This is a genomic window from Rhizobium sp. YAF28, from assembly GCF_052113285.1.
Classification (GTDB): Bacteria; Pseudomonadota; Alphaproteobacteria; order Rhizobiales; family Rhizobiaceae; genus Rhizobium.
In genome coordinates this window covers 53191-165252 of sequence record NZ_JBFRCX010000010.1, presented here as the reverse complement: position 1 = coordinate 165252, position 112062 = coordinate 53191, and the positions used below count along the sequence as shown (strand labels likewise).

The window sequence follows — 112062 nt, the reverse complement described above, 5'->3', positions numbered from 1 at the left end:
CAAGCTGCTCATTGTAGAGCGGGTCGCCCTGCTTGATCGAAGGCTGGGCAGGTGCGCCCTGGCCGACGAGCACGGCGTCGATCAGCGACTGGCGATCGAGCGCCATGGAGAGTGCCGCGCGAAAATCCTTGTTGCGGAAGAGCTTTCGCTTGGTCTCGTCATTGTGGTTCAGGTTGAAGATGAAGTTCATCACATTGGCTTCGGTGGAAGTCAGCGTGTAGAAATCATACTTGCCCTGCTCGCGCGCATCGTAGAGCACGGACTTGTTGTTCGGTGTGGCGATATACTGGTCCATCAGGTCGATTTCGCCCTGCATGACCTTGAGCAGCAGCACCTGCGGATCGGCGACCATCTGGTAGACGATGCGGTCCATATAGGGGAGCTGGTTACCCTCCGTATCCACCTTCCAGTAGAAGGGGTTGCGTTCGGCAATAGCGCGTTCGGTGTTCTCGCCGGGTGCAGTCGTAAACATCCAGGCATGCAGGCAGGGCTTCTTCGAGGAGTTCAGGAAGAAGGCATTGTCGTCCTGGAAGCCGGAGGCGGACTGAAAGGCGGCGATCCAGCTTTCGAAGCCGCGCTGTTTGGCAAGCTCGTCAGCCTTCGGGTTATAATCGATATGGAACTGCTCGAGATAATGTTTGGGGCAGCGCGTCGTGTGGTCACTATTGGCCCAGGCGACCTGCAACGGGAACATACCGTTAGGTTTCGCGAAGATAACTTTAAACGTTTGTTCGTCGACAATTTCGAGCTTCGCCGGCTTACCAGCAGTTTTCCAGTGGCCTTGTCCGTTAACGGCGACGCGCTTGTCGGTCAGGATCGTGTCGTACCAGAATTTCACATCAGCCGTGGTGTAAGGCTGGCCGTCTGACCACTTCATGCCCTTGCGCAGGCGGATGGTATATTCTGTGGAATCCGCATTGCCGTCGAAGGCTTCGGCGACGTTCAGCGTCACTCCGGACCAGTCGGGCGTATAGCGCAACAGCGGTTCATAGGCCTGATAGCGGAACAGCATCGACAGTGAGCCGCCGCCGACGAGGGCCATATTCCAGTCGCCACCGTGTTTGCCGACGCTTTCGACCGGCTTGATGACAAGCGGATTTTCCGGCAGCCGGTCCTTGAGGGCCGGCAACGCGCCGCTTGAAACTTTGTCTTTCAGAATGTCCGCTTCCTTGAAGTCGGCGGCGAATGCCGGCAGAGCCGGCAAGATCAGAACGGCCGAAGTCCCGGCCAGAAACGCACGACGTTTCAGCTTGATCATAGGGTTCTCCTCCAAAAATCCTCAGCGCTTATCGTTATTTTTTGCTTTCAGGCTGGGATAACGAGAAGAATACATTTGGATATTGTTAGGTAAAGCGTTATGTTCTGTTAGTGCAAGAATTTGCAATTCCGGTAGGTAACGTGTAGCGAAGCGCTCCGAATGCCGGATGGAACATCGAGGTGGAAAGTGGGAAGCAGGGGGCGAGTTACCTTACAGACGATCGCGCGGGAGGTCGGCCTCTCGAAATATGCGGTGTCGCGCTCGCTAGCCGGCAAGAGCGGTGTCAGTGAGGAGACGCGTGCGCTGATCCGCGCCACTGCCGAACGGCTGGGCTACACGCGCCCTGCCGGCCAATCGCAGACCAATGATATCGCCGTCGTTTTCCACGATCTCGATGCCGTCAACAGCGAACTCTACATGCAGATCCAGAATGGCGTGCAGCGTGAGGCGCATAGGCTCGGCATGGCGCTACGCATCCGCTGGACCCACAGTGCCGGTCAGCTGGAAGAGCTGGGGCGGTCCTGCGCCGGTCTACTACTCGTCGGTCCGCATGATCGGGAGGCGATCGCTGCGGCAACGGCGACCGGTGTGCCGATCGTACGTTTCGGGTGGGTCGATCCGCTGGAGCAAGCCGATCAGGTGACCGGCACCGACCATGAGGCGGGGCAGGCGGTACTGCAATATCTGATCGAACTCGGCCATCGGTCGATCGCTTATGTCAACGGCACGCCCGGTTTCCGGGGCCGGCGCGAGCGCTTCTACGGTGCGCGGGAGATTGCCGAACGCTGCGAGGATGTCTTGCTGCATGTGTTAAGCTTCGACGAACAGATCGGCTTCGGCGAGGTTTTCAAGGACCTCAAGGCAAAGGGCATCCACCCGACGGCTTTCTTCTGTGCCCATGACGGACTGGCGCTGACCGTGGTTTCCGAATTGCTGGGCCAGGGCTATCGCATTCCCGATGATGTCTCGGTCGTCGGCTTCGGCGATTTCTCGCCGGCCACGCAGATTTCGCCGTCATTGACGACGGTGAAAATGGAAGGGCAGGAGGGCGGGGCCGTCGGTCTGCGGCTGCTCCTGGAGCGGATCGAAAATCCGCGCCTACCCGGCATGCCTGCCCGCCGCGTCATGATCGCTTCACGCATCGTCGAGCGCCGTTCGGCTGGTCCGTGCAAGGTGGCGGCAGTTGCCGATCCGGAAATGCCGAAATCGGAAGCCGATCAGCACAGTGCGCTTGTGAAGTGATCGGGCTGATGCTGCTGGCTGACGGCAGAATGCTGAACGTCAGCCCAAGGTCGCAATTGCCGCCTTCACCGCATCCGCACCCGGAGCCGTTGGCTTGTATTCCATGCCGATAGCCCCGGTGTAGCCGTTGGAGAAGATCCAGTTCAGGCGGTGAGCGAGATCGATCGTGCCGGTGCCGGGTTCGTTGCGACCGGGGTGGTCAGCGACATGAACGTGGAAAACGCGGTCGATGCGGCCGGCCAGAACATCTTCCGTGCGCTCGTCCATGACGGCGGAATGATAGATGTCGTAGACGATGCCGATTTCCGGACGGGCGACGTCATCGACGATATCCAGCCCCTCGCGGGTGGAATCGAGGAAATAGCCGACGTGGTCGATGCGGATATTGAGCGGTTCGACACCGAGGCGCACGCCGCTATCATCAAGGATGTCGGCGCCGGCCCGTAGCGTGTCGGTGAGCGCCTTGCGCTGTTCGTCTCGAGTGAAGCCCTCGAGATCGTCGCCGGCCTGCGCGATCAGGACAGGGGCGCCGAGGCGCTTTGCAACGGCAACGGAGTCGGCGAGACCCTTCAGCCAGGTCTCGCGATTGGTGGCATCGGTGAGTGCGATCATCGGCTCGGCGACGAGGCTCGTTACCTTGAGGCCTGTTTCCTGTAATGCGGCTTCGATCGCGTCGAGATCCTTGTCCGTCCAGCGCCAAAACTCGATGGCCTTGAGGCCGGCGGCATGGGCACGGCGGATGCGATCGGTGAAATGATCGCCTTCCTCGGCAAACAGCCATTCAATGCAAGCTGAATAAAGACGCATGAAAATTCCTCCACTATGCCCGCAGGCATGCGACAGAACGCGACCTGCGGCAAGAGGGATCAGTTAGCAGCACCAATGATTTTCCGCCATGGCTTGACGGGCAGAGCCAATGCCGGAAGAGTTGGCGGAGCGGCCGGACCGCCGGCCGGATTGGGAGGATTTCATGGATCTTGGATTGAAGGGGAAGACCGCCGTCATGACGGGTGGTTCCGTCGGTATCGGGCTGGCGATCGCCGAAGGGCTGGCGGCCGAGGGTGCTAACCTCATTTTGTCTGCGCGTGGACGCGAGCGGTTGGATGCTGAAGCCGTGCGCATTGCCGAAAAATATGGTGTCAGTGCCATTGCGGTCGAAAGCGATGTGGCGACTGTCGAGGGCACGGAGGCGATCATCGCGGCGGCAGCCGAGCGTGGTGGAGCGGATATTCTCATCAACAATGCCGGCACCGGCTCCAACGAGACGGTCATGGAGGCGCCCGACGAGAAGTGGCAGGCGTATTTTGATCTGCATGTGATGGCCGCCGTGCGCCTTGCCCGCGGAATTGCGCCGCAAATGAAGAAGCGCGGCGGCGGAGTGATCCTTCACAATGCCTCGATCTGTGCCGTGCAGCCGCTGTGGTACGAGCCGATCTATAATGTCACCAAGGCGGCGCTCATGATGTTTTCCAAGACGCTCTCCACAGAGCTCGTCAAGGACAAGATTCGCGTCAACTGCATCAACGCCGGCCTCATCCTGACGCCCGACTGGATCAAGACCGCCAAGCAGCTGACAGCGGAGACCGGTGGTGACTGGGAGGGCTACCTGCAGAGCGTGGCGGATGAGCATGCCTCGTCCAAACGTTTCGGCACGCCGGAGGAGCTTGCAAACTTCTTCGTCTTCCTCTGCTCCGACCGAGCGAGCTACAGTATTGGCTCCACCTATTTCGTCGATGGCGGCATGCTGAAAACGGTCTAGACGAGACTTCCGGTCTCGCATCGGTTGGCGGTGCGAGACAACCTTCTGGAGGCCTGCAAGGTTCAGGAAACTCTGAATAGCGGTTTTACGGCAACATATTGCTGATGTAGCCTATAAAAACTGGTTATTTTGTTGTCTCTTCATGGTTTTGACTCTATTTGCCTGCTATTACAGAAGCATAATGCCGCAAAGTGCAGGGCGACCCAGATGTTGACGAAAAAAGGAAAATACGGATTGAAGGCGCTGGTCGATCTGGCGCGGCTGGCGCCGGGCGAGACCGCCTTCATCAACGACATCGCGTCGCGCAACAATATTCCGAAGAAGTTTCTCGATACGATCCTGCTCGAACTGCGCAATGTCGGCATCCTGCGGTCGAAGAAGGGGCCGGGCGGCGGGTATTCGCTGTCGCGGCCTGCGTCGGAGATCCGCATTGGTCATGTCATCCGTACGCTGGATGGGCCGCTTGCGCCGATCCGCTGCGCCAGCCGCACGGCTTACGAGGCCTGCGATGACTGCGCAGATCCCGAGACCTGTCAGGTGCGGCGCTCGATGACCGAAGTCCGGGACGCGATCGCTGCCATTCTCGACAACATGACGCTCGAACAGTTCGTTGTCGGCGGCGGCATCGAAACGGTCGAGGAAAAGGTCCCGGTTTCCGCCGCGAGCTGATCCGCGCTCCCTTTATTTCCCCGCAATTCCGTATGCAAACTGCGGCACAGTTTTCGGGAGTTGCTTCAGCTTTCCCTGATTTTCAGAATATGCGCGCCTGCTGCCTTCAACAGCGGCTCGCGCTGGATTGCCATGTCGTGGATGCGGGCGTTGCGCCAGTGACGGTCGAGGTTGAGCGCTATGCTGCCGGTCGCGCCCCGGGCCAGTTCGAAGAGAGCATTTGCCGTGTCCAGCGCCACGTCGGTTGCCGTGAGGCAGGCGGATGAGGCGGAGAAATAGGCTTCCGCCATGGCTGCTTCGGCGGGGCTTACCTGGGCGATATCCAGTTTGCGGCCTGCCTGTTCCAGCGCGCCGGTCGCGATTTCGATGCGGATGGCGCGCTCGCCGATTTTGCCAAAGAGGGCAGAGGGCTCCTTCGCCATGACGAGCAGGTCGGCAAAGGCTGCACGGGCGATACCGAGGCTGACGGCTGCCTGCAGCAGAAGGCCCAGGGACTTTTCCGTCGTGTGATCGCCGGATGGAGCGGCGGTGACGGTGTCTACATTCACATGCAGCTTGCCGGTAATCAGCGTTGCCGTGCCGTTGATGCGAAGCCCGAAAGCATCCCAGTCGTCTATCGCCTGCAGTTCGTCGCTGTCACGCTGCAGATGCAACGTCACCCTGCGGCCGCCGGGATCGATCGCTGCTGCGGCGATCCAGTCGGAGAAAAGGATGGCGGCTGCCTGTTCCGACCGGCCTGTCAGGCGAAAGCCGGAGCCCTCGGCAACGAGGCTTGCCTGATCGGTAAAACGGGTCGCAGCGAAACGGTCGCCGTCCAATGCGCGGGTGAAAAGGGCGATCTTCAGCTCTTCCGAGGGCTGGTTGCGCAGCCCTTCCAGCACGCGGAAGTGAGATGTCAGCACGTTGCCGATCGAGGCATCGCTTTCGGCGACGATGGCGACGATCTCGGCGAGCAGGGCGTTGGAAATATCGAGCCCGGCATATTCAGGGGGAACGGTGATTGCTGTGAGGCCGGATTGCGAGAGCGCGTCGAGCTCGGCGTTTGGCATGAGGCGGTTGATGTCGCGCTCGCTTGCCTGCCGGCGAAATCCGGCCGCAAGCTCGCGAGCCGCGGAGATGGCCTCCTCCTCAGTCTCGATGCGGTGCGCCGGAGGACGCACATTGTCGTGCAGTTGCGATACGGTGCCCATCTACCACTCTTTCCTGGTGCTAAAAAAGTGCGTGATTGCATCGGCTTGCGTAAGGCCGCTTTTTCCACAAAAGCCCGGCTGGCGGAATTTTCTTACCAGCTTGATCGCCTTGCCGTATGCTCTACTTATGGTTAAGGGACGGCGAACTGATCAGGAATGATGATGAGTGATTCTCTTGCACGAAGCCGCGAGGGTTCGAAGGCTGGACGTCAGCCGCGCCCGCGCGTGAGCATGGATATAGCCGACATCCCCACTTATGCCATCGGCGACGTGCATGGTCGTCTCGACCTGCTGCAGAAAGCGGAAGAGGCGATCGTCCGGGATGCTGAGCATATACCGGGCACCAAACTCATCGTCATGCTTGGCGACTATATCGACCGCGGTCCACAATCGGCGCATGTCATCAGCCATATCATGGACCCGGCGCCCGAGGGTTTCGAGCGCATCTGCCTTGCCGGCAACCATGAGATCGTCATGCTCGACTATATCGACGGCTGGGCATCCTATGACGACTGGATGACCATGGGTGCCGCCGAGCTTCTGCGATCCTACGGTCTCGATCCCGATCACCTGCCGCTCGTTTTCCGTTCCGGTGCGCAGCTCGACGCCTTCATCCGCCAGTCGCTGCCGCATACCCATATCGATTTCATCCGCTCCCTGCCGATCATGCTCGATACGCCCAATGTCGCCTTCGTGCATGCGGGCATCGACCCGCGCGTGCCGCTCGAAGAGCAGGCCGATGACGATCTGGCTTTCATTCGCCAGCGTTTCCTGGAAAGCCCGCTGCCACTGCCGAAGCTCATCGTCCATGGTCACACGCCCGGCGATCAGCCGGATGTGCAGCCAATGCGGCTGAACCTCGACACCCGCGCCTTCAGGAGCGGCAGGCTCTCCGTCGCCCGCTTCTGGCAGGGCCAGGTTTACCTCTTCTCCACCTGAGACCGGTTCAGGCAGCATTCTCCTCCGCATCGACCTGAGCCGGCGCTTCTGCCGGCTTTTTGCGCCAGCGGCGCAGCACGACATAAAAGACCGGCGTCAGGAACAGGCCGAAGATCGTCACACCCAACATGCCCGAGAACACAGCCGTGCCGAGCGACTGGCGCATTTCAGCACCTGGGCCGGTGGCGATGGCAAGCGGTAGAACGCCGAAGATGAAGGCGAAGGCCGTCATCAGGATCGGGCGCAGGCGAAGATGGCTTGCCTCGATTGCGGCATCCACGACGCTTTTCCCTTCTTCTTCCGCCTGTCGTGCAAACTCGACGATCAGAATGGCGTTCTTGGCCGCAAGGCCGATCAGGACGATCAGGCCGATCTGGGTGAGGACGTTGTTGTCCATTCCCCTGAGCCATACGCCGATCAACGCGGCGAGCACTGCGAGCGGAACGATGAGGATGATGGCCAGGGGCAGGACCCAGCTTTCATATTGTGCCGCAAGCGCAAGGAAGACGAAGATCACCGACAGGGCGAAGATATAGATGGCGGTATTGCCGGTATGGGTTTCCTGATAGGCAAGCTCGGTCCATTCAAAGGTCGTTCCGGGCGGCAGGATCTGCCTCGCCAGCGCTTCCATCTTCTTGATGGCATCGCCGGTCGATGTGCCGGGAGTCGGATTGCCCTGAAGCGGCACCGAGACATACATGTTGTAGCGCTGGACAAGTGCCGGACCGCTGGAATCCTGTATGTCCATCAGAGTGCCGAGCGGGACCAGTGCACCGGTTGCCGATCGAACCTTCAGCGCCAGGATGTCGTCCCTGTCCATGCGATATTGCCGGTCAGCCTGGGCGCGAACCTGATAAACGCGCCCGAATGCATTGAAGTCGTTCACATAGGCAACGCCGAGGTTGATGGACAGCGCGTTGAAGATATTGGGGATCGGCACGTTCAGGAAACGTGCCTTGTCGCGATCGATCGCAAGGAAATATTGCGGGCTTGCATCCGAGAATGTCGTAAAGACGCCGGTAAGCCCCTCGGTCGTTGCAGCAGCACCCATCATCTGGCGGGCCAGACCAAGGACGCGCGTCATATCAGCGTTTTCAAGATCCGAAATCTGCATCTTGAAGCCGCCGGAATTGCCGACGCCGCGCACGGATGGCGGCGGGATGGCGATGATGAAGGCCTCCTGGATGCTCTGCAGCTTGCCATAGAGCTCGCCGATGATCTTGTTGGCGGTTTCCCCGCCTTCTTCACGTTCGGCGAAGGATTTAAACGGCACGAAGACGACGCCGGCATTCGAGGCATTGGTGAAAGTTGCCCCGCTGAAACCGGCAAATTGCACGGCATTGCCGACGCCCGGCACCGTGCGGGCAATGTCACCCACTTGTTTGACGACGGCGTCGGTACGCGCAAGCGAAGCGCCGTCCGGAAGCTGGATGACGATGATTGCGTAACCCTGGTCCATGGTCGGGATGAACCCCGAGGGAACTTTCTGTCCCATGTACCAGGTCGCGCCCAGCAGGCCGGCGAAGACAATAAGCGAAGCTGTCAACCCTACCCAACTGCTGACCAGATGCCGAACGATCCAGGAATAGCCGGAACTCATCCGATCGAATCCGCGGTTGAAGCCGTTGGCAAGCCCGCTTCCCAGCTGGGAGAAGATATTCTTGCGCTTGGTCTCGTGATCGTGGGTTTTCAGCAATATGCCTGCGAGCGCAGGCGACAGCGTCAGCGAATTCAATGCGGAAATTGCCGTGGTGACTGAAATCGTCACCGCGAATTGTTTGTAGAATTGTCCGGAAATGCCGGGAATGAAGGCCGTCGGCACGAACACTGCGATCAGCACCAGCGAGATGGCGACCACGGCGGTCCCGACTTCGTCCATCGTGACGTGCGCCGCCTGTTTCGGGGTCATGCCGCGCGCCAGGTTTCGCTCGACATTTTCCACCACCACGATCGCGTCGTCGACGACGATGCCGATCGCAAGGACGAGGCCGAACAGCGTCAGCATATTGAGCGAGAAGCCGAAGGCGAGCAGGACCGCGAAAGTGCCGATCAGCGATACGGGAATGGCGATGATCGGAATGATGGCGGTTCGCCAGGATTGCAGGAAGACGAGGACGACGATTGCCACGAGGATCGCCGCCTCTGCGATGGTCCTGTAGACTTCATTGATCGAATCCGAGATGAATTCGGTCGTATCGTAGACGATCCGATATTCCAGGCCCTGCGGGAAGTTCTGCGAAAGATCCTTCATGATGCCCTGGATCTGATGGGCGGTATCCAGTGCATTGGTTCCCGGCCGGGCGAAGATGCCGAGAGCAACTGCGGGGTCATTGTTGAGATAGCTGTTGGTGACGTAGTCCTGTGCGCCGAGTTCGATGCGGGCGACATCCTGCAAGGCCACAAGCCGGCCGGTGGCCGTCGATTTCACAATGACATAGCGGAACTGGCGCACATCCGAGAAACGTCCGTCCGTTCGCACCGTATATTCGAACGCATTCTTGCCGGTGACCGGTGGCGCGCCGATCTTGCCACCCGATACTTGAACGTTCTGGTCTCTCAATGCGGCGACGACGTCATCGGATGTCATTCCGTAGGCGGAGAGCTTTTCCGGATCCAGCCAGATTCGCATCGAATACTGGCGCTCGCCGAAGAGTTGCACGTCGCCGACGCCGTCAAGGCGTACGAGAACGTCGCGTATCCGGTTGCGGGCGTAGTTCGAGACGTAGAGCTGGTCATAGCGGTGCGACGGCGACAGGAGGTGCACCACCATCATCAGGTCAGGCGAGCTCTTGTCGGTGGTCACGCCAAGCCGCTGAACTTCTTCGGGAAGACGGGGCAGGGCGATGGAAACGCGGTTCTGGACAAGAACCTGGACCTTGTCGAGATCGGTGCCGAGCTTGAAAGTGATCGTCAGCGACATGGCGCCATCGGCGCTGGAGTAGGAAGACATGTAGAGCATGTCTTCGACGCCGTTGATCTGCTGCTCGAGCGGGGTCGAAACCGTATCGGCGATCGTCTGCGGGTCGGCGCCCGGATAGGAGGTGCGCACGACAATAGTCGGCGGCGCGATCTCTGGATATTGGGAGACCGGCAATTGCGTGTAGGCGATGCTGCCGACAACGAGGAGAACGATCGAGATGACGGCCGCAAAGATCGGCCGGTCTACGAAGAAATGAGCAAATCTCATTGGCCGCTCTCCGCACCGGCGGTTTCTGGCGGCGCGTCAGTCCGCTCCTTCGGCAGTTCGGTCATCTGAGGTGTTACCTTTGCACCGGGCCGGGCGCGTATCAGGCCATTGACAATGATCGTCTCGGTGCCGTCGAGGCCCTCGCGGATGACGCGGTAGCCGTAGAGCCGCGGACCGGGCCTCACGGGCTTGGTCGATACTGTGCCGTCGCTACCGACGACATAGACGACACGCTCATTCTGGTCTGCGCCGATTGCCTCGTCAGGAACGAGAATGGCCTGATAGGTGTTGGAGGCTTCGACCTGGATGCGACCGAAGAGGCCGGGCTGAAGGACGAGATCGGGGTTGGGGAAGCGGGCACGCAGACGAATGGTGCCGCTCTCGTTGTCGATTCGGTTCTCAGCGAAATCCAGTTTTCCCTTGAATGGCTTGGCATTGGGATCCGAGATCGTGACTGCCACATCCAGTCCGCCTCCGCCCTGCTGGAGATCCTTGCCGAGCTTGCGTGCGGTGTCGGCGAAATTCAGCAGGCGGCGCTCGTCGACGTCGAAATAGAAATCGATCGGATCGAGGGAAACGATCGTCGTCAGCACCGTCTGGTCGGTCTGCACAAGGTTGCCGGCGGAGATCAGGCGGCGGTCGATGCGGCCGCTGAGCGGCGCGGTGATCTCGGTATATTCCATGTCGAGAGCCGCGCGATCGGCTGCAGCCTGCGCGCCGCGGACATTGGCTTGCGCTGAATCGAATTCGCGGCGGCGATCGTCCAGCGTCTGCGCCGACTGGCTGCCGCTCGAAGCAAGCGACTGGGCGCGCTTATATTGCGCATCGGCAAAGACGAGAGCCGATTTCGACGCTTCGAGCGCGGCATTGGCCTGATTGAGAGCGGTTACGAACGGCCTCTGATCGATGACGAAGAGCCGGTCGCCCTGTTTCACCAGAGCGCCGTCGGTGAAGTCGATTTCCTGCAGGTAACCACCGACACGCGAGCGGACGGAGACCTCATCGACAGGTTCGAAACGGCCGATGAACTCATCACTATCGACCACATCGCGCACGACGGGTTTGGCGACGGTGACGGGCGGGGGAGCAGGCGCCTGCTGTGCCTCAGCAATGAGCGGCAGGAAGGCGGCAAAGCAGCCGAGCGCCAATATCTGTCGAAGCGAATAAGCCATTCCGGTCCCCCTTGCGGGCGGCCGAACGCGGCCGCCTGAACCTATGCCTGAGATAAGCTGTTTATGTCTGCTGGAACGAAAACATGAGCCTTCGTCCTAAGTCCGAATTCTACTCATGCTTGGCTGCCGGGAAGATGACAGGTGCAGGCCAGCACCTCGAAATCAACCGGAGGAAGAAAATCCTGCTTCTCCCTAACTCTATGAAGGCAGACTATAAACGGGAGAATCCAAAAATTGCAAATGCCAATTGATTGCATTGATTTGGAGTTCCGCAAACCCCCGGCATTTCCGCCGATGCTTCGCTTTGTCAAATTGCTGAGACGAGTTTCGGCCGCTGCTTGAACCTTTCGAAAGACCGGATCGAAGGCTCTTCTAGGTGTGGGCTGCGGCATTTTGGCCGCAGGTGCGGAATCTTGAGGTTGTATCCTTGTGCACTGCATATGCTCAATATATCTACCAATATCATAAGGATGCTTATTACTAGCCGGCGAAGGTATATGACCAACAATCCAACACTCGGTTTTCTTCTGCACGACGTGGCCCGTCTGCTTCGCAAACGGTTCGAGCAGCGCGCAAAGGACCTTGGGCTGACGCGGTCTCAGTGGCAGACGCTTGCCTATCTCGCCAATAATGAGGGCATCCATCAGAGCGGGCTTGCCGAGATCCTCGAAATCGAGCCGATCACGCTGGTCCGCATCCTCGACAAGCTCGCCGAGCGCGGCCTGATCGAGCGCCGCCAGCACCCGACCGACAGGCGCATCTGGCTGCTCTACATGCGTGAAGCAGCCCATCCGATTCTCGCCGAAATGCGAGAGATCGGCGACGTGACCCGCGGCGAGGCGCTGGAAAGCATCACACCCGAACAGCGCGACCAGCTTTTCCACATCCTATCCGTAATGAAGACGAACCTGGTGCAGGCGTGCCGCAGTCCGGTCGCCGAGAATGAGACGAAACATGGCTGATCAATCCCCCCTGCGCGTCGTGTCCGACGCGAATGCCAAGAACCCTGTCGAAGAAAAAGAAATTCCCCAACAACCGGAAACGGTGGCTGAGGCGCCTTCATCCAATTCAGCGCCCGCGGCTGCCGCGGTGGCTGCGCCTGGCGGCAACAAGGTCCGCCGCCGGCGCAGCTTCACCCGTCCCGTCCTCTTTGCACTGCTGCCGGTGGCGCTCGTCGTCGGCGGCTACTACTACGTCAATGGCGGTCAGATCATGTCGACCGACAATGCGTATATCCAGGCGGACATGGTGGGCATCACGACTGACGTTTCCGGTCTCGTCGAGCAGATCAACGTTCATGAGAACGAGCAGGTCAAGGCGGGGCAGGTGCTCTTCAGCCTGCGCTCGGATTCCTTCAAGATCGCGCTCGATGGCGCCAAGGCGCAGCTCGGCGCGCAGCGCAACCAGATCATGAACCTCAAGGCTAGCTACCAGCAGTCGCTTGCCGAGATCACGCAGGCTGAAGCCGATCTGCCCTATTACCAGGACCAGTTCGACCGGCAGCAAAATCTCGTCAACAACGGCAGCGCGACGCAGTCGGCCTATGACGAAGCCAAGCACAATCTCGAGGCGGCGCAGCAGAAGGTTTCCGTCGCCAAGGCGGAAGCCGCAACGACGCTCGCCCAGCTCGGCGGCAATGCCGACCAGCCGGTCGAGGAAAACCCGCTGTACCTGCAGGCCAAATCGCAGGTCGACAACGCTCAGCGCGAGCTCGATCACAGCGTCGTCAAGGCACCCTTCGACGGCATCGTGACCAACGTCAACGCGCTGCAGGTCGGCTCCTACCTCCAGGCTTCGCAGCAGGCCTTCTCGCTAGTTTCGACCTCGCATCTGTGGATCGCCGCGAGCCCGAAGGAAACCGAGCTCACCTACGTCAAGCCCGGCCAGTCGGTCGATATCTACGTCGACACTTATCCGGGCGTCATGTGGAAGGGCAAGGTCGAGAGCATCAGCCCGGCATCGGGTTCTTCCTTCTCACTGCTGCCGGCACAGAATACGACCGGCAACTGGGTAAAGGTCGTACAGCGCATTCCGATGCGCGTCAGCATCGACGACTCTCAGGGCAAGCCGCCGCTTCGCGTCGGCATGAGCACGGTCGTCGACGTCGATACCGGCCATGCGCGCGGCCTGCCTGATTTCGTCAATAACCTTTTGGGCCACGGCAACAGCCACGAGTAACGGCCATGAGCACTGCTCCTACATCACCGGCAACCCCGGTTGCCAATCGCGGCGCGATCACGGCCTGCGTTATTCTCGCCGTCATCATGCAGGCGCTGGATACGACGATCGCCAACGTGGCGCTGCCCTATATCCAGGGCAGCGTTTCGGCCTCCGCCGACCAGATCAACTGGGTTTTGACCTCCTACATCGTCGCGGCCGCGATCATGACGCCGCCTTCGGGCTTTCTTGCTGCCAAGTTCGGCCGCAAACGTGTGTTGCTGACGGCGATTGTCGGCTTCGTTGTCGCCTCCGTGCTTTGCGGTCTGGCGCAGTCGCTGCCGCAGATCGTTGCCTTCCGCCTGCTGCAGGGCCTGTTCGGCGCCTCGCTGGTTCCGCTTTCCCAGGGCATCCTCCTCGACATCTATTCCGCCGAGGAGCGCGGCTCGGCCATGGCCCTATTCGGCGTCTCGGTCATGGTCGGGCCGGTTCTGGGTCCTGTCATTGGCGGCTGGCTGACGGACAATATCAGCTGGCGCTGGGTCTTTTACATCAACATTCCGATCGGCGCGCTCGCCTTTGCCGGCATCGTCATATTCGTCTCGGAGACGAAGAGGGATGCACTCGCCAAGCTCGACTGGTTCGGCTTCGGGATGATGAGCCTGTTCATTGCGGCGCTACAGCTTTTCCTCGACCGCGGCGAGCAGCTCGACTGGTTCTCCTCCGGCGAGATCATGGTCGAGGCGATCGTCTGCGCCGCGGCCTTCTATCTGCTCCTGGTACATACGCTGACGGCGGAGAAATCCTTCGTCAATCCGCGGCTGTTCCTCGACCAGAATTTTACCGTCAGCATGATCTTCATCTTCGTGATCGGCATCACCTATCTTGCCTCACTGGCGCTGATGACGCCGTATCTGCAGACGCTGATGGGCTATCCGGTCACTACGGCGGGCATCGTCATGGGACCGCGCGGTCTCGGCACCATGCTCTGCATGTTCATCGTTGGCCGGTTGATCGGAAAGGTGGATACGCGTTGGCTGTTGCTGCTCGGTCTCGGGCTGACGGCCTGGGCGATGTACGACATGACCGGCTGGACGCCCGACGTCTCGCAGTGGACGATCATCTCGGTCGGCTTCATCCAAGGCGCTGGTCTCGGCTTCCTCTTCGTGCCGCTGACGACGATTGCCTTTGCGACGCTGCCCGCCCAGATGCGCGGCGACGGAACCGGCCTCTATAACCTGTCGCGAAACATCGGCTCCTCTGTCGGCATTTCGATTGTCTCGGCACTGATTGTCGAGAACACGCAGAGCAACCATGAGTCGATTGCGGCCTACGTGACGCCGTTCAACCACGCCTTCAATGCTACGGCCGCACAAGGCCTCAGTCCGCTGACGGCGGTCGGCCGCGCGGCGCTCAACGACGTCATTACGCTGCAGTCGACCATTATCGCTTATATGGACGACTTCAAGCTGCTGATGCTGATGTCGCTCGCCGTCATGCCGCTGGTCCTGTTGTTGCGCAAGCCGAAGGCTGCGCCGGCCATGGACCATAGCGCCGTCATGGAATGACGTTGAAGGTTCCCATTTAGCGGAACGGCTTGCTCAGATATCGCGATCCCTGAATGCCGAAGCGCCATGGTGCTTCGGCATTTTTCGTAATGCCGATCCGCTTGCCCGAGACGATGGGCACTGGCGCGGAAGGTGAGATCGCATAGGGTGGCTGGTCGAGCGTCCGGTCGTTGATGGAGATATCGATATCGAGTGCTTGGCAAAGCTTGCCGGGGCCGCTGCAAAGCTGTGTCAACGCATCAGTGCCTCGCCGATCAATCATCGCAGCCAGACCGATTTCCGGCTCCAGCGCGCGAATCAATACCGCCGAGCCCGGTGTGCAGACGAAGTTCAGGCACCAGTACATGCCATAGATGCGGTAGATATAGACATTGCCCGGATGGCCATACATGGCGCCATTGCGCTTCGTTGGACCACGGAAACTGTGGGAGGCCGCGTCATCCGGGTAATAAGCTTCCGTCTCGGTGATCCGCCCACCTGTATCGTTGACCGTGAGGTGGCAGCCGAGAAGATCGCGAGCGACCTCGATTGCATCGCGTTCGAAGAAGTGGCGCAAGCTCTCCCCGGCAAGCGGGCCGGCGCCGATCGCGCCATCAGTCGTTTCGATCGTCATGGAAATTGCCGATAGCATTCCCTTCGCCGATCTGCCACCCGGAACAATCGTTCGCCGGCTGGCTCGCGTGGCATCGACAACATCATCTCAAAGCAGATCTAGTGGCCGGCATTGGGGTCGCGTATCGAAATCGACGAACTGGTGACGGAAACCGGATCGCTCGCCGGGAAGGAATCTTCGAGGCCTTCCTGCAGCTCTTCTTCAAGGAGCGCAGCATCCTTGCTGCGGGCGCCGTCGCCGTGAACGGGCTCGAATGCGGAAGAAAGCAATGCTTTTGCCTTGGCTATGGCATTTTCGTGCGTGAGATCGGGGGCGTTGCGCAGCGTGACTGCAATCCTGTCTTCACCCTCGTTGCCGAACTCGACGACGAAGCCCTCATCCGTCTGGTAAACCATGGTGTCGCTGAGTGCCATGCCCGTTCCTCCGAGAATGCTAATATGAGTGAACCGCGTTTTCGGAGTTTTGTCGAGCGAAGACCTTCACCAGCCAGTCGATGAAGACGCGCACGCGCGGCGAGAGCTGGCGGTTGCGCGGATAGAGCAGCGAGACCGGCGTCTGCGTGAGCGGAAAATCGGCGAGCACTTGGACCAGGGTGCCGGCGGCGAGATCCTGTTCGGCGTGGTAACGCGGGATCTGGATCATGCCGAGCCCCATGCGAGCGGCGGAGATATAGCTTTCGGCAGCGTTGACGGTGACAGTCGCGGGGATCGTGATGTTGCGCACGCCGCCGTCGACGATGAATTCCAGGGGCAGGGGGCCGGCGCTACCGGTCGCGCGGAAGCCGACCATGCGGTGCGCGTCGAGACTGTCGGGATGTTCGGGCTGACCGAGAGCGGCGATATAGGACGGCGAGGCGAGGGTGATCTCATCCAGCATGGCGACACGCCGGGCGACCATGTCGCTGTCCTGCGGAGTACCGACGCGCAGCACGCAGTCGATGCCCTCGCGCACCAGATCCACCAGCCGGTCGCCCTCGCTCATGTAGAACTCGATATCGGGATAAGTTTCCAGAAAGGACGGCAGACTTGGCAGCACGAAATGCCGGGCAAGTGTGCCGTGCACATCGACCCGCAGTAGCCCCTTCGGCTTGGCGCCCGCGAAAGCGCCTTCGGCATCTTCGATATCGGCGAGGATCGACAGGCAACGCTGGTAATAGGCTTCGCCATCGAGCGTCGGGCTGACATGGCGCGTCGTGCGCTGGAGCAGGCGCACGCCGAGGCGGGCTTCCAACTGCTTGACCGCATCCGTCACCGTCGAGCGCGGCAAGCCGGTGTCTTCGGCGGCAAGCGTGAAGCTGCGGCGCTCCACGACACGGGAAAAGACCCGCATGGCATCAAATCTGTCCATTTTGTTTGTTCGCAATTTCCGGATAGTGATGCCGAATAATGGCTGATTATCCGCAAAGTGAAAAGGGACATTTTCTTCTCATCGAAAGGGCGCTGCGGCGCCGAACCAAAGGAGAAGAAAATGTCTGCCAATCAAAACAAGGTCGCTCTCGTTACCGGCGCTTCCCGCGGCATCGGTGCTTCGATCGCAGAACGTCTCGCAAAGGACGGCTTCACCGTCGTTATCAACTACGCTGGCAACGCGGCGCTCGCCGAAGAACTGGCCCAGAGGATCGAGAAGGCCGGCGGAAAGGCCCTGACGGCACAGGCCGACGTTGCCGATGCGGACGCCGTGCGCCGCATGTTCGATGCTGCAGAGGCAGCCTTCGGCGGCGTCGACGTCCTCGTCAACAATGCCGGTATCATGCTGCTCTCCCGTCTTGCCGATGTGGACGATGCCACCTTCGACCGCCAGATCGGCGTAAACCTCAAGGGCACGTTCAACACGTTGCGCGAAGCTGCCAAGCGACTGCGTGACGGTGGCCGGGTCATCAACTTCTCGAGCTCGGTCGTTGGCCTGAAGCCGGAAGCCTATAGCGTCTACGCCGCCACGAAGGCTGCCGTCGAGACGATGGGCGCCATCATGTCCAAGGAAATGCGCGGCCGCCAGATTACCGTCAACTCGGTCGCTCCCGGCCCGACAGGCACCGACCTCTTCCTCAACGGCAAGTCCGACGAACTGATCGACCACCTTGCCAAGGCAAACCCGCTGGAACGTCTCGGCACCCCTGAGGATATTGCTGGTGTCGTTGCCTTCCTCGCCGGCCCTGATGGTGCCTGGGTCAACGGTCAGGTGCTGCGTGCCAATGGCGGCATGGTCTGACGCAAACTCGTGGCGGTGTCGCGCCGCCCCACTCTCACAGAAGGAATAGGATCATGAGCAAGCAAGTCATCGTCATCACCGGCGCTTCCAGCGGTTTCGGCGCTCTTACCGCCCGCGCTCTCGCCAAGGCCGGTCACACCGTCTATGCCTCGATGCGTGAAACCGAAGGCCGCAACCGGCCGCAAGTCGAGGCAGTGGAGGCCTTCTCCAAAGAAAACGGCGTCGAGTTGAAGGCTGTCGAACTGGATGTCGCCTCGGATGCCTCCGCCGAGGCCGGGATCGCCAAGGTGATCGCCGCCGAAGGCCATATCGATACGATCATCCACAATGCCGGTCATATGTCCTTCGGTCCGGCCGAAGCCTTTACGCCGGAGCAATATGCAGAGCTTTTCGATATCAACGTGCTGTCGACCCAGCGCGTGAACCGCGCGGTGCTGCCGCATCTGCGCAAGCAGGGCAAGGGACTGGTTGTCTGGGTTTCTTCCTCCAGCACCCGCGGCGGTACGCCTCCGTACCTTGCTCCCTATTTCGCCGCCAAGGCCGCCATGGACTCGCTTGCCGTTTCCTATGCCAGTGAGCTAACCCGGTGGGGCATCGAAACGGCAATCATCGTTCCCGGCGCCTTCACCAAGGGTACGAACCACTTCGCCCATTCCGGTTCGCCCGCCGATGCCGCCCGCGCTGCCGAATATAATGAAGGTCCCTACAAGGGCCTGCCGGAACAGGCGCTGAAAGGTCTTGCCTCGCTCGAACCCGCTGATGCAGATGCCGCTTCCGTTGCGACCGCCATCGTCGATGTCGTGAACATGCCCTTCGGCAAGCGGCCGTTCCGCACCCATATCGATCCGTCGGAAGACGGTGCGGAAATCGTCAACGGCGTTGCGGACCGCGTTCGTGCCGAGCTCTTCCGCCGCATCGGTATCGAGGATCTGCTGAAGCCCGTCACGAACGGATAAAGATCGTCGCAAACTTGTGAACGGCCTCTTGGTGAGCTGCCCCTTACTATCCGGCTAAGCGCACCTATATCAGAATGGACGGAGGCGGACGGCAATCGCTGCCAGCCTCCCGACCTCCACTCCAGGGCCTGCCGCGCCTTTCCTGCGGTGCGACAGGCCTTCAGTTTCAGACATCAGATCAAGGCCCGTGACGGTTATCCCTCCCATCGCGGGCCGCTTCTTTTCTACCAATGGCTCTATGTCAGCGGGCGTTGAGTTTGGCATCTGCCAGCAGTTTCACCAGCCAGTCGACGAAGACGCGAACCTTGTTGCTGAGATGCCGGTTCGGCGGATAGACGACGTAGAGCGGCAGCGACTCGCGCGTCCATTCCGGCAGAGTCTGAATCAGTTCCCCCTTTGCCAGTGGCTCACGAGCCATGAAGATCGGGATCTGGGCGAGGCCGAGGCCGGCAAGAGCTGCCGTCATATAGGTGCGGCTGTCGTTGACCGAGAGAATGTAGCGCGGATTAACCTCAATGATCTCGTTACCCTTCCGGAATTCGAAAGGCACCGTGCGATTGTTCTGGGCGCGAAAATAATTGACAGAATAATGTTCCGTTTCAAGCTCTTCTGGCCGCTGCGGCAGGCCGAATTTCTCGACGTAGAGGGGTGCGGCGCAGGTGACCATTTCGATCTCCGAAACGCGCCTCGCAATCAGCGACTGGTCGGCCGGCGTGCCGGCGCGCAGAGCACAGTCGACGTTTTCAGCGAGATAGTCGACGGTGCGGTCGCCGACGCCGAGGTCGATGCGGATATCGGGATAACGCTGATAGAAATCACAGAGCGCCGGCACCAGAATGGAATCGGCAAAGGCGCCCGCCATCTCGACGCGCAGCCTGCCCGTCGGCAGGCTCTGGGAGTTTGAAAGACTGCCGTCCAACTCCTCAAGTTCGGAAATGATCTGCGCGGCGCGTTCGTAATAAAGGGCGCCATCCGTCGTCACCATGACACGGCGGGTGGTGCGGTTGAGGAGCTTGGTGCGCAGATGCGCTTCCAGTCCTTGAATGAGATTGGTCACCGTCGCCTTGGGCATGGCGAGCATGTCGGCGGCGCGGGTGAAATTGCCCGTCTCCACTACGCGGATGAAGACGCGCATTGCCGAGAGTTGATCCATCGGTTCAATTCCGCAGTTTGCGTTGCAACATTGTTCGGGATTTGGAATAGTGTTATCGCGATATCGCTTCTTATTCCCGGTTTTGAATAACAATATCTTTTTAGTGCAAAATGCAAGAGACGGGCGTCATCCGTCCATCTGCAAAGCAGCGAAGAGATAGAGATTATGGTGCCCGAAATTAAGGACATGGTGCTGGAAAAGGTGGCCGCTGGCCCCGTTTCTGCGCGCGTCTATATGGGCGCCGATTTCGGCAAGGGTCCGCCGATCGTTCTCTATCTGCATGGCGGCGCGTTTCTCGACAGCGACCCCAATGCCGATCGCCCGATTGCCGCCAGCCTCGCAAAGGCAGGCGCGATCGTCGTTTCCGCGGATTACAGTACGCTTTCGGGCAATGTCTTTCCGAAGGCGCTCGAAATTTCCTTTTCGATCTTTTCCTATCTCGCTCTCAAGAAGGCCGGCCTCGGCGACCGCAAGTCACTGCTGTTCGTCGCCGGCGAAGAGGCGGGCGGCAATGTGGCGGCCGGTGTGGCGTTGAAGGTCCGCGACCAGATGCCGGATGCGCTTGACGGCCAGATCCTACTTTCGCCGCTTCTCGATCCATTCATGGGTACGTCCTCCATCCGCAAGGCGGACAAAATTGGCATGCGCCAGCGCTGGACGGAAGGCTGGAGCCACTACCTGAGTGGTGGCGGTTGTCATCCCTATGCCGCGCCTTGCCTGTGCTCGCGTATATCAGGTGTTGCGCCTGCTCTGATTTTTACAGCGGAGGATGATCCGCTGCACGACGAAACTATCGGTTACGCCGCTCGCCTGAAGAAGGCAGGTGTTGGCGTGCGCCAGCATGTTCTTCCCGCCGGGACAGGTTGGCCATCCATTTACGGCGGAAAATCTGAGGGGACTTCCACGTGGCAGGGCAACGTCAGCCGCCACTTTGGAGATTTTCTTCAGGACGTGAGCGTTCAGCCACAATTGCATTGAAGACGAACTGATTTTTACGGCCATTCGGGGCCGCAAGGAGAGTACCAATGACGTCCAGAAGTAAGCGCTGGGCCCTAGTGGGCGCCGGTCTGGGTGTTGCTGCGTCCGTTTCGGCCGCTGCCATCTTTTTCGAACTGCCGATGAGCGCAACCGCCACGGCCGCCTCCGAACCCGCACAGGCTCCCGCTGTGCCGGTGACGGTTGCCGTCGTCGCCAGCCGTGATGTGACGAACTGGGAGAATTTCTCCGGTCGTCTCGAGGCCATTGACCGCGTGCAGATCCGCCCCCGGGTTGGGGGTGCCATCCAGTCCGTGCATTTCCGTGAAGGTGCCTTGGTGAAGCAGGGCGACCTGCTTTTCGCCATCGATCCTGCCCCCTATCAGGCGGCGGTCGCCCAGGCCCAGGGTCAGGTCGCTTCGGCCGAAGCCAAGGTCAGCCTGGCGCAGACGGAACTCGACCGCGGTCGCCGTCTCTCAGACAACCGGACGATTTCGCAGAGCGACCTCGACCAGCGTCAGAGCACACTGGCCGAAGCCCAGGCAAGCCTGCGTTCGGCACAGGCGGCTCTCCAGTCCGCGCAGCTCGATCTCGATTATACGCAGGTTAAGGCACCGGTTTCCGGCCGTATCGGCAAGATCGAGGTCACGGTCGGCAACATCGTTGCAGCCGGTTCGGCTTCGCCTGAACTGACGACGCTTGTCTCTGTCGATCCGATCTATGCAAGCTTCAATGCCAGCGAAGAGATGGTCACGAAGGCTCTTTCGGAGCTTCCGGCAACCGACGCCGCATTGCCGGCCGTTGAACAGATCCCGGTTGAAATCGGCACGCTTGCCGATGAGGGAACGCCGATCAAGGGCAAGCTTCAGCTGGTCGACAACGAAGTCGATGCTGCCAGCGGCACCATTGCCGTGCGGGCAGTCTTCGACAATCCCGGCGGCAAGCTGATCCCCGGTCAGTTCGTTCGGGTGCGCATGGGCCAGCCGAAGGCCGAGAACAAGATCGTCATCAGCGACCGCGCAGTCGGCACCGACCAGGACAAGAAGTTCGTCTTCGTTGTCGATGGTGAGAACAAGGTCAACTACCGGCAGATCAAGCTTGGTTCGCTGTTCGATGGCCAACGCGTGGTCGAAGACGGCCTCGAAGTCGGCGACAAGATCGTCGTCAACGGCCTTCAGCGTATCCGTCCGGGTGCAGTCGTAGCACCCCAGATGGAAGAGAAGGTCGCGACCGCTCAGTAAGATCTGAGCTTCCTTCCCTCGGGGAGGCGGCCGTTACCCTAGACAACATGACCTGCCGGTGCGCCTTCGAGCCGCCGGCGAGGGACTTTGCATCCATGTTCACCCCGGAGAGGGCGTTAAAATGAACATATCCAGATTCTTTATCGACCGCCCGGTCTTTGCCGGTGTTCTTTCGGTCCTCATCGTGGTCGCCGGCCTCATCGGCCTCCGGGCGCTGCCGATCTCCGAATATCCGGAGGTCGTGCCGCCGTCGATCGTCGTGCATGCCACCTATCCCGGCGCAAACCCGTCGGTCATCGCCGAAACGGTGGCCACACCGCTCGAAGAACAGATCAACGGCGTCGAGGGCATGCTCTACATGTCCAGCCAGGCAACGTCTGACGGCGCCTTGAACGTCACCGTCACCTTCAAGCTCGGCACTGATGCGGACAAGGCACAGCAGCTCGTGCAGAACCGCGTGTCGCAGGCCGAACCGCGCCTGCCGGCGGAAGTTCGCGCGCTCGGCATAACCACGGTCAAGAGCTCGCCCGACTTCATCATGGTCGTCAACCTTGTCTCTGACGGGAACAGCCATGACATCACATATCTGCGCAACTATGCGACGCTGAACGTCAAGGACCGGCTAGCCCGTATCGCCGGTGTCGGCCAGGTGCAGGTCTTCGGTGCCGGCGACTATTCCATGCGTGTGTGGATCGATCCGCAGAAGGCAGCCGAGCATAATCTTGCCGCAAGCGACATCAGCAATGCGATCAGCTCGCAGAACGTCCAGGCCGCTGCCGGCATCATCGGCGCTTCGCCGAGCCAGAAGGGTGTCGATCTTCAGCTCAACGTGAACGCCCAGGGTCGTCTGCGCACGCCCGAGGAGTTCGGCAGCATCATCGTCAAGACGGGCGCCAATGGCGAGATCACCCGTCTGCGCGATGTTGCCCGGATCGAACTGGGTGCCGCCGACTACACGCTGCGTTCACTGCTCGACGGCAAGCCGGCTGTCGCCGTTGCCGTTCTGCAGGCACCGGGTTCGAACGCGATCGAGATCGCCGACAATGTCCGCGCGACGATGGACGAGCTGCAGCTGGCCATGCCTTCAGGCGTGAAGTACGAGATCGTCTATGATACGACGAAATTCGTCCGCGCCTCGATCGAGAAGGTCATCGACACGCTGCTCGAAGCCATCGCGCTCGTCGTTCTCGTCGTCATCCTGTTCCTGCAAACATGGCGTGCCTCGATCATCCCGCTGATTGCCGTTCCGGTATCCATCATCGGTACATTCGCGGTCATGTACATGTTCGGCTTCTCGATCAATGCACTCAGCCTTTTCGGTCTGGTGCTGGCGATCGGTATCGTCGTGGACGACGCAATCGTCGTCGTTGAAAACGTCGAACGCAACATCGAGGCCGGCCTCAGTCCGCGTCAGGCGACTTACAAGGCCATGAAGGAAGTCTCCGGCCCGATCATCGCGATCGCGCTGGTGCTTGTCGCGGTCTTCGTGCCGCTCGCCTTCATCTCCGGTCTGTCGGGTCAGTTCTATCGCCAGTTCGCGCTGACGATCGCGATCTCGACCGTCATTTCGGCCTTCAATTCGCTGACGCTGTCTCCGGCGCTTGCCGCCCTTCTCCTGAAGGGGCACCATGCGCCGAAGGACTGGCTGACGCGGTTCATGGACGCGATCTTCGGCTGGTTCTTCCGCGGCTTCAACCGCGCTTTCGGCGCCGGTTCGAACGCCTACGGCAAGGGCGTCGGCGGTCTGGTATCGCGCAAGAGCATCGTCATGGTGATCTATCTTGTGCTGGTCGGAGCGACATACAGCATCTTCAATACGGTGCCGGGCGGCTTCGTGCCGTCGCAGGACAAGCAGTATCTGATCGGTTTTGCCCAGTTGCCGGATGCTGCAAGCCTCGACCGCACGGAAGACGTCATTAAGCGCATGACCGACATCGCTCTGGCGCAGCCGGGCGTTGCCAACGCGATCGCCTTCCCGGGCCTGTCGATCAACGGCTTCACCAACTCTTCGAACGCTGGCATCGTCTTCGTGACGCTGAAGGATTTCGAGGAGCGCAAGACGCCTGATCTTTCGGGTGGGGCAATTGCCATGGCCCTGAACCAGAAGTTCGGCGCCATCCAGGACGCCTTCATCGCCATGTTCCCGCCGCCGCCGGTCAACGGCCTCGGCACGACGGGTGGTTTCAAACTGCAGATCGAGGATCGCGCGGGCTTGGGCAACCAGGCGCTCGACGAAGCCACGAAGGCCGTGCTTGCGAAGGCCTATCAGACGCCTGAACTGGCCGGCCTGTTCTCCAGCTTTCAGATCAACGTGCCGCAGCTCTATGCCGATCTCGACCGCGCCAAGGCCGAGCAGCTCGGAGTTTCCGTCACCGACGTCTTCCAGACGCTGCAGATCTATCTTGGCTCGCTCTATGTGAACGACTTCAACGCCTTCGGCCGCACTTACAGCGTCCGTGTGCAGGCCGATGCCAAGTTCCGCGCCCAGCCGGAAGATATCGGCCAGTTGAAGGTTCGCTCGGCATCGGGCCAGATGATCCCGCTTGCAGCCCTCCTGAAGGTGGACGCAAGCACTGGCCCGGAGCGTGCGAACCGGTATAACGGCTTCCTTGCTGCCGATATCAACGGCGGTCCGGCACCGGGCTTCTCGTCCGGGCAGGCTCAGGCGGCAATCGAGAAGATCCTGCATGAGACACTTCCCGCTGGCATCGACTTCGAGTGGACGGACCTGACCTACCAGCAGATCCTCGCCGGTAACTCCAGCGTCGTCGTCTTCCCGCTGGCCTTGCTGCTCGTCTTCCTGGTGCTTGCTGCCCAGTATGAGAGCCTGACACTCCCGCTTGCGATCATCATGATCGTGCCGATGGGTGTTCTCGCCGCCTTGACCGGCGTCTGGCTCACCGGTGGAGACAACAACATCTTCACACAGATCGGCCTCGTCGTCCTTGTCGGTCTATCGGCCAAGAACGCGATCCTGATCGTGGAATTTGCCCGCGAACTCGAGTTCGAAGGCAGGACGCCACGTGAAGCCGCGATCGAGGCCAGCCGCCTGCGTCTGCGCCCGATCCTGATGACCTCCATGGCCTTTATCATGGGTGTCGTGCCGCTCGTCACCTCGACCGGTGCCGGTTCCGAAATGCGCGCGGCCATGGGTGTCGCCGTCTTCTCGGGCATGATCGGCGTGACCTTCTTCGGCATCTTCATGACGCCGGTATTCTACGTGCTTCTGCGCCGGATGACGGGCAACCGCCCGCTCGTTCAGCACAACGACAATCATCCGCAGGACGAGGACGACCATATGAAGGTCGCTGCGGAATAACCTCTCCTTTGTCGGGTAAATCGGGCGGGGGCCTTGGTCCTCGCCCGTTTCGTTTTAAAGCGTCCTTTGTACGTCCATCCGGACGCCCAAAGGACGCTTTAAATCTTTGAATCTACTCATCGTGCTTCCAAAAATCGATTCCGATTTTCGGGCCGATGCTGTGGGTATGAGACAAAAATGCGTTACGTCCATCAAAACTGTTGCATGCTGAGGTAAGGAGACTATCAAAGGCAGACAACAGTTCGGGAGGGCTGGGTGACGCACGCATCAAAAGACAGCGGGAAGCGCAAGATCGCTTTCCTTGGCACCGGCCTTATGGGCGCGCCGATGGCGCGGCGCCTGCTTGGCGCAGGCTTTTCCGTCACCGTCTGGAACCGTGATCGAACCAAGGCTGAGACCCTTTCCGGCAATGGTGCCACTATCGCCTCCGCACCCGCCGAAGCCGCCTCAGCGGCCGATATCGTCATCTGCATGCTGACCAATGCTCAGGCCGTCAGTCAGGTGCTGTTCGACATGGGCACGGCCGAGGCCATGAAGCCGGGTGCTGTTGTCATCGACATGAGCTCGATCGCTCCACCTTTCGCGCGGGAACACGCAGAGAAGCTTGCCAAGCACGGCATCCGCCATATCGATGCGCCGGTTTCCGGCGGCGTGGTCGGGGCTTCGGCAGGGGCGCTTGCCATCATGGCGGGTGGGGATGCGTCCGTCATTGCTGAACTCTCGGATGTTTTTGCGCCGATGGGGCGCGTCACTCACGTCGGCCCCGATGGGGCAGGGCAGCTTGCGAAGCTCGCAAATCAGCAGATCGTGGCAGTGACGATCGGCGCCGTCGCGGAGGCGATGATGCTGATCGAGGCCGGCGGTGGTTCTCCGGCCGCTTTCCGGGATGCGGTGCGTGGTGGCTTTGCGGACAGCCGCATTCTGGAGATCCACGGCAAGCGCATGATCGACCGGCAGTTCGCGCCGGGTGGTTCTTCGGCTAACCAGTTGAAGGATCTCGACGCCGTCATGGCGACCGCGAAAGCCCTTTCCCTGACCTTGCCGCTGACGGAAGCGGTTCATGCCGAATTCACAGAATTTGTTGCCAGGGGCAACGGCGAGACGGATCACAGCGCCTTGCTGCTCCATCTCGAAGACAGGAATGCCCGACCGGGAGGAAAGAAATGACCGACAGCAAGACCGCCAAGCGCCGCCTGCGTTCGCAGGACTGGTTCGACAATCCCGATCATATCGACATGACGGCGCTCTATCTGGAGCGCTTCATGAATTACGGGGTAACGCCGGAGGAGCTGCGGTCCGGCAAGCCGATCATCGGCATCGCCCAGAGCGGCAGCGATTTGACCCCCTGCAACCGCGTCCATATCGAATTGGCAATGCGCGTGCGGGACGGCATCCGCGATGCGGGCGGCATCCCGATCGAATTTCCGACGCATCCGATCTTCGAGAACTGCAAGCGCCCGACGGCAGCACTCGACCGCAATCTCGCCTATCTCGGGCTTGTCGAAATTCTCTACGGCTATCCGCTCGACGGTGTTGTGCTGACGACCGGCTGCGACAAGACCACGCCTTCGGCGATCATGGCGGCTTCGACGGTCGATATTCCGGCGATTGTTCTCTCCGGCGGGCCAATGCTCGACGGCTGGCATGAAGGAAAACTCGCCGGCTCGGGCATGGCGATCTGGCAGTCGCGCCGGAAGCTCGCGGCTGGCGAGATCGACGAAGAGGAATTCCTGCAGACGGCACTCGATTCGGCACCCTCCGTCGGCCATTGCAACACGATGGGCACGGCCTCGACCATGAACGCGCTGGCCGAGGCGCTAGGCCTGTCGCTGACAGGCTGCGGTAATATTCCGGCTGCCTATCGTGAGCGCGGCCAGATGGCCTATCGTACCGGCCGTCGCGCCGTCGAGATCGTGCTCGAAGACCTGAAGCCGTCCGATATCCTGACGCGCGAAGCCTTCCTCAACGCCATCAAAACCAATTCGGCGATTGGTGGCTCGACGAACGCCCAGCCGCATCTTGCCGCCATGGCGAAGCATGCTGGGGTCGAGTTGTATCCCGAGGATTGGCAGGTGCATGGTTTCGATATTCCGCTGCTGGCGAATGTGCAGCCGGCTGGTGCCTATCTCGGCGAGAAGTTCCACCGTGCCGGCGGCACCCCTGCTGTCATGTGGGAATTGCTGCAGGCCGGCAAGCTCGACGGCGACTGTCGCACCGTCACCGGCAAGACCATGGCGGAGAATCTGCGAGGGCGCGAGGCGCGCGACCGTGACGTCATCAAACCTTACAGCGAGCCTCTGAAAGAGCGTGCGGGCTTCCTCGTACTCAAGGGCAACCTCTTCGATTTCGCCATCATGAAGATGAGCGTCGTATCCGAGGATTTCCGTAAGCGTTACCTGCAGGAGCCGGGCCGGGAAGGCGTCTTCGAGGGCAAGGCTGTCGTCTTCGACGGTTCGGAGGATTACCACAAGCGCATCAACGATCCGGAGCTCGGCATCGACGAGAACACGATCCTCGCCATCCGCGGCGCTGGTCCGCTCGGCTGGCCGGGCTCTGCGGAAGTGGTCAACATGCAGCCGCCGGATCATATCCTGAAGCGCGGCATCAAGAGCCTGCCGACGATCGGTGACGGGCGACAGTCCGGCACTTCGGACAGTCCGTCGATCCTCAATGCCTCCCCGGAAAGTGCGGCAGGCGGCGGGCTTGCGTGGCTCAGGACCGGCGACATCATTCGCATCGATTTCAATCAAGGGCGTTGCGATATGCTGGTTGACGAGGCTGAAATCGAGCGACGCAAGGGCGACGGAATCCCGCCGGTGCCGGCCGATGCGACGCCATGGCAGCGCATCTACCGGAAAACGGTGACGCAGCTGTCAGATGGTGCGGTCATCGAGGGGGCAGCAGAGTTCCGGCGGATTGCCAGGAACCCACCGCGACACAATCACTGATTAAAACAATACTGATTGAAAAGAAGGCAGTCGTAACGAAGAGTTCACCTAGTAACTAGTTCGGTACTTACGAAAAGGCTTCATTAATGAGGGCTTGCGACTATATTATGAGTTTTTGCAGGCTTCGAAGGCTGAAACGAAATTGCCCGAGAATAAACCAACGCGATCAGAGCGAGAGTTCCAGGATCTTCTTCGGCGACTGGAGCTGGCGCTTGATGCTTCGCAAATTGGTGTGTGGGAACACAGCATCAACAAGGATGCTATTCTCTGGGACGCGCAGATGCATCGCCTCTACGGCACCGGTCAGACAGATCGAGAGGTGCCGACCTCTGTCTGGTCCGAGGCCATACATCCTGACGACAGGGGGCAGGCCGAGCGGGATTTCGAAAAAGCGGTTGCCGCCCGGGGTGCCTATAACTCCCAGTTTCGCATCATCCTGCCAAGCGGCGAGATCCGCTATCTGCGGTCACGTGCGCATTTCTATGTCGATGAGGAGGGCACCCCCTCCTTCATCGGTGCCGAATGGGATGTTACATCCGATGTGCTGCTCAATGCCGAGCTCGGCAAGCAGAAGATGATGGCCGAGGCCCGGGCGCTGGCGCTTGAAGAAAGCAATGCGCGGATCGAGCATGTCGCCAATCATGATTATCTGACCGGCATGCCGAACCGGCGCCTGTTCGACAGGCGGCTCGCGGCGTTGCTGGCGGAAAAGAGCGTGTCGACGCTTGCCGTTCTGCATCTCGATCTCGACCAGTTCAAACAGATCAATGACAGCCATGGCCACGCCGCCGGTGATGCCGTGCTGCGCACGGCATCACTCAGAATTGCCGCTGCCATTCCCTCAGATGGCATGGCTGCCCGTGTCGGCGGCGACGATTTCGTTATCGTACTGATCAATTTCGCCGGCCTCGATGCGCTGAAGGCAATCGTTGAGGATGTGCAGAGGCGACTGCTGAAGAAAATCCGCTTCGGGCAGGAGATGCTGCAATCCGGTGCATCGATCGGCGTATCCTGGAGCAGCGACAAAAGGGCGCGCAACCTGCTCGCCGAATCCGATCTGGCGCTCTACCAGGCAAAAAAGCTCGGCCGTAATCGCATCGAATTCTTCAGCCGACAGCTTCAGGACGACTTGCGCGGCAAGCGTCGCCTGGCCGAAGATCTCGCCCAGGCCCTGGAGCAGGGTGAGATCATTCCCTACTATCAGGTGCAGCTCGATGCGCGCACCCGCGAGATCACCGGGCTGGAGGCGCTGGCACGCTGGAACCATCCGGAAAAGGGCGTGCTTGCGCCAGGCGTCTTCCTGCGCATTGCGGATGAATACGGGCTTTCGGCGGAGATCGATGCCGCAGTTCTGCAGCGCGCGCTTGAAGATCGGGCCGCCTGGCAGGCCTTGGGCTACCATGTGCCGCGGATCGCCGTGAACATCTCGCCCGGGCGTCTTGCCGATCCTGCTCTGCTGGACAAGCTGCGCCGGCTGGCCATTCCGCCGGGTGCCATCGTCTTCGAGCTGGTGGAGACGATCTTCCTCGACGATTGCGATGAGAAATTCCTCGCCAATATCGACCTCATCAAGCAGATGGGCATCGATATCGAGATCGATGACTTCGGTTCCGGCCATGCCTCGCTCATCGGCCTCGTGCGACTGAAACCGAAGCGGCTGAAGATCGACCGCCAACTCGTCACCGATGTGGTGGAATCGGCTGAGCAGAGGCGCGTGGTCGGATCGATTGTCGAGATTGCCAAGGCTCTCGATGTGGAAGTGATTGCGGAAGGGGTGGAGACCGAAGCCCATGCCGTGACGCTGTCATGGCTCGGCTGCGACAGCCTGCAGGGTTTTGCGCTCGGCTATCCCTCCAACGCCGCCGATACAGGGCGCCTTCTTGCATCAAACGGCCACGGCGGCAAATCGCGAAGTGTGGCTGGCTGAGATTTGGGGGCTGAAGTTTAGTCGATGAATGGAATGGGAAGCCGATTTCGGTTCGAACGATCCAGTCGGCGAGCACTTTAAGCTAACTCTCAGTGCACTGACACGGCACGCCTTGGGTGCGTGCCGTATTTTTCAGGTAGTGCGGAAGCGGCCCCGGATCTGGCTCATGTAGAAGTCGCCAGGAGAAGCTGCTGCGGTCAGTCCGACGACGATGCCTTCAGGGACATCTTCATAATGGCGGCGTTGACCGTTGGTCAGATAGAGCGTGAGGTGTCGAGTCTCGCGCTTGTAATCGATCGCTTCAATGAGTTTGGACTGCAGTCTAGTTTCCATGCGGTACTCCCCGATGTGTTTCGCGCGAGAGAGGTGGCTGCTGGATCCGACGAGCGGTTCAAGACAGCGTCAAGCTAATCTCCGGTCGATTCAAGTCAAGGATCCAAAGAGTGGAGCCCTACCTATTTTGAGTTAAATGCGTCTGAAGTTTGACGCTCTAAATTAGCCCGAAAGCGTTATGACAATTAAGCGCAACCTGCAGCGGAACAATGCTCCCTCAGCGAGCGTTCAAAAGCGTTTCGTCCAGCCTTAAAATGGGGATGTCCTTGCGGGTGATTGCAGAGCTGATCATTCTTTTCGGCCGCATCTGTTGCGCGCTCGTGGCCGTTGTGGGCACGATGGCTTTCGCCTCCTATCTGATCGCCTCTCCGGTGGATGCGACGCCACGGATGGATGCAGAAAGTGGAGCGATCTGGACCCTCGTGCCGGTTCATATCGATCTGAGCCATCAGCCCTATGAACGCGAGCCCGATCGCTATCCCTTCAAGTTTTCTGCCGGCCCGGCCCTGAAGGTCATCGACAATGCGACCTTTTCCCTTGATGGCAACACCTTCGTCATTGCCGGTGTCGCGCGGATCGCCCGACGGGCGCTTTGCGCCGATGCGCAGGGTCGGCGCCTTGCCTGCGGCCAGAATGCAGCGAGCCTGCTGCGGACTGCCTTGCGCCGCAGCTTCATCGAATGCACCAGCAAGGAGTTAGCGCCGAAGCTGTTCATGGTGAGTTGCCGGCGGGACGGTCAGGACCTCGCCGGGTTGCTCAACGACATGCCCGAGGTGCAGCTCGTTGCCAGCGCGAAGTGATCAGGCGCGTCGCCAGAAGATGAGTTCCGGCACCTGCCAGGAGGGGTCGGGCGCGGGTAGCCAGGTCTTCGGGGAGAAGTAATCCTTCGTGCGGCGCTGTTGGGCGGAGGCCTCCTGAAGCAGGAGCGTGAAGTTGAAGGCGCCCGGCCGAGAATATTCCTGGGTGAAATTGATGAGGGCACCGAAGCCTTCCTCCTTCACATCCCTGAGATTGCGGATTGCCGTCAGTGCATCATGGAAATCCAGCCACGCCGGCTGAGTCAGCATGGTTTCAAAGATGCGCGATATGCTGGGATCAAGCTGTCCGTTGCTGTCGGTCGCGGGACCGAGGAGCTTCACGCGCATGCTCGTAATCGTGCCTCTGCCATTGCCGCGCACGACGAGGAAGAGCGAGCTGACGACGTGCTCCTTCTCCTTCTTGTAGACATGTTCGTAGGAGCATTCGAACGTATCGGAATTGAACGCCGTTTCCGCCCATTCGCTGGTTTCCACGCCGGCTGAGCGCAGCGCTTCGCACATGACCGGGCCGGAAATCCGCCAGGTGCGCAGGAAAACGCTCGCGAGCGCCGGCTGCGGCGGGTCGAACATGCGCGGTGCGATCTTGATGCTGACAGGTTCGGTGCGGCGGAAGACCTTGGGCGGCGGGGGAGGCGGAGGTGCCGCGGGCGGAAAAAGCTCTATGCCGAAGTAGTGGGCTAGCGACTTCAGGTGCCGCATGTCATTCGACAGCAGCACCGTTGCGCCAACAATTGAAACGGACAGAACAATCAGCAGCCACATGACGGCGCGGCCCTTTCGCGGCTGCGGCGCCAGTTTCATGTTCTGATCGGACGATGGCATCGTCAGTTCGCGAGACCTCGGACAATGGAAGTCATCATTTATAAGGCTCGGACCGATGTGGCAATCGATCTCACCTGGCGCGGCGTAATCGATTTAAAGCCGCGCCGGTAAAAGTATCGAAGTGCTTTAAGCTGCGATGCGACGGTAACGCTTTCTGATGCGGTCGATATAATACTGGCCCGGGGAGGGCGCCATCACCATGGTGCTGACGTCGTCAGCCGGTACGCCTTCGAACAGGCGTTCTTCGCCGTTGCGGAAGCAGATGCGCAGGCGCCCGTCTTCCTGGCTGAAATAGACGTTCTGGATAATACGGGATTTGACTGGAACTTCGTGCATCGTTTTTGCCCCTGTTTCGTTTTGAGGCACCTTAAAAGTAAGGATGCGAAGATACCGTCAAGGCGTATGGTAAAGATTGTTTTCTGCTTGAACAGCGACAGTCTAAAAAATCGCGTTTCAATAAAATTGTACGGATCGGCTTAAAAAGCCTGCAAATACTGGCATGTAGAGTGCGCCTCATGAAAGCGGCCGGGCATGGACAGATGCGACCGGCGCTGCGGCCAGGCGGAAATCGCCGGCCGACTGGAAAAGGGGACTTTAAGATGAGCAGACTTCTTCTCGCTGCGACGCTCGCAATGACGGTATCGGCTGCAAGCCAGCCGGCTTTCGCCTTTGGCCCGGGCGGTTTCGGCCGCGATCTCATATACACGTCGGCCATAGGCCATCTGCCCGAGGAGCCGCTGACAACGAGCATTGGCTTCGTTCGCCCGAACATTCCCTTTGCCCTGAGCGCTCCGGCACAGGTCGAAGGCGAGGGCTATCAGCTGAAGGCCTATTCGCAGCAGCTGACCATCGTTGTCGGCTTCGTTTTCGACAGTGTTCTCAGCCAGGCTGCCCAGACCATCGGTACTGCCGAAGCGCTGGGTCCGTTTCTGCGCTAAGGCTTAAATACTTCATATGTCGTCTTTCGATTTGCGCCCGCCGGAAGGATCCGGCGGGCGCAGTAATTTTCTTGAGATTGCAATTACATTGTTTCATGGTAAGGCGAGATCGAAGTTCTTTTGCATTGCATTTCAAAACGACGACACACATCGTTCAAGCCGTGAACGCGAGTTCATCATGACCGGTCTGAGCGCAGGGACAATCGACTTGACGATTGCTTGGCGCATGGCGGAATGGACTTGCGGGTTTCAATCTGGGAAGGTTGCATGAATTCGGAATTTGCCGTTCGTTCCATGCGGCCCGGCGAACTGGAGCTTGCGCTGGAATGGGCACGTCAGGAGGGCTGGAATCCTGGCCTCGACGACGCGATCGCATTCCACGAAGCTGATCCTTCCGGATTTTTCGTCGGCGCCATCGGTGAGGTGCCGGTCGGTTCTATCTCGGTCGTCAAATATGGCGACAATTTTGCCTTTCTCGGTCTTTACATCGTGCATCCCGATTTCCGTGGCCGGGGCTTCGGCAAGGCGATCTGGAACGCCGGCATCGCTTCGGCGGGAGACCGGACGATCGGCCTCGATGGAGTTGCGGCTCAGCAGGCAGCCTACCGCAAGGCCGGTTTCGAGGTCGCCTATAACACGATCCGCTATGGCGGCGTGCCGACATCGGTGCCGCAGTCGTCACTCGTCGCGCAGCCGGTCCCGGATGCGAGGCTCGAAGGCCTGCTTCGCTATGACAGCGGTATTTTTCCGCAGCCCCGTGCGGCCTTCCTTGCCGCCTGGTGCACGGGCCGCAAGGGGCGCAGCTCGGTCGTCGTGCGCAAGAGCGGCAAGATCCGCGGTTACGGTACGATCCGCCGCTGTTATGAGGGCTACAAGATCGGCCCGCTTTTTGCTGGCGACGCAGATAGCGCCGCCGCTCTTCTGGCCGGCCTCATTCCTCAGGCGCATGGCGCGTCGATCTATATCGATATCCCCTCGGCCAATGCCGAGGCTATTGCACTTGCAGAAAGCGTAGGGCTCGAGCCAGTCATGGAAACCGCGCGCATGTATCGCGGTCCGGCGCCGGAAATCCCGCTGAAGAACGTCTATGGCGTGACGACGCTGGAGCTTGGTTAGTCGACCGGCGAAGCAGGCACGGTGGGTGCAGCCGTTTTCGGGCGGCCCTTTTCGGCGATAGCGATGCCGCCGAGCGTCAGCACCAGCGCAATCATGTGGAAAAGCTGCAGCGTTTCGCCGAGCAAGGCGACAGAAAGCAGCGTGCCGAAAACCGGGACGAGATTGATGAACAGGCCGGCGCGATTGGCGCCGATTTCCTCGACGCCTCTGATATAGAGTATCTGCGCCAGCAGCGAGGCGAAGATTGCCGTATAGAAGGCAATCGCCCAGCCTTTGTCATCAGGCCATTGGGCCGCACCGCGGGAGGCTTCCCATAGAAGCAGTGGCAGGGCAGTCAGCGCCGCGCCGAGCGCGGGGATCGCCATCAGCGTGCGCCAGTCGACGACGGGCTTCCAGCGCAGGAAGATCGTATAAACGGCATAGGCGGCGACAGCGATCAGCATCAACCCATCTCCGCGGTTCAGGCTGAGCTGCAGCAGGGTTGCAAGATCGCCATGGGCAGCCGTCAGTGCGACGCCGACAAGGGTCATGCCGAAGCCGACGACCTGGGCCAGCGAAACGCCGGTGCGGAAAAAGACGAAATTCAACAGGAAGATCAGCATGGGAATGCCGGCCTGCTCGATCGCGACATTGATTGCCGTCGTGTACTGCACGGCCGAATAGAGCATGGCATTGAAGGTCGTGTAGCCGATCACACCATAAAAGAAGAGGAGGGGCAGGTTCTTGCGCACCACCAGCCAGTCCTTCTTCAACTGTGACAGCGAGACGGCGGCGATCAGCACGACAGCCAGGAACCAGCGAAGGAAGGTCAGCATCATCGGGCTGACATGGCCGAGCGCCAGCTTGCCTGCCACGGCATTGCCGCCCCAGCAGAGAGTTGCAATGACGAGGCAGATATAGGCTGTAGCTTGCAAGGGGATCTTCCCGTCTTTGTCGTCTCTGGCAGGCTTTTTATGACGGGGCTTAGCCTGCCGGCGGCTGATTTGTCACGTAAAAAGCCGAATCTGCTGTGACAACAGGGTCGCTTTCCCAAAAACAAAGCTTTATAGATGCGCGGGTTTGAGCAGGTGTGCGGTTCTCCGCCGGTAACAGGAAGAGTTTGATGACGAACGTGGTCGTGGTCGGTTCGCAGTGGGGCGACGAAGGCAAGGGCAAGATTGTCGATTGGCTTTCGGAACGTGCTGACATCGTTGTGCGCTATCAGGGCGGACACAATGCCGGCCATACGCTCGTCATCGACGGTACGAGCTACAAGCTCTCGCTGCTGCCTTCCGGCGTCGTACGCCCCGGCAAGATGGCCGTCATCGGTAACGGTGTCGTCGTTGATCCGCATGCGTTGATCGCCGAGATCGGCCGGCTGGAAGCGCAGGGCGTGAAGGTGACGCCTGAGAACCTGCGCATCGCCGACAACGCGACCCTCATCCTTTCCCTGCACCGCGAGCTCGATGCCTACCGCGAAGACGCAGCCTCCAACAGCGGCACCAAGATCGGCACGACGCGGCGCGGCATCGGCCCGGCCTATGAAGACAAGGTCGGCCGTCGTGCCATCCGCGTCATGGATCTCGCGGACCTCGAAGCCTTGCCGGGCAAGGTCGATCGCATCCTGACCCACCACAACGCGCTTCGCCGCGGCCTCGGCGTTGCGGAAGTCAGCCACCAGACGATCATGGACGAGCTGACCTCGATCGCCGACCGTGTGCTGCCTTTCCGCGATACGGTCTGGTTGTTCCTCGACAAGCAGCGCCGCAAGGGCGCCCGCATCCTCTTCGAAGGTGCGCAGGGCAGCCTCCTCGATATCGATCACGGCACCTATCCCTTCGTGACCTCGTCCAACACGGTGGCCGGCCAGGCCGCTGCCGGTTCGGGCATGGGTCCGGGTTCGCTCGGCTATATCCTCGGCATCACCAAGGCCTATACGACGCGCGTCGGCGAAGGTCCGTTCCCGACCGAACTGACGGATGAGATCGGTCAGTTCCTCGGCGAGAAGGGCCATGAATTCGGCACGGTGACGGGGCGCAAGCGCCGTTGCGGCTGGTTTGACGCTGCACTGGTGCGCCAGTCGGTCGCCACGAACGGCATCAGCGGCATTGCGCTGACAAAGCTCGATGTGCTCGATGGTCTCGACGAACTGAAGATCTGCGTCGGCTACAATCTCGATGGCGAACAGATCGACCATCTTCCGGCAAGCCAGGCGGCACAAGCTCGGGTCGAGCCGATTTACGTCACGCTGGAAGGCTGGAAGGAATCGACGGTCGGCGCCCGCAGCTGGGCGGATCTGCCGGCGCAGGCGATCAAATATGTTCGCCAGGTCGAAGAACTGATCGGCGCGCCCGTTGCGCTTCTCTCGACAAGCCCTGAGCGTGACGACACCATACTTGTGACTGATCCGTTTGAGGATTAATGTCGCGGGTCACCTAAGGCGAGTGTTCGGGAGTGTGCCGGACTTCTTGAGAAAGTACTGATGGCGGATTTTATTGCAGTTATTCGGCGGGCAGTCGACGGCCTGTCTGAAAATACGCCCGAGATGCGGGTGAAGGTCTACGAGCGTGCGCGCGGCGCAGTGCAGCGGCAGCTCGAGAACATGAAGCCGCGTCCGCCGGAAGCCATGCTGCAACGCCAGCTCGAAAAGCTCGAGGCCGCAATCCGCGAAGTCGAGGGCGAACACTCGGAAGCCGTGCCTGTCGAGGAACCGGTCGCAGCCGCGCCGGAGCCTGAGGTCCATGAGGAGCCCGCGCTCGAACATGAGCCTGTCGCGGAGACGGCCCCTGTTGCCGAAGCAGCCGTCTCCGAAAGCCATGAGCAGCAGGAGGACGTAGAACCCCCCGTCTACGAGCAGCCTGCCGAGCCGGAGGAGGTCGTTCAGGCGGCGGCTGCCGCCGAAGAGGTGGTGCCCGAGCACGCCGAATGGCATCCGCCTCATGAGGAAGAAGCGCCTGCAGAAGAATGGCGCGCGCCGGAGCAGGCAGAGGTTCATGCCGAGCCCGAGAGCCCTCATGAGCCGGTGGCGGAATATTATCCGGAAGAATCGCGGCCGGAAGAGGTCGCTGCAGAGCCGGTAGCCGAAACCGCCCATGAGGTGGAAGAAGAGCTTCAGCGCGAAGAGGCTCATCAGCCGGCTCCACGCGGCCTTGACCGTGCGTCCAACCGGCTCGTCGAGCCGATGGCCGATTTCGAACCCCAATCGCAGCCGCAAACCAGCGACTTCATCGAGCACACGCGCGAAGAACCGATTGCAATGGATGCGGCAGCGCATTTCGATCGCATGTGGTCCGAGCCGGCTGCCGAAACACCGGCTCCAGTAGCGCAGGAAGCTGAGACCGAATGGGCGCGCGAAGAACTCCATTCCTATGCTGAGGCAACGCCCGCCGTTCCCGCCGATGCTTCGGCACGCGCTCTCAATGAGGTTTCAACGCTCAGAAACAGCGCTTCGCCGGCCGTCATGCCGGCTGCCAAGGAAAATTTCTCCTGGGAAGCTGCCGCTTTCGACGATCTGCCGCCGATCGAGGCTGGCACGGGCAAGAAGACACCAGCTTCCGCGCATTTCGACGACGTCGATATCTTTGCGGAAGTGCATGCTGGCAACGGTTCCGGCTCTGCAGCTCCCGCACCGGCCGCAGCGCCAAGCGAAGGCTGGCGTGAGGCGCGGACACTGCGTGGTTATGACCGCCGCAACGCTGCGACCGATGACGACGACAGCAATCCGCCGATGGATCTGGACCAGATCGTTGCCTCGAAGATGCAGGGCAAGAGTTTCCGCATGGAACCGAAGCGCCGGCGCTTCGGCATCGGCACCATTCTGGCGATTCTCGTTACGCTCGGCATTCTCGGTGGCGCCGCCTACGCGGGCTGGATGAACCGCGAAGCGGTGATGGAAATGGTCGATGGTCTCGTCAGCTCCGCGCCGTCACAGGCTGCGCGCGACGAGACTGTGACGCCAGCCACAACGCCTCCGGTGCAGCAAAACAGTACGCCGGCCACGGCCCAGCCGGCAGATCAGAGTGCTACTACGCCGCCGGCGCGGCCCAACCAGGAAGTTGCCTCGCTGGACGGTTCGGCTGCCAATACCAAGTTTACCCAGCGGCTGCTCGCCGATGGCACCGAAGTCGATAGCGGCCCTGCAGCAGTGCCGGGAACGCCGACGGCGGAAGGCAAGTCGGTTGCCGCGCAGAACGTTGCTGCAGCCGATACCAGCACGCCGAGTGTCCAGTCCGATGCTGCGCCTGCTGAAAACCTGACGCCGAACGGCCCTGCCGCAGCACCTGCGGCGCAGAACACACCTATCGGCGCCACCGAAAAGATGTTCCTCTATGAGGAGCGGATCGGCGAAAGCTCGCCGACGGCAATCGAGGGGTCGGTCGTCTGGACCGTTCAGCATGAAGCCGGACAGGACGGCCGCCAGGAAGCCACCGTGCAGGGCAATGTCACCGTTCCAGAGCGCAATCTTTCGGCGCTTGTAACCTTCAAGCGCAATTCCGACCCGTCGCTGCCGGCAAGCCATCTGGTCGAGATCGTCTTCTCCGTTCCGCCGAATTTCGAAGGCGGCAGCATCGATAGCGTCCAGCGCATCTCGATGAAACGTACGGAGCAGGATCGCGGCGATCCGCTGATTGCGGTGCCGGCCAAAATTACCGACGATTTTCACATGATCGCGCTCAACGACTATCCGGATGCGCGCAAGGCCAATCTGGACCTGCTTGCCACGCGCGACTGGATCGACATTCCGGTCACCTATCGCAACGGCCGCCGTGCGCTGCTGACCATGCAGAAGGGCGCCACAGGCGGGAATGCCTTCAACACGGCTATCAAGGAATGGACAGCGCTCGGAGATCTCTCGACCAGCCAGTAAGGCCGGCGTCGCGGAGCCTCGGAAATCACGCAAAATAAAAGGCGGGCCGCAGGGACCCGCCTTTTTTGATTTCAGATGACGACCAGCTTATGCGGTGGCTTCGACCACACGCACGGCCTTGGCACGCTCCAGCGCTTCCTTGCGGACCGCATCCTGCACCTTTTCAAAGGCGCGGACTTCGATCTGGCGGACACGCTCGCGGCTGATGTCGAACTCGGCCGAAAGATCTTCCAGCGTCACCGGATCTTCAGCAAGGCGGCGAGCCTCGAAGATGCGGCGTTCGCGGTCGTTCAGCACGCTCATGGCCTTCGACAACATACGGCGACGGGTATCGAGCTCATCCTGCTCGATCAGCACGTCTTCCTGGCTGTCGTGGTCGTCCACGAGCCAATCCTGCCACTGGCCGCTGTCGCCTTCAGAGGCCTTGATGGGCGCGTTCAGCGATGCGTCGCCGGAAAGGCGGCGGTTCATCGAAACGACCTCTTCCTCAGAGACGTTCAGCTTGGTAGCGATTTCGGTCACATGCTCCGGCTTCAGGTCGCCGTCATCGATGGCCTGGATACGGCCCTTCAGGCGACGCAGGTTGAAGAACAGGCGCTTCTGATTGGCAGTCGTGCCCATCTTCACCAGAGACCACGAACGCAGGATATATTCCTGGATCGAGGCCTTGATCCACCACATGGCGTATGTGGCGAGGCGGAAACCACGTTCCGGATCGAACTTCTTGACGGCCTGCATGAGGCCGACGTTACCTTCGGATACGACTTCGCCGATCGGCAGGCCGTAGCCGCGATAACCCATGGCGATCTTCGCGACGAGGCGAAGGTGGCTGGTGACAAGCCTGTGTGCGGCGTCACGATCGCCGTGCTCGGAGTAACGCTTGGCGAGCATGTACTCTTCCTGCGGCTCCAGCATCGGGAATTTACGGATTTCGTCCAGGTAACGATTGAGACCGGCTTCGCCGGCGGTAATGGACGGCAAGTTATTTCGGGCCATGATGCACCCTCCTTATATGGATTCCGGTTCCCGATGGAACGCGCCCTCGCGTTAAAGGCAAACCGGGACATGCGGCTCTCTCCAAGCCCGCAATAAGTCCATATACAGATAAGTATGGCGAAACAGCGATTCAAGGTCCCCTCGGCGTTCACGAGGGCGTTATCCGGCCGTTGCCAGCGCCAATCAGAGGCATTGATTTTACCGACAGCTGCCGCATTTTTCCAGTGGTGGTGGCACTCTTGCCAGCCGCTTTTATGAGGGGAACCAGATGATCAGACCAGCCCTTGCCGCCATCCTGCTGCTTTCGCTTTCGACCGCTCTTTCATCCTGCGGAAACACCGCCAGGGGACTGGCGCAGGACGGGCGCGACACCAGCCACGCTCTCGACAATGCGACGCATCGGGTCCTGGGTGCCGGCTCCAAGAAATAGCAGCGGCCGTTTCTCATCCGCGCAGGGCGTCAGCGAGCTCCACCATATCACCTGGTAGCGGCACTTCGAAATGCATCACTTCGCCGGTGCGCGGATGCTCGAATTGCAGCATGTAGGCATGCAACGCCTGGCGATCGAAAGCCTTGACGACCTTGCGGGCGTCGTCGGGCAGAAGATTGGCCTTGGTCTTGAAGCCGGCGCCGTAGACGGCGTCGCCCAGCAAGGGATGGCCGATATGGGCCATGTGGACGCGGATCTGGTGCGTGCGGCCGGTTTCGAGGTGGCATTCGACGAGCGAGGCAAGCGCGCTCGCATCCGGGCTTTCATGGAAGCGCTCGAGCACTTCGTAGTGGGTGATCGCCTCGTCGGCACTCTCGTTTTCGGGGCGCTTGACGGCGCGGCGGGTGCGGTCGCCGGTGGCGCGGCCGAGCGGCGCGTCGATCGTTCCTGAGAGCGAGCGCGGACGGCCCCAGACGATCGCCCGATAGGCACGTTCCAGTGGCATGGTGCGGCCGTGATCGGCGAACTGCAGCGAGAGATGGCGATGCGCCATATCGTTCTTGGCGACGACCATGACGCCGGTCGTATCCTTGTCGAGGCGGTGAACGATGCCGGGACGGCGCACACCGCCAATGCCGGAGAGGGTATCGCCACAATGGTAGATCAGCGCGTTGACGAGCGTACCGGTCCAGTTGCCGGGGCCTGGATGGACAACGAGGCCAGCCGGCTTGGAAATGACGATGACATCGTCATCCTCGTAGAGGATATCGAGCGGAATATCCTCGCCCTTCGGGGCAGGGTCTTCGGGCTTGGGCAGGATGATCTCGTAGCTGTCTCCGGCTCGCACCTTCTTTTGGGGATCGGTAATCGGCGCGCCCTTCAAAAAGACCTGCCCGTCCTTGATCAGCGCCTTGATGCGGCTGCGGGAAAATTCCTCGCCAACCTGCGCGGTCAGCCAGGCGTCGAGGCGGCCTTCGGCTGTCTCATCGGCGGTCAGGACTTTTCTATTGTCATCTGCTTGTTTAAAGGGGTCGCTCAAGACGCTTCTTCTCCGACGTATTTTTAGAACGGGACGCCATAGATGACGAAATTCGAGCCAGCCGACGATGAGCAGGAAGAAAAGCCCCTTGATCCGGCTATGGAAAGTGTCCGGCGCAAGATGGTTCGCCTGCAGATCGTCTCGGGCGCCATCATGTTCGTGAGCCTTATGGCGGTCTTCGGCGCTGTTGTCTACAAGGTGACGCGTACGGAGCCCTCGCAGACCACAGCGTCCGCAGGCTCTTCCGGTGTTCCCTCCGACGCGCCGATGAATTCGACAGCCTCGCTGCCGCTCGGCTTCAAGATCGAGCAGACATCGCTTTCGGGCGGACAGATCCTGTTTTACGGCACGGCGGTGGACGGCAAGCGCAGGGCCCTAGTCTTCGATATCAAAGCTGGCCGTATCGTGGCTGACATCACGCTGTCGGGTAATTGAGGCCGGTATGGCCGGACAACCTCTCACGATCGAAACCCCGGACGATCTGCGGATCGCGGAGTTTCGCGATATCCGCGAGCGCGACCTGACGGGCAGGCAGAACCGCTTCATCGCCGAGGGTACCGTCGTGCTGCGCATGCTCGCCGATGCGCATGCGACGGGTAGAGGATTTTCAGCCGAAAAGATCTTGCTGCTCCGCAATCGGCTCGACGGCGTGGCGGAGATCCTCGACACCTTTCCGAACGACGTACCCGTCTATGTGGCCGACGCCGATGTTCTTGACGGTATCGTCGGCTTCAACATGCATCGCGGCGTGCTTGCGCTCGGTCGCCGCGAGCAGGCGACGGAAACCATGCTTCTCGATGCGCTACCCGAGCAGGCGCTGCTCCTTGTCGGCTGCGGCATTTCCAATCACGATAATGCCGGGTCGATGTTCCGCAATGCCGCTGCCTTCAGGGCGGATGCGATCCTCCTTGATGAGACCTGCTGCGACCCGCTCTACCGCAAGGCACTGCGCGTTTCGGTCGGCTCGGTCCTGAGCATGCCCTATCATCGCGGCGGCGATGCGCTCGCTCTTCTTTCGAGCCTTGCCGAGCGCGGCTTTGCAATCTGGACGCTTTCGCCACGCGGCGAGACGGATATCCGGCAGATACCGGCTTCCGGTCGCATGGCGCTCGTCGTCGGCACTGAGGGCGAGGGACTGCCGGAAGCGGTGCTTTCCCGTTTCCGCAGTGCGTGCATTCCGCAGTCTGAAGGACTGGACAGTCTCAACGTGGCGACGGCGACCGGTATTGCGCTCTTTGCGATATCTTCGGCGATGGCGCGGATCTGATGAAGTTCAGCGCTGCGGATCGGCGATGATCGCGGCTGCGCGGTCGGCGAGGTTCACGCGGTCGTTTGCGCCCTTCTTCTCCCCGCCATCGGGCAGCAGGGACAGGATCGGAGAGGACGGGCCTTCCTTGAGCGCAGTGAGCGCTACCATGTTGGCGGCGATCGAGGTGATTTCCTCGCGAAGCGCGCCATCACGGCCGGTATTGTTTCTTGCCTTCTGAAGGTGGTCGGCAAGTGCTGCGCTGCGCCGGCGCACATTGTCGCTCATCTGCGCTGTGATGGCAGCGAGATCGAGTTCAGAGGCCTCTGCTTCGCTGGCCGCTTCGGCGGGCAGATCGGCAATGTCCTTGGAGAGGCCGGCATCACGCAGCACCTTGGCGACCTTACGGAGTTCGGCATTGGCAGCCTTCAACTGATCCTTCAGCTTGGCGATTTCCTGTTGCCGGCGGCCGAGCAGGGCTTCCTTGTCCGTGGCAGAGGCGGCCTCACGGGCGGCCTTGTCTTCCAGGCGAATGACCAGGTGCTGCTGCTGGCTGAGCTTCTGTTCGGCATCCTTGGCGCGCTTCTGCAGCACGGTCACGTCCTGGCGCATCGTATCGCGTTCGTCGCGCAGGGCATTGGTGCGGAACTTCATATTCTCGGCTTCAGTCTCACGCGCAGCAAGGTCGATCTTCAGGTTGTTGGCCTGTTCGGTGATCTTGGAAAGCCGCGCCCGCAGCGTTTCCAGCTCGCTATCCTTGTTGGAGCCAGCCTGCTCGGCAATATGCAGGCTCGTCTTCAACTGGCTGATATAGTTTTCGTCCTTGCGCAGGTGGGAGCGCTGCTCGGCAGCCTCTACCTGCATTTCGCCGATCTGTGCGCGCGCCTCATTGACTTCAGAGGCCAGCCTGCCGGCATCGACGGCGAGTGCGTCGTGGCGCAGCTGGAGGGAGAGCGACTTTTCGCGTTCGCGGTGCAGGTCCTGTGCGGTGCGGGCATTTTCAGCGGCGTAGAGCGCGCGCACCATGTCCTTCTGTGCCCGTACTTCCTGCGGGCTCAGCGGCATCGTCGCCTTGAGGCGGTTTTCGGTATACCAGACGATGCGGCGGTGAACCGCGGGCGAGACCAGAAAGACGAGAAAGGCCGCGGTCAGGAAGCCCAATCCGAACAAAAGAGCGTATTCGATCACGGCGCGGCCATCGATTCGAAGGTTGATACGGGTCAGTCCGCCTGATTAAGCACGCAGCGCGCGCAGCGACAAGGCTGCTGGCACCGGCAAGACTGTATTCCCAAGGATATTAGCGCCGATTTTGGCTTTTCAGAAGGGGTTCCAGGTCGGGTTCGGGGTGACCTTCAGATAGCCGACATTGATGCCGAGGCGGGCGCCGACACCAGTGCGGATCGGCACGACCAGAACATTGTTGTTCTTGAGAAGCGTCATGCCGAAGCCGGCAATGACATAGGCCGAGCCGCTGACGCCGCCGAAGCGAGCATAGATGGAGTCGATGGACGGCAGATCGTAGACCAGCATCATGACGCGGGAGCCCTGGCCACCGTAATCGAGGCCGAGAGATGGACCCTGCCAGTAAAGCGGATGCTCGCCGGCATTCTTGGTATTGAGCTGGCCTTCGCCGTAGGTGAGGCCGGCGATGAAGGCGCCGCCGCCCTCCTGGCCGAGGATGTAGCCGTTCGGCAGGCCGTATTTCTGGAAGGCGCTTTCAACGACTTTGGCAAGGCCGCCGCTGGTCTCGCCGAAGAAGGAATGACCGGCATCAACGATTTCCTGCACTGTGTACTGGCCGTTGTTCTGCTGCGCTGCGGCCTGTCCGGTAATCATCACCGACGAGATCATGATAGCGGTCAGCAACTTGCAGAAGCCGATAAATCTTCCGAGAAATTGGAGGCGCATGATGTCATCCATTCGTCATTGTCGGGGGCATTGGCATTTGATGCATTTTGCTCCGATCGTCTTAACAATCGGTTTACCAAATATGGTGTCATTATGGCGGCGAGTACGGTCGCAAACTTCGCGCAATTTTGATCAGGCACACTACCGGGTGGAATGACACTGCCGCCCTCAGGAGACGATGATGTCCAAGAACCCGAATCTCACTTTGTCCGGCCCGGACCTGGCAGCACTTCTTTGCAGTCGTGTGTGCCATGACGTGATCTCGCCCGTCGGCGCGATCAATAACGGTCTGGAACTTCTGGACGAAGGCGGAGCGGATTCGGACGCGATGGATCTCATCCGCACCAGTGCGCTCAATGCCTCGGTCCGTCTCAAATTCGCGCGCCTTGCCTTCGGTGCATCCGGTTCCGTCGGCGCCTCGATCGATACCGGCGAGGCCGAACGTGCAGCCAAGGACTTTGCCGTGGCAGAGAAGAAGACCGAGGTCAGCTGGAGCGGCCCACGCGCGATCGTCGCCAAGAACAGGGTCAAGCTTCTCCTTAACCTCTTCCTCGTCGCATATTCTTCCATTCCGCGTGGCGGCAATCTGGATATTACGCTGGAAAATCCGGAATTCGATGCCAGTTTCAAGCTCGTCGCCAGGGGCAAGCTGATGCGCTTGCCGCCGAAATTCGTCGAAATCGCCACCGGCACCGCCGAGGAAGCGATCGATGCGCATTCGATCCAGCCTTATTACACTGTACTGCTAGCGGAAGAATGCGGCATGGTTCTGGATTATTCAGCCAGCGCCGAAGAGATCGTCTTCACTGCCAAGGTTGCCGCAGCGTAGTTCACCGATTGCTGATCGAAGCCGGTGCAGTAACGATTCCTTAGCCTGATCAACCTATCCTCGAAGGTCAGGAAGACCCTCGACGGAGACAGCGCGAGGGGTAAGGAGCTGCCATGCAAAGATTCATGATCACCGATAGTTCGGACATCGTTCGCAAGGTCGGCAAGCGAATCCTTTCAGAGCTCGATTTTCTGGTCAGCGAAGCTTCGAATGCCGAGGAGGCGTTGCAGCGCTGCCAGGCTGAGCTTCCCGAATATCTGATCGTTGATTCGGGCATGGAAGGCGCGCTTGATCTCATCGCCAATATCCGCGCCATGGACGGCGGCAAAGAGGTCAAGATCTACTATTGCGTCATCGAGGCCGATCTGAAGAAGCTGATGGCCGGCAAGCGGGCAGGGGCAACCGACTTCCTGCTCAAGCCGTTCGACCGCAAAATCCTTACCGCCGTGTTCGGAAATCGCGCAATCGCTGCCTGAATAGGTCGCACAAATCGTTAACGGGGGCCGTCCTTTTGGGCGGCTTTTTCATTTCCGCACATTGCCGACAAAATAAAAGTCCCGCCGGCGAGGCGGGACTTTTCATTTGGTAAGGGGATTCGGCGGATCAGGCGGTTTCGGCGTATTCGGCACCATCGGGCTCGCGCAGCACATAGCCGCGGCCCCAGACGGTTTCGATGTAATTGGCGCCGCCGGCAGCATTTGCGAGCTTCTTGCGCAGCTTGCAGATGAAGACGTCGATGATCTTCAGTTCCGGCTCGTCCATACCGCCATAGAGGTGGTTCAGGAACATTTCCTTGGTGAGCGTGGTGCCCTTGCGGAGCGAGAGAAGCTCCAGCATCTGATATTCCTTGCCCGTCAGGTGGACGCGTTGGCCGCCGACTTCGACGGTCTTGGCGTCGAGGTTGACGATAAGCTCGCCCGTGATGATGACCGACTGGGCATGACCCTTGGAACGGCGGACGATGGCGTGGATACGGGCGACGAGCTCGTCCTTGTGGAACGGCTTGGTCATGTAGTCGTCGGCGCCGAAGCCGAGACCACGAACCTTGTCTTCGATGCCGGCCATGCCCGAGAGGATGAGGATCGGCGTCTTGACCTTCGACAGGCGGAGAGTGCGCAGCACTTCGTATCCGGACATGTCGGGAAGGTTCAGATCGAGAAGGATGATATCGTAATCATACAACTTGCCCAGATCCACGCCTTCTTCGCCGAGATCTGTCGTATAAACATTAAAACTCTCAGATTTGAGCATCAGTTCGATGCTCTGCGCCGTAGCGCTATCATCCTCGATGAGAAGTACCCGCATAATTATCCCCTTTACCGCCGCCGAAAGGTGGCATGGCCCCCTACGCGATACCGAATAAGCTACGTGATTTGGAAGCTGCCACGAAATGGTTAACAAATTCTAATTCACTCTGGCAAGGAGTATCGAATTTATTAAATAATTTTTCCATTTCCCTGTTTTCCAATGGGAATCTCGAAGCGCAACTCTCAACTTCAACATTAAGAATATGCGCTAAGTGATTCATCCGACTCGCTAATGAAAAGGTTCGGCTTTCCTGTCCTGGTGTTTACCGAGCCTTAAATCATCGGGCCTATCATTAACGATGCCCGTAAACGAAAGGTTACCAGCGGTAGGTTTTTGTTAATATCGCAGGAAATTTTTTAGCAAACCGTGTCAAAGCGGCGCGCAAGGGCGGTTTCAAGTTGAGCCGGGGTCTCGCATCACGGGAGTAATGCGTATGAAGTCGCGAGAGAGCCTCGTTCGCCTGAAAGAGTTTCAGGTTAACGAAAAACGTCGTCAGCTGCAGCAGTTGCAGATGATGATGTCCGAATTTGAACGGATGACGAAGGATCTGGAGAGCCAGATCGTCGTCGAGGAAAAGAAGTCCGGTATTTCCGACCCGAATCACTTTGCATATCCGACCTTCGCCAAGGCCGCACGTCAGCGCGCCGACAATCTTCAGGTTTCGATCAAGGAACTGAAGGTTCAGGAGGAGGCGCTGGAATTGGCGCTTGAGGAAATGCAGGCGGAATATGCCAGGGCAACGGCGCTCGAAGAGCGTGATGGCGCGGTTCGCGTCCGGGCCTGACGAATGTTGCAGGCGCCGGTCACGGCGCCTTGGGGGATAACCACAGAAGCCATGCATGACGGGCGCGGTGTCCGTCATGCATGGCTTTTGGTGTTTCTTTCGTATGGTGGATGTTCTCAGTTTACCACGTCGTTCCATTCCGGATGGCGCTGCGCCTGTGATTTAAAGAAGGGGCAGAGCGGGATGATCTTCCAGCCGCCCTCGCGAGCCGCCTCGACCGCATGAAGGGCGAGTGCCTGGCCGACGCCCTTGCCGCGCAAAGCGTCCGGCACGCGGGTATGATCGATGATGATGAGTTTCGGTGATGTGCGGGAATAGGTCATTTCCGCTTCATGGCCTTCCAGCGTCGCAACATAGCGGCCGCCGGAGGTGTTTTCTTCAATCCTGATATCCATGTCTGTCTCCTGACGAATTATGTGATCGCGAACGTGACATGGCGGCATCGGCATGCCAAGCCGTAGCGGCAGGAGACAGTGTGTTCAAAGGGGAGGCGGAAAATTGAACAGGCTTTCGGCGGTCCGGCCCGTTCTATTGGTGACGGCGCCGTTTCTACTGGCGCTTGGCCTCGTGTTGCCGCTCATCCGCTTCGAGAAGCTCTGGTTCTTCGACGAGACGCCGTCACTGCTGGAAATCGTGGCTTCGCTCTGGAATGGAGGTGACGTGGCGCTTGCGGCACTGGTTGCGCTCGTCTCGATCGTATTGCCGGTTTTGAAAATGATCGGGATCGCGGCTGAATCCATGGCTGCCGGCGGCACCGGCAGCCTGTTTTATCGCAACGTCGTGCCGCATCTGTCCAAGTGGTCCATGATGGACGTGCTGCTCGTCGCGATCGTGATTGCGGCAGCGAAGACGACGGGACTTGCGAATGCGTTTACGCAACCCGGCCTCTGGTGTTACGCGGCCTCGGCAATGATTTCGGGCCTTCTTCATTCCCTCGAGGGAAATGCGTCCGGCCCGAAATAATCAAATCGAATGGAATCAGTGGCGGTACTGCTGGATGCGCGTAGTGCGCAGGCCGGCGAGACCATGGCTGTTGATGGAGGACTGCCAGGAAAGGAATTCTTCGACAGTAAGCGTGTAACGCTCACAGGCTTCTTCCAAGCTCAACAGGCCACCGCGAACAGCCGCGACAACCTCTGCCTTCCGGCGGATGACCCAGCGCCGCGTGTTCGGCGGCGGAAGATCCGCAATCGTCAGGGGGCTGCCATCGGGGCCGATGACATATTTCACTCGGGGACGTATCATTTCGGTCATTGGACTCTCTACACAACGCAAGACCACGGGCGCCACTCTAACTTGCCACATTTAAAAATTGCCTAAACGCATCGTAAGACTTTGATAATAACTTTAGACGCGCTCCCGGAGGGCTGATTTGCTGGCCCCTGCCGTTACGTCAATTTGATGCGGCTGCATGGGAGCCATGCGGAATAAATGTTACATATTTCTTCTGGATAATTTTATAAGCGCTGCAACATAAGTTGAGCGCAAAGACTTCGTCTCCGTTGCTCTCGCAGTATCAATAAAGATTGCCGTTTGAATGCTTCGTATCCTTCGGATGCGGGGCAGATGCCGTCCTTCCTGATCGTCCGGCGCGTCCAATCCGCTGCCGGTTGCGAGGCCGAGCCGAAGCGAGGCCCGTGAAGGAATAAGAGAATGAAGAGACGTGAACGCGCAGTCCGCGACTGCGCCGATGATGCCGCATTTTCTGCGTTCGAGGCCCGTTCTGCGGGCATTTCCGCTGTCGACGGTGCAAGCCGCCTGGACGAGCTGACGAAGGCCGCCGGGTTCGAATTCCATCTGTTTTCCGTATTCCCGCGCGGGGACCGGACGGCCTTTCTCGAGAACAAGCTGATCAGCAACTGGCCGCAGAGCCTCGTCAACTTTTACGAGGAGGCGGACCTCTTCTATTGCAGCAAACTGGTCGCTGTCATGAAGCGCACGATCATGCCTGTCTTCTGCGAAGAGGGGTCTTTTAGTGGCAATGCAGCGAATCAGGAAAACCGCCGTCTGAACACGATGTTTCAGATGCACGGGCTGAAGCATACGTTCGCATTCGCGCTGCACGACGCTGACCTGAAACAATACATCTTCGCCTTTTCGGGCGCGCGTGCCATGCCCACTCGCGAAGAAGCGACGACGCTGATTTATGGCTGTATGGAGCTTCTGGACACGCTGCCGGGCGACGAGAAGCCGCAAGACCGGCCCTCGGAAAGCCTCACCCGGCGCGAGATCGAATGCCTGCGCTGGTCGGCCGCAGGCAAGAGCAGCGACGAAATTGCGATCATTCTCGATCTCTCATCGCATACGGTGGTGGGATATCTGAAGAGCGCGATGCGCAAACTGGATTCGGTCAACCGCATGCAAGCCGTCGCCCGGGCATTTCGGTATCGGCTGCTGTAGCAGCCGATACCCTTACTTCTCCAATCAGAAGCCTTTGCCGCCATTCAGCTCGGAAATCAGCGTTCCGATGATGATGCGGATGTCCATCAATATCGAGAAGTTCTCGACATAGTGGAGATCGCTGGCGATGCGGGCGCGCGCCTTGGCCGGACGGTCTGTCGGGCCGCGCAGGCCGCGCATCTGCGCCAGACCAGTGATGCCCGGACGCATGGCGTGGCGGTGATGATATTCCGGAACCAGCTCTTCATAGAGCATGCCGCCGGCACGCATGCCGATTGCATGGCAACGCGGCCCGACAACCGACATGTCACCCTTGAGCACGTTGAGGAGCTGCGGCAGCTCGTCAATGTTCGAACGGCGCAGGAAGGCACCGACGCGGGTAACGCGGGGGTCATTCTTGACCGTTTGTGCAACGCCGGTGACGTCTTGCATATCCGTACGCATGGAACGGAACTTGTAGACCTTGATGGCGCGGCAATTCTTGCCCCAGCGGGTCTGCTTGAAGAGCACTGGACCGCGGCTGTCCATCTTGATCAGGGCTGCGACGACCAGAAGAAGCGGAGCAAGCACGATAAGTGCGCTGATCGAGGCAAAAATGTCGAAGGCTCGCTTCAGCACGAACTGCATGGAGGCAGGTGGCGGAACGATGCTGTCGAGTGCGGTAACTGGGAACCTCGCGTTTACCTGACGAACAGGCGGAACGCGAAAGCTCTCTTCAGAAATACTCTTGTTAAGGTCCATGACGCTCAAGGATCTACCCTTTGTATTTTGAAGCTTTCGGCGGTGTCATTCGCTGGCTTGGTTAGCGCCACATTAAGGCACCAGAATGTTAGGCGACGTTTAACCCTACTACATCCTAAATTTGCGACATTTGTTTAACCGAGTCCAGAGAAATTTCGCATCGCAGCAAACTTCGCAGTTGCGTTAAGTTTATGCAAAATCAGGAGTTTTATTTTTCAACCGGCGTTTTTATTAGGAATCTTATGTGTTTGGCCAGATTCGGAACACAGACGACGGTTGTGATGGGCATGGCTTACACCGTGCCAAAACGCTCCAATCCCGGTAGGGCCTACGGGATCCCGGTCCCGTTTGGATCGAATATATTGTCTATTGCGCCGGAGCCGGATGAGCGCAGGCTGTCGGAATTGGTATTCCTAAACTATGGATTTAATACCATAATTATATCTGCCTCTGCGCTAATGTTACCGAAGTCACATGATGGCGGCAGCGGCGATTATGGCGACATTGCGGCGGGAGAGCATGCGACCGGAAGAAGGGAAGGGTGCGGACTCCGAATCAGAAGTGAAGACCGGAGATGGAACCTACCGGGTGATTTTCCCGGCCGGAGGCATCCAGGCAATGGTGTCGAACAGCCCGCTACAATATTGCAGCGACAAAGCTGAAAGACACCGACTTTCGGCGGTCGCTACGCCCGCTCGAGCGCAGGCTTTGTGCCGCCCCATGAGACGAAATGGGGATTTGCGAAGTCGAAATCAGCAGCCGCACCGGTTTTGCCGTAGATGAGCGGCTGGCCGTCCATGGTGACAGTCGATCCGCCGGCTGCGCGCAACACCGCATCGCCGGCCGCCGTATCCCACTCCATGGTGCGGGTGAAGCGTGGGTAGACGTCGGCCTTGCCTTCTGCCAGCAGGCAGAATTTCAGGGACGAGCCGATGTTGGTGCATTTGGAGATCGCGTGCCTAGCGAGGAAGAGGCCAGTCTCGGGACTATCATGCCGAAAACTCGCGAGCGCCATACTTTCTGTGGGCTGTTTGCGCACTTTGATCGGCATTCTCTCCGTTATCGCAAAGTTCTCGTCGATCACTAGTTTCTCCGCGCTTCCGCGCTCGCCGGAAAAAGCGATGCCGAGCGCCGGGGCATAGACGATACCGGTGACGGGGATGCCATTTTCCACATAGGCGATATTGACGGTGAACTCCTGGCGCTTATCCAGGAATTCGCGGGTGCCATCCAGAGGATCGACCAGAAAGAAGGACTTTCCGGCGATATCAGGCACTCTGCCAGCGGCTACCGATTCTTCGGCGATGACGGGGATCTCAGGGAAATCGCGTTTCAGATACGCCAGTATGATGCGCTCGGCCTCCTGGTCGGCGATCGTCACCGGGCTTGCATCAGCTTTCATTTCCACCGGGCAGCCATCGCAGAAGACTTCTATGATGGCTTTGCCGGCTTCGAGTGCCGCCCGTTCAAATGTCTTCAGCATATTCCTGCCGTTCGTCTGCAAATTCGTCTTGAGACCACCGCGCTATATATAGTGTATAGGAGGTGCTGCCGCACCCCTTTGCTGGAATCCCGTAACATTAGCACAGGCTCGTGGGGTTTGCACAAAGCGCGTCAGAAGCGATTGCTCGTGAAATGCCATTTGCAATTGACAGCATCTTCGAGTTTGAAATTTCGTCAATTTCCTTACTTGTGGAACAATTTACGCATAAGGCGAGCGTCTCTGGTTTCGTTCGGTGCCAAAAGATTAATTGACGAAGCCTGCTTTGGCTAAAAATTTGCCAGTCGATGCCGCTTTTATGTGGATTTTGGTTTGAATTGCGCCATTTAGGCCTGTTTACCCAAGATTCTGGCGCAATAAATCCTTTTTGTCTTCACATTTCCAACGAAACCGCTATGCAATGCGACTAGTGGCTCGTGTGAAAGCACGCGCGATAAAACTAATAAGAGATGCAACTTAAATTTGGTTCGCATCCAGGGGAAATGACATATGGAGTATTTTATCCAGCAGCTCTTCAACGGGCTGACTCTCGGATCCATCTATGGCCTTGTGGCTATTGGCTATACGATGGTTTACGGCATTATCGGCATGATCAACTTCGCCCATGGCGACATTTTCATGCTCGGTGGTTTCGCTGCTCTTATCGTCTTTCTCGTTCTCACATCCATCTTTGCAGGTCTTCCGGTAGCCGTGCTGCTGCTGGCGATGCTTGTGGTCGCGATGCTGATGACGAGTTTGTGGAATTGGACGATCGAGCGCGTCGCCTACCGCCCGCTGCGCGGCTCATTCCGCCTGGCACCGCTGATTACCGCGATCGGCATGTCGATCACGCTATCGAACTTCATCCAGGTCACGCAGGGTCCGCGCAATAAGCCGATCCCGCCACTTGTCGGCACGGTTTATAATGTCGGCAATCTCTCGATCTCGCTGAAGCAGATCATCATCATCATTGTGACCGTCGTCCTGCTCGCCGCCTTCTGGTACATCGTCAACAAGACGGCACTCGGGCGCGCCCAGCGCGCAACGGAGCAAGACCGCAAGATGGCGGCACTGCTCGGCGTCAATGTCGATCAGACGATCTCCATTACCTTCATCATGGGTGCGGCACTCGCTGCCGTCGCCGGCACGATGTACCTGATGTATTATGGTGTCGCCTCGTTCAACGACGGCTTCGTTCCGGGCGTTAAGGCCTTCACTGCAGCCGTTCTCGGCGGCATCGGCTCACTGCCGGGCGCTGTTCTCGGCGGGCTGATGATCGGCCTTATCGAATCCCTGTGGTCGGCCTATTTCACCATCGCGTACAAGGATGTCGCTACCTTTGCCATTCTTGCATTCGTGCTGATCTTCAAGCCGACGGGCATTCTCGGCCGGCCGGAAGTCGAGAAGGTATAAGTCATGGCAAACATCGACACTTCCGCTGGCAAGTCCGACGCCGGGCTTGTCCAGAAGGGGCTCAGGGAAGCCTTCTTCTCCGGCCTCATCGCACTTGGCCTGTTCGTTCTCTATGTTGGTCTCGGCACGCAGCAGAACATCAACAACGAGTTGATCGTCGTTCAGCGCTGGGGATTGCTGGCCATTTTCGTGCTGGTCGCCGCCATCGGCCGTTTCATCGTGGTCGTTTTCGTCAGGCCGCATCTTGATCAGCGCAAGCTTTCGAAGGCGCGTCGCGGCGATCTCGAGATTTCGACAGAGAAGGGCTTCTTCCGGACGCATTTCCTGAAGATTGCGCTCGTATTCCTTCTGGTCTATCCGCTTGCCACTGCCTATTTCCTCGGCCCGCAGGGCGCGTTGAAGTGGGTGGACAATTTCGGCATCCAGATCCTGATCTATGTGATGCTCGCCTGGGGTCTGAACATCGTCGTCGGCCTCGCCGGGTTGCTCGACCTCGGTTACGTCGCCTTCTACGCTGTCGGCGCCTATTCCTATGCGCTGCTTTCGGCCCATTTCGGCCTGTCCTTCTGGGTTCTGCTGCCGCTCGCCGGCATCTTTGCAGCTCTTTGGGGCGTCATCCTCGGCTTTCCGGTGCTGCGCCTTCGCGGCGACTATCTGGCGATCGTCACGCTTGCCTTCGGTGAAATCATCCGCCTGGTCATCATCAACTGGACGGAAGTGACCAAGGGCACCTTCGGTATCTCCGGCATCGCAAAGGCTTCGGTCTTCGGCATCTTGAGCTTCGATGTCGGCAAGGCGAACAATTTCGCCAAGGTTTTCGGCCTGCCGTCATCATCGGCCTACTATAAGATCTTCCTGTTCTACGTCATTCTGGCGCTCTGCATGTTGACGGCCTATGTGACGATCCGGCTGCGCCGCATGCCGATCGGCCGTGCGTGGGAAGCATTGCGCGAGGATGAAATTGCCTGCCGCTCGCTCGGCATCAACACGGTGACGACGAAGCTGACGGCTTTCGCCACCGGTGCGATGTTCGGTGGCTTCGCCGGCTCCTTCTTCGCCGCACGCCAGGGCTTCGTCTCGCCGGAATCCTTCGTGTTCCTGGAATCGGCCGTCATCCTCGCCATCGTCGTTCTCGGCGGCATGGGTTCGCTGACGGGTATTGCGATCGCCGCCGTCGTCATGGTCGGCGGTACGGAAGTGCTGCGCGAAATGGACTTCCTCAAGGTCGTCTTTGGGCCGGATTTCACGCCGGAACTCTACCGCATGCTGCTCTTCGGTCTTGCCATGGTCATCGTCATGCTGTTCAAGCCGCGCGGTTTCGTCGGTTCGCGTGAACCGACAGCCTTCCTCAAGGAGCGCAAGGCGGTATCCGGAAGCTTTACCAAGGAGGGCCATGGTTGATGAGCCCCGTCGAGAATACGATGTCGAATGACACTTTGCTCAAGGTCGAGCACTTGTCGATGAAGTTCGGCGGCCTGATGGCCATCAACGACTTATCCTTCGAGGCCAGGCGCGGCGAGATCACCGCGCTGATCGGCCCGAACGGTGCGGGCAAGACGACCGTCTTCAACTGCATCACCGGCTTCTACAAGCCGACGATGGGCATGATTACGCTGACGCAGAAGAGCGGCAAGCAGTACCTGCTCGAGCGTCTGCTGGACTTCCGCATCACCAAGGAAGCCAAGGTTGCCCGTACCTTCCAGAACATCCGCCTGTTCTCGGGCCTCACCGTTCTGGAAAACCTGCTGGTTGCCCAGCACAACAAGCTGATGAAGGCTTCGGGCTTCACGGTGCTCGGCCTGCTCGGCATCGGTCCCTATAAGAAGGAAGCGGCTGCCGCCATCGAGCTTGCGCGCTTTTGGCTGGAGAAGGCCGATCTTATCGACCGCGCCGACGATCCGGCCGGCGACCTGCCTTACGGCGCCCAGCGTCGTCTGGAAATCGCACGCGCCATGTGCACCGGTCCGGAGCTGCTCTGCCTCGATGAGCCGGCTGCCGGTCTCAATCCGCGTGAATCGGCAGCGCTCAATGCCTTGCTGAAAGGCATTCGCACCGAAACTGGGACCTCTATCCTGCTCATCGAGCACGACATGTCGGTAGTCATGGAAATTTCCGACCACGTCATCGTTCTGGAATACGGCCAGAAGATTTCCGACGGCAATCCTGACCACGTGAAGAACGACCCGAGGGTTATTGCGGCCTATCTCGGTGTCGAGGATGAAGAAGTCGAAGAGGTCATTGCGACCGTAGAGGGGGGCGCAATCTGATGGCGGCCGGAGAACAGCTTCTCAAGGTTCAGGGCGTCGAGACCTATTACGGCAATATCCGCGCGCTCGCCGGCATCGATGTCGAGGTGAAGAAGGGTGAAATCGTCAGCCTGATCGGCGCCAACGGTGCCGGCAAGTCGACGCTGATGATGACGATCTGCGGCAGCCCGCAGGCTCGCACCGGCTCCATAATCTTCGACGGCCAGGACATCACCAAGCTGCCGACGCACGAGATCGCACGGCTGCGTATCGCGCAGTCGCCCGAGGGACGACGCATCTTCCCGCGCATGACCGTTCTGGAAAATCTCCAGATGGGCGCGGGTCTCGACAACCTCAAATATTTCAATGAGGACGTCGAGAAGATTTTCACGATGTTCCCGCGCTTGAAAGAGCGCCAGTCGCAGCGCGGCGGTACCCTTTCGGGCGGTGAACAGCAGATGCTTTCGATCGGCCGCGCGCTGATGGCCCGACCGAAACTCCTGCTGCTCGACGAACCCTCGCTCGGCCTCGCGCCGCTGATCGTCAAGGGCATCTTCGAAGCCATCAAGGTGCTCAACGAGAAGGAGGGGCTGACCGTCTTCCTCGTGGAGCAGAACGCATTCGCCGCACTTAAGCTGTCGCACCGTGCCTATGTGCTCGTGAATGGCAAGGTGACGATGAGCGGCAGCGGCAAGGAACTGCTTGCCAATCCTGAGGTCCGTGCTGCCTATCTCGAAGGCGGGCGGCATTGACCGCAGAAGGGAGAGTTTGATTATGCAGGGACTTTTCTTCGAAAGCGACAACGGCGTAAAGATCGTCATCCGCGGACTCGTTGTGCTCATCGGTTTCTGGACGGCGTGGCGTGCCGGCAGGGCGGTTGCGGACGGCTGGAACAACTATCCGCTGGTCGTCGTCTATACCTTCCTGCTCGCATGGGCGATGCAGTTCCTGCATCATGCGCTGTTTAACGGCCCGATGCTCAGCGGCCTCTTCTACATTATCGATTTCGTAACTCTGCTGATCTTCTCGACAGCAGGGTTCCGCTATCGCCGCACCAACCAAATGGTGAACAACTATTACTGGCTGTATGAAAAAACTTCCGCGTTTTCGTGGAAGGAGAAACATTGACAGCCCGTTGAAACTAGGCATGAATTGCCTTCAGAGCGGAACAGCTTTCCTGGCGCAGTCAAAGGTGGGGTATGCGTCAGGCCTTGGAAGAAACCCGCCCAAAAATTGGGAGTAACAATATGAAGAAGTCTCTCTTGTCAGCGGTGGCACTGACGGCGATCGTCGCTTTCGGCGGCATCGCACGAGCTGACATCCTGATCGGCGTGGGTGGTCCGCTGACGGGCCCGAACGCTGCGTTCGGTGCCCAGCTGCAGAAGGGTGCCGAGCAGGCAGCCGCTGACATCAATGCTGCTGGCGGCATCAACGGCGAGCAGATCAAGATCGAACTCGGCGACGACGTTTCCGACCCGAAGCAGGGCATCTCCGTTGCCAACAAGTTCGTTGCTGACGGCGTGAAGTTCGTTATCGGTCACTTCAACTCGGGCGTTTCCATCCCGGCTTCTGAAGTTTACGCCGAAAACGGCATTCTCGAAATTACCCCGGCTGCTACCAACCCGGTCTTCACCGAGCGTGGCCTGTGGAACACCTTCCGCACCTGCGGCCGTGACGACCAGCAGGGCGCTATCGCCGGCAAGTATCTGGCCGACCACTTCAAGGACGCCAAGATCGCCGTCATTCACGACAAGACGCCTTATGGCCAGGGTCTCGCTGACGAAACCAAAAAGGCTCTGAATGCCGCTGGCGTCACCGAAGTCATGTACGAAGGCGTGAACGTCGGCGACAAGGACTTCTCGGCCCTCATCGCAAAGATGAAGGAAGCCGGCGTTTCGATCATCTACTGGGGCGGTCTGCACACCGAAGCCGGTCTCATCATCCGCCAGTCGGCCGACCAGGGCCTGAAAGCAGCGCTCGTTTCGGGTGACGGTATCGTCTCGAACGAACTTGCTTCCATCGCTGGTGACGCCGTTGCCGGTACGCTGAACACCTTCGGCCCGGATCCGACGATCAACCCGGCCAACAAGGACCTCGTTGCGAAGTTCAAGGCTGCCGGCTTCAATCCGGAAGCTTACACCCTCTACTCCTACGCTGCGCTGCAGACGATCGCTGCTGCTGCCAAGGCTGCCGGTTCTACCGACGCTGAAGCTGTTGCCGCAGCCATGAAGGAAAAGGGTCCGTTCCCGACCGTTCTCGGCGATATCTCCTTCGACGGAAAGGGCGACCCGAAGCTTCCAGGCTACGTCATGTACGAATGGAAGAAGGGCGAAGACGGCAAGTACAGCTACTTCCCGAAGGCCGACTAATTTCAGCCTCTGGCAGTGATGCCTTTCATGGAAGCCCGGTCATCGACCGGGCTTCTTTCGTTTCGCCTGCGCCGGTCAAGATCGCAGTCTCTACGGGTTCGAAAGCCATTCCATTCCTAGCCTTCATGGCCTAAGTCAGAGGCAAAGGATGGAGGATCCAGATTCATGCCAAAACCCCGCATTCTCGTCACCCGACGCTGGCCTGCCGCGGTAGAGGCCGTGCTCGCGGAGCGCTTCGACCTGACGCTCAACAGAGATGATGTACCGCTTGCTGAAAGCGAACTGCGTCAGGCGCTGGCGGATTATGATGCGGTGTTGCCGACCGTTTCTGACAAGCTGCCGGCTGCGGTCTTTTCCGGGGATGTCCGTACGAAAATCCTCGGCAATTTCGGGGTCGGCTTCAATCACATCGATATCGCCACCGCCGAGGCGAAGGGCATCGTGGTGACGAACACGCCTGGCGTCCTGACCGATTGCACGGCTGATATCGCCATGCTGCTTCTTCTGTCCGTCGCACGTCGCGGCGGGGAGGGCGAGCGGCAGCTGCGTTCCGGCGAATGGAAGGGCTGGTGCCCAACGCATATGGTTGGCACGAAGGTGACGGGCAAGACGGTCGGCATTATCGGCCTTGGACGAATCGGCAAGGCTTTCGCACAACGCTGCCATTTCGGCTTCGGCATGGATGTCGTGTTCTACAACCGCTCACAGATCGATCCCGCCGAAGCGGCACGCTACGGAGCGCGCCAGCTTGCTTCGGTGGAGGAGGTGCTTGCCGCTTCCGATTTTGTTTCCCTGCATTGCCCCGGCGGCGCAGAAAACCGGCATCTGATGAATGCTGCGCGGCTTGCGGCAATGAAGCCAGGCGCCTTCCTCATCAATACGGCGCGCGGCGACGTGGTCGATGAGACGGCGTTGATTGCTGCGCTTGATAAAGGCACGATCCGCGGCGCAGGGCTCGATGTCTACGAGGCGGAGCCGCATGTGCCGGACGCATTGCGGCGGATGGAGAATGTCGTTCTGTTGCCGCATCTCGGCAGCGCGACGGAGGAAACCCGCACAGCGATGGGGATGAAGGTCGTGGAGAATGTGACTGATTTCTTCGAGGGCCGCGAGGCGCCTGACCGGGTGGTTTAAGGCACGTCGCCTGCCATCCTTCACATTTCATGCAGCACATGTGCCGCCTTCACCGCGGCGGATGCCCTGTTCTCGACGCCGAGCTTCACATAGATCTGTTCGAGGTGCTTATTCACCGTGCGCGCAGAGAGGCCGAGAATTTCGCCGATATCGCGGTTGGCCTTGCCTTTGGCGATCCACATCAGAACCTCGGATTCGCGCTGTGTCAGCGCAAAGTGCTGACGCAGGACCGCGTCGTCGTTGCGCTGGTTGGCGGCCGTCAAGCGGAAGAGATATTCGTCCGGACCGATGGCGCCGAGGAAGGCGAGTTGCAGGGCAGCCTGCCCGGCATGAGCAATGGAGATGAGTGCATCGCGGGCGGCTGCGGCGCGTTCTTTCATCCAGTTGCCGATCGTGCGGGAGACGACCTCCATGCCGTCGTCGCTGCCCATGGCGGCGTTGACGAGGCGGGTTGCCTGCGGCGTCGACCAGTGGATCGCACCATTGCCCTTCACGGCCAGAAGGTGGCGGCCGGCGGCATCGAGCGCCACGCGCGCGCTCTGCGCCGAGCGTGCGTTGCGCAGGTGAACGCGAATGCGGGCACGCAGCTCGTCGATATTGATCGGCTTCGACAGGTAGTCGACGCCGCCTGATTCCAGCGCATGCACGACATGTTCGGTTTCGGTGAGCCCGGTCATGAAGATGACGGGCACCTGGGCGACGGCGGCATTGGCTTTCAGCCTGCGGCAGGTCTCAAAACCGTCCATCGAGGGCATGACCGCATCAAGCAGGATGAGATCGGGCGTGATGCGCTCGACGATATTGAGCGCGGCCGAGCCGGAGGTGGCAATCAGTACGGAAAATCCTGATTGTTCCAGTGCGTCGGTCAGGAAGCCGAGGGCTTCGGGCGAGTCATCGACCAGCAGAACGATGTCGCGGGGAAGCTCAGCCAACGGTTTCACCTTTTTCTTCGAATTTGTGCAGGAAATCCATGAAGCCGGCGAGATCGAAGGCGGCGACATAGGAGCGGAGTTCTTCTGTGAATGGCTGATTTGCCTCCGCCTTGGCAAGGTCGGCGAGCTTGGCTTCTATGCCTCTGATGTAGCCGATCTCTCCGAGACGCAGCAGTTCCTGTACATGCGCTGTTCCAGGGCTCTTGAGCGGCATGGCATAGAGCCATTTCAGGGCGAGATGCAGGGCCAGCTTGTCGCGCAGCTGCTTGATGTCGACCGGCTTGCCGATCGCGTCACTGTGGCTGTCGTCGCTGTCGCTGTGAGCAGCGGCATCGCCGATATTGGCTGACAGCATCAGGATCGGTGCTGCGCTTCCCGCCTCGCGCAGCCGGGAGACGAGCTGCCAGCCGTTCATGCCGGGCATGGAGATATCGACGAGGAAGAGATCCGGCTCGATACCCGCGATCAGCGTCAGGCAGTCGGGACCGCTTGCGGCGGTCAGCACGATGAAATCGAGGGGAACCAGGATTTCGCGCATCATCTCGCGATGATCCTCATTGTCGTCGACAACGACGATGGTGCGGCGCAGGCCGTCATAGCCGACGATCTTTTTCTCCTGCGGCGGTGCTGCAACGGCGCGCATGACGGCCGACAGCATGAGACGGACGCGGAAGGTCGAGCCCTTGTCCTTTTCACTCGTGACAGAGATTTCGCCGCCGAGCGTGTTGGTCAGTAGGCGAGTGATGGTGAGGCCAAGGCCGAGACCGGGCATCGGCCGCACGCTCTCCGCTTCGCCGCGCTGAAAGGGCTCGTAAATGCGCGTCAGATCCTTCTCGGCGATGCCGCGGCCTGTGTCGGAGACGGTGAAGGTCGCGACCTGGCTGCGGTAGCCGACATCGAAGGTTACGCTGCCTTCGTCGGTAAACTTGATGGCATTGGAGAGCAGGTTGACGAGAATCTGGCGCAGCCGCTTCTCATCGGTGCGCACGAATTGCGGCAGGGACGAAGCACGCTCGTGGATAAAGGAGAGCCCCTTTGCCTGCGCCTGCGGTCGGAACATATCGACGATCTGGTCGAGGAAGTCCTGGATATTGATTTCGTTCGAATAGACCTGCAGACGGCCGGCTTCGATCTTCGAGATGTCCAGAAGGCCATCGATCAGACCGGAGAGATGTTCGGCGCTGCGACGGATCACCTTGATCGAGGACTGGCGTGGCGCGGGAATCGTCTCGTCGCGTTCGAGGATCTGCGCATAGCCGAGAACGGCGTTCAGCGGCGTGCGCAATTCGTGGCTCAGGCCCACGACATAGCGGCTCTTGGCACGGTTGGCGGCTTCGGCGGTTTCCTTGGCGGTCTGCAGCGCGGCATCGGTTTTCTTGTGTGCGGCGATTTCTTTCAGGAGAAGTGTGTTCTGGCGGGAGGATTCTTCCTCGGCGACGACGCGGCTGTCATGGGCAAGCACATAGAACCAGCAGGCGACGCCGGCGATGACCGAGAAGACGAAGAAGACGATCAGGATGGTGCGGTTCACGACTTCGGCCGTCTCCGGCGAGGCCGAGCTGACCTGATGGGCGATCATCGCAAGAATTGCACCGACGGCCGTCAGCGCCAGCGCCACGGCAATACCGTAGCGGCCGAGGCGGGTGGTCAGCTTCTGGACGATGGTTTCCGGCAGCAGGGTCTTTGCGACGGCGCCGACCTGCGCATTGAAGCGGGCATTCGGCTTGCACATGTCGTGGCAGCGGCTGTCGAGCGAGCAGCAGAGCGAGCAGATCGGCGCGGCATAGGCCGGGCACCAGGCCATGTCTTCCGGCTCGAATGGATGTTCGCAGACGGAGCAGGTGATGGTGGTCAGGTTCGTCCAGGCATGGCGCGGTTTGCGGGCGAGATAAAACTTGCCCTTCGTCGCCCAGGCGAGGGTGGGGGAGGCGATCAGCGCGATCACGAGGGTGATGTAGGGCGCAAGCGAAGCCGCGATCGAGCCGAAGACGCCGAAATGGGCGATGAGCGCGACGCCGGCCGAGAGCGTCATGGCGCCGAGGCCGACCGGGTTGATGTCGTAGAGATGGGCGCGCTTGAATTCGATGCCGGGAGGGGCAAGGCCGAGCGGCTTGTTGATGAAGAGATCGGCCGAGATCGTGCAGAGCCAGGCCATGGCGATAATCGAGAAGATACCGAGCGTTTCCTCAAGCAGCCGGTAGATGCCGAGCTCCATCAAGAGTAGCGCGATCGCCACGTTGAAGACCAGCCAGATGACACGGCCGGGATGGCTATGCGTCAGGCGCGAAAAGAAGTTCGACCAGGCGAGCGAGCCGGCATAGGCATTCATCACGTTGATCTTCAGCTGCGAGACCACGACGAAGGCGGCCATCAGCAGCAGGGCGGCATTGTGCCAGGGGATCATGTAGCCGAAGGCGGTCAGGTACATCTGCGCAGGATCGGCGGCGCGGTCGAGGGGCACGCCCGACGTGAAGGTCAGCACGACGAGAAATGAACCGGCAAGCAGCTTGGGTGCACCGATGATGACCCAGCCGGGACCGGCGAGGAAGATGGCGAGGCGATGGCGCCACTTGCGCTGTGGGTCCGGCGGCAGAAAGCGCAGGAAGTCCGCCTGTTCGCCGATCTGCGACATCAGCGCCAGGATGACGGCAGAGGCCGCGCCGAATTCGACGAGGTTGAAATCCGCGATCGTGCCGGGCGGGCCGGAGGCATGGCGGATGCCGGCGAAGGCGCGCCAGACATCGAATTTGCCCCAGTCCAGAAAAGCGATGAAGATGAAAGGCAGGATATTCAGGATGATCCAGAAGGGCTGGGTCATCAGCTGGAATTTGCTGATCAGCCGCACGCCGTGGGTGACGAGCGGGATCACCATCACGGCGCTGATGATGTAGCCGATCCAGAGCGGAATGCCGAGCGTCAGCTCCAGCGCACCCGACATGATCGAGGCCTCGATCGCAAACAGCATGAAGGTGAAGCTGGCGTAGATCAGCGAGGTGATGGTCGAGCCGATATAACCGAAGCTTGCACCGCGCGTCAGCAGGTCGATATCGACGCCGTGGCGAATGGCGTATCGGCTGATCGGCAAGCCGATCGCCAGCATGGCGACCGAGGCAACAATGATGGCATAGAAGGCATTGGTGGTGCCGTAGGACAACGTGATGGCGCCGCCGATCGCCTCCAGCGCCAGGAAGGAGATCGCGCCGATCGCCGTCTGCGAGATGCGCTGGGAGGAGAAGCGGCGGGCGCTCTTTGCGGTGAAGCGCAGCGCGTAATCTTCGAGCGTCTGGTTGGCGACCCAGCGATTATATTCGCGTCTCACCGGAATGATGCGTTGGCGCGCTGTCATGCCCTCTTTCCGGCGTTCCGGTCAGCTTATCGTCTCTGAGCCACTTTTGGCGGGATGGGCGGGAAAGGCAAGAGGCGGAACGCCGGCAGATTCACAGAACGGCAATATTTTTGAAACCGGTCTGTCACATAAGGGCTCTAACTCTCCCGCCGTCCGTTCAACCATTTCGGTGTCACCATGTCTGTTCCAAGCCTCTGCCGCCTGAGCACTGCGCTCGTTTGCCTTCTTTCGATCGTGCCATCGCTTGCCGCTGCCGAGCAGGCCACGGCGGCGAAAGCGCCTTATGTGGAGGCTGGAAACACCAACAAGCGTGGCGACGCCTGCTTCTCGACGTTGGACACCAATGCTGCCGTCCATCTTCTCTCCGGCTTCCTCGAAGTCTGGACGCCGCGCACGCCGTTCGTGGATGCCGGTGTAGAGGCCCCGGCCAAGGACAATTGCCCTGCGGTTGCCAAGACGGATTGGGACGGCATTCCCCTAAGCAAGACAGACGGCCAAGTCGTCAACAAGCTCGTCCACGATGCGAACATTGCCTATGTCGTCAAGGCGACGCGAGCACGGACGGCCGATCAGGCGGTTGCTGCTTATCTCGACGATCGGCGGGGCAAGAATGCCAGCATTGTCGATGGCCTCGGCCCGCTGACGGATGCATGGAAGGCAGGCTCCAAGCAGACCACCACGATCACCGAAGTCGCGGTCGATGCGACGACGGTCAAATACGACGACAAGGGCAATAATCGCGGCGCCGGCAGCAAGCCGGACACGGAAAACAAGACCGATGCCAACCCGGACATGGGCCTTGCCATCGATTTCATCAATGCCGCGAGCGGTGATGGCTCGACGGAGCCGGCGAAGCGCTATTTCAAATATGCCCGCCCCTATCGTTGGAGCCAGGACGTCTCGGTCGTCCCGACGCTCGAGCCCGCCAAGAACGGCAAGCCGGTCGAGGACGGCGGCTTCCCGAGCGGGCATACGGCGGAAGCCTGGCGCGATGCGCTCGCCATGGCCTATCTCGTGCCGCAGCGTTTTCAGGAAATGATCACGCGCGCCAGCGAATTGGGCGAAGACCGTATCCTTGCCGGCATGCATTCCCCCCTCGACGTGATGGGCGGCCGCATGCTCGGCACCGCCGTGGTCGTCTACAATCTGAACAAGGCCGACAATTCAGCGCTGAAGAGCGATGCTTACGCCCAAGCGCAGTCATGGCTCATTGCCAAGTCGGGCGTTGCGGATGCGGGCGCGCTCGAAGTCGCGGCCCATGCAGCGCCGCTCGCCGCAGACCGTTTCGCCGATCATGACGCCAACCGCGCTTACGTGCTGCAGCGTCTGAGCTATGGCCTGCCCGCCATCCACGGGACCGACCAGCCGGCGCGCGTACCGCAGGGTGCCGAAGCGCTTCTCGAAACGCGTCTGCCCTATCTCGACGGCGAGCAGCGCCGCGACGTGCTTGGCACGACGGAGATCGCCTCGGGCTATCCGCTGCTCGATGACGCTGAAGGCTACGGCCGCCTCAACCTGTTTGCCGCGGCAGACGGTTATGGCGCCTTCGATCAGGACGTCACCGTGACGATGGATGCCGCAAAGGGCGGCTTCAATGCGATCGACACCTGGCGCAACGATATCGGCGGCAAGGGCAAACTGGCGAAGCGCGGCAGCGGCATTCTCGGCCTTTCCGGCGCCAACAGCTATGCCGGCGGCACGGTGCTGGAAGAAGGCGTGCTGGTGGCAGGCTCGCCCTTGGCCTTCGGCACCGGCGGACTGTCCGTGAACGGCGGTTCTCTCATCCTGGCGGCCGATAGGCCCCTGATTGTAGGTGGTGATTACCAGCAGCTCGCCAATGCCGCGGCGAAACCGACGCTCGGTGCTGACGGCGCGGGCACGGTGGTCATCGCAGGCAAGGCGGCACTCTCCGGCGACCTCGACGTCACACTTGCCTCGGGCTATGCCCCGGCGCCCGGAACGAAGATCGAGATCCTGAAGGCGGGAGCCATCACCGGCATCTTCGACAAGTTCACCATCTCCGGCCACAAGGCGACCCTTTCCTATGGCCCGACATCCGTCACCTTGACGATCGGCGGATAATATCGAACTGACAGGGCATCCCCTCCGTGGGATGCCCTGGCTTGTCTTTGCCTGCCCGTTTGCCCCTGCCGCCTACGTCATTTTGCGTATGTGTTTTTGCGTTGCAGCACCCGATAGTCCCCTCGGCAACAGTTAATTTCCGTTTCCGGCCTGTTGCGGAACAAGAAGAGGGGAGTTCAACGAGATGAATCTCAGGTCCACTATCACGGGCGTCGCGCTCGGCGCCGTCATGGCGGCAACGGCAGCCTTCCAGGGCGCAATTGCCGCCGACGACACGATCAAGGTCGGCGTGCTGCATTCGCTTTCCGGCACGATGGCGATTTCCGAAACGACGCTGAAAGACGCCATGCTGATGCTCATCGATGAGCAGAACAAGAAGGGTGGTCTCCTCGGCAAGAAGCTCGAAGCCGTCGTCGTCGACCCGGCTTCCGACTGGCCGCTGTTTGCCGAAAAGGCACGCGAACTGATCGAAAAGGACAAGGTTGCGGCCGTCTTCGGTTGCTGGACCTCGTCTTCGCGCAAGTCGGTCCTGCCGGTTTTCGAAGAGCTGAACTCGCTGCTTTTCTACCCGGTCCAGTACGAGGGTGAAGAATCCTCGCGCAACATCTTCTATACGGGTGCCGCTCCGAACCAGCAGGCAATTCCGGCCGTCGACTACCTGATGAACACCGAAGGCGTTAAGCGCTTCGTGCTCGAAGGTACCGACTACGTCTATCCGCGCACGACCAACAAGATCCTGGAAGCCTATCTCGAATCCAAGGGCATTCCGAAAGAAGACATCCTGATCAACTACACGCCGTTCGGCTTCTCCGACTGGCAGACGGAAGTCTCCAAGATCAAGGAATTCGGCTCGGCCGGCAAGAAGACCGCCGTCGTCTCCACAATCAACGGTGACGCCAACGTTCCCTTCTACAAGGAACTCGGCAACCAGGGCGTCAAGGCAACCGACATTCCTGTTGTCGCCTTCTCGGTCGGCGAAGAAGAGCTTGCCGGTCTCGACACCAAGCCGCTCGTCGGCCATCTGGCTGCCTGGAACTACTTCGAATCGGTCGATACGCCGATCAACAAGAAGTTCATCAAGGAATGGCATGCCTACACCAAGAACGACAAGCGCGTGACCAACGACCCGATGGAAGCTGCCTATATCGGCTTCAACGCCTGGGTTAAGGCTGTTCAGGCTGCCGGCACGACCGATACGGACGCGGTTCTCGACCACATTATCGGTGTCTCCGTTCCTAACCTCTCCGGTGGCACGGCGACCGTCATGCCGAACCACCACATCACCAAGCCGGTGCTGATCGGTGAAATCCAGGCGAACGGCCAGTTCGAAATCGTACAGCAGACCCCTGAGGTCGTCGGCGACGAATGGTCCGACTTCCTGCCGGACTCCAAGGATCTGATCTCCGATTGGCGCAAGCCGATGAACTGCGGCAACTTCAACGTTGCCACCGGCAAGTGCGGCGGCAAGGGTTCCTGAGTTAGCCGATCCGACACGAGCCAGAAGAACTTCCGTCCGGATTTCAAATCCGGGCGGAAGCTCCGTCCCCAGCGGGTTGGCGAAGAGGCCGACGCTGGAGCAATTCCAGAAAGACTGCGCAGCGTTTGCGTCCGGAATTGCGAAAACAGGGGGATAGAGCATTTCGAAATGCTCTAGTTTAGGCGGGAAAGCCGATGTATCGCGCCATCAAGATCTTTCTTTTGACCATTTGCCTGACGCTCACGGGGCTGACGACCGGCCTCAAGGCCCAGGATGATGTCCACGCTCTTGTCGATGCACTTGGCGTCGGCGGCTTTCCGGAGCGTGAAGCGGCCATCAAGGCGCTCGTCGCTTCCAAGGATGCGCATGTCAGCCAGATATTGCAGCAGCTGAGCGACGGCCTGCTTTACGTCAATTCCGACGAGGGTGGTCCCGTGCTCCTGCAGGGCGGCACGGATGACGAGCCGACTTATTCCGATCCGCTCACCGGCGAGGCGGTCGCCGATATCGATCCCGACACGATGTCGAAAGTCAGGGTCAACAATTCGGTGCGCACGCTCATTGCCACGCAGATGAGCCAGCTGACGCTGCTGAGCCCTGATCGCGGCGCTCGCTTTGCTGCTGCCCAGGGCCTTCTGAAAGATGCCGATCCCGCCAATCTCGATCTGCTGAATTCCGCTCTGGCCGATGAAAAAGACGCCGAGATCAAGAGCACCATGGAAGCGGCTCGCGCCGTGATGGTGTTGAAGAGCGATATGAGCGCCGACGAGAAGAGGGCTGCCATCGATACGGTTGCCGCCCGCGGCGGCCGCGATGCGCTGACTATTCTGACCACGGCGCTGGCAACCGCGCCCGATGATCTCAAACCTGCCATTCAGGCGCATATCAGCACCATCAACCTTAGTCTGGCTCTCTGGAATATCGTCCAGAATGTCTGGTACGGGCTGTCACTCGGCTCGGTGCTGTTGCTTGCGGCCATCGGCCTTGCCATCACCTTCGGCGTCATGGGCGTCATCAACATGGCGCATGGCGAGATGGTGATGATCGGCGCCTACACAACCTATGTCGTGCAGGAATATATCACTGCAAACTTTCCCGGCTTGGCTGACTATTCGCTGGCCTTTGCAGTGCCCGCCGCTTTCGTCTTCACCGGTTTCGTCGGCCTTATCATCGAACGTGTCGTGATCCGCTATCTCTACGGCCGGCCGCTGGAAACGCTGCTCGCCACCTGGGGTGTTTCGCTGATCCTGCAGCAAGCGGTGCGTACGGTCTTCGGCCCGACCAATCGCGAGGTGCGCAATCCGAGCTGGATGTCCGGTGCCTTCGAATTCGGCGGCTTGGCGATCACCTGGAACCGTCTCTGGATCATCGTCTTCTCGATGGCAGTCTTCGTGGCGCTGCTGATGCTGCTGAAGCGCTCCGCCTTCGGCTTGCAGATGCGCGCGGTCACCCAGAACCGCCGCATGGCTTCGTCCATGGGCATCCGCACCGGCTGGGTCGATGCCTTCACCTTCGCGCTCGGTTCCGGCATTGCCGGCATGGCGGGTGTGGCGCTCTCGCAGATCGATAACGTCTCGCCGAACCTCGGCCAGAGCTACATCATCGACAGTTTCATGGTCGTGGTCTTCGGCGGCGTCGGCAATCTCTGGGGCACGCTGGTCGGTGCTCTGTCGCTCGGCGTCGTCAACAAGTTCCTCGAGCCCTTCGCCGGCGCCGTGCTCGGCAAGATCCTGGTGCTCGTCCTCATCATTCTCTTCATCCAGAAGCGTCCACGCGGGCTCTTCGCACTCAAAGGAAGGGCGGTGGAAGCATGATTACGGCCTTCCTTCTCCGGTCTCTCGATCGCCGGATCTCCATTGCCATCGCCATCCTGCTGGTGATCGCGGTTCTGGTGCCGGTGCTCAATCTGGCGACATCGGCGGACAATCCGCTGCATGTGCCTACCTACATCATGGCGCTGTTCGGCAAGTATTTGACCTATGCGCTGCTGGCGCTGGCGCTCGATCTCGTCTGGGGTTTCTGCGGCATTCTCTCGCTCGGCCATGGGGCCTTCTTTGCGCTCGGCGGTTATGCGATGGGCATGTATCTGATGCGCCAGATCGGTTCGCGCGGCGTCTATGGTGACCCTGTTCTGCCCGACTTCATGGTCTTCCTGAACTGGAAGGAGCTGCCCTGGTTCTGGCACGGTTTTGACCAGTTCTGGTTTGCCGCGCTGATGGTGCTGCTGGTGCCCGGCCTGCTTGCCTTCGTCTTCGGCTGGTTCGCCTTCCGCTCGCGCGTCAACGGCGTGTACCTGTCGATCATCACCCAGGCCATGACCTATGCGCTGCTGCTTGCCTTCTTCCGCAACGACATGGGTTTCGGCGGCAATAACGGCATGACCGATTTCAAGGATATCCTTGGCTTCAATGTGCAAGCCGATGGTACGCGTGCGACGCTCTTTGCTGCAACCGCGATCTTCCTGGCGCTCTCGCTGATGATCGCGTCGGCGATCGTGCGTTCGAAATTCGGCAAGGTGCTGGTTGGCGTGCGCGATGCGGAAAGTCGCACGCGCTTCCTCGGTTATCGCGTCGAGCATTTCAAGCTCTTCACCTTCGTCGTTTCGGCGATGATGGCGGGTATTGCCGGGGCGCTTTATGTGCCGCAGGTCGGCATCATCAATCCCGGTGAATTCGCACCGGCCAATTCCATCGAAGTCGTCATCTGGACGGCCGTCGGCGGCCGCGCGACGCTGATCGGACCGATCATCGGCGCCATCCTCGTCAATGGCGGCAAGACGATCTTTACCGGCCTCTTTCCCGATTACTGGCTGTTCGCGCTCGGCGGCCTCTTCGTGCTCGTCACGCTGCTGCTGCCCAAGGGCATCGTCGGCACGATCGCCCAGTATCTCGGCAAGCGGAAGCCGGTCTCGACCAGCGTGCCGCCAGCGACAGCCGAAGAAGGCGTCGACGCGAAAATCCAGGCTGCGGAGTAGACCATGATCCCCGACGTCAAACCCAACAGCGTGCTCTATCTCAACGGTGTCTCGGTCTCCTTCGATGGCTTCAAGGCGCTGAACTCGCTCTCCATCGTCATCGAACCCGGTGAACTCAGAGCAATCATCGGCCCGAATGGCGCCGGCAAGACGACGATGATGGATATCATTACCGGCAAGACCCGGCCCGACGAGGGCGAGGTCTTCTTCAACGGCACGATCGACCTTACCAAGAAGGACGAGGCGGATATCGCTCAGCTTGGCATCGGCCGGAAATTTCAGAAGCCCACGGTCTTCGAAAGCCATACGGTCTGGGACAATCTGGAGCTGGCGCTGAACCGCCGGCGCACGGTGTTTTCAACGCTGTTTTATCGCCTCTCCGGTGAGGACAAGGCGCGTATTGAGGAAATCCTGGAAACGGTGCGGCTGACGCATCGCCGCGACGAATTCGCCGCCAATCTCTCGCATGGCCAGAAGCAGTGGCTGGAGATCGGCATGCTGTTGGCGCAGGAGCCGAGGCTCCTGCTCGTCGACGAACCGGTGGCGGGCATGACCGACGCCGAAACGGCTGAGACGGCGATCCTGCTCAAGGATATCGCCAAGACGCGTTCGGTCGTCGTCGTCGAGCACGACATGGGTTTCATCCGCGATCTCGGTGTGAAGGTAACCTGCTTGGCGGAAGGTTCTGTATTGGCCGAAGGGTCCATTGATTTCGTCAGCAACGATCCGAAGGTGATCGAGAACTATCTGGGGCGCTAAGATGCTGACCGTTGAAAATGCAAGTCTTCACTATGGCGCGGCACAGGCCCTGCGCGGCATCTCCATGAAGGCCGAGATGGGCAAGATCACCTGCGTGCTCGGCCGCAATGGCGTGGGCAAGAGTTCGCTGTTGCGCGCCGTCACCGGCCAGCACCCGATATCGGCGGGAACCATCACCTTCAACGATGCGAAGCTGAATGGCCTGCCGCCTTTTGCCCGCGCCAAGCAGGGCATCGGCTATGTGCCGCAGGGGCGTGAAATCTTCCCGCTGCTGACGGTCAAAGAAAACCTCGAGACCGGCTTTGCTCCGCTTGGCCGCCGCGACCGCAACATCCCAGACGATATCTTCAGTCTCTTCCCGGTGCTGAAGTCGATGTTGTCGCGTCGCGGCGGCGATCTTTCGGGCGGGCAACAGCAGCAGCTGGCGATCGGTCGCGCCATGGTCACGCGGCCGAAGATTCTCGTGCTCGACGAGCCGACCGAGGGCATCCAGCCCTCCATCATCAAGGATATCGGGCGGGCGATCCGATACTTGCGCGATTCCACTGGCATGGCGATCCTGCTTGTCGAGCAATATCTCGATTTCTGCCGCGAGCTTGCCGACTATGTCTACATCATGGATCGTGGCGAGATCGTTCACGAAGGCCTTGCCGAGACGCTGGATACGCCGGAAGCGCGTCGCCATCTGACCGTATGACCTCTCTGGCGATCGCGCTGGCAGATGCCGCATTTTGCGGCAAATGCCTTCCGCGCCATCCTTACAGCCCGTGGGGGCACGGGCTTTCGAAAAGCGGCACGGGACTTGCTTTGTTGCAGTCAACAGACACATTCAACGCAAGTTGCCAGACAGGACGGCATCTGCGCACGGGGGTGGCATGACAGGCGCGGCGGCGGGCATCACGAGACCGCAGAGAGCGGAAGGACGCGGGCATCTTGCTGCCAAGGTGCAGGATGGGCGTACGCGAATCCGTGAGCTTTATCAGGAAGGTGCAGCGAAGATCCGCCTGCCGGATACGTTCGATTCCTCGATGGAGGCTGTTCTCATCAATACGGCCGGCGGGCTGACCGGCGGCGACCGGATGATCTGGAGCGTATCGGCTGGAGCGGGTACGCGCATCGATGTGACGACGCAGGCCTGCGAGAAGATCTACAAGGCATCGGCCGGCACAGCAGAGGTGACGACGCAGATCGAGGTTGGGCCGGGCGCCCGCGTCGACTGGCTGCCGCAGGAGACGATCCTCTTCGATCGCGCCTCGCTGTTTCGCCGTCTGGATGTCGATCTAGACGACAGCGCGGAGTTCCTCGCCGTCGAGGCAATCCTGCTCGGGCGCAAGGCGATGGGCGAGACGATGGAGACGGGGCTGTTTCGCGATCGCTGGCGTATCCGCCGGTCGGGCCGGCTGATCCATGCCGAGGAGTTGCGTCTTTCCGATGCCGTGGCGCTGCTTGCGGCAGAGCAGGCGGTGCTCGGCGGGCAGGTGGCTTTTGCGACGGTGCTTTATGCCGGACCGATGTCGGAAGCCTATCTCACCAAAGTACGGCCGCTCGTGGACGGGCATATGGGCGGGGCAAGCGCCTGGAGCGATAAGATCGTCGTGCGCCTTGCCGCAGCCGATGGCTTTGCGCTGAGAAAAATCCTGATCCCGGTCATTTCCGCCTTGCGCAATGGAGCGCCTGTGCCGAAAGTCTGGAATCTATGAGTTCAACAAGCGGATAGACGATGAACCTCACCCCGAGAGAAAAAGACAAGCTGTTGATTTCCATGGCCGCCATGGTGGCCCGCCGGCGGCTGGAGCGCGGCGTCAAGCTGAACTATCCGGAAGCTATCGCCCTCATCAGCGATTTTGTCGTCGAGGGCGCGCGTGATGGCCGCCCGGTTGCCGAGTTGATGGAGGCCGGCGCCCATGTGATCAGCCGCGACCAGGTGATGGAAGGCATTGCAGAGATGATCCATGACGTGCAGGTCGAGGCGACATTCCCCGATGGCACGAAGCTGGTGACCGTGCACGAACCGATCCGCTGAGGAGTACGCCATGCTGGAGCTTCGACCCAATTGCGAATGCTGCGACAAGGATCTGCCGCCTGAGAGCGCGGAAGCGATGATCTGCACATTCGAATGCACGTTCTGTGCGGATTGCGTTGAAAATGTCCTCAAGGGTGAGTGCCCGAATTGCGGCGGCAATCTCGTTATCAGGCCGATCCGGCCTGCGGCAAAACTTGCGAACAATCCGGCCTCCACGAAACGTGTTCTGAAGGCCGAGGGCTGCGCGCCCAAGGCGGCTTAAGGAGAGATAGATGATCCCTGGCGAAATCATTGCTGCGAGCGGCGAGATCGAGCTCAATGCCGGCGCACCGACTGTGATGCTCGAGGTTTCCAATACCGGCGACCGTCCCGTGCAGGTCGGCAGCCACTATCATTTTGCCGAGACCAATGCCGGCCTGTCCTTCGATCGCGACAAGGCCCATGGCATGCGGCTCGATATTCCCGCCGGCACGGCCGTGCGTTTTGAGCCGGGCCAGACCCGCTCGGTGACGCTCATTCCTCTGTCCGGCAAACGTGAAGTCTACGGCTTCCGCCAGCTCGTCATGGGCCGGCTCTAATTAAAAGAAAATGACGGGAGGAAATTCATGCGCTTGAAGATCGGGCTCATCGGTGGAGCGTTTATGCTGCTTGCCGCCGGTGCTGCCCATGCCGAGGACGTGGACTGTGACAATGCGCAGACACAATCCGATATGACGAGCTGCGCGCAGGCGCGCTATGAAGAGGCCGACAAGGCGCTCAATGCCCAGTACAAGCAGACGCGCGCCGCCATGGTGGCGATCGACAAGGATCTCGATGGTGACATGAAGGGCGCCGAACAGGCGCTTCTCAAGGCACAGCGCGCCTGGATCAGTTATCGCGACGCTCAATGTGAGAATTACGGCTTTCAGGCACGCGGCGGCACGATGGAGCCGATGCTGGTGGCGGGCTGCCTTGCTGACCTGACGGATCTCAGGACCAAGGAGCTCAAAGAACTCGCCAATGGAATGGGCCAGTAAGGTGGGCAGGACGATCATGATCGTGGGCAACGGCGAAGTGGGAGAAGGAGGGGCTGAGATCATCGATGCCGCCGACTTCGTCATCCGCTTCAACGAGTGCCGCTCCTATGGCGCCGGTGGCACGCGCACGGATGTGGTTGCGGTATGCAATACCGGCCGACCCGCCAAGGCCATGCTCGGCTCGGAAAGCTGGCGCATCCATCCCGGTGTTGTCGAAGCCTCGGAAATCTGGAGTGTGCGCAATCCCGAAAAATTCGCGGCGATGCGCGCACCTCTTGCGGCTTCGCATCCGGAGCTCGATGATTTCTGCGACGATTACACCAACCAATTCAGCGCTTTCTGTGCTGAAGCTGGCAAGGTGCATCGGATCGTTGACAAACAGGTTCACGAAGCCGTCGATCAGGCGCTGTCTGCCTTCTCGCCGGCGCCTTACATCGTGCCGAGCAGTGGCATGATCGTCATCGGCGAAGTGCTCGACAGATTTCCCAACGACGAGGTGACGCTCGCAGGCTTCGGCCATGTGGGCTGGGAATGGCATCCCTTCGCCGCCGAGAAGCAGCTCGTCGACTCCCATATTGCGGCCGGCCGTCTCAGACGGCTTGCCGGAAAACCATTCGTCTCTTCCTCCCAAGGAGCCTGATAGATGCCCTACAAGATCTCCCGCAAGGCTTACGCCGGCATGTTCGGTCCGACCACCGGCGACAAGGTCCGCCTTGCCGATACGGAGCTTTTCATCGAGATCGAAAAGGATTTTACCACCTATGGCGAAGAGGTGAAGTTCGGCGGTGGGAAAGTCATCCGTGACGGCATGGGCCAGAGCCAGGTGACGCGGGCAGATGGCGCGGTCGATACCGTCATCACCAATGCCGTCATCATCGACCATGCCGGTATCTACAAGGCCGATATCGGCTTGAAGGACGGTCGTATCGCGGCGATCGGCAAGGCCGGCAATCCGGATATGCAGCCGGCCGTCAATATCATCGTCGGTCCGGGCACGGAAGCGATTGCCGGCGAAGGCAAGATCATCACGGCCGGCGGCATGGACAGCCATATCCATTTCATCGCGCCGCAGCAGATCGAGGAAGCGCTGATGAGCGGCCTGACCTGCATGCTCGGCGGCGGCACGGGGCCGGCGCACGGGACACTTGCGACGACCTGCACGCCTGGCCCTTGGCATATTGCGCGCATGATCGAGGCAGCCGATGCTTTCCCGATGAACCTCGCTTTTGCCGGCAAGGGCAATGCGTCGCTTCCGGGTCCATTGCAGGAAATGGTGCTCGCCGGCGCCACCTCGCTGAAGCTGCACGAGGACTGGGGCACGACGCCCGGCGCCATCGACTGCTGCCTGTCGGTCGCCGACGAATATGACGTACAGGTGATGATCCATACGGATACGCTGAACGAGAGCGGCTTCGTGGAGGATACGATCGGCGCCATCAAGGGCCGCACCATTCATGCCTTCCATACGGAAGGAGCGGGCGGCGGTCACGCACCCGACATCATCAAGATCTGCGGCCAACCGAACGTCATTCCTTCGTCCACCAATCCAACGCGGCCCTATACGGTCAACACCATCGCCGAGCACCTGGACATGCTGATGGTCTGCCATCACCTGTCGTCGTCGATCCCCGAAGATATCGCCTTTGCTGAAAGCCGTATCCGCAAGGAGACAATCGCGGCCGAAGACATCCTGCACGATATCGGCGCTTTCTCGATCATCTCGTCGGACAGCCAGGCCATGGGCCGTGTCGGCGAAGTGCTGATCCGTACCTGGCAGACGGCCGACAAGATGAAGCGCCAGCGCGGCCGCCTGAAAGACGAGAAGGGCGACAACGACAATTTGCGTGTCCGCCGCTATGTCGCCAAATACACGATCAATCCGGCGATCGCCCATGGCCTGTCCCATGAGATCGGCTCCATCGAAGTTGGCAAGCGCGCCGACCTCGTTCTATGGAACCCGGCCTTCTTCGGCGTGAAGCCGGACATGGTGTTGCTCGGTGGCTCGATTGCCGCTGCACCGATGGGCGATCCGAATGCCTCGATCCCGACGCCACAGCCGGTGCATTACCGTCCGATGTTTGCCTCCTTCGGCAAGAGCCTGACGAACTCCTCGGTCACCTTCGTTTCTCAGGCTTCGCTCGACGCCGGTCTCAAGGGCCGCCTCGGCGTCGCCAAGAATCTCGTTGCAGTGAAGAATACCCGTGGCGGCATCTCCAAGGCATCGATGATCCACAACGACCTGACACCTGATATCGAGGTCGATCCGGAGACCTATGAGGTGCGGGCGAATGGCGAATTGCTGACCTGCGAGCCGGCGACGGTGCTGCCGATGGCGCAGCGTTATTTCCTGTTCTGAGCCCCATCTTTCATGCGCGGTTTGAAGCTGACAGCGCGATGGCTTATAGGGGCGATCGCGCTGTTTTTGTTGCTGGTGGCCGGTGGCACCTTCATTCCAAGGCCTATGCTTGGGGCAGCCGAGGCTTCTCCCGATATGACGTCCTCGCAACGCATTCTGCTGCTTTCCGGCCCGATCCATACGGATATTGCGATCCCGCTCGACGATCGGTTTCGGACGTCGTTTTCATTCCTTGAGGATGCCGGCATTCCGGTGAGCGATCCTGCCGCACAATGGCTGATCTTCGGATGGGGCGGTCGCTCATTCTATCTGGAGACACCGACCTGGGCCGATCTGAAGCCGATGCCCGTACTTCGGGCGCTGACGATCGACGGATCGGTGATGCATGTCGATGTTGCCGGAGGCATCTCCGAAACCCATCCGGCCGTGACGGTTCTCAATGTCGATGGTGGGCGCTTCGAGCAATTGCTCGGCTTCATCAATGACAGTTTCATCCGGGAAAATGGAGCGGTAGTGCCGGTCAGCGACAGGGGATATGGCGACTACGACAGGTTCTTCGAGGCGAAGGGCTATTTCAATGCGCTGTTTGGCTGCAATACATGGACTGCCGCTGCGCTACGGACAGGCGGCTTGCGAACGGGTTTGTGGAACCCGTTGCCGCAGACGCTGGTGCTTTCGCTTAGTCTCTATAATTGAAGTATAGAGGATCTTCTGCAGCTTGGCGCTGCTGACGGCGCGGCGTTATTTTCCGTTTTAACCCTTGTGTTTTAGAGACACTGTTCCCCATTGTTGCCCTTAAAGTGAAATCTGAGCATCATTCCCCGGCTGGTTGTGAAAATCGGTGGATAGACTGTGATTTTTAATCCATAGATCATTCTGGAACAGGCGCCGATTGTCCCCTCTAAAATCCGTTTGAAATCAAGTTTTTAGATGTGTTTCCCATAGTGGACATGCCTGTCCCGAAAAGTTGCACTCTCTGCTAGAAAAAACAGATCGGCTGAATCCCCTGAAATCACTCGAATTTTAGCGATTGGATTAAGACCTCCGCAGCAATTGCAACCCTATCAATGGCCTTGAAACGCTGGCAGGAAGGTCGATTCTCATGGAAAACTGGATATCGCTTCAGGCTGATCTAGGCAGTTTCGAGCATCGCAAAACCGTTTATACTTTTGCGCTGAAGATGAGTTTTCTGGCGGTTATCCTGTCCGGCTTCATCATCGTGGTCACGCTGCCTCCGCTCAACTTCATGGGAGTGCTGCCGATTACCCTCGGGCATGCCATGATCTTTGCCATCATCCTCTCCTGGCTGATCGGTGGAATGGTGTCCGGCGTGCTGTCGCTGGTGGCGGGTTTCGCCATTCATGACCTGACCGTCTCCCGTGCCAAATTCGAAAAGCTCAGCCGGACCGACACGCTGTCGGGGCTTCTGAACCGGCGTGCTTTCACCGATGCCCTGGAGAGAGTAGAGGGGGATGCCTGTCTCGCCATTTTCGACGTCGACCGTTTCAAGGCGATCAACGACCGTTTCGGCCATGGCTGTGGTGATGCCGTCATTACTGCCGTCTCAGCCATGCTTTCTGCGGCTTTCGATGGCGCGTCGGTCGTGGCGCGGCTCGGCGGCGAGGAGTTCGGTGTTGTCGTTCAAGGCGGGACGCGGGAGGAGCGGGTGGCGCGCATTGAAGGGGTGAGGGCACAGATTGCCGCGCGGCCGATTCCGGCGGATGGGCATGACGTCACCATCACGATATCAGGCGGTATTGCCGATCTCCACGAGGGACGCGACAAGGAGGCGGTCTATGCCTCCGCCGACAAGGCGCTCTATCTCGCCAAGGCGCTCGGCCGTAATCGTGTCGTCCATGAGCGGGAAGGGCTGAACCACGCCTGGCATGGCCTCGTCGAAAACGGCCTTGGCGTGCAGGGTGTCGGACCTGACGAGGGGAGCCTGCTGCAGGCATATGGAATCTAGGCTAGCGCGTTACGAAACGTGCATTGGTGCTTGCATCGCGAAGGGCTATTTTGCATGGTCTAGGTCCCAGTTTAACGGATATGTCATGCAGCGCGTCACATCTTACCTTCCCGCCGGCACCCCTTCCTCCCATCCGACCGCACAGGTCAAGCTGCCGCACGATCTGCGGCACCTGCGCCGCAAGCTCCTGCATCTGGAGAACGGCGAGATGGTGATGCTCGATCTCAAGGATCCGGTGCTTTTCGCCAATGGTGACATGCTGGTGCGCGAGGATGGCGAGCTGATCGAAATCCTTGCCGCCGACGAGAAACTGTTTGAAGTGCGCGGCCGTGACCGCGCGCATCTGATCGAACTTGCCTGGCATCTCGGCAACCGTCATCTCTCGGCGCAGATCGAGGAGGATCGCATCGTGATCCTGCGCGATCACGTCATCCGCACCATGTTGCAGGGGCTGGGCGCGATGGTGCTTGATATCAACGAACCCTTCCAGCCAGCTCGCGGCGCCTATCATTCTCAGGGCGGGCATTCGCACGGGCATGACCATCATGACCACGATCATGAGCATCACGACCATGATCATGAGCATGGCCACAACCACGACCACAGCCATCATAAGCATGATTGAAGCCTGATGGCTGAGGATCGTGAGCTGCAGGCTTTGCTGCGCCTGACGGCATGGCTCTCGCCGGCTTTTCCCGTCGGCTCCTTCGCCTATTCCGGCGGGCTGGAGCGGGCGGTGGCGGATGGACTTGTCGGCGATGCGGGCATGCTGCGGCGCTGGCTTCAGACGCTGACCAGCAACGGCTCGGTCTGGAACGATGCTGTGCTCTTTGCCGCAAGCCATCGTGGTCATAACGATGGCGACTGCCTTGCGGAGCTTGCAGAACTGGCAGCAGCGCTTGCCGGCTCGCGCGAGCGGCATCAGGAGACGATGTTGCTTGGCGAAGCCTTCCTGACGGGTGCGCAGGCATGGCCGGATGGGGTGTTCAGCCGATTGCCGAAGAAGACGGCCTATCCGGTGGCCGTCGGTGCGGTGACGGGCGCGCACGGGATAGCAATCGAGAAAGCGCTGGCTGCCTTCCTGCATGCCTATCTCTCCCAGGCGGTCTCCTCCGGTATCCGGCTCGGTGTCACGGGACAGAAGGACGGCGTTGCCGTTCTCGCCGGGCTGGAGGAGCACGTGATGGATATTGCCGCACGTGCTGCCCGCTCCACTCTCGAGGATCTCGGTTCCGCGACGGTTCAGGCCGATATTGCCGGGCTTCGTCACGAGACACAGCAGACGCGGTTGTTCCGCTCATGAACGAGACTTATCCTGATACCTGCGTCATTTGACGGTGGCGGGAAAGCAGCGCTTCGTTATCATCTGACTTCGATAGGAGTAAGAGACATGAAATCAAGAAACGGACCATTGCGCGTCGGTATCGGCGGGCCGGTCGGCTCGGGCAAGACGGCGCTGACCGAAAAGCTCTGCAAGGCGATGCGCGACGACTATTCCGTCGCCGTCGTGACCAACGACATCTACACGACTGAGGATGCCGAGGCGCTGGTGCGCATGCAGGCACTGCCGTCCGAGCGCATCGTCGGCGTTGAGACCGGCGGCTGCCCGCATACGGCCATCCGCGAGGATGCGACGATCAACCTGCAGGCTATCGCAGGTCTCAACGAGCGCATCCCCGATCTCGACGTTGTTTTCATCGAATCCGGTGGTGACAATCTGGCGGCGACGTTCTCGCCTGATCTCGCCGACATAACCATCTATGTGATCTCCGTCTGCCAGGGTGAGGAAATTCCGCGCAAAGGTGGGCCGGGCATTACAAGGTCAGATCTTCTCGTCATCAACAAGAAGGATCTGGCGCCTTATGTCGGGGCTGACCTTGATGTGATGGACCGGGATGCGACACGCATGCGCGCAACGCGCCCCTTCGTCTTCTCCGACATGAAGCGTGGCGACGGCATCAGTTCGATCGTCGACTTCCTGCGGGTGCAGGGTGGTCTCTAGATTATTTCGTCGTCCCGATCTTGGACCGGAATGCTCTGCACGGTAACGTTGACGCAAATCAGCTAGCGAAGAGCAATGGCGGCGAAGACGACTCTCAATGCGAAGAACCTGGAAGCGCTCGGCACGCAACGGCTTGCCGAGCTGCTGATCGAAATCAGCACCGGCAGCGCCGCTCACAAGCAACGGCTTCGCATGGAGCTCGCCGGCAACGAGAGCAGCGCCGAGATGGCGCGTCAAATACGCAAACGGCTCGTCAGTATCGCTCGCGCTCGCACCTACATAGACTGGCACAAGGTAAGGAAGCTCAAGGCCGATCTTGAAACGCAACGCAAGGCGATCGTCGATATCGTTGCCGCAGACGATCCGAAAGAAGGCTTCGAACTGATCTGGCAATTTCTGGCGCTTGGCGATTCGATCTTCGAGCGATCCGACGATGGCAGCGGTTCGCTCATGGAGAGTTTTCACCAAGCTCGCACGGATGCCGGTGTTATCGCCAAGATGGCAGGTATCGATACCAAGACCCTTGCCGACAAGATCTTCGCAGCCGCCCAAGGGAATGCTTATGGCCAGTACGACGAATTGATCACGGCAATGGTCGCGGCGCTCGGCAACGATGGTCTCGAACATCTGAAAGCCTTGTTCGTGGAGTGGTCGAACGAGCCTCTCGCAAAGCCCGCAGCCGCTGACCGTCGGCTCATCGGCTTGGGTTCCCATGGCCCGATCTATGAGGACGAAGTCTACAGGCAGCGCCGCGAACTAACCGTGCATATCGCTCTGCAAGAGATCGCCGACGCTCAGGGCGATGTCGATGCGTATATCGCCCAGCAGCCTGAAAAGACCCGCAGGTTCCCTCAGGTGGCTGCAGACATTGCCGACCGTCTGCTTTTGGCAGGACGTGCTGACGAGGCACTCGAGACGCTGGACCGAGCAGATATCGGAGGCCGGGCTGAAAATCCCGTCGAGTGGCAATTGGCCCGTATCGCGACGCTCGAAGCTTTGGGGCGCGCTGACGAGGCTCAGGCCGATCGATGGACGTGGTTCGAGCAATCGCTGAACGACGTGCACCTACGCGCGTTCCTGAAGCGATTGCCAGATTTCGATGACATCGAGGCCGAGGAAAAGGCGTTCGCCTATGCCCAGGCTTTCCCTGACGTCCACACGTCGCTCGTTTTTTTCCTGGGCTGGCCGGCACTTGCCGAGGCCGCAAAACTTATCGTCAGGCGGAAGGCGGAGCTCGACGGTGACCTCTATGAATTGATGACGCCGGCTGCTGAAGCACTGGCCGACAAACATCCGATCGCGGCCACGATCGTCTTGCGTTCAATGATCGATTTTACGCTCGATAGCGGGCGATCCAGTCGCTACAAGCATGCGGCACGGCATCTGGCGGAATGCGCGTCTCTCGCCCCCCATATCGTCGATTTCAGCAGCGCTGGCTCCCACGATGCCTATGTCGCGCAGTTGAAGCGACAACATGGCAAGAGACATGGCTTCTGGGGTCTGACCTAGCTTCATATCCTTCTCAGTGAATTGATGTCGTTGATGGCGATGAAACGTCCGCGCACGGTCACGCCTGCGGATTTGAGCGTCGAGAAGGCGCGGGACAGCGCCTCCGGCGCCAGGCCGAGCTTGCGGGCAAGCAGGTTCTTCGGGAAGGGCAGTCGCAGCGATGCCGTTGTCGGGCCTTCCTCGACGCAATGCGAGAGCAGGTAGTGCGCCACGCGCTGCGGCGCCGTCTGCATGCGGTCGTTGGCGAGGCATTCCATCGTCGACAGCAGATGCAGCGACAGGCTGCGCATGATCGCGGTGCCGATCCGCGGGTGTTCAGCCAGCAGGGCGCGCACCTTGCCGATATGGAAGCGGGCAAGAACCGTATTGTCCATCGACTGGGCGCCGTAGCGATAGGTGCCACCCGCCTGGATCAGGCATTCGGCGAAACTGTCGCCGGGTTCGCAGATGCGGATGTCAGCTTCTCGGCCTTCACCATTCAGACGAAAGAGCCGGACGTAGCCCTCTAGCACGCTGTAGAAATGAGCGGCAGGTTCGCCTTCCTGAAAGAGAATATCGTGCGGACCGGAAGCGACTATGGTGGAGCAGGCGCGTAGTGCCTCGGTTTCTGCGCTGTCCAGCTCTGCAAATATTCCGGCTCTGGAAAGCAGCGCCCGCTCGCGGCTGCTCAGCATCAGCATCCTGTTCATGTTCCGGCCTCCGGCAGCGGTCGATGCTGCCAATGTTCCCTTGATGATGCGAGAATAAGGGAAGGGAAGCGCGCGGGAATTGATTTTGGTCAAACGCCGCTGTTGAGATGCCTATCGAAGCCGGCGATCGACCGGGATGGTGAAGGACCAGGCGTCCGGGCGTTTGCGATTGCTGATGAACCGACGCGTGAAAGGCAGCAGGACAAACAGGCGCTTGCCGCGTTCGGCCTCCTCGGCAGGCTGGCTGTTGCGCGGGTTACCCCAGCGGTCTTCATAAAGATCCTTGAATAGCGAACTGATCGGGATCATCACTCCGTTCTCCATAATAATATTGAATCGATTCAAAATCTCGATGGATTTATTGAACCGATTCAATCTTCCTCTCATCTTAGTCGGATGTCAAGTTTATTTTGAACCGATACAATTTTTTGCTAGAGTGAACCAAATTCGGACCTGCAAGGAGTAGCTTTGGGCAAAGGGCATGTGAGACTGGCTGATGTCGCCAAGGCGGCAGGCGTATCGCAGGGCACGGCATCGAACGTATTCAGCCGTCCAGACGTGGTTCGGGAGGAGGTTCGCGAGCGGGTGCTCAATGTCGCACGCGAGCTCGGTTATGGTGGGCCTGATGTCAAGGGCAGGCTGCTCAGGGCAGGGCGGGTGAACGCGATCGGCGTCGCCGCCGTCGAACCGCTTACCTATTTCTTCGACGATCCCTGGGCGCGTTCGCTGATGACCGCGATCGGTGAAGTTTGCGATGCCAGCGGCACAGGCATTGCCGTCGTATCGGCGATGAACGAGGAGCGGCTTGCCTGGAACATCAACAGCGCGCTCGTCGACGGCTTCATCCTGCTGTGCGTGGAAGGCGGAGAGAGGCTCGTGGAACTCACCCGTCAGCGCCAGCTGCCGTTCATCGCGCTGGCGCTCGGTATCGAGGATGAGACGATCCCGGCGATCGGCATCGACAATGTCGCGGGCGGAGCTGCGGCTGCGCGGCATCTGCTGGAGCTCGGGCACCGGAATATCGCGATCCTATCGATCGGCGATGTCGATGGCCTTGTCGGGCTGGTGGCGCCCGCGCGTGTCGATCCTGAAATGGAAGCGACCCCGCGTGACCGCATGCATGGCTACTGGCAGGCGTTAGCGGAATACGGCATTCCGCGCGACGCCGTTCCGATCCAGGGAACGTTGCATGACAGACCGAGCACCATCACGGCCATGGAAGCCCTGTTCTCCTCTGCCAATCCACCGACGGCCATTCTGGCGATGTCGGACAAGGTTGCGCTGTTTGCCATGCAGTGGCTCGCCGAGCGCGGGCTAAAAGTGCCGGAGGACGTATCCATTATCGGCTTCGACGGTGTGCCGGAAGCCGCAACCTCGCTGCCGCGCCTGACCACTGTCGCGCAGCCCTTTGCCGAAATCGCACGGCGCTCGGTGACGGCGATCCTCGAAAATGCGCTGCCGGAAGATCATGAGGCGCTCGATCTCGAACTTGTCGTAAGAGACAGTACGGCGGCGCCAAGGCTGCGGTAAGCTCGATAAATAAAAAGGCCGGGTCGATGCCCGGCCTTTTCCTTCATGGCGTTAGGCTTATTCAGCCGCGAAGGGCGGCAGGCGCAGCACGTTGGTGTCGTTGCCAACCTTGCGTTTGCTTTCCGGTCTTTCGATCGCGGTCAGGCGTTCCTCCAGCGAGTCGATGTCGCTGCGGTTCTCGCGGGCGACGCGGGTGAGATCTTCGCTCGACATCGGCAGATCCTCCTTGTCCTTCTTGCCGACCAAGCGGCCGAAGATCCAGCCGAGCAGGCGGGAAAGATCGTCCATGATCAGGAAGAAGGAGGGCACGACGACGAGCGAGAGCACCGTCGAGACGATAATGCCGCCGATCACCGCGATCGCCATCGGCGCGCGGAACGAGCCGCCTTCGCCGACGCCGAGCGCGGAAGGCAGCATGCCGGCCGACATGGCGATCGAGGTCATGATGATCGGCCGGGCGCGCTTGCGGCCGGCTTCGACCATGGCCTCGACACGAGCCATGCCCTGGTGGCGCATCTCGATCGCGAAATCGACGAGCAGGATGGCGTTCTTCGTGACGATACCCATCAGCATCAGAATGCCGATCATGACGGGCATCGACAGCGGATTGCTGGTGACGATCAGGCCCGCCGCCACGCCACCGATGGCGAGCGGCAGCGAGAACAGGATGGTGAAGGGCTGGATTACGTCCTTGAAGAGCAGGATCAGCACCGTCAGCACCAAGAGGAGGCCCATCAGCATGGCGTTAACGAAGCTCTGCTGCATCTCCGTCTGCACCTTGGTATCGCCGCTTTCGGCAAGATGCACCGTGGCCGGGATCTTGGCCTCGTTGACGATCTGGCGGAAGCGGGCCGAAGCCGTGTCGAGCGCCACGCCCTGTGGCAGGTCGGAGCCGATCGAGACGACGCGGTAGCGGTTGTTGCGCTTGATCGAGCTGACGCCTTCCGAATAGTCGATATTGGCGACGCTTGCGAGCGGAACGGTGCCGCCGCGGGCGGTCTGGATCTTCAATGCCCGGATGGCCGCGAGATCACGGCGCATGTCGAGTGCGGCCTGAACCCGGATCGGGATCTGGCGATCGTCGAGCGAGATCTTGGCAAGGGCTGCGTCCACATCGCCGATGGTGGCGACACGGATCGTCTCGGAGATCTGCTGCGGCGTGATGCCGAGGCGGGCGGCTTCGTCCTTGCGCGGGTAGACCTGCAATTCCGGACGGGGCAGCGCGCCGTCGGCGCTGACATTCGCCAGCAGCGGATCGGCACGCAGCTTGGATTCCAGAATGCCGACCGCATCATTCAGGTCCTTCTCGTTCTTGGAGAGGAAGTTGAAGGACAGGTCGCGTTCGCCGCGGTCGTTGAGCTTGAGGATATGGACGTCGGGAATGTCGCGCAGCTTGGCGAAGACTTCCTTTTCGATATCCCATTGCGGACGTTCGCGGCCGTGGACTTCCACCTTCGGCAGCATCGGGCCGATGACGGGAATATGGCCGAGCACATCGTTGACCACCTTCTTGACCAGCGACTGGTCGAGCTTGTGGAGCGCAAGCGTGATCGTCGCACGGCGCAGTTCGAGATCGCCCTTCGGCGATGCGCCGCCGAGAACGAAGACGCTTTCGACGCCGTTGATGTCCTTGACCCTGTCATAGATCGCATCGGTCGTCTTCTCGGTGTCGTCGAGCCGGGCATTGGGCGGCAGTTCGACGGAGAGAACGATGCGCGAGGCGTCTTCCGGCGGCAGGAAGCTGCCGGGAACCTGCATCAGCAGGAAGACAGAACCGATCAGGAAACCGATCGCCGCAAGCAGCGTCGCGTAACGCGTGTACCAGTGCCCGGTCGTGCCCCGCACCAGGCGCGTATAGCCCTTCATCAGCAGGCCGTCATTGTCGTGATGGTCTTCCATGCCGTCTTCGGCACGCATCAAATAGGCGGCCATCATCGGGGTGATGAGGCGCGCCACCATCAGTGAGAAGAAAACAGAGAAGGCGACGGTCAGGCCGAACTGGATGAAGTACTGGCCCGGAATGCCCGGCATGAAGGAAACCGGCACGAAGACCGCGATGATGGTGAAGGTGGTGGCGATGACGGCAAGGCCGATTTCATCAGCCGCCTCGATCGCCGCCCGATAGGGCGTCTTGCCCATCTTGATATGGCGGGCGATGTTTTCGATTTCTACGATCGCATCGTCGACGAGAATACCCGTCGCAAGCGTCAAGGCCAGGAAGCTGACAAGGTTCAGCGAGAAGCCCATCATGTCCATGACCCAGAAGGTCGGGATGGCGGAGAGCGGTAGCGCGATTGCAGAGATCAGGGTCGCACGCCAGTTCCTGAGAAACAGAAGGACGACGATGATGGCGAGGAGAGCACCTTCGAGCAGCGTATGGATGGCGGCTTCGTAGTTGCCGTAGGTGAAATAGACCGAATCGTCGATCAGCTCGATCTTTACGTTCGGGTTTTCGCCCCGCACCTTGTCGAGGCTCTGCGCCACGGTTTCGGCGACGCTGACTTCGCTGGCGCCCTTCGAGCGGAAGACGCCGAAGGTAACGACAGGCGTATCATTGAAGCGCGAGAAGGATTTCGGCTCCTCGTAGGTGTCCTTGATGACGCCGAGATCGGACAGCTTGACGAAGCGACCGTTCGGCAGAGCAATCGTCGTGTCGGCAAGCTCGGCGACGTTGCGGGCATCGCCGAGAACGCGGATCGCCTGCTCGCTGCCGGCCACCTGGCCGCGGCCGGAGCCGAGATCGACATTGGTGCCGCGCAGCTGCTGATTCACGCTCGCGGCAGTGATGCCATATGCATCGAGCTTGCCGGGGGTGAGTTCGATGCGCACTTCGCGCTCTGCGCCACCGTAGCGGTCGACGCGGCCGATGCCGGACTGGCCCTGCAGTGAACGCTTGATCGTGTCGTCAACGAACCAGGAGAGTTCCTCCAGCGACAGGTCTGGCGAGGATACGGCGAAAGTCTGGATCGCCTGGCCTTCAACATCGACCTTGGAGACAATCGGTTCTTCGATGTTTGCCGGCAGATCGCTGCGGATACGGTCGATCGCGTCCTTGGTGTCCTGCACGGCCTGTTCGGTCGGCACTTCCATACGGAACATGACGTTGGTCTGCGAGCTGCCGTCGGTCACCGTCGACTGGATCTCGTCGATGCCGGTGATCGAGGCGACCGCGTCTTCGATCTCCTTCGTCACCTGCATTTCGAGTTCGGCAGGCGAGGCGCCACTCTGCGTCACGCTGATCGAAACCAGCGGCACGTCGATGTTGGGAAAGCGGGTGATCGGCAGCGAGTTGAAGGACTGCATGCCGATGAACACCAGCAGGCAGAAGGCCAGGAGCGGCGCGATCGGATTTCGAATGGACCAGGCTGAAAAATTCATCGGATGGTCTCTTTAGTTGGAAGCCGGAGGCTGTTCACGCACCGGAGTGATATGGTCACCGTCGCGGACATAAGCGCCCGCCTTGGCCACGACCTCGTCGCCGGTCTTCAATCCATTGACGATCTCGACATAGGCACCGTCCTGGATGCCGGTCTCGACCTTGGCGTATTTCACCACGCCATCCTCGACCCTGCGGGCGGAGGAGCCTTCGTTGCTGGTGAGCACTGCCGTCAGGGGAAGCGATACGCCCTCCGTCTCGCGAACGATGATCTCGGCGCTGCCATACATGCCGGAACGCGCCTTGCTGTCATCGTCGATAGAGATATGGACGAGGCCGAGGCGGGTGACCGGATCGACGGTCGGCGACACCAGGCGCACGGCGCCGGAAAGCTTCTCGCGGCTGCCGGAAAGCGAAATCGTCGCCTTCTGGCCGGCCATGATCCTGACGATGTCGCTTTCGGCGACTTCGGCGACAAGTTCGACGTCGCCGTCGCGGATGACGGTGAATAGCGGATCGCCGTTGCCGGCGGCAATAGCGCCGACCTTGGCGTTCTTGGCTGAAATGATGCCCGCGACCGGTGTCTTCACATCGGTGCGCGCCAGTTTCAGGTCCGCGTCGGCGATCTGGCTGTCGAAGACCTTGAGATCGGCTTCGGCGACCTCGATCGCCTGCTCGGCGGAGGAGACGCGGGCATTGGCGGCGGCGGCAGTTGCATCGGCCTGCTCGACCTGGGCGGTCGAAACCGTACCCTTCTTGACCATTTCCTGGGCGCGGACCTGCTGCTGCCTTGCCTGCTCGGCATTGGCCTGAGCCTCGACGAGCTGGGCGCGTAGCTGGGCAAGGCTTGCCTCGCCCTTGGCTTTCGTCGCCATCATCTGGCTCTTCGTCAAGACCAGAGCGTCATCGTTCAGCGTCGCCAGCGTGCTTTCCGCCTGGACCTTGTCGCCGACATCGGCCTTCAGGGTGCGGATGGAGAGGCCTTCGACCTGCGGCTGGATATAGACTTCCTCGACGGGCTTGACCGTTCCCGTGCCGATGACACGGTCGACGAGGGTGCGGTTTACGGCCTTGGTGACAACGATTGCCGGCAGGTTCTGCAGAGCCTGGGCCTGCGGCTGGGTGGCCTTGGGTTCCTGCGCAAATACAGCCGAGGCCGCAAATGCAGCAACAAGAAAAGTGGAGGCGCGTAGTAATGCGTGCGGCTTCAGTGCCATGCGTCTTCGTCCAATCTCTTGACAGGATCGGCCGGACTCGCGTGTCGTCATGCAACTCGCGAACCGGGCAAATTCCGTCTTCCAAATCTCAGAGGTATTTACCCGCATCTCATCTGCCGGAACGCGTCATCCCTCTCCGGCAAATCCAGCTAGAACGTGGTATCGATTTGCTCCACGTGCAAGCCTGGCAGAAAATAATTCCCCATGAGATAATATTAATTACCATTGCGGGGCTCATCAATCACCTCAGGGTTATGTGAACATGACGATGATTGATCGGCTCTCATATGCTTCGACGTTTGACGCCTGATAAATGCGACAGTTGCAAGGCGATTTTTTTCATTGAGTGCAAAAAATAGAAACGCGCGGGAGATTCTCCCGCGCGCGTTGCATTTTGGTATCGCTATGCCGTTACTTGGCGGCGGCGTCAGTGATGTCGTGGGTCCAGGCGCCCGATGGCTCCTTGTTGATGATCTTCTGGTCGAGCAGGGCCTTCGCCGTACGATCATAGAGCGTGGTGTCGAGTTTGCCGGTGCCGTCACCGATCAGCTTGGCGACTTCGCCCATCATGCGCTTCTGGTGGTTTTCGTCCTGGCCGCCGGCGTCGACGACGATTCCGGCTGCTTCATCCGGGTTCTCCATGGCGTATTTCCAGCCCTTCATCGAAGCGCGGACGAACTTGACCATCTTTTCCTTGAAGGCCGGATCCTTCAGCTTTTCTTCCGAAGCATAGAGACCGTCTTCCAACAGGTCGTTGCCCATGGCGGTGTAGTTGAAGACGGTGAGATCTTCCGGCTTCAGGCCGGCATCGATTGCCTGCCAGTATTCATTATAGGTCATGACGGAAATGCAGTCGGCCTGCTTCTGCAGCAGCGGCTGAACGTCGAAGCTCTGCTTGAGTACCGTCACACCGTCAGGGCCGCCATCGGTCTTGAGGCCGAGCTTGCTCATCCAGGCGAAGAAAGGATATTCGTTGCCGAAGAACCAGACGCCGAGGGTATGGCCCTTGAAATCGGCTTCGGTCTTGACCGGGCCGTCCTTGCGGCAGATCATTTCCATGCCCGACTTCTGATAGGGCTGGGCGATGTTGACCAGCGGAACGCCCTTTTCGCGAGCAACCAGCGCACCACCCATCCAGTCGACGATCACATCGGCGCCGCCGCCGGCGATCACCTGCTCGGGAGCGATATCGGGGCCGCCTGGCTTGATATCGACGTCGAGGCCTTCTTCTTCATAGTAGCCCTTGTCCTTGGCGACGTAGTAGCCGGCGAATTGCGACTGGGTGACCCACTTCAACTGGAGCGCCACCTTGTCGGCCGCCATCGCGTGGGCGGCGGCAAGCGACATAGCGCTCGCCATCATTGCAACCATTAATTTTTTCATTTTCTTGTTCCCTCTGAAGTTATGCCCAGGCCCTGGTGCGGGGCCGGGGCACGTCTAACCACCACGGATAGACGGATGCCAGAACGTCACCGCCCTCTCGGCAAGGGCGACGACACCATAGAAGATCGAGCCTGCAAGCGCCGCGACGGCGATCTCGGCCCAGACCATGTCGACATTCATGCGGCCGATCTCCGTGGAGATGCGGAAGCCCATGCCGACGATCGGCGTTCCGAAGAATTCCGCAACGATGGCACCAATCAGAGCCAGCGTCGAGTTGATCTTCAGTGCATTGAAAATGAAGGGCATTGCGGCGGGAAGCCTGAGCTTGACCAGCGTCTGCCAGTAGTTCGATGCATAGGTGCGCATCAGGTCGCGCTCCATGTTGCCGGAGGCGGCTAGCCCTGCAACGGTGTTCACCAGCATCGGGAAGAAGGTCATGATGATGACGACGGCCGCCTTCGACGGCCAGTCGAAGCCGAACCACATGACCATGATCGGTGCCACGCCGATCATCGGCAGGGCCGAAACCAAATTGCCGATCGGCAGCAAGCCGCGGCGCAGAAAGGCGAAACGGTCGGCAAGGATGGCGACGACGAAGCCGCTGACGCAGCCGATGGTGTAACCGATCAGAACGGCCTTGAAGATCGTTTGCCTGATATCTTCGCCGAGGATCGGCAGGGAGCCTATGATGCGTGCGCCAATCGCGGACGGCGGTGGCAGCAGCACGAAAGGGACACCCGCGCCGCGCGTGATTGTTTCCCAGATGATGAGGATCCAGGTGCCGAAGATTGCCGGGATCAGCAGCCGCAGCAGCCACTGGCCGGACGGTGTTGTCGGCTTGAGTTCCGAAAGCTCCGTCACGCAGCGCCAGGCAAGCAACCAGCAGGCGGCCAGCAGCAGGAAGAAGGAGGTGCCGGCGAAGCCTTCATTGCCCGAAAGTGTACCGAGCAGAAGCCATGCCGCACCATGAGCGCCGATGAAGAGGGCGGTTGCGACAAGCGATGTGGATAGGGGCGCGAAGGAGATCAGTGCTGCGACGATCGCAAGCAGTGCGATCAGGATGACAGTTCCTGCGGACGGAGGCTGTGTGGCACCGGCCCCAAAGACAGGCAGCATGACCATTGCGCCTGCCACGCAGAGGAGAGCGATCAGGCCCTGCCAGGAAAGCACGATTTGCTTCATACCGGCCTCCCGCCCATGGCGCGGTCGACGATCTTCGCGACGAGGCCAACGATGGCGACAAGGATTGCGGCAAGGACCGAGCCGGCGACCAGTGCTGCCCAGATATCGATCGTCTGGCTGTAATAGGAGCCGGCAAGCAGCTTGGAGCCAATGCCGGCGACCGCGCCGGTCGGCAGTTCGCCGACGATAGCGCCAACGAGGCTTGCGGCGATTGCCACCTTCATCGAGGTGAAGAGGAAGGGGATGGAGGCAGGCACGCGCAGCTTCCAGAAGGTTTGTGCGGCCGTGGCATTGTAGGTGCGCATCAGATCGAGATGCATGACCTCGGGCGAGCGCAGCCCCTTCACCATGCCGACCGTGACCGGGAAGAAGGAGAGGTAGGTGGAGATCAGCGCCTTCGGGATGAGGCCGGTAATATTGATCGAGCCGAGCACGACGATGACCATCGGTGCGATTGCCAGGATCGGCACGGTTTGGGATGCGATGATCCACGGCATCAGGCTGCGATCGAGCGCCTTGATATGGATGATGCCGACAGCGATCACGATGCCAAGCAGCGTACCGAGCGCAAAGCCGAGCGCGGTGGAAGAGAGGGTGACGCCTGCGTGGTAGACGAGGCTGCGATTGCTGGAGAGCTTTCGCAGGAAGGTGTTTTCGAAGACGTTCTGCGCCACCTGATGCGGCGCCGGCAGGATGGGCTTCGGCTGGGAGAGTGCCCTGCCGATGAATTCCGTCGTCGTCGAGGTGACGTTATTGCGCGCGTCCATATCGCGCTGGAACGGCGCGTTGAGGAAGACCGCGGCGACATACCAGACGGCGATCAGCACCAGCAGGATCGTGAGGACGGGGATGATCTTGTCCTTGAGGGTGTCGGGTTTCATGCGGCCTCCCTCGAAATTCCGCGTATGCGCTTACTCATAACTGTGCCCCGCCCTCAGCCCTTCGCGGACGCGGTGGGCGATTTCCAGGAATTCCGGTGTCTCGCGGATGTCGAGCGGTCGTTCCTTCGGCAGTGTCGAGTCGATAATATCGGTCACGCGGCCCGGGCGTGGCGACATGACGACGATCTTGGTGGAGAGGTAGACGGCTTCCGGAATGGAATGGGTGACGAAGCAGATCGTCTTGTTGGTGCGCGACCACAGTTTCAGAAGCGCCGCATTCAGGTGATCGCGGACGATTTCATCGAGGGCGCCGAAGGGTTCGTCCATCAAGAGCAGATCGGCGTCGAAGGCGAGCGCGCGGGCGATCGAGGCACGCTGCTGCATGCCGCCTGAGAGCTGCCAGGGAAATTTTTTCTCGAAGCCGGAGAGTTCGACGAGGTCGAGCGCCCCATCAATGCGCTTCTTCTGTTCGGGTTTCGAATAACCCATGATCTCCAGTGGCAGGGCGATGTTCTTCTCGATTGTGCGCCACGGATAAAGTGCCGGCGCCTGGAAGACATAGCCATAGGCACGGGCCTTGCGGGCCTCATCCGGTGTCATGCCGTTGATGGCGATGTCGCCGGAGGTCTTGCGCTCGAGATCGGCGATGACGCGCAGGAAAGTCGTCTTGCCGCAGCCGGAAGGGCCGATGAAGGAGACAAACTCGCCCCTGCGGATATCGAGATTGACATCAGCAAGCGCGTGCACCGCGCCGTCATTCGTCTGGTAGCTGAGACAGAGATCCTTGGCGGATACGACGGAGGGTGCTTGCATCAATAAACCAGTCTTGTTTTCGCCGCGCCGGCGCGATTTTCCATGATATCATTGCCGCCGGTCTTACCGACAGCACAGTCCTTGGAGGATGAGGATGGACGCAAAATCAAAGCCCACCTGCCACATTGTTCGCCCCAACCACACCTATGACGGCAAGCAGGGGCTCAGCTATTTCGAGGGTATTGCGGCCGAGACCGTGGGCGCGAAGGGCATCTGCATGCATCTTCTGACGATCCCGCCCGGTGTGCGCGCCAAGGCGCATCTGCATGAGGCGCATGAAACGGCGATCTACATGCTCTCCGGTGAGGCGCATACCTGGTATGGCGACCAGCTCGAGAACCACATTGTCGTGCATGCCGGCGAGCTTTTCTACATCCCGGCGGGCGTCCCGCATTTGCCGGCCAACTTGAGCAGCACGCCATGCACGGCGATCATTGCCCGCACCGATCCGAACGAGCAGGAAAGCGTGATCCTGCTGCCGGAGCTGGATGCGCTGGTGCCGGCGTGAGGCTATTTGCATAGCGGCAGCGGCCCCCACTTGATTGCGGCATCAGCCACGAACCCGATCGTATAGCCTTTAGGCCCTGATGTGATCTTGACGGTGTCGTCGTTGCTGCTCTCTTCGCCCTCCGCCTGGCAAGCGACCGTGGCGGTGAAGTCCTTGCCTTCGGTCTTCAGGACTTTCTTGATTTCGCAGTAAGAGGCCGCCGTGGTGATGCCCTCGGAAGTCAGCAGAAAGAAGTTGTCGGAACCTGTGCTTTCGCCGCTCTTGGCGTAGGCGCAGCCATCCTTGTTGCCGTAGCTGCCCTTGATGGGCAGCGTGTCGGCATTCGCCGCGGTGGAAAGCGCGGCCAGGGAAACGATCGTCAGAAGCAGATGGCCGCGCATGTGTGTCACACGCCGCTCGCCGGGATGCCCGTGCGTTCGACCTTGCGCGGCGCGGTGATCTCCTTCCAGGTCGACAGCGCCTTGCTGACGGCGGTGACCGGCTCGCGCTTGACGAATTCGCCATGGCCGGAGCGGGTTTTGACAGTCCCTTCCTCGATCGCCACGACGCCACGTGTCAGGGTATAGCGCGGCAGGCCGGTGACTTCCTTGCCTTCGAAGACGTTGTAATCGATCGCCGACTGCTGGCTCTTCGACGTAATGGTCTTGGAGCGCTTCGGATCCCAGACGACGAGATCGGCATCGGCGCCGACGAGGATCGCGCCCTTCTTCGGGTAGATGTTGAGGATCTTGGCAATGTTGGTCGAGGTGACGGCGACGAATTCGTTCATCGTCAGGCGACCCGTATTGACGCCATAGGTCCAGAGCATCGGCATGCGGTCTTCGAGGCCGCCGGTGCCGTTCGGGATCTTGGTGAAATCGCCAACGCCGAATCGCTTCTGCGCCGTGGTGAAGGCGCAATGGTCGGTCGCCACGACCTGCAGCGAACCGGAGGCAAGGCCGGCCCAGAGGCTGTCCTGATGCTGCTTGTTGCGGAAGGGCGGGGACATGACGCGGCGGGCGGCATGATCCCAATCCTTGTCGAAATATTCTGACTCGTCGAGGGTCAGGTGCTGGATCAGCGGCTCGCCATAGGCGCGGATGCCCTTCTGACGGGCGCGGCGGATCGCTTCATGCGCCTGTTCGCAAGAGGTGTGGACGATATAGACAGGGCAGCCGGCCATGTCGGCGATCATGATGGCGCGGTTGGTTGCCTCGCCCTCGACTTCGGCCGGGCGCGAATAGGCATGCGCCTCGGGGCCGTTATTGCCTTCGGACAGCAGCTTGGCGGAAAGGGAGGCGACGACATCGCCGTTTTCGGCATGGACGAGCGGCAGAGCGCCAAGCTCGGCGCAACGCTGGAAGGAGGCGAACATCTCGTCGTCATTCACCATCAGCGCGCCCTTGTAGGCCATGAAGTGCTTGAAGGTGTTGATGCCCTTGTCCTCAACGATCGTCTTCATTTCGTTGAAGACCTGCTCGCCCCACCAGGTGATTGCCATGTGGAAGGAATAGTCGCAATTGGCGCGGGTCGACTTGTTGTCCCACATGGTCAGCGCCTCGAGCAGCGACTGGCCGGGCGAGGGAAGGGCGAAATCGACGACCATGGTCGTGCCGCCGGAAAGGGCAGCGCGCGTGCCGCTCTCGAAATCGTCGGAGGAATAGGTGCCCATGAAGGGCATTTCCAGATGGGTATGCGGATCGATGCCGCCGGGCATGATGTAGCAGCCTGTCGCGTCGAGCGTTTCGGTGCCCGAAAGGTTCTGCCCAATCTCGACGATCTTGCCGCCGTCGATCTTGACGTCAGCCTTATAGGTGAGGTCGGCGGTGACGATGGTGCCGTTCTTGATGACTGTGCTCATTCTCCGAACTCCCTGTCGCTGCGCGGTGCCTGCGCAAGCTGGTTATCCAATGACTGGCGGTAGCGGATGCAGCCGCGCATAAATTGAGGCCAATCGGGCACGATCTGACCGCCGGTCGGCGTATCAGGCAGAAGCGTCCACAGATCGGGATGATGCCAACAGAGTTCATGGCCGGACGTATCGCGGTGAATGCGGATCGCGCGGCGCATGGATCGTGCCGCCAACAACAGATCACCGTGGCTCATGCCGTCCAGATCTGCGTCCGGATCCGTGATCACGACACTATCTCCGCCGTCTCGACCACCGCATGGAACAGCACATCGGCGCCCGCCGTTGCCCATTCCTTGGAAATGTCTTCCGCTTCGTTGTGCGAGAGACCACCGACGCAGGGGCACATGACCATGGTGGCAGGGGCGACCTTGGCGGCCCAGCAGGCGTCATGGCCGGCGCCGGAGATGATGTTCATGTGGCTGTAGCCGAGGCGGTCGGCGGCGGAGCGGACCGAGGTGACGAGTTTCTCGTCGAAGGTGACGGGCTCGAAATGGCCAATCGCCTCGATGGAACAGCCCACACCCAGTGCATCGCAGATCTTGGGCGCTTCGACCTCGATCTTTGCCCGCATGCGGTCGAGCTTGGCCTTGTCGGGCGAGCGGATGTCGACGGTGAAGACGACCTTGCCCGGCAGCACGTTGCGGGAATTAGGCGAGAAGAAGACCTGGCCGACGCCGCCGACGGCGCCTGGCTGTTCGCCCATGGCGACACCCTGGACCATTTCCAGAATGCGCGACATCGCAAGGCCGGCATTGACGCGCATGTTCATCGGAGTTGAGCCGGTATGGGCTTCCTTGCCGGTCAGCGTGAATTCCAGCCACCACAGGCCCTGACAGTGGGTAACGACGCCGATCTGCTTGTTTTCGGCTTCGAGGATCGGGCCCTGCTCGATGTGATATTCGAAATAGGCGTGCATCTTGCGGGCGCCGACTTCCTCGTCGCCGACCCAGCCGATGCGCTTCAGCTCGTCACCGAAGAGATTGCCTTCGGGATCCTTGCGATTGTAGGCGAAGTCCAGGCTGTGCGCGCCGGCGAAGACGCCGGAGGCCAGCATGGCAGGCGCGAAGCGGGCGCCTTCCTCGTTGGTCCAGTTGGTGACGACAATGGGGTGCTTGGTCTTGATGCCGAGGTCGTTCATGGTTCTGACGACTTCGAGGGCGCCGAGCACGCCGAGCACGCCGTCATATTTGCCGCCGGTCGGCTGGGTATCGAGATGCGAGCCGACATAGACGGGAAGGGCGTTCGGATCGGTGCCGGGGCGGGTCGCGAACATCGTGCCCATCTTGTCGACGCCGAGCGTCATGCCGGCGTCTTCGCACCATGTCTTGAAGAGGTTGCGGCCCTCGGCATCGGAATCCGTCAGCGTCTGGCGGTTGTTGCCGCCGGCAATTCCCGGGCCGATCTTCGCCATGTCCATGAGACTGTCCCAGAGACGGTCCCCATTGACGCGCATATTTTCGCCTGGCGCTGCCACCATACTGAAAGTCCTCACCTGTTTTGCGGCAGTCATGCAATGTACATGCCCGCCTTGTTCCCGTGGTCAAATTCCGCTGCCGCTTCTTGTTCTGTCAGCGCCGGAAAATCGCCAGTTGCCTTTGTTTTTTATCTGGCGGATAATTTGACCGATTGGTAAACATTACAACTTCCATCGCTGCGCTCAAGACGAAAATCACGAAAAATACAGACAAAAATGCGGGCAATTGCGCATTAAAGCGGCAGGAGGGCCGTTCTTCAAATCTTGAGCGAAGGAGTTGAATTTCAAGGGGAAAAGAGCGAATGGCCATACCGAGAGCGGCGAAGACACTTCGGCGGACACGCATCCAGGAGGAGAAGGAAGAGCAGATCCTGGAAGCGGCTCTGGATGTGTTTTCGGTCAGCGGCTTCCGCGGCTCGACCATCGACCAGATCGCCGAAGTGGCCGGCATGTCGAAGCCGAACCTGCTCTATTATTTCCGCACCAAGGAAGCCATGCACCGGGCGCTGATCGACCGGGTGCTCTTCAACTGGCTGGAGCCGCTGAGGGCCTTCGATGCGGAAGGCGATCCGGAAGCGGAGATCCGCAGCTATATCCGCCGCAAGCTGGAGATGGCGCGCGATTTCCCCCGCGAGAGCCGGCTATTCGCCAACGAGATGTTGCAAGGCGCGCCGCACGTTCTCGACATGCTGAAAGGACCGCTGAAAGAGCTGGTCGACGAAAAGGCGGCCGTGATCCGCACCTGGATCAAAAGCGGCAAGATCGCCCGCTGCGACCCCTATCACCTCATCTTCTCGATCTGGTCGACGACGCAGCACTATGCCGATTTCGACGTGCAGGTTCGCGCCGTGCTTGGCGAAGAGCATTCCGGCGACGGGCGCTTCGAGGACGCGGCGCGCTTCCTGGAGCAGCTTTTCATCGGCGGGTTGCGGCCGGATCGGTCGGGCGCCTGAGGCGTCGCTTCAAAGAGTTAGAGCGTCCTGCACGGACGTGCCAAGCGGGCAAGAATGTCCGTTACCCTCCTCGGTCGGGCGCGCTTCTCAATCCGGTTTCTTCTGTCTAGCCCATCATTGCTGGAAGCCGGGCGGCGAGCGTGTCGATCGCCAGTCTGACCTTCGGCACCATGACCGGCGAGCGCAGCCAGATAGCGTGAGCATCGAAGATATTGGCTTCCTCGTGTTTCAGGACTTGGACGAGACGGGCTGCAGCAACGTTCTCGCGTACCAGCCAGCAAGGCAGCCAGGCAAGGCCGCGGCCGGCAAGCGCTGCGTCCGAGATCGCCGCGAGGTCATCGAGCCGCAGCCGCGAGCGTGGCAGGATCTGCCGCCATGGATCATCTGGCGCGGGGAAGATCCAGCTCCTTTCATAGTCGCCTCGTCTGTAGACGATGCCTTGATGCTGCGGAATATCCGCGATCGTCTGCGGTACGCCGTGCCTTTCGAGATAGGCGGGAGATGCACAGACGGTCATCCGCTGACGAGCGACGGCGCGGGCCATCAGGTCGGGATGGTCTTTCAGTTGCCCGTTGCGGATGGCAAGATCGAAACCATCCTCCAGGAGGTCGACGATACGATCGTTGAACGAGAGATCGAGTTCGAGTTCGGGATGCTCATCGAGCAGATTTTCCAGGATTGGTGCGATGCAGAGGCGACCGAAGAGCACGGGCATGGAGATACGCAGCCGGCCACGCACGCTATGCCGGCCTGACTCCAGCATGGCCTCGCCGAGGCGGATTTCTTCGACCGCACGCAAGCAGCGCTCGTAGAAAAAGCGACCTTCCTCTGTCAGGCTTTGCATGCGCGTGGTGCGGTTGAAGAGGCGTACGCCGAGGCGCTGCTCCAGCCGCGCGATGGTCTTGCCGACGGCGGAACGCGTCAGATGCAGCCGCACGGCGGCGGCCGAAAAACCGCCTGCCTCAACAGTCTCGACAAAGATCGAGATGCCTTTCAGTTGCTCCATATTGTTTCCTCAGTGGAACCAGTCTGGCGAATTAATATCACAACTGGTGCAGAATTTTCAACGATATGGTCTCGCTCCCTACAATGAATAAGGAGCGAGACGATGCAGACGACACGGCAATGGCAGATCGACAGGGTCGGTCCGGACCAGAAACTGACGATCGGCGAAGGCAGGCTGGAGCCGGTTTCCAGCAACAAGATGCTGGTGCGGACACAGGCGGTTTCGCTGAATTTTCGCGACAGGCTGGTGATGGAAAACGGCATGGGATTGCCACTGCATTTTCCCTTCGTGCCGGCCTCCGACATGGCGGGTGTCGTGGAAGCGGTCGGTCCCGAGGTCACTCGTTTCAAACCGGGCGACCGGGTTATCTCGACCTTCTCGCCCGACTGGATCGATAGTCGCAGCCTGGGCGATGCGCGCACGCCGCCTTACAAGACGCGCGGCGGCTTCTATCCCGGCGTTCTCTCGGATTATACCGTCCTGTCCGAGGAGTGGTATGCGCATTCACCGAAGACGCTCGATCCGGCCGAAGCAAGCACCTTGCCCTGCGCCGGACTGACCGCCTGGTTCGCGCTGATCGAATGCGGCAGATTGAAAGCAGGCGACAAGGTGCTGGTGCAAGGTACAGGCGGCGTGGCGCTCTTCGGCCTGCAGATCGCCAAGGCCCATGGCGCGGAGGTCTTCATCACCTCAGGCAGTGTAGATAAGCTGGAGCGCGCCGCCGCCCTGGGTGCCGATCATGCCATCAATCGCAATGAAGGAGATTGGGTGGAGCAGCTCTATTTGCTAACTGGCGATTATGGCGTCGACCATGTGTTGGAAATTGTCGGCGGTGCCCATCTCGGTCAGGCCCTGAAGGCTGTGGCGGTCAATGGCCGAATCTCCGTCATTGGGGTTCTCGACGGTTTCGAAGTGTCCGGCCCGGCCGGTCCTCTGCTGCTCAAGGCGCCCGTCGTACAAGGCATTGCCGTCGGCCATCGGCGCGCGCTGGAGGATCTGGTGCGGGCGGTCGATCAGACGGTGCTGAAACCCGTGATCGACAAGCGCTATGCCTTCGAGGAATTCCCTGCGGCGCTCGAGCATCTCTATCGCGGGCCATTCGGCAAAGTCGTGGTCGAGTTCTGAGTGAAGGACTTCCCTTCTCCCTTCTAGGGAGAAGGGGTTCGGATCAGGCGGCGGCGCTCGCATCGCTTTCGAAAGCAAGACCTTCATCGGCCCAGCCGGTGAGCCCGCCGATCATCAGCTTGACGGAGAGGCCGAGGCGGGAGAGGCGGAGGGCTGCCTTGTCGGCACCGTTGCAATGCGGGCCGGCGCAATAGACCACGAACAGCGTATCGGAAGGCCATTCCGACATGCGGTGCGCAGTCATCTTGCCGTGCGGCAGGTTGAGGGCGCCCGGCACATGCGACAGCGCAAAGAGTGCTGGCGAGCGGACGTCGAGCAGGACGAAATCGACCTTGCCCGATGTGAAGGCGGCGTTCACATCCGAGCAATCGGTCTCGAAGGTGAGCTTGCGGGCGAAGTGTTCGGCGGCGGTTTCGGGTGCTGCGGCGGGGATTTCGGAAACGGGACTAGGCATGATCTCTTCCTTTCTTGCCTTTGATTGCAGCCGATCATTGCCGATGATAGTGATGGACGAAATTGGCCATCATGACGGATAGCGTAAAGATCATGCCAAAATCGGATGCTCGCAAGACACGGGGACCGCACGTCGTAGCGCTTGCCTATGATGGGCTCTGCACTTTCGAATTCGGCATTGCCTACGAGGTCTTCGGCCTGTCGCGGCCGGAGATGGGCGAGGGCTGGTATCGCTTCTCGGTCGCCGGCATCGAGGCCGGTCCGCTGCGGGCGGCCGGCGGGTTGACGGTTGCGGTCGACAGAGGGCTGGAACTGCTTGACGAGGCGGATCTCATCATCGCGCCGGGATGGCGGACGATCGATGCGCCGGTGCCGGAAGCTTTGATTGCTGCCTTGCGTGCTGCCCATGAACGGGGAGCGCGGGTGATGTCGCTATGCTCGGGGGTCGCCGTGCTTGCCGCGGCAGGACTGCTCGCCGGGCGGCGGGCAACGACCCATTGGCGCTATGTCGCCTCGATTGCCGAACGTTACCCCGACATCGCGCTCGATGCCGACGTGCTCTACATGGACGAGGGCAGCATCCTGACGGCGGCGGGCAGTGCCGCAGGCATCGATCTCTGCCTGCATGTGGTGCGCGGTGACTTCGGCCCGGATGCGGCCAACAGCGTGGCGCGTCGTCTCGTCGTTCCGCCGCATCGCGAAGGCGGACAGGCGCAGTTCATTGCGGCCCCCGTGCCGGAGGAACGCGAGGGCATTCGTCTCGGACCATTGATCGAATGGATGCGGGAGCGTCTGGCTGAGGAGCAGCCGATCAGCCTGCTTGCCGGCAAGGCCGGCATGAGCATGCGCACCTTCCAGCGTCGCTTCGAGGCGACGACAGGCGACAGTGTCGGCGAATGGCTGCTGAAGGAACGGTTGCGGCAGGCGCGCGATCTTCTGGAGAAGGAGCTTGCCGTGTCGCTCGACGATATCGCCATCGCCAGCGGGTTTGGCACGTTGGCGACCATGCGCCATCATTTCCGCCGGCGGCTCGGAACGAGTCCGAGCGCGTATCGGAAATCATTCGGGCTTTGAGAATAAACGGATAAAGAAAAAGCCGCCTTGGGCGGCTTTTTTATCAGGCTTTTCGGAGATTTTACTCCGCAGCCTGGCGCGCCATCGGGTTGTTCGGGTGGGTCGTCCAGTTGGCGTAGTTCGGATCGACCACCTTGCCGGTGCGCTTATCGAGGGCGCCAGCTGGAAGCTGCTCCATGGTGATGCAGTTTTCGACCGGGCAGACGCTGACGCAGAGATTGCAGCCGACACATTCCTCGTCCATCACCTCGAAATGGCGAACGCCGTCGACGAAGTTGGTGATTGCCTGGTGCGAGGTGTCCTCGCAGGCGATGTAGCAGCGGCCGCATTTGATGCAGGCGTCCTGATCGATCTTGGCCTTCGCTATGTAGTTGAGGTTGAGGTACTGCCAGTCGGTGACGTTGGGCACGGCGCGGCCGGTGATGTCGTCGAGGGTCTTGTGGCCCTTTTCGTCCATCCAGTCGGAAAGGCCCGTGATCATTTCCTGCACGATCTTGAAGCCGTAGGTCATGGCCGCCGTGCAGACCTGGACGTTGCCGGCGCCGAGGACGAGGAATTCGGCAGCGTCCCGCCAGGTGGTGATGCCGCCGATGCCCGAGATCGGCAGGCCGTAGGTTTCCGGGTCGCGAGCGATTTCGGCGACCATGTTGAGCGCGATCGGTTTCACCGCAGGGCCGCAATAGCCGCCGTGACTGCCCTTGCCCCCAACGGTCGGGTTTGGCGCGAAATTGTCGAGATCGACCGAGACGATCGAGTTGATCGTGTTGATCAGCGAGACGGCGTCCGTGCCGCCGGCTTTAGCCGCTCGGGCAGGGCGGCGGATATCGGTGATGTTGGGCGTCAGCTTGGTGATGACGGGCATGCGCGTGTACTGCTTGCACCAGCGCACGACCATTTCGATATATTCCGGCACCTGGCCGACAGCCGAACCCATGCCGCGTTCGGACATGCCGTGCGGACAGCCGAAGTTCAGTTCGATACCGTCTGCTTCGGTCTCTTCCACCAGCGGCAGGATCGCCTTCCAGGCCTGTTCCTCGCAGGGCACCATGATCGAGGCGATGAGCGCCCGGTCGGGCCAATTCATCTTGACCTGCTTCATTTCGCGCAGGTTGGTCTGCAGGTCGCGGTCGGTGATGAGCTCGATATTGTTGAGGCCGAGCAGGCGACGGTCGGCACCCCAGATCGCGCCGTAGCGCGGACCATTGACGTTGACGACAGGCGGGCCTTCTTCACCTAGCGTCTTCCAGACGACGCCGCCCCAGCCGGCCTTGAAGGCGCGCTCGACATTGTAGGCCTTGTCGGTCGGCGGTGCGGAGGCGAGCCAGAAGGGGTTCGGGGACTTGATGCCGACGAAATTATTGCGGAGATCAGCCATTGTTCATTCTCCCCTTCAGGCGACGGCGACAGCCGGAGCGGCTGCGGCGGACAGGGTACGGTGAATGGATTCGGCCGCATCGCGGCCATGGGCGACGGCAGAGACGGTGAGGTCTTCACCACCGAAGACGCAGTCGCCGCCAGCCCAGACGCCATCAACCGATGTGCGGCCTTCGGCATCAACTGCGATGCGGCCGGATTCCATCCGCAGCGCGCCGAGACCTGAGGTCTCGAATGTCTGGCCGATTGCCTTGAAGATCTGGTCGGTGGCGATCACGCCGGTCTCACCGGTGCCCGAAAGGCGGCCATCGATGATAGCGGTATATTCCACCTCGATTGCCGCCACCTTGCCATCCTGCGAGAGGATGGATTTCGGCGCTAGCCAGTGGCGAATGATGACGCCCTTTGATGTCGCGAGATCCTGCTCGAATTCCGAGGCGTTCATATGTTCCTTGCCGCGGCGGTAGCAGATGGTCACTTCCTCGGCGCCGAGAAGCTTTGCCTGCACGGCGGCATCGATTGCCGTCATGCCGCCGCCGAGAACGACGACGCGGCGGCCAATGGCGATCTCGCCCTTGTCGCCGGCCTGGCGCAGGGCGGCAATGAAATCGACTGCATCATCGACACCAGGCAGGTTTTCATTGTCGACGCGCAATGCGTTGACGCCGGCAAGGCCGAGGCCGAGGAAGACGGCATCGTACTGGCCCTGCAGGTCGGAGAGCGAGAAATCGCGGCCGAGCTGCTGGTCGTGCTTCACCTCGATGCCGCCGATCGAGAGGACGTAGTCGACCTCTTTCTGCGCGAAGTCATCGACCGTCTTGTAGGTGGCGATGCCATATTCGTTGAGGCCACCGGATTTCGGCTTGGTGTCGTAGATCACCACATCATGGCCTTTGACGGCGAGGCGGTGGGCTGCCGCAAGGCCAGCGGGACCGGCGCCGACGACGGCGATCTTCTTGCCGGTCGGTTCCGCACGCCGATAGAACTGCTTGTCGGCGGCCATTGCCGCATCCGTCGCATAGCGCTGCAGGCGGCCGATCTCGACAGGGCGCTCTTCGGCCGTGTTGCGCACACAGGCCTGTTCGCAGAGCTCTTCGGTGGGACAGACGCGGGCGCACATGCCGCCAAGGATGTTCTGGTCGAAGATCGTCTTCGCCGAGCCGATCGGATTGCCGGTCGAAATCTGGCGGATGAAGAGCGGAATATCGATGGAGGTGGGACAGGCCGTCATGCACGGCGCGTCATAGCAGAAATAACAGCGGTCGGCGGCGACCAGCGCTTCGTGGTTGTCGAGGCGCGGATGAAGATCGGAAAAATTAGCCTCGTACTCGGCGGACGAAAGCCGGCCAGCACGAATCCCAGTTTCCAGGCGTTCCATTGAAGTTCCCTCTTTATTGGTAACGACTAGTGAGGGAATCGTAACTCAGGTTCAAAAATTTATCAAACGGTAAAATTTTGGCAATTTTCTTTCGTCTGCGTCATGTAAGTAATTGATTTTGTTTGTCATGATAATTCTTTAGGCAGGCTCTGCCTTCCGATTGGGTGGATCTGAGTGGCAACCCAGTTCGGGTGTCCGAGAAAAAATTGACAAAAGGCCAAATTTTTTTCGAACCGGGGGAACCAAAGTTAATGAGCGTAGTTAATGCGATATCCGGATGATGACCGCATCGACCCAACATGCGCGCCCCCAACCCATCATTCGGACGAACTCACGGTCCCCTCCCGGTGAGTGGAGACAGCCGGTGCGCCGCCCTCGCACCGGCTGTTTTTCCGTTAGGTCCCAACAATTTCAGCAAGCAGGCATTCCGGCAAAACGTGCAGCGGTAAAACGTCTCAAGTGCGTTTCAGGATTTCGAATTCCGTTTCCGGAACGGTCAGGTGATATTCAATGCGGCCGGGTACGAGCGTCAATTCGGCCTTGCCGTTGACGGAGGAGGGCACGACACGCTCCAGCACCGTGCGGCCGAAGCTGTTTTCGCTGAATTCGTGCACATCGGCACTGTTCGGAAGCACTTCCACCCAGGCGAGTTCGATTGCCCGGCGGCCGGCGATCTTTGCCTCCCGGCAATTCAGCGTGACCGATGTCGCCCCGCTGGCGATTGCGCCATAGGAGGCGGAATTGACGATCAGTTCATGTAGCGCCAGACCGACATGCACGGCGGCGTTTGGTGTCAGATGGGCGTTGATGCCAAAGATCGGCATGGAGCCTGATGTTTCCGGCCAGTAGGGGGCGAACTGCTTTCCGGCGAGCTCGAACAGAAAGGCACCGCGCCAGCTGGAATCGGTGATCAGATCCTGCGAGTTGGAGAGCGACTGAAGACGGCCGCGGAATTTCATCAGGAAAGCATCGAGAGAAATGGTGTTGCGCGCGGTCTGCGTGGCGATACCCTGGATGATGGCAAGCAGGTTCTTGGAGCGGTGGGAAAGCTCGCGCAGCAGCGATTTCAGCACCTTTTCGCGATGCCGGCTTTCGGTAATCTCCGAGATGACGGAGAGCAGGCCGTAATTGCCGTGCGCGCCGGTGCGTTGAACGTTCAGTTCGAATGTCCTGACTTCGCCGTCGATTGCAACATCGACCTCGGCATTGCTGGAGGCGCCGGTCTCAAGCACCATCCGCTTCATCGCGGCAAGGGATTTGCCGTGTGCTTCGCCAAACAGCGAACCGTCATCACCACCGGCGACAAAACGCTTCTGGAAATAGGGGAGAAGGTTTTCGGCATAGATTATTGCAAGGCCCGCATCCTGATACAGGATAGAGATAGCGGCGCTGGCGAGCGCGCGCTCCATAATGGCCGCCTTGCCTTCGGTGGTGAAAGGCGTTCCGGACAGTGGTCCAGTCGTATTCACTCGGCCGCCTTTCCTCAGTCCCTTCGAAGATACGGAGGGATGTTACCCCTCCCGACAAAACTGCCGGTCATTCTAAAAGCAAGCGCTGCAAAAACCGTTAAAGCCGCCAATACGCTCCGGCAGAGCCGGAACGCATCGCTACCGGAATGGTTCCGGCGCGGCTGAAATTCATGTTTCAGGCCGCCACACGGGTCGTTTCATTGAAGAAAAGCGCCTGACTGATCAAAGCCTTGACCATGTCGGGGTTGAAGGGCTTGGTCACCAGGAAGGTGGGCTCCGGCCGCTCCCCAGTCAGCAATCTCTCGGGGAAGGCGGTGATGAAGATGACGGGCACACTCGATGTCTTCAGGATATCGTTGACGGCATCGATGCCCGAGCTGCCGTCGGCAAGCTGGATATCGGCCAGAACCATGCTTGGTTTGGTCTTGTTATAGAGTGCCACGGCTTCCGTATGGGTGCGGGCGATGCCGGTAACGCGGTGGCCGAGGCTCTCGACCATCTGCTCGATATCCATGGCGATCAGCGGTTCGTCCTCGATGATCATGATATCGGTGGCCACCTGGCGCGAGATCTCGTGCGAAGCCTTGTCGAGGAGCTCCATGGTTTCGTCATCGCTGATTTCGAGAATGTCGGCGATCTCGGAGACACGAAAATTCTCGACGGAGGCGAGCAGGAAAGCCTGCCGGGCGAGGGGCGAAACCTTCGAGAGGTTCAGCGTCGCGCGCTGTTCCCAGGCATAGGGAGAGGATGGTTCGGGAATCTCGACCGCAGTGGAACCAAACAGTTGCGTGAACAGTTTGTAGAGTGCGACGCGGTCATTCGCGGTATCCGGGAATATGGAGAGATCGGCGATGATCGCTTCCAGGACGGCGGCGACGTAAGCATCGCCAGAAGTCTGAGTGCCGGTAAGCGCGCGGGAATAGCGACGCAGATAAGGAAGGTGCGGCGCAATTCGAGTTGAAAGTGTCATTAAAAACTCCCGTCTACAGGCCATGAATAGCTGCAATGATCTGAAAACGCGGTCTTGATAAAAAAGTTCCTGATGGAAGGAACTTTTTTTGCAGCGCCGCATTATCCTAGCCGACAAATGAAGGGCGTCACGTTTTGACCCATGTGAGCGGAATGGATCTATTGCATCAAGGGTTTGAAAGAACCGGCTTGATCGATTGGATATACGTTCCATTTATCTTTCACAGCAGACTTTGCCTTTCATCCCGAGACAACAGGCAAGAAGTGATCAGTTGATGACGACAGCAAAGACAGAAGCACCGGACGAGCGCCAGCTGGAGTTGCGGGCGAGCGACATACTGGATCCGAACAATCAGATCGGCGTCAGGCTGCGGTCGCTCTATGCCGCCGCGCAGGAGGAAGCTATTCCCGACCGCTTTCTCGATCTGCTGGAAAAGCTCGACCAGGCCGAATTGATGGCTTCCGCCAAGATGGCCGAATAGGAATACCCGCATGGAAAAAGCGCAACCGAGCTTCAAGCGCGAACTCCTGGCGGCACTGCCAAGCCTTCGCGCTTTCGCCATATCCCTGATCGGCCGGCACGATCGCGCCGACGACCTGGTTCAAGACACCATCATGAAGGCCTGGGCCAAGCAGGACCATTTCGAGATGGGCACCAACATGAAGGCCTGGCTCTTCACGATCCTGCGCAACGAGCTCTACAGCCAGATGCGCAAGAGCGGGCGTGAGGTGCAGGACAGCGACGGTTTGTTTACCGAATCCATGGCGACACATCCGGCCCAATACGGCGCACTCGACCTGCAGGACTTCAAGAAGGCGCTGGACCAGCTGCCGCCGGACCAGCGCGAAGCGATCATCCTCGTCGGCGCATCGGGCTTCTCTTACGAGGAAGCGGCGGAAATCTGCGGCTGCGCCGTCGGTACCATCAAAAGCCGTGTGAACCGCGCACGCCAGCGTCTGCAGGATCTCCTGCAGATATCAGGCGAGGCGGATTTCGGCCCGGATGCCACGTCGGCGCCGCTGACATCGAAGGCCTTTGCCTTCTGATCAATTTGTTTCCGTGGGAGGAAGGAAGGCCGGTTGCCCTACGGGGCGCCGGCTTTTTATTTGGCGTCCCGGTCACCTGCCTGCCTGAGCTGGTCGCCGAAAAACCGGGCACCACAGCGTCGATGCGATCACTCGCTGGAATGCAGTATCCCGCGCCCAAGGATTTGGGCGCGGGATATATTTGCGACAAAAGCAATGTCGGGAAAGTGAAAGGTGCTGCGGAACGTCAGTCGTCCCGCTTCGAACCCACGAGATTGGCGGCGACAAGAGCGGCCACTATGCCTGCAGTCAATAGCGGCTGGGAGCGGACAAGGCCGAGGCCGACGGTTGCCAGGGATTCAAGTGCGGCGCGACGTTCGCGGGCGCGGCGGGCTTCCTGGCGATTCATGATTGCCATGACGACGAAGACGATGATCGCGATCAGCAATGCGCAGGCCGCCAGGAAAAGCGAAGCGCCGATCGGCCCATAGATGCCTGCCAGCCAGATCGCCCCAGCGGTCACGCCAAGCGCATAGGCGGTCAGCAGAAAAAGCAACGCAACGGCGATGAAGATGCCGTTGCGCTTGGTGCGTTCCACTGTGCGGTGAACGCTGGTGCCTATGAGCAGGCTCAGGATCGGGTAGAGCATCGAGCCTCCTAGCGGCGGGCGAGCATGGCGATAAGCAGGCCGAAGGCGGCAGCGGCACCGACTGTTGCCAGCGGGTGACGGCGGACCGTATTGCGCACTTCGCTTGCGCCGCGCAGGTAACTCTGCTGCAGTTCGTTCAGCAGATCCTCGCTGCGGCCGAGGATGTCCTCGTAGCTTGTGGATGCCTGCGAGCGCAGCTTTTCACCCTGATGGCGGGAGGTCTTGCCGAGAACATGCGTCAGTTCGGCGAGCTCTTCGCGCAGGGCTTCGATCTGATCCTCGATACTGGCTTCGAGATTGTGGAGCGCGCCGTTGCGGCGGCTGCGGCTGGATTGGAAGAGGGAATAGGCCATGACTGTCTCCATAGCTGGGCGCGGACAAGCACCGCCCGGTTTCACACAGGGTCAGCGCCATCAATGGCACGGAAGAGAGCGCCCGGCTTTGACCCAAATCATTGCGGACAACGCATTTGGGGTGGAAAGGTTCCTCAGTTGGCGGGGAGCGCGCTGTGCGCCAGCACGAAGGGCGTGCCGTCGACTGGCACCTGATTGACGCGCAACGGGCAGCCGAAGACGGATTGCATGGTTTCGTCCGTCAATACCTCACACACATTGCCAGCGGCTGCCAGCCGGCCGGATCTCATCAATACGATCCTGTCGGCGAAGAGGGCCGTCAGGTTGAGATCGTGCATGACAGCGATCACCCCGCCGCCGCGCTCGCAGAAATTACGCGCCAGCGTCATGATCGTCAGCTGGTGGCTGATGTCGAGACTGGAGACCGGCTCGTCGAGCAGCAGCCAGCAGGGTTTGCCGTCAACGACCGGCTCGGCGATCTGGCAGAGCACGCGGGCAAGCTGAACGCGCTGCTGCTCGCCGCCCGAGAGCTCCTGGTAGAAGCGCCCTTCGAAGCCGGTGAGATCGACGGCGGCTAGCGCCTTTGCGGCCGTCTCATCGGCCTGATCGGCGTGAAGGTTGAGGCCGGAGGTCAGACCCATGCGGACGATTTCACGCACGGTGAAGGGAAAGGAGATGCTGCTTGCCTGTGGCAGGACCCCGCGAATGGAGGCAAGCTGCCACGGCTTCTGTGTGTGCACTTCTTCGCCGTTGAGGCGCACGGAACCTTCATAGGCAAGCTCGCCGGAGACGGCTTTCATCGTCGTCGTCTTGCCGGAGCCGTTCGGGCCGGCAATGGCGGTCAGTTCGCCCGCCTTCGCAGTGAAGGCAACATCGCGCACGATGGTCTTGCCGGAGAGGCGCACGCTGACGCCGGAAACTTCGATCATCGAAACAAACTCAAAGGGCGAGGCGCGAGCGCTGCCGCAACAGGATCCAGAGGAAGAAGGGCCCGCCGACTGCCGCCGTGATGATGCCGATCGGCAGTTCGGCCGGTGCTACGATGGTGCGGGCGAGTACATCGGCAAAGATCAGCAGCGAGCCGCCAAGCAGGGCCGAGGCCGGCAGGAGGAAGCGATGGTCCGGGCCGATCACCATGCGCAATATATGCGGCACGACGATGCCGACGAAGCCGATGCCGCCGCTGACGGCGACGGAAGCGCCGGTTGCGGCCGCAACGGTGACGATGGCGATATTCTTCAGCTGCTGGACCGGCACGCCCATGTGAAAGGCCGCGGCCTCGCCGAGCGTGATGGCGTTCAAGCCACGCGCCATGAAGGGCAGGGCGACGAAGGAGAGAAGGATAATCGGGCCGGCTGCTAATATCTTGACCCAGGTGGCGCCGGCAAGCGAGCCCATGCCCCAGAAGGTGAGGTCACGCAGCTGCTGGTCGTTCGCCATGTAGATCAGCACGCCTGTCAGCGCCCCGGCCAAGGCTCCGAGCGCGATCCCGGCGAGCAGCATGGTGGCGACGGAAGTCTGGCCGTTGCTGGTGGCGACCCGGTAGAGCAGCACCGTGGTGGCAAGGCCACCGGCGAAGGCTGCAAGCGGCAGGGCATAGATGCCGAGCGCCAGATAAAATGGAGCGGCGATGGTGCCGCCGAGCACGATCATCACGACGGCGCCGAGGCCTGCGCCCGAGGAGACGCCGACAAGGCCGGGGTCGGCCAGCGGGTTGCGGAACAGGCCCTGCATGACGGCGCCGGAGACGGCGAGCGATCCGCCGATCAGGAAGCCAAGGATGGCACGGGGCAGGCGGATATCGAAGATGATGATCCGATCACGGGCGCTGAGCGCCGTTTCGGAGCCCGCCATGTTTCTGATGACATCGAGGATGGAGGCGTCCGACGCCCCCGTCGTGATGGAGAAGAGCAGGGCGAAGACGGAAGCCACGACAAGGAAGGCGATGCCCAGCAGAGCGAGCTCGGTCCTATCCCCCGTCTGCCGGGGTCTGCGGAATGCCGCCGAGAAGGATCGCCTGTTTTCCATCATGGCTTCCGAAACGGCCATCGTCAGCCCCCGTAGATCGCCGCGTTGAGTTCGCGAACAGCACTTGCCGTGCGCGGACCGAAGCCCAGGAGATGCAGGCCATCCATGCGGATGATCGCCTTGTTTTCACCGGCAGGCGTCAGCGCGATCGAGGGCTGTGCCAGCAGATCCTCGTTTTTGGTGCCGGCACCATCGCCGCGGTTCATCATCAGGATCACGTCCGGCTTGGCGCTGATGATCGCCTCGTCGGTGAGCGGCTTGTAGCCAGGGAATTCGCCGACCGCATTGATGGCGCCGGCAAGCTTGATGACGCCGTCTGCGGCGGTGCCGGTGCCCGACGCCATGATACGGCCGTTCTGGGCGCTGAGGATGAAGAGAACGCGCTTGCGCTCGGCCTCGGGGCGCTTTTCAGCATCGGCGACGGCGGCATCGATGTCGGCGCCGACCTTTTCCTTAAGCGCCTTCGCCTTGTCCGGCACGTTCAGCAGCGTACCGACGCGATCAATCTTGGCGATGATACCGTCGCGCGTATAGGCATTCGGAACGGTTTCGAAGGGCACGCTGGCATTCTTCAGGACGTTCAGCGCTTCCTGCGGTCCGGAGCCCTCGACGGCGATGATCGCCGTCGGGTTCATGGCAAGAATGCCTTCCGGCGAAAGGGCGCGCATGTAGCCGACATCAGGCAGCTTCAGGGCGGCTTCGGGAAACATGCTCGTGGTATCGCGGGCGATCAGCCTGTTTTCTTCTCCAAGCGCGTAGATGATCTCGGTGACGTCGCCGCCGACCGAAACCAGCCGCGAGGTGTCGAGCTTCTTTTCCTCAGCGTGCGCGGCGCGGACGAAAGCATAGTTCTCGCCGGCTGGTGCTGCCGGGATCAGCGGCAGGGCCATGACGGCCGCCGTCAGGGCCAGCTCCCAGAGGCGGATCCGGCGCAGGTTTCTAAGCATCTTCATCGTTGCGATCCTTATGCGGCGACGCTTGTGGCCCGCGGCAGGTTTTCCATGATGTCACGCCATCCGGCATTCTCGTCGGAGCCTTCCTTCCGCTTGCCGAAGAACTGGATGATCATGTTGCCGTTGGCGTCATAGGCTTCGAGCGAGGTAACGTGGCCGTCCTTGGTCGGCTTGCGCACGGCCCAGGTC

At 60.3% G+C, this 112062-nt stretch carries 108 protein-coding genes and 1 pseudogene (2 of these 109 cut by a window edge); 61 read left to right on the top strand and 48 right to left on the bottom strand.

Annotated features, from left to right (window positions below; translation table 11 throughout):
• A protein-coding gene (locus AB4Z13_RS23085; protein ID WP_113319552.1) for an ABC transporter substrate-binding protein crosses the window boundary here: on the bottom strand, nucleotides 1-1258 show its 5' portion. Its footprint begins 668 nt before the window's first position; only the first 1258 of its 1926 coding nucleotides appear in the window; its start codon is at nucleotides 1256-1258; its stop codon lies beyond the left edge, outside the window.
• 186 nt (nucleotides 1259-1444) lie between these two features.
• Here AB4Z13_RS23085 and AB4Z13_RS23080 point away from each other — a divergent pair, with 186 nt between their 5' ends.
• Nucleotides 1445-2500 (top strand): LacI family DNA-binding transcriptional regulator, encoded by a 1056-nt coding sequence (locus AB4Z13_RS23080; protein ID WP_113319553.1) that lies wholly within the window; start codon nucleotides 1445-1447, stop codon nucleotides 2498-2500.
• 39 nt (nucleotides 2501-2539) lie between these two features.
• On the opposite strand, the gene AB4Z13_RS23075 is transcribed toward AB4Z13_RS23080, so the two are convergent.
• Nucleotides 2540-3307 (bottom strand): TIM barrel protein, encoded by a 768-nt coding sequence (locus AB4Z13_RS23075; RefSeq protein WP_113319554.1) that lies wholly within the window; start codon nucleotides 3305-3307, stop codon nucleotides 2540-2542.
• Nucleotides 3308-3470: 163 nt separating this feature from the next.
• Here AB4Z13_RS23075 and AB4Z13_RS23070 point away from each other — a divergent pair, with 163 nt between their 5' ends.
• Nucleotides 3471-4259 (top strand): SDR family NAD(P)-dependent oxidoreductase, encoded by a 789-nt coding sequence (locus tag AB4Z13_RS23070; RefSeq protein ID WP_442206907.1) that lies wholly within the window; start codon nucleotides 3471-3473, stop codon nucleotides 4257-4259.
• Between the two features lie 207 nt (nucleotides 4260-4466).
• Nucleotides 4467-4928, top strand: coding sequence for an RrF2 family transcriptional regulator (locus AB4Z13_RS23065; protein ID WP_113319555.1), 462 nt, complete (start codon nucleotides 4467-4469; stop codon nucleotides 4926-4928).
• A 65-nt stretch (nucleotides 4929-4993) separates the two neighbouring features.
• On the opposite strand, the gene AB4Z13_RS23060 is transcribed toward AB4Z13_RS23065, so the two are convergent.
• Complete coding sequence (locus tag AB4Z13_RS23060; RefSeq protein ID WP_113319556.1) at nucleotides 4994-6118, bottom strand: acyl-CoA dehydrogenase family protein; 1125 nt, start codon at nucleotides 6116-6118, stop codon at nucleotides 4994-4996.
• A gap of 162 nt (nucleotides 6119-6280) precedes the next feature.
• On the opposite strand from AB4Z13_RS23060, the gene AB4Z13_RS23055 reads away from it, so the two are divergent.
• Nucleotides 6281-7057, top strand: a complete 777-nt coding sequence (locus tag AB4Z13_RS23055) for a metallophosphoesterase family protein (RefSeq protein ID WP_113319581.1) — start codon at nucleotides 6281-6283, stop codon at nucleotides 7055-7057.
• A 7-nt stretch (nucleotides 7058-7064) separates the two neighbouring features.
• Here AB4Z13_RS23055 and AB4Z13_RS23050 read toward each other — a convergent pair whose 3' ends face one another.
• Complete coding sequence (locus tag AB4Z13_RS23050) at nucleotides 7065-10244, bottom strand: efflux RND transporter permease subunit (RefSeq protein WP_113319557.1); 3180 nt, start codon at nucleotides 10242-10244, stop codon at nucleotides 7065-7067.
• Nucleotides 10241-11416 carry an efflux RND transporter periplasmic adaptor subunit gene (locus AB4Z13_RS23045; protein ID WP_113319558.1) on the bottom strand — a complete coding sequence of 392 codons (1176 nt, stop codon included), beginning with the start codon at nucleotides 11414-11416 and terminating at the stop codon, nucleotides 10241-10243. The genes AB4Z13_RS23050 and AB4Z13_RS23045 overlap by 4 nt, the downstream gene beginning before the upstream one ends.
• Before the next feature lie 497 nt (nucleotides 11417-11913).
• On the opposite strand from AB4Z13_RS23045, the gene AB4Z13_RS23040 reads away from it, so the two are divergent.
• The 3 genes from AB4Z13_RS23040 to AB4Z13_RS23030 are packed head-to-tail and all read left to right on the top strand — an operon-like array spanning nucleotide 11914 to nucleotide 15141.
• Nucleotides 11914-12378 carry a MarR family transcriptional regulator gene (locus AB4Z13_RS23040; RefSeq protein ID WP_113319559.1) on the top strand — a complete coding sequence of 155 codons (465 nt, stop codon included), beginning with the start codon at nucleotides 11914-11916 and terminating at the stop codon, nucleotides 12376-12378.
• Nucleotides 12371-13594 carry an HlyD family secretion protein gene (locus tag AB4Z13_RS23035; RefSeq protein ID WP_113319560.1) on the top strand — a complete coding sequence of 408 codons (1224 nt, stop codon included), beginning with the start codon at nucleotides 12371-12373 and terminating at the stop codon, nucleotides 13592-13594. Before AB4Z13_RS23040 ends, AB4Z13_RS23035 begins: the two co-directional genes overlap by 8 nt.
• A 5-nt stretch (nucleotides 13595-13599) precedes the next feature.
• The gene (locus AB4Z13_RS23030) at nucleotides 13600-15141 is read left to right on the top strand and encodes a DHA2 family efflux MFS transporter permease subunit (RefSeq protein ID WP_113319561.1); all 1542 of its coding nucleotides are present in this window, start codon (nucleotides 13600-13602) and stop codon (nucleotides 15139-15141) included.
• A gap of 16 nt (nucleotides 15142-15157) precedes the next feature.
• Here AB4Z13_RS23030 and AB4Z13_RS23025 read toward each other — a convergent pair whose 3' ends face one another.
• From AB4Z13_RS23025 to AB4Z13_RS23015, 3 genes are all read right to left on the bottom strand, one after another.
• Nucleotides 15158-15772 carry a DNA-3-methyladenine glycosylase gene (locus AB4Z13_RS23025; protein ID WP_113319562.1) on the bottom strand — a complete coding sequence of 205 codons (615 nt, stop codon included), beginning with the start codon at nucleotides 15770-15772 and terminating at the stop codon, nucleotides 15158-15160.
• An 80-nt stretch (nucleotides 15773-15852) separates the two neighbouring features.
• Nucleotides 15853-16167: a hypothetical protein gene (locus AB4Z13_RS23020; RefSeq protein ID WP_113319563.1), complete on the bottom strand. Its 315-nt coding sequence runs from the start codon at nucleotides 16165-16167 to the stop codon at nucleotides 15853-15855.
• Between the two features lie 19 nt (nucleotides 16168-16186).
• On the bottom strand, nucleotides 16187-17101 hold the full coding sequence (locus tag AB4Z13_RS23015; protein WP_113319564.1) for a LysR family transcriptional regulator: 915 nt from the start codon (nucleotides 17099-17101) through the stop codon (nucleotides 16187-16189).
• Between the two features lie 120 nt (nucleotides 17102-17221).
• Between AB4Z13_RS23015 and AB4Z13_RS23010 the strand changes: the two genes are divergently transcribed.
• Nucleotides 17222-17962 (top strand): SDR family oxidoreductase, encoded by a 741-nt coding sequence (locus AB4Z13_RS23010; protein ID WP_113319565.1) that lies wholly within the window; start codon nucleotides 17222-17224, stop codon nucleotides 17960-17962.
• A gap of 53 nt (nucleotides 17963-18015) precedes the next feature.
• Nucleotides 18016-18918, top strand: a complete 903-nt coding sequence (locus AB4Z13_RS23005; protein WP_113319566.1) for an SDR family oxidoreductase — start codon at nucleotides 18016-18018, stop codon at nucleotides 18916-18918.
• Nucleotides 18919-19159: 241 nt separating this feature from the next.
• On the opposite strand, the gene AB4Z13_RS23000 is transcribed toward AB4Z13_RS23005, so the two are convergent.
• Nucleotides 19160-20071 (bottom strand): LysR family transcriptional regulator, encoded by a 912-nt coding sequence (locus AB4Z13_RS23000; RefSeq protein WP_113319567.1) that lies wholly within the window; start codon nucleotides 20069-20071, stop codon nucleotides 19160-19162.
• 165 nt (nucleotides 20072-20236) lie between these two features.
• Between AB4Z13_RS23000 and AB4Z13_RS22995 the strand changes: the two genes are divergently transcribed.
• From AB4Z13_RS22995 to AB4Z13_RS22970, 6 genes and pseudogenes are all read left to right on the top strand, one after another.
• A complete protein-coding gene (locus AB4Z13_RS22995; protein ID WP_442206906.1) occupies nucleotides 20237-21049 on the top strand; it encodes an alpha/beta hydrolase fold domain-containing protein in 813 nt (270 codons plus the stop codon).
• A gap of 47 nt (nucleotides 21050-21096) precedes the next feature.
• Nucleotides 21097-22287, top strand: a complete 1191-nt coding sequence (locus tag AB4Z13_RS22990; RefSeq protein WP_442206905.1) for an efflux RND transporter periplasmic adaptor subunit — start codon at nucleotides 21097-21099, stop codon at nucleotides 22285-22287.
• Between the two features lie 121 nt (nucleotides 22288-22408).
• Nucleotides 22409-25606 (top strand): efflux RND transporter permease subunit, encoded by a 3198-nt coding sequence (locus AB4Z13_RS22985; RefSeq protein WP_439016334.1) that lies wholly within the window; start codon nucleotides 22409-22411, stop codon nucleotides 25604-25606.
• A gap of 249 nt (nucleotides 25607-25855) precedes the next feature.
• Nucleotides 25856-26773, top strand: a pseudogene (locus AB4Z13_RS22980) (NAD(P)-dependent oxidoreductase); the annotation flags it as partial.
• Nucleotides 26770-28554 (top strand): IlvD/Edd family dehydratase, encoded by a 1785-nt coding sequence (locus AB4Z13_RS22975; protein WP_442206904.1) that lies wholly within the window; start codon nucleotides 26770-26772, stop codon nucleotides 28552-28554. The pseudogene AB4Z13_RS22980 and the gene AB4Z13_RS22975, both read left to right, overlap by 4 nt.
• 115 nt (nucleotides 28555-28669) lie before the next feature.
• Complete coding sequence (locus AB4Z13_RS22970; protein ID WP_442206903.1) at nucleotides 28670-30481, top strand: putative bifunctional diguanylate cyclase/phosphodiesterase; 1812 nt, start codon at nucleotides 28670-28672, stop codon at nucleotides 30479-30481.
• Between the two features lie 132 nt (nucleotides 30482-30613).
• Here the strand turns inward: AB4Z13_RS22970 and AB4Z13_RS22965 are convergent, their stop codons facing one another.
• On the bottom strand, nucleotides 30614-30814 hold the full coding sequence (locus tag AB4Z13_RS22965) for a KTSC domain-containing protein (RefSeq protein ID WP_051942244.1): 201 nt from the start codon (nucleotides 30812-30814) through the stop codon (nucleotides 30614-30616).
• Nucleotides 30815-31080: 266 nt separating this feature from the next.
• Here AB4Z13_RS22965 and AB4Z13_RS22960 point away from each other — a divergent pair, with 266 nt between their 5' ends.
• Complete coding sequence (locus tag AB4Z13_RS22960; RefSeq protein ID WP_442206902.1) at nucleotides 31081-31614, top strand: hypothetical protein; 534 nt, start codon at nucleotides 31081-31083, stop codon at nucleotides 31612-31614.
• Here AB4Z13_RS22960 and AB4Z13_RS22955 read toward each other — a convergent pair whose 3' ends face one another.
• On the bottom strand, nucleotides 31615-32454 hold the full coding sequence (locus AB4Z13_RS22955; protein WP_442206901.1) for a DUF6030 family protein: 840 nt from the start codon (nucleotides 32452-32454) through the stop codon (nucleotides 31615-31617).
• 126 nt (nucleotides 32455-32580) lie between these two features.
• A complete protein-coding gene (locus AB4Z13_RS22950; RefSeq protein ID WP_113325391.1) occupies nucleotides 32581-32790 on the bottom strand; it encodes a KTSC domain-containing protein in 210 nt (69 codons plus the stop codon).
• A gap of 263 nt (nucleotides 32791-33053) precedes the next feature.
• Here AB4Z13_RS22950 and AB4Z13_RS22945 point away from each other — a divergent pair, with 263 nt between their 5' ends.
• The gene (locus tag AB4Z13_RS22945; protein WP_113325390.1) at nucleotides 33054-33392 is read left to right on the top strand and encodes a hypothetical protein; all 339 of its coding nucleotides are present in this window, start codon (nucleotides 33054-33056) and stop codon (nucleotides 33390-33392) included.
• Nucleotides 33393-33659: 267 nt separating this feature from the next.
• Nucleotides 33660-34508 carry a GNAT family N-acetyltransferase gene (locus AB4Z13_RS22940; protein WP_113325389.1) on the top strand — a complete coding sequence of 283 codons (849 nt, stop codon included), beginning with the start codon at nucleotides 33660-33662 and terminating at the stop codon, nucleotides 34506-34508.
• Here AB4Z13_RS22940 and AB4Z13_RS22935 read toward each other — a convergent pair.
• The gene (locus AB4Z13_RS22935) at nucleotides 34505-35422 is read right to left on the bottom strand and encodes a DMT family transporter (RefSeq protein ID WP_442206900.1); all 918 of its coding nucleotides are present in this window, start codon (nucleotides 35420-35422) and stop codon (nucleotides 34505-34507) included. The two genes, AB4Z13_RS22940 and AB4Z13_RS22935, sit on opposite strands and share 4 nt — an antisense overlap.
• Nucleotides 35423-35610: 188 nt before the next feature.
• Here AB4Z13_RS22935 and AB4Z13_RS22930 point away from each other — a divergent pair, with 188 nt between their 5' ends.
• Entirely contained in the window at nucleotides 35611-36909 is a 1299-nt protein-coding gene (locus AB4Z13_RS22930; protein ID WP_113325387.1) for an adenylosuccinate synthase, read from the top strand.
• Between the two features lie 60 nt (nucleotides 36910-36969).
• A complete protein-coding gene (locus tag AB4Z13_RS22925; RefSeq protein ID WP_442206899.1) occupies nucleotides 36970-39354 on the top strand; it encodes a hypothetical protein in 2385 nt (794 codons plus the stop codon).
• Nucleotides 39355-39441: 87 nt separating this feature from the next.
• Here the strand turns inward: AB4Z13_RS22925 and rpoH are convergent, their stop codons facing one another.
• Nucleotides 39442-40350, bottom strand: a complete 909-nt coding sequence (rpoH, locus tag AB4Z13_RS22920) for an RNA polymerase sigma factor RpoH (RefSeq protein ID WP_037104500.1) — start codon at nucleotides 40348-40350, stop codon at nucleotides 39442-39444.
• Nucleotides 40351-40618: 268 nt separating this feature from the next.
• On the opposite strand from rpoH, the gene AB4Z13_RS22915 reads away from it, so the two are divergent.
• Nucleotides 40619-40780: an entericidin gene (locus AB4Z13_RS22915; protein WP_113321620.1), complete on the top strand. Its 162-nt coding sequence runs from the start codon at nucleotides 40619-40621 to the stop codon at nucleotides 40778-40780.
• A 13-nt stretch (nucleotides 40781-40793) separates the two neighbouring features.
• On the opposite strand, the gene AB4Z13_RS22910 is transcribed toward AB4Z13_RS22915, so the two are convergent.
• Entirely contained in the window at nucleotides 40794-41819 is a 1026-nt protein-coding gene (locus AB4Z13_RS22910; RefSeq protein ID WP_113321621.1) for an RluA family pseudouridine synthase, read from the bottom strand.
• 42 nt (nucleotides 41820-41861) lie between these two features.
• On the opposite strand from AB4Z13_RS22910, the gene AB4Z13_RS22905 reads away from it, so the two are divergent.
• Nucleotides 41862-42254 carry a hypothetical protein gene (locus tag AB4Z13_RS22905; protein ID WP_113321622.1) on the top strand — a complete coding sequence of 131 codons (393 nt, stop codon included), beginning with the start codon at nucleotides 41862-41864 and terminating at the stop codon, nucleotides 42252-42254.
• Nucleotides 42255-42261: 7 nt separating this feature from the next.
• Complete coding sequence (locus AB4Z13_RS22900; protein WP_113321623.1) at nucleotides 42262-43086, top strand: TrmH family RNA methyltransferase; 825 nt, start codon at nucleotides 42262-42264, stop codon at nucleotides 43084-43086.
• Between the two features lie 6 nt (nucleotides 43087-43092).
• On the opposite strand, the gene AB4Z13_RS22895 is transcribed toward AB4Z13_RS22900, so the two are convergent.
• Nucleotides 43093-44253 (bottom strand): hypothetical protein, encoded by a 1161-nt coding sequence (locus tag AB4Z13_RS22895; protein ID WP_442206898.1) that lies wholly within the window; start codon nucleotides 44251-44253, stop codon nucleotides 43093-43095.
• Between the two features lie 129 nt (nucleotides 44254-44382).
• Entirely contained in the window at nucleotides 44383-44973 is a 591-nt protein-coding gene (locus AB4Z13_RS22890) for a DUF1134 domain-containing protein (protein ID WP_007815180.1), read from the bottom strand.
• A 181-nt stretch (nucleotides 44974-45154) separates the two neighbouring features.
• Between AB4Z13_RS22890 and chpT the strand changes: the two genes are divergently transcribed.
• Nucleotides 45155-45802 carry a histidine phosphotransferase ChpT gene (gene chpT / locus AB4Z13_RS22885; RefSeq protein ID WP_113321625.1) on the top strand — a complete coding sequence of 216 codons (648 nt, stop codon included), beginning with the start codon at nucleotides 45155-45157 and terminating at the stop codon, nucleotides 45800-45802.
• 113 nt (nucleotides 45803-45915) lie between these two features.
• The gene (locus AB4Z13_RS22880) at nucleotides 45916-46278 is read left to right on the top strand and encodes a response regulator (protein ID WP_037104520.1); all 363 of its coding nucleotides are present in this window, start codon (nucleotides 45916-45918) and stop codon (nucleotides 46276-46278) included.
• Nucleotides 46279-46405: 127 nt separating this feature from the next.
• Here the strand turns inward: AB4Z13_RS22880 and ctrA are convergent, their stop codons facing one another.
• Nucleotides 46406-47107 (bottom strand): response regulator transcription factor CtrA, encoded by a 702-nt coding sequence (ctrA, locus tag AB4Z13_RS22875; RefSeq protein WP_007815188.1) that lies wholly within the window; start codon nucleotides 47105-47107, stop codon nucleotides 46406-46408.
• 436 nt (nucleotides 47108-47543) lie between these two features.
• On the opposite strand from ctrA, the gene AB4Z13_RS22870 reads away from it, so the two are divergent.
• Complete coding sequence (locus AB4Z13_RS22870) at nucleotides 47544-47894, top strand: hypothetical protein (protein WP_007815190.1); 351 nt, start codon at nucleotides 47544-47546, stop codon at nucleotides 47892-47894.
• Nucleotides 47895-48010: 116 nt separating this feature from the next.
• Here AB4Z13_RS22870 and AB4Z13_RS22865 read toward each other — a convergent pair whose 3' ends face one another.
• Nucleotides 48011-48289 (bottom strand): GNAT family N-acetyltransferase, encoded by a 279-nt coding sequence (locus AB4Z13_RS22865; protein WP_442206897.1) that lies wholly within the window; start codon nucleotides 48287-48289, stop codon nucleotides 48011-48013.
• A 52-nt stretch (nucleotides 48290-48341) separates the two neighbouring features.
• On the opposite strand from AB4Z13_RS22865, the gene AB4Z13_RS22860 reads away from it, so the two are divergent.
• Nucleotides 48342-48857, top strand: a complete 516-nt coding sequence (locus tag AB4Z13_RS22860; protein WP_439016231.1) for a paraquat-inducible protein A — start codon at nucleotides 48342-48344, stop codon at nucleotides 48855-48857.
• A 15-nt stretch (nucleotides 48858-48872) separates the two neighbouring features.
• Here AB4Z13_RS22860 and sciP read toward each other — a convergent pair whose 3' ends face one another.
• A complete protein-coding gene (sciP, locus tag AB4Z13_RS22855; protein WP_007533628.1) occupies nucleotides 48873-49148 on the bottom strand; it encodes a CtrA inhibitor SciP in 276 nt (91 codons plus the stop codon).
• A gap of 399 nt (nucleotides 49149-49547) precedes the next feature.
• On the opposite strand from sciP, the gene AB4Z13_RS22850 reads away from it, so the two are divergent.
• On the top strand, nucleotides 49548-50294 hold the full coding sequence (locus AB4Z13_RS22850; RefSeq protein ID WP_442206896.1) for a LuxR C-terminal-related transcriptional regulator: 747 nt from the start codon (nucleotides 49548-49550) through the stop codon (nucleotides 50292-50294).
• 24 nt (nucleotides 50295-50318) lie between these two features.
• Here AB4Z13_RS22850 and AB4Z13_RS22845 read toward each other — a convergent pair whose 3' ends face one another.
• Entirely contained in the window at nucleotides 50319-51035 is a 717-nt protein-coding gene (locus AB4Z13_RS22845; protein ID WP_439017268.1) for a sugar transferase, read from the bottom strand.
• Between the two features lie 685 nt (nucleotides 51036-51720).
• On the bottom strand, nucleotides 51721-52518 hold the full coding sequence (cysQ, locus tag AB4Z13_RS22840) for a 3'(2'),5'-bisphosphate nucleotidase CysQ (RefSeq protein ID WP_439016229.1): 798 nt from the start codon (nucleotides 52516-52518) through the stop codon (nucleotides 51721-51723).
• A gap of 507 nt (nucleotides 52519-53025) precedes the next feature.
• On the opposite strand from cysQ, the gene AB4Z13_RS22835 reads away from it, so the two are divergent.
• The 7 genes from AB4Z13_RS22835 to AB4Z13_RS22805 all read left to right on the top strand — a co-directional run bounded on the left by AB4Z13_RS22835 (nucleotide 53026) and on the right by AB4Z13_RS22805 (nucleotide 59677).
• On the top strand, nucleotides 53026-53928 hold the full coding sequence (locus AB4Z13_RS22835; protein WP_113321631.1) for an ABC transporter permease subunit: 903 nt from the start codon (nucleotides 53026-53028) through the stop codon (nucleotides 53926-53928).
• Nucleotides 53929-53931: 3 nt separating this feature from the next.
• The gene (gene livM / locus AB4Z13_RS22830; protein WP_113321632.1) at nucleotides 53932-55329 is read left to right on the top strand and encodes a high-affinity branched-chain amino acid ABC transporter permease LivM; all 1398 of its coding nucleotides are present in this window, start codon (nucleotides 53932-53934) and stop codon (nucleotides 55327-55329) included.
• Nucleotides 55329-56195 (top strand): ABC transporter ATP-binding protein, encoded by an 867-nt coding sequence (locus AB4Z13_RS22825; RefSeq protein ID WP_442206895.1) that lies wholly within the window; start codon nucleotides 55329-55331, stop codon nucleotides 56193-56195. Before livM ends, AB4Z13_RS22825 begins: the two co-directional genes overlap by 1 nt.
• Nucleotides 56195-56926 carry an ABC transporter ATP-binding protein gene (locus tag AB4Z13_RS22820; protein ID WP_439016228.1) on the top strand — a complete coding sequence of 244 codons (732 nt, stop codon included), beginning with the start codon at nucleotides 56195-56197 and terminating at the stop codon, nucleotides 56924-56926. Before AB4Z13_RS22825 ends, AB4Z13_RS22820 begins: the two co-directional genes overlap by 1 nt.
• Nucleotides 56927-56948: 22 nt before the next feature.
• Nucleotides 56949-57302, top strand: coding sequence for a DUF6867 family protein (locus AB4Z13_RS22815; RefSeq protein ID WP_113321634.1), 354 nt, complete (start codon nucleotides 56949-56951; stop codon nucleotides 57300-57302).
• Nucleotides 57303-57421: 119 nt separating this feature from the next.
• Nucleotides 57422-58543, top strand: a complete 1122-nt coding sequence (locus AB4Z13_RS22810) for a branched-chain amino acid ABC transporter substrate-binding protein (protein ID WP_113321635.1) — start codon at nucleotides 57422-57424, stop codon at nucleotides 58541-58543.
• Between the two features lie 165 nt (nucleotides 58544-58708).
• Nucleotides 58709-59677 (top strand): 2-hydroxyacid dehydrogenase, encoded by a 969-nt coding sequence (locus tag AB4Z13_RS22805; protein WP_442206894.1) that lies wholly within the window; start codon nucleotides 58709-58711, stop codon nucleotides 59675-59677.
• A gap of 20 nt (nucleotides 59678-59697) precedes the next feature.
• On the opposite strand, the gene AB4Z13_RS22800 is transcribed toward AB4Z13_RS22805, so the two are convergent.
• Both AB4Z13_RS22800 and AB4Z13_RS22795 read right to left on the bottom strand, forming a co-directional pair.
• Nucleotides 59698-60609: a response regulator transcription factor gene (locus AB4Z13_RS22800; protein ID WP_113185405.1), complete on the bottom strand. Its 912-nt coding sequence runs from the start codon at nucleotides 60607-60609 to the stop codon at nucleotides 59698-59700.
• The gene (locus AB4Z13_RS22795; protein WP_442206893.1) at nucleotides 60602-63955 is read right to left on the bottom strand and encodes a hybrid sensor histidine kinase/response regulator; all 3354 of its coding nucleotides are present in this window, start codon (nucleotides 63953-63955) and stop codon (nucleotides 60602-60604) included. Before AB4Z13_RS22795 ends, AB4Z13_RS22800 begins: the two co-directional genes overlap by 8 nt.
• A gap of 177 nt (nucleotides 63956-64132) precedes the next feature.
• Between AB4Z13_RS22795 and AB4Z13_RS22790 the strand changes: the two genes are divergently transcribed.
• From AB4Z13_RS22790 to AB4Z13_RS22700, 19 genes are all read left to right on the top strand, one after another.
• Nucleotides 64133-66037, top strand: coding sequence for a phosphatase PAP2 family protein (locus AB4Z13_RS22790; protein ID WP_442206892.1), 1905 nt, complete (start codon nucleotides 64133-64135; stop codon nucleotides 66035-66037).
• Nucleotides 66038-66221: 184 nt separating this feature from the next.
• On the top strand, nucleotides 66222-67514 hold the full coding sequence (gene urtA, locus AB4Z13_RS22785) for an urea ABC transporter substrate-binding protein (protein WP_113321639.1): 1293 nt from the start codon (nucleotides 66222-66224) through the stop codon (nucleotides 67512-67514).
• Nucleotides 67515-67708: 194 nt separating this feature from the next.
• Nucleotides 67709-69328 carry an urea ABC transporter permease subunit UrtB gene (gene urtB / locus AB4Z13_RS22780; RefSeq protein WP_442206891.1) on the top strand — a complete coding sequence of 540 codons (1620 nt, stop codon included), beginning with the start codon at nucleotides 67709-67711 and terminating at the stop codon, nucleotides 69326-69328.
• Nucleotides 69325-70488, top strand: coding sequence for an urea ABC transporter permease subunit UrtC (gene urtC / locus AB4Z13_RS22775; protein ID WP_442206890.1), 1164 nt, complete (start codon nucleotides 69325-69327; stop codon nucleotides 70486-70488). Before urtB ends, urtC begins: the two co-directional genes overlap by 4 nt.
• A gap of 3 nt (nucleotides 70489-70491) precedes the next feature.
• On the top strand, nucleotides 70492-71247 hold the full coding sequence (gene urtD, locus AB4Z13_RS22770; protein ID WP_442206889.1) for an urea ABC transporter ATP-binding protein UrtD: 756 nt from the start codon (nucleotides 70492-70494) through the stop codon (nucleotides 71245-71247).
• A 1-nt stretch (nucleotide 71248) separates the two neighbouring features.
• Nucleotides 71249-71944: an urea ABC transporter ATP-binding subunit UrtE gene (gene urtE, locus AB4Z13_RS22765; RefSeq protein WP_442206888.1), complete on the top strand. Its 696-nt coding sequence runs from the start codon at nucleotides 71249-71251 to the stop codon at nucleotides 71942-71944.
• Nucleotides 71945-72122: 178 nt separating this feature from the next.
• Nucleotides 72123-72947, top strand: a complete 825-nt coding sequence (locus tag AB4Z13_RS22760) for an urease accessory protein UreD (RefSeq protein ID WP_439016220.1) — start codon at nucleotides 72123-72125, stop codon at nucleotides 72945-72947.
• Nucleotides 72948-72967: 20 nt separating this feature from the next.
• Complete coding sequence (locus tag AB4Z13_RS22755; RefSeq protein WP_007816043.1) at nucleotides 72968-73270, top strand: urease subunit gamma; 303 nt, start codon at nucleotides 72968-72970, stop codon at nucleotides 73268-73270.
• A 10-nt stretch (nucleotides 73271-73280) separates the two neighbouring features.
• Nucleotides 73281-73532 (top strand): DUF1272 domain-containing protein, encoded by a 252-nt coding sequence (locus AB4Z13_RS22750; RefSeq protein WP_113321645.1) that lies wholly within the window; start codon nucleotides 73281-73283, stop codon nucleotides 73530-73532.
• A gap of 10 nt (nucleotides 73533-73542) precedes the next feature.
• Complete coding sequence (locus AB4Z13_RS22745; protein WP_113321646.1) at nucleotides 73543-73848, top strand: urease subunit beta; 306 nt, start codon at nucleotides 73543-73545, stop codon at nucleotides 73846-73848.
• 27 nt (nucleotides 73849-73875) lie between these two features.
• Nucleotides 73876-74286: a lysozyme inhibitor LprI family protein gene (locus AB4Z13_RS22740; protein WP_442206887.1), complete on the top strand. Its 411-nt coding sequence runs from the start codon at nucleotides 73876-73878 to the stop codon at nucleotides 74284-74286.
• Between the two features lie 16 nt (nucleotides 74287-74302).
• Nucleotides 74303-74926: a Urease operon accessory protein gene (locus tag AB4Z13_RS22735; protein ID WP_442206937.1), complete on the top strand. Its 624-nt coding sequence runs from the start codon at nucleotides 74303-74305 to the stop codon at nucleotides 74924-74926.
• Nucleotides 74927-74929: 3 nt separating this feature from the next.
• A complete protein-coding gene (gene ureC / locus AB4Z13_RS22730; protein WP_442206886.1) occupies nucleotides 74930-76642 on the top strand; it encodes an urease subunit alpha in 1713 nt (570 codons plus the stop codon).
• Nucleotides 76643-76663: 21 nt separating this feature from the next.
• Nucleotides 76664-77338: a TIGR02117 family protein gene (locus AB4Z13_RS22725; protein ID WP_442206936.1), complete on the top strand. Its 675-nt coding sequence runs from the start codon at nucleotides 76664-76666 to the stop codon at nucleotides 77336-77338.
• 406 nt (nucleotides 77339-77744) lie between these two features.
• Entirely contained in the window at nucleotides 77745-78608 is an 864-nt protein-coding gene (locus AB4Z13_RS22720; protein WP_442206885.1) for a GGDEF domain-containing protein, read from the top strand.
• Between the two features lie 85 nt (nucleotides 78609-78693).
• Nucleotides 78694-79233, top strand: a complete 540-nt coding sequence (gene ureE, locus AB4Z13_RS22715) for an urease accessory protein UreE (RefSeq protein WP_113321650.1) — start codon at nucleotides 78694-78696, stop codon at nucleotides 79231-79233.
• 6 nt (nucleotides 79234-79239) lie between these two features.
• The gene (locus AB4Z13_RS22710) at nucleotides 79240-79911 is read left to right on the top strand and encodes an urease accessory protein UreF (RefSeq protein ID WP_442206884.1); all 672 of its coding nucleotides are present in this window, start codon (nucleotides 79240-79242) and stop codon (nucleotides 79909-79911) included.
• Nucleotides 79912-79998: 87 nt separating this feature from the next.
• A complete protein-coding gene (gene ureG, locus AB4Z13_RS22705; RefSeq protein WP_113299755.1) occupies nucleotides 79999-80610 on the top strand; it encodes an urease accessory protein UreG in 612 nt (203 codons plus the stop codon).
• Between the two features lie 75 nt (nucleotides 80611-80685).
• Nucleotides 80686-82119 (top strand): DUF6880 family protein, encoded by a 1434-nt coding sequence (locus AB4Z13_RS22700; RefSeq protein ID WP_113321652.1) that lies wholly within the window; start codon nucleotides 80686-80688, stop codon nucleotides 82117-82119.
• Between the two features lie 2 nt (nucleotides 82120-82121).
• Here the strand turns inward: AB4Z13_RS22700 and AB4Z13_RS22695 are convergent, their stop codons facing one another.
• Both AB4Z13_RS22695 and AB4Z13_RS22690 read right to left on the bottom strand, forming a co-directional pair.
• A complete protein-coding gene (locus AB4Z13_RS22695; RefSeq protein ID WP_113321653.1) occupies nucleotides 82122-82808 on the bottom strand; it encodes a Crp/Fnr family transcriptional regulator in 687 nt (228 codons plus the stop codon).
• 111 nt (nucleotides 82809-82919) lie between these two features.
• On the bottom strand, nucleotides 82920-83183 hold the full coding sequence (locus tag AB4Z13_RS22690) for a hypothetical protein (RefSeq protein ID WP_162747965.1): 264 nt from the start codon (nucleotides 83181-83183) through the stop codon (nucleotides 82920-82922).
• 93 nt (nucleotides 83184-83276) lie between these two features.
• Between AB4Z13_RS22690 and AB4Z13_RS22685 the strand changes: the two genes are divergently transcribed.
• Nucleotides 83277-84338: a LacI family DNA-binding transcriptional regulator gene (locus AB4Z13_RS22685; protein WP_113321655.1), complete on the top strand. Its 1062-nt coding sequence runs from the start codon at nucleotides 83277-83279 to the stop codon at nucleotides 84336-84338.
• A 57-nt stretch (nucleotides 84339-84395) separates the two neighbouring features.
• Here the strand turns inward: AB4Z13_RS22685 and AB4Z13_RS22680 are convergent, their stop codons facing one another.
• From AB4Z13_RS22680 to AB4Z13_RS22655, 6 genes are all read right to left on the bottom strand, one after another.
• Entirely contained in the window at nucleotides 84396-87716 is a 3321-nt protein-coding gene (locus AB4Z13_RS22680; protein WP_113321656.1) for an efflux RND transporter permease subunit, read from the bottom strand.
• Nucleotides 87717-87728: 12 nt separating this feature from the next.
• Nucleotides 87729-88931, bottom strand: coding sequence for an efflux RND transporter periplasmic adaptor subunit (locus tag AB4Z13_RS22675; protein ID WP_113321657.1), 1203 nt, complete (start codon nucleotides 88929-88931; stop codon nucleotides 87729-87731).
• A gap of 411 nt (nucleotides 88932-89342) precedes the next feature.
• Complete coding sequence (locus tag AB4Z13_RS22670; RefSeq protein WP_113321658.1) at nucleotides 89343-90314, bottom strand: ABC transporter substrate-binding protein; 972 nt, start codon at nucleotides 90312-90314, stop codon at nucleotides 89343-89345.
• A 54-nt stretch (nucleotides 90315-90368) separates the two neighbouring features.
• Nucleotides 90369-91496, bottom strand: a complete 1128-nt coding sequence (locus tag AB4Z13_RS22665) for an ABC transporter permease (protein WP_113321659.1) — start codon at nucleotides 91494-91496, stop codon at nucleotides 90369-90371.
• Complete coding sequence (locus tag AB4Z13_RS22660) at nucleotides 91493-92377, bottom strand: ABC transporter permease (protein WP_113321660.1); 885 nt, start codon at nucleotides 92375-92377, stop codon at nucleotides 91493-91495. Before AB4Z13_RS22660 ends, AB4Z13_RS22665 begins: the two co-directional genes overlap by 4 nt.
• Nucleotides 92378-92407: 30 nt before the next feature.
• Nucleotides 92408-93190, bottom strand: coding sequence for an ABC transporter ATP-binding protein (locus tag AB4Z13_RS22655; RefSeq protein ID WP_113321661.1), 783 nt, complete (start codon nucleotides 93188-93190; stop codon nucleotides 92408-92410).
• A 94-nt stretch (nucleotides 93191-93284) separates the two neighbouring features.
• On the opposite strand from AB4Z13_RS22655, the gene AB4Z13_RS22650 reads away from it, so the two are divergent.
• Nucleotides 93285-93698, top strand: coding sequence for a cupin domain-containing protein (locus AB4Z13_RS22650; protein WP_442206883.1), 414 nt, complete (start codon nucleotides 93285-93287; stop codon nucleotides 93696-93698).
• 2 nt (nucleotides 93699-93700) lie between these two features.
• Here the strand turns inward: AB4Z13_RS22650 and AB4Z13_RS22645 are convergent, their stop codons facing one another.
• The 4 genes from AB4Z13_RS22645 to AB4Z13_RS22630 are packed head-to-tail and all read right to left on the bottom strand — an operon-like array spanning nucleotide 93701 to nucleotide 97066.
• Nucleotides 93701-94078 (bottom strand): hypothetical protein, encoded by a 378-nt coding sequence (locus AB4Z13_RS22645; RefSeq protein WP_310386177.1) that lies wholly within the window; start codon nucleotides 94076-94078, stop codon nucleotides 93701-93703.
• 5 nt (nucleotides 94079-94083) lie between these two features.
• Nucleotides 94084-95538 (bottom strand): dihydropyrimidinase, encoded by a 1455-nt coding sequence (gene hydA / locus AB4Z13_RS22640; protein ID WP_310385622.1) that lies wholly within the window; start codon nucleotides 95536-95538, stop codon nucleotides 94084-94086.
• Nucleotides 95535-95816 carry a hypothetical protein gene (locus AB4Z13_RS22635; protein ID WP_442206882.1) on the bottom strand — a complete coding sequence of 94 codons (282 nt, stop codon included), beginning with the start codon at nucleotides 95814-95816 and terminating at the stop codon, nucleotides 95535-95537. Before AB4Z13_RS22635 ends, hydA begins: the two co-directional genes overlap by 4 nt.
• Nucleotides 95813-97066 (bottom strand): Zn-dependent hydrolase, encoded by a 1254-nt coding sequence (locus tag AB4Z13_RS22630; protein WP_442206881.1) that lies wholly within the window; start codon nucleotides 97064-97066, stop codon nucleotides 95813-95815. Before AB4Z13_RS22630 ends, AB4Z13_RS22635 begins: the two co-directional genes overlap by 4 nt.
• A 299-nt stretch (nucleotides 97067-97365) precedes the next feature.
• On the opposite strand from AB4Z13_RS22630, the gene AB4Z13_RS22625 reads away from it, so the two are divergent.
• Nucleotides 97366-98016: a TetR family transcriptional regulator C-terminal domain-containing protein gene (locus tag AB4Z13_RS22625; protein WP_439016199.1), complete on the top strand. Its 651-nt coding sequence runs from the start codon at nucleotides 97366-97368 to the stop codon at nucleotides 98014-98016.
• A 106-nt stretch (nucleotides 98017-98122) separates the two neighbouring features.
• Here the strand turns inward: AB4Z13_RS22625 and AB4Z13_RS22620 are convergent, their stop codons facing one another.
• Complete coding sequence (locus AB4Z13_RS22620) at nucleotides 98123-99022, bottom strand: LysR family transcriptional regulator (RefSeq protein ID WP_442206880.1); 900 nt, start codon at nucleotides 99020-99022, stop codon at nucleotides 98123-98125.
• Nucleotides 99023-99124: 102 nt separating this feature from the next.
• Here AB4Z13_RS22620 and AB4Z13_RS22615 point away from each other — a divergent pair, with 102 nt between their 5' ends.
• Nucleotides 99125-100147: a zinc-dependent alcohol dehydrogenase family protein gene (locus AB4Z13_RS22615; protein WP_442206879.1), complete on the top strand. Its 1023-nt coding sequence runs from the start codon at nucleotides 99125-99127 to the stop codon at nucleotides 100145-100147.
• A 43-nt stretch (nucleotides 100148-100190) separates the two neighbouring features.
• Here AB4Z13_RS22615 and AB4Z13_RS22610 read toward each other — a convergent pair whose 3' ends face one another.
• Entirely contained in the window at nucleotides 100191-100601 is a 411-nt protein-coding gene (locus AB4Z13_RS22610) for a rhodanese-like domain-containing protein (RefSeq protein WP_442206878.1), read from the bottom strand.
• Nucleotides 100602-100672: 71 nt separating this feature from the next.
• Here AB4Z13_RS22610 and ftrA point away from each other — a divergent pair, with 71 nt between their 5' ends.
• Nucleotides 100673-101674 (top strand): transcriptional regulator FtrA, encoded by a 1002-nt coding sequence (ftrA, locus tag AB4Z13_RS22605; protein ID WP_442206877.1) that lies wholly within the window; start codon nucleotides 100673-100675, stop codon nucleotides 101672-101674.
• A 61-nt stretch (nucleotides 101675-101735) separates the two neighbouring features.
• Here ftrA and preA read toward each other — a convergent pair whose 3' ends face one another.
• The 4 genes from preA to AB4Z13_RS22585 form a co-directional block, all read right to left on the bottom strand.
• Nucleotides 101736-103049, bottom strand: coding sequence for an NAD-dependent dihydropyrimidine dehydrogenase subunit PreA (gene preA / locus AB4Z13_RS22600; protein WP_310385609.1), 1314 nt, complete (start codon nucleotides 103047-103049; stop codon nucleotides 101736-101738).
• A 15-nt stretch (nucleotides 103050-103064) separates the two neighbouring features.
• Nucleotides 103065-104426: an NAD(P)-dependent oxidoreductase gene (locus tag AB4Z13_RS22595; protein ID WP_310385606.1), complete on the bottom strand. Its 1362-nt coding sequence runs from the start codon at nucleotides 104424-104426 to the stop codon at nucleotides 103065-103067.
• Nucleotides 104427-104881: 455 nt separating this feature from the next.
• Nucleotides 104882-105877: a sensor histidine kinase gene (locus AB4Z13_RS22590; protein WP_439017265.1), complete on the bottom strand. Its 996-nt coding sequence runs from the start codon at nucleotides 105875-105877 to the stop codon at nucleotides 104882-104884.
• 193 nt (nucleotides 105878-106070) lie between these two features.
• Complete coding sequence (locus AB4Z13_RS22585; RefSeq protein ID WP_113185377.1) at nucleotides 106071-106865, bottom strand: response regulator; 795 nt, start codon at nucleotides 106863-106865, stop codon at nucleotides 106071-106073.
• Between the two features lie 274 nt (nucleotides 106866-107139).
• Between AB4Z13_RS22585 and AB4Z13_RS22580 the strand changes: the two genes are divergently transcribed.
• The gene (locus tag AB4Z13_RS22580; RefSeq protein ID WP_007815242.1) at nucleotides 107140-107346 is read left to right on the top strand and encodes a NepR family anti-sigma factor; all 207 of its coding nucleotides are present in this window, start codon (nucleotides 107140-107142) and stop codon (nucleotides 107344-107346) included.
• Between the two features lie 10 nt (nucleotides 107347-107356).
• Nucleotides 107357-107911: an RNA polymerase sigma factor gene (locus tag AB4Z13_RS22575; protein WP_113321671.1), complete on the top strand. Its 555-nt coding sequence runs from the start codon at nucleotides 107357-107359 to the stop codon at nucleotides 107909-107911.
• 226 nt (nucleotides 107912-108137) lie between these two features.
• Here the strand turns inward: AB4Z13_RS22575 and AB4Z13_RS22570 are convergent, their stop codons facing one another.
• The 6 genes from AB4Z13_RS22570 to AB4Z13_RS22545 form a co-directional block, all read right to left on the bottom strand.
• Complete coding sequence (locus AB4Z13_RS22570; protein ID WP_442206876.1) at nucleotides 108138-108539, bottom strand: hypothetical protein; 402 nt, start codon at nucleotides 108537-108539, stop codon at nucleotides 108138-108140.
• An 8-nt stretch (nucleotides 108540-108547) separates the two neighbouring features.
• Nucleotides 108548-108892 carry a DUF883 family protein gene (locus AB4Z13_RS22565; RefSeq protein WP_439016191.1) on the bottom strand — a complete coding sequence of 115 codons (345 nt, stop codon included), beginning with the start codon at nucleotides 108890-108892 and terminating at the stop codon, nucleotides 108548-108550.
• Nucleotides 108893-109026: 134 nt separating this feature from the next.
• Complete coding sequence (locus AB4Z13_RS22560; RefSeq protein ID WP_442206875.1) at nucleotides 109027-109821, bottom strand: heme ABC transporter ATP-binding protein; 795 nt, start codon at nucleotides 109819-109821, stop codon at nucleotides 109027-109029.
• A 10-nt stretch (nucleotides 109822-109831) separates the two neighbouring features.
• A complete protein-coding gene (locus AB4Z13_RS22555) occupies nucleotides 109832-110941 on the bottom strand; it encodes a FecCD family ABC transporter permease (protein WP_442206874.1) in 1110 nt (369 codons plus the stop codon).
• 2 nt (nucleotides 110942-110943) lie between these two features.
• Nucleotides 110944-111873 (bottom strand): heme/hemin ABC transporter substrate-binding protein, encoded by a 930-nt coding sequence (locus tag AB4Z13_RS22550; protein ID WP_442206873.1) that lies wholly within the window; start codon nucleotides 111871-111873, stop codon nucleotides 110944-110946.
• Between the two features lie 11 nt (nucleotides 111874-111884).
• Nucleotides 111885-112062: the 3' portion of a hemin-degrading factor gene (locus AB4Z13_RS22545; protein ID WP_442206872.1), read on the bottom strand. Its footprint extends 872 nt past the window's final position; 178 of the gene's 1050 nt are visible here — the last part of the coding sequence; its start codon lies off the right edge, out of view — the gene reads right to left on this strand; its stop codon occupies nucleotides 111885-111887.

Coding starts and splice junctions, on each gene's coding strand:
- AB4Z13_RS23045 (WP_113319558.1), bottom strand. CDS start 11,416: ATGGCTTATTCGCTTCGACAGATATTGGCGCTCGGCTGCTTTGCCGCC.
- urtB (WP_442206891.1), top strand. CDS start 67,709: ATGTATCGCGCCATCAAGATCTTTCTTTTGACCATTTGCCTGACGCTC.
- AB4Z13_RS22850 (WP_442206896.1), top strand. CDS start 49,548: ATGAAGAGACGTGAACGCGCAGTCCGCGACTGCGCCGATGATGCCGCA.
- AB4Z13_RS22555 (WP_442206874.1), bottom strand. CDS start 110,941: ATGGCCGTTTCGGAAGCCATGATGGAAAACAGGCGATCCTTCTCGGCG.
- ureC (WP_442206886.1), top strand. CDS start 74,930: ATGCCCTACAAGATCTCCCGCAAGGCTTACGCCGGCATGTTCGGTCCG.
- AB4Z13_RS22620 (WP_442206880.1), bottom strand. CDS start 99,022: ATGGAGCAACTGAAAGGCATCTCGATCTTTGTCGAGACTGTTGAGGCA.
- AB4Z13_RS23060 (WP_113319556.1), bottom strand. CDS start 6,118: ATGGGCACCGTATCGCAACTGCACGACAATGTGCGTCCTCCGGCGCAC.
- AB4Z13_RS22990 (WP_442206905.1), top strand. CDS start 21,097: ATGACGTCCAGAAGTAAGCGCTGGGCCCTAGTGGGCGCCGGTCTGGGT.
- AB4Z13_RS23050 (WP_113319557.1), bottom strand. CDS start 10,244: ATGAGATTTGCTCATTTCTTCGTAGACCGGCCGATCTTTGCGGCCGTC.
- AB4Z13_RS22560 (WP_442206875.1), bottom strand. CDS start 109,821: ATGATCGAAGTTTCCGGCGTCAGCGTGCGCCTCTCCGGCAAGACCATC.
- AB4Z13_RS22700 (WP_113321652.1), top strand. CDS start 80,686: ATGGCGGCGAAGACGACTCTCAATGCGAAGAACCTGGAAGCGCTCGGC.
- preA (WP_310385609.1), bottom strand. CDS start 103,049: ATGGCTGATCTCCGCAATAATTTCGTCGGCATCAAGTCCCCGAACCCC.
- AB4Z13_RS23015 (WP_113319564.1), bottom strand. CDS start 17,101: ATGGACAGATTTGATGCCATGCGGGTCTTTTCCCGTGTCGTGGAGCGC.
- AB4Z13_RS22755 (WP_007816043.1), top strand. CDS start 72,968: ATGAACCTCACCCCGAGAGAAAAAGACAAGCTGTTGATTTCCATGGCC.
- urtD (WP_442206889.1), top strand. CDS start 70,492: ATGATCCCCGACGTCAAACCCAACAGCGTGCTCTATCTCAACGGTGTC.
- AB4Z13_RS23055 (WP_113319581.1), top strand. CDS start 6,281: ATGAGTGATTCTCTTGCACGAAGCCGCGAGGGTTCGAAGGCTGGACGT.
- AB4Z13_RS22645 (WP_310386177.1), bottom strand. CDS start 94,078: ATGCGCGGCCATCTGCTTCTGACGATCGTTTCCCTGGCCGCGCTTTCC.
- AB4Z13_RS23065 (WP_113319555.1), top strand. CDS start 4,467: ATGTTGACGAAAAAAGGAAAATACGGATTGAAGGCGCTGGTCGATCTG.
- AB4Z13_RS22570 (WP_442206876.1), bottom strand. CDS start 108,539: ATGCTCTACCCGATCCTGAGCCTGCTCATAGGCACCAGCGTTCACCGC.
- AB4Z13_RS23010 (WP_113319565.1), top strand. CDS start 17,222: ATGTCTGCCAATCAAAACAAGGTCGCTCTCGTTACCGGCGCTTCCCGC.
- AB4Z13_RS22835 (WP_113321631.1), top strand. CDS start 53,026: ATGGAGTATTTTATCCAGCAGCTCTTCAACGGGCTGACTCTCGGATCC.
- AB4Z13_RS22610 (WP_442206878.1), bottom strand. CDS start 100,601: ATGCCTAGTCCCGTTTCCGAAATCCCCGCCGCAGCACCCGAAACCGCC.
- AB4Z13_RS22965 (WP_051942244.1), bottom strand. CDS start 30,814: ATGGAAACTAGACTGCAGTCCAAACTCATTGAAGCGATCGATTACAAG.
- AB4Z13_RS22890 (WP_007815180.1), bottom strand. CDS start 44,973: ATGCGCCTCCAATTTCTCGGAAGATTTATCGGCTTCTGCAAGTTGCTG.
- AB4Z13_RS22815 (WP_113321634.1), top strand. CDS start 56,949: ATGCAGGGACTTTTCTTCGAAAGCGACAACGGCGTAAAGATCGTCATC.
- chpT (WP_113321625.1), top strand. CDS start 45,155: ATGTCCAAGAACCCGAATCTCACTTTGTCCGGCCCGGACCTGGCAGCA.
- AB4Z13_RS22925 (WP_442206899.1), top strand. CDS start 36,970: ATGGCGGATTTTATTGCAGTTATTCGGCGGGCAGTCGACGGCCTGTCT.
- AB4Z13_RS22760 (WP_439016220.1), top strand. CDS start 72,123: ATGACAGGCGCGGCGGCGGGCATCACGAGACCGCAGAGAGCGGAAGGA.
- AB4Z13_RS22750 (WP_113321645.1), top strand. CDS start 73,281: ATGCTGGAGCTTCGACCCAATTGCGAATGCTGCGACAAGGATCTGCCG.
- rpoH (WP_037104500.1), bottom strand. CDS start 40,350: ATGGCCCGAAATAACTTGCCGTCCATTACCGCCGGCGAAGCCGGTCTC.
- AB4Z13_RS22900 (WP_113321623.1), top strand. CDS start 42,262: ATGGCCGGACAACCTCTCACGATCGAAACCCCGGACGATCTGCGGATC.
- sciP (WP_007533628.1), bottom strand. CDS start 49,148: ATGACCGAAATGATACGTCCCCGAGTGAAATATGTCATCGGCCCCGAT.
- AB4Z13_RS22790 (WP_442206892.1), top strand. CDS start 64,133: ATGTCTGTTCCAAGCCTCTGCCGCCTGAGCACTGCGCTCGTTTGCCTT.
- AB4Z13_RS22975 (WP_442206904.1), top strand. CDS start 26,770: ATGACCGACAGCAAGACCGCCAAGCGCCGCCTGCGTTCGCAGGACTGG.
- AB4Z13_RS22625 (WP_439016199.1), top strand. CDS start 97,366: ATGGCCATACCGAGAGCGGCGAAGACACTTCGGCGGACACGCATCCAG.
- AB4Z13_RS22615 (WP_442206879.1), top strand. CDS start 99,125: ATGCAGACGACACGGCAATGGCAGATCGACAGGGTCGGTCCGGACCAG.
- livM (WP_113321632.1), top strand. CDS start 53,932: ATGGCAAACATCGACACTTCCGCTGGCAAGTCCGACGCCGGGCTTGTC.
- AB4Z13_RS22665 (WP_113321659.1), bottom strand. CDS start 91,496: ATGAAGCAAATCGTGCTTTCCTGGCAGGGCCTGATCGCTCTCCTCTGC.
- AB4Z13_RS22805 (WP_442206894.1), top strand. CDS start 58,709: ATGCCAAAACCCCGCATTCTCGTCACCCGACGCTGGCCTGCCGCGGTA.
- AB4Z13_RS23000 (WP_113319567.1), bottom strand. CDS start 20,071: ATGGATCAACTCTCGGCAATGCGCGTCTTCATCCGCGTAGTGGAGACG.
- AB4Z13_RS23025 (WP_113319562.1), bottom strand. CDS start 15,772: ATGCTATCGGCAATTTCCATGACGATCGAAACGACTGATGGCGCGATC.
- AB4Z13_RS22955 (WP_442206901.1), bottom strand. CDS start 32,454: ATGCCATCGTCCGATCAGAACATGAAACTGGCGCCGCAGCCGCGAAAG.
- AB4Z13_RS22880 (WP_037104520.1), top strand. CDS start 45,916: ATGCAAAGATTCATGATCACCGATAGTTCGGACATCGTTCGCAAGGTC.
- AB4Z13_RS22630 (WP_442206881.1), bottom strand. CDS start 97,066: ATGGTGGCAGCGCCAGGCGAAAATATGCGCGTCAATGGGGACCGTCTC.
- AB4Z13_RS23005 (WP_113319566.1), top strand. CDS start 18,016: ATGAGCAAGCAAGTCATCGTCATCACCGGCGCTTCCAGCGGTTTCGGC.
- AB4Z13_RS22680 (WP_113321656.1), bottom strand. CDS start 87,716: ATGAATTTTTCAGCCTGGTCCATTCGAAATCCGATCGCGCCGCTCCTG.
- AB4Z13_RS22810 (WP_113321635.1), top strand. CDS start 57,422: ATGAAGAAGTCTCTCTTGTCAGCGGTGGCACTGACGGCGATCGTCGCT.
- AB4Z13_RS23070 (WP_442206907.1), top strand. CDS start 3,471: ATGGATCTTGGATTGAAGGGGAAGACCGCCGTCATGACGGGTGGTTCC.
- AB4Z13_RS22660 (WP_113321660.1), bottom strand. CDS start 92,377: ATGAAACCCGACACCCTCAAGGACAAGATCATCCCCGTCCTCACGATC.
- AB4Z13_RS23040 (WP_113319559.1), top strand. CDS start 11,914: ATGACCAACAATCCAACACTCGGTTTTCTTCTGCACGACGTGGCCCGT.
- AB4Z13_RS22670 (WP_113321658.1), bottom strand. CDS start 90,314: ATGAAAAAATTAATGGTTGCAATGATGGCGAGCGCTATGTCGCTTGCC.
- AB4Z13_RS22565 (WP_439016191.1), bottom strand. CDS start 108,892: ATGGCCTATTCCCTCTTCCAATCCAGCCGCAGCCGCCGCAACGGCGCG.
- AB4Z13_RS22795 (WP_442206893.1), bottom strand. CDS start 63,955: ATGACAGCGCGCCAACGCATCATTCCGGTGAGACGCGAATATAATCGC.
- ctrA (WP_007815188.1), bottom strand. CDS start 47,107: ATGCGGGTACTTCTCATCGAGGATGATAGCGCTACGGCGCAGAGCATC.
- AB4Z13_RS22820 (WP_439016228.1), top strand. CDS start 56,195: ATGGCGGCCGGAGAACAGCTTCTCAAGGTTCAGGGCGTCGAGACCTAT.
- AB4Z13_RS22695 (WP_113321653.1), bottom strand. CDS start 82,808: ATGAACAGGATGCTGATGCTGAGCAGCCGCGAGCGGGCGCTGCTTTCC.
- AB4Z13_RS22650 (WP_442206883.1), top strand. CDS start 93,285: ATGGACGCAAAATCAAAGCCCACCTGCCACATTGTTCGCCCCAACCAC.
- AB4Z13_RS22745 (WP_113321646.1), top strand. CDS start 73,543: ATGATCCCTGGCGAAATCATTGCTGCGAGCGGCGAGATCGAGCTCAAT.
- ftrA (WP_442206877.1), top strand. CDS start 100,673: ATGACGGATAGCGTAAAGATCATGCCAAAATCGGATGCTCGCAAGACA.
- urtE (WP_442206888.1), top strand. CDS start 71,249: ATGCTGACCGTTGAAAATGCAAGTCTTCACTATGGCGCGGCACAGGCC.
- AB4Z13_RS22865 (WP_442206897.1), bottom strand. CDS start 48,289: ATGGATATCAGGATTGAAGAAAACACCTCCGGCGGCCGCTATGTTGCG.
- AB4Z13_RS22655 (WP_113321661.1), bottom strand. CDS start 93,190: ATGCAAGCACCCTCCGTCGTATCCGCCAAGGATCTCTGTCTCAGCTAC.
- AB4Z13_RS22950 (WP_113325391.1), bottom strand. CDS start 32,790: ATGCACGAAGTTCCAGTCAAATCCCGTATTATCCAGAACGTCTATTTC.
- cysQ (WP_439016229.1), bottom strand. CDS start 52,518: ATGCTGAAGACATTTGAACGGGCGGCACTCGAAGCCGGCAAAGCCATC.
- AB4Z13_RS22845 (WP_439017268.1), bottom strand. CDS start 51,035: ATGGACCTTAACAAGAGTATTTCTGAAGAGAGCTTTCGCGTTCCGCCT.
- AB4Z13_RS22740 (WP_442206887.1), top strand. CDS start 73,876: ATGCGCTTGAAGATCGGGCTCATCGGTGGAGCGTTTATGCTGCTTGCC.
- AB4Z13_RS22860 (WP_439016231.1), top strand. CDS start 48,342: ATGCCAAGCCGTAGCGGCAGGAGACAGTGTGTTCAAAGGGGAGGCGGA.
- AB4Z13_RS22985 (WP_439016334.1), top strand. CDS start 22,409: ATGAACATATCCAGATTCTTTATCGACCGCCCGGTCTTTGCCGGTGTT.
- urtA (WP_113321639.1), top strand. CDS start 66,222: ATGAATCTCAGGTCCACTATCACGGGCGTCGCGCTCGGCGCCGTCATG.
- AB4Z13_RS22905 (WP_113321622.1), top strand. CDS start 41,862: ATGACGAAATTCGAGCCAGCCGACGATGAGCAGGAAGAAAAGCCCCTT.
- AB4Z13_RS22580 (WP_007815242.1), top strand. CDS start 107,140: ATGACGACAGCAAAGACAGAAGCACCGGACGAGCGCCAGCTGGAGTTG.
- AB4Z13_RS22930 (WP_113325387.1), top strand. CDS start 35,611: ATGACGAACGTGGTCGTGGTCGGTTCGCAGTGGGGCGACGAAGGCAAG.
- AB4Z13_RS22915 (WP_113321620.1), top strand. CDS start 40,619: ATGATCAGACCAGCCCTTGCCGCCATCCTGCTGCTTTCGCTTTCGACC.
- AB4Z13_RS23030 (WP_113319561.1), top strand. CDS start 13,600: ATGAGCACTGCTCCTACATCACCGGCAACCCCGGTTGCCAATCGCGGC.
- ureG (WP_113299755.1), top strand. CDS start 79,999: ATGAAATCAAGAAACGGACCATTGCGCGTCGGTATCGGCGGGCCGGTC.
- urtC (WP_442206890.1), top strand. CDS start 69,325: ATGATTACGGCCTTCCTTCTCCGGTCTCTCGATCGCCGGATCTCCATT.
- AB4Z13_RS22720 (WP_442206885.1), top strand. CDS start 77,745: ATGGAAAACTGGATATCGCTTCAGGCTGATCTAGGCAGTTTCGAGCAT.
- AB4Z13_RS22995 (WP_442206906.1), top strand. CDS start 20,237: ATGGTGCCCGAAATTAAGGACATGGTGCTGGAAAAGGTGGCCGCTGGC.
- AB4Z13_RS22595 (WP_310385606.1), bottom strand. CDS start 104,426: ATGGAACGCCTGGAAACTGGGATTCGTGCTGGCCGGCTTTCGTCCGCC.
- AB4Z13_RS22870 (WP_007815190.1), top strand. CDS start 47,544: ATGAAGTCGCGAGAGAGCCTCGTTCGCCTGAAAGAGTTTCAGGTTAAC.
- AB4Z13_RS22550 (WP_442206873.1), bottom strand. CDS start 111,873: ATGAAGATGCTTAGAAACCTGCGCCGGATCCGCCTCTGGGAGCTGGCC.
- AB4Z13_RS22945 (WP_113325390.1), top strand. CDS start 33,054: ATGAGCAGACTTCTTCTCGCTGCGACGCTCGCAATGACGGTATCGGCT.
- AB4Z13_RS23020 (WP_113319563.1), bottom strand. CDS start 16,167: ATGGCACTCAGCGACACCATGGTTTACCAGACGGATGAGGGCTTCGTC.
- AB4Z13_RS23075 (WP_113319554.1), bottom strand. CDS start 3,307: ATGCGTCTTTATTCAGCTTGCATTGAATGGCTGTTTGCCGAGGAAGGC.
- hydA (WP_310385622.1), bottom strand. CDS start 95,538: ATGAGCACAGTCATCAAGAACGGCACCATCGTCACCGCCGACCTCACC.
- ureE (WP_113321650.1), top strand. CDS start 78,694: ATGCAGCGCGTCACATCTTACCTTCCCGCCGGCACCCCTTCCTCCCAT.
- AB4Z13_RS22710 (WP_442206884.1), top strand. CDS start 79,240: ATGGCTGAGGATCGTGAGCTGCAGGCTTTGCTGCGCCTGACGGCATGG.
- AB4Z13_RS22675 (WP_113321657.1), bottom strand. CDS start 88,931: ATGGCACTGAAGCCGCACGCATTACTACGCGCCTCCACTTTTCTTGTT.
- AB4Z13_RS22575 (WP_113321671.1), top strand. CDS start 107,357: ATGGAAAAAGCGCAACCGAGCTTCAAGCGCGAACTCCTGGCGGCACTG.
- AB4Z13_RS22585 (WP_113185377.1), bottom strand. CDS start 106,865: ATGACACTTTCAACTCGAATTGCGCCGCACCTTCCTTATCTGCGTCGC.
- AB4Z13_RS22735 (WP_442206937.1), top strand. CDS start 74,303: ATGATCGTGGGCAACGGCGAAGTGGGAGAAGGAGGGGCTGAGATCATC.
- AB4Z13_RS22825 (WP_442206895.1), top strand. CDS start 55,329: ATGAGCCCCGTCGAGAATACGATGTCGAATGACACTTTGCTCAAGGTC.
- AB4Z13_RS23035 (WP_113319560.1), top strand. CDS start 12,371: ATGGCTGATCAATCCCCCCTGCGCGTCGTGTCCGACGCGAATGCCAAG.
- AB4Z13_RS22940 (WP_113325389.1), top strand. CDS start 33,660: ATGAATTCGGAATTTGCCGTTCGTTCCATGCGGCCCGGCGAACTGGAG.